The 115343-nt window shown below is 35.2% G+C and carries 111 protein-coding genes and 1 tRNA gene (1 of these 112 only partly in view); 37 read left to right on the top strand and 75 right to left on the bottom strand.

The features are described from left to right. Both ACQ65V_RS09135 and ACQ65V_RS09130 read left to right on the top strand, forming a co-directional pair. Positions 1 to 249: the final stretch of a sulfite exporter TauE/SafE family protein gene (locus tag ACQ65V_RS09135; protein WP_430467662.1), read on the top strand. The gene continues 555 nt to the left of window position 1, outside the view; 249 of the gene's 804 nt are visible here — the last part of the coding sequence; its start codon lies off the left edge, out of view; the stop codon is at positions 247 to 249. Between the two features lie 73 nt (positions 250 to 322). Further along, complete coding sequence (locus ACQ65V_RS09130; protein ID WP_430467661.1) at positions 323 to 1729, top strand: MBL fold metallo-hydrolase; 1407 nt, start codon at positions 323 to 325, stop codon at positions 1727 to 1729. Between the two features lie 46 nt (positions 1730 to 1775). On the opposite strand, the gene ACQ65V_RS09125 is transcribed toward ACQ65V_RS09130, so the two are convergent. The 8 genes from ACQ65V_RS09125 to ACQ65V_RS09090 form a co-directional block, all read right to left on the bottom strand. Next, positions 1776 to 2051, bottom strand: a complete 276-nt coding sequence (locus ACQ65V_RS09125) for an ATP-dependent Clp protease adaptor ClpS (protein WP_430467660.1) — start codon at positions 2049 to 2051, stop codon at positions 1776 to 1778. A 224-nt stretch (positions 2052 to 2275) separates the two neighbouring features. Next, positions 2276 to 3304 (bottom strand): M57 family metalloprotease, encoded by a 1029-nt coding sequence (locus ACQ65V_RS09120; RefSeq protein WP_430467659.1) that lies wholly within the window; start codon positions 3302 to 3304, stop codon positions 2276 to 2278. A 247-nt stretch (positions 3305 to 3551) separates the two neighbouring features. After that, positions 3552 to 4391 carry a 50S ribosomal protein L11 methyltransferase gene (prmA, locus tag ACQ65V_RS09115; RefSeq protein WP_430467658.1) on the bottom strand — a complete coding sequence of 280 codons (840 nt, stop codon included), beginning with the start codon at positions 4389 to 4391 and terminating at the stop codon, positions 3552 to 3554. Beyond that, complete coding sequence (gene tpiA / locus ACQ65V_RS09110; protein ID WP_430467657.1) at positions 4392 to 5141, bottom strand: triose-phosphate isomerase; 750 nt, start codon at positions 5139 to 5141, stop codon at positions 4392 to 4394. It abuts the gene before it with no gap. Between the two features lie 62 nt (positions 5142 to 5203). Beyond that, positions 5204 to 5698 (bottom strand): TlpA family protein disulfide reductase, encoded by a 495-nt coding sequence (locus tag ACQ65V_RS09105; protein ID WP_430467656.1) that lies wholly within the window; start codon positions 5696 to 5698, stop codon positions 5204 to 5206. A gap of 31 nt (positions 5699 to 5729) precedes the next feature. Beyond that, the gene (locus ACQ65V_RS09100) at positions 5730 to 6806 is read right to left on the bottom strand and encodes an ABC transporter permease (RefSeq protein WP_430467655.1); all 1077 of its coding nucleotides are present in this window, start codon (positions 6804 to 6806) and stop codon (positions 5730 to 5732) included. Between the two features lies 1 nt (position 6807). Then, positions 6808 to 7902 (bottom strand): BT_3928 family protein, encoded by a 1095-nt coding sequence (locus ACQ65V_RS09095; protein WP_430467654.1) that lies wholly within the window; start codon positions 7900 to 7902, stop codon positions 6808 to 6810. An 84-nt stretch (positions 7903 to 7986) separates the two neighbouring features. Further along, entirely contained in the window at positions 7987 to 8529 is a 543-nt protein-coding gene (locus tag ACQ65V_RS09090; RefSeq protein ID WP_155090241.1) for a DUF1599 domain-containing protein, read from the bottom strand. 144 nt (positions 8530 to 8673) lie between these two features. On the opposite strand from ACQ65V_RS09090, the gene folP reads away from it, so the two are divergent. Genes folP through ACQ65V_RS09065 form a run of 5 tightly spaced genes read left to right on the top strand, consistent with a single transcriptional unit; the run spans position 8674 to position 12581 of the window. Next, on the top strand, positions 8674 to 9501 hold the full coding sequence (folP, locus tag ACQ65V_RS09085; protein WP_430468624.1) for a dihydropteroate synthase: 828 nt from the start codon (positions 8674 to 8676) through the stop codon (positions 9499 to 9501). Beyond that, complete coding sequence (locus tag ACQ65V_RS09080; protein ID WP_430467653.1) at positions 9502 to 10197, top strand: hypothetical protein; 696 nt, start codon at positions 9502 to 9504, stop codon at positions 10195 to 10197. A gap of 34 nt (positions 10198 to 10231) precedes the next feature. Next, positions 10232 to 11014 (top strand): diadenylate cyclase CdaA, encoded by a 783-nt coding sequence (gene cdaA / locus ACQ65V_RS09075; protein ID WP_155090238.1) that lies wholly within the window; start codon positions 10232 to 10234, stop codon positions 11012 to 11014. Further along, positions 11014 to 11802 (top strand): DUF3667 domain-containing protein, encoded by a 789-nt coding sequence (locus ACQ65V_RS09070; RefSeq protein WP_430467652.1) that lies wholly within the window; start codon positions 11014 to 11016, stop codon positions 11800 to 11802. The genes cdaA and ACQ65V_RS09070 overlap by 1 nt, the downstream gene beginning before the upstream one ends. Next, on the top strand, positions 11799 to 12581 hold the full coding sequence (locus tag ACQ65V_RS09065; protein WP_430467651.1) for a DUF3667 domain-containing protein: 783 nt from the start codon (positions 11799 to 11801) through the stop codon (positions 12579 to 12581). The genes ACQ65V_RS09070 and ACQ65V_RS09065 overlap by 4 nt, the downstream gene beginning before the upstream one ends. 8 nt (positions 12582 to 12589) lie before the next feature. On the opposite strand, the gene ACQ65V_RS09060 is transcribed toward ACQ65V_RS09065, so the two are convergent. After that, positions 12590 to 14359 (bottom strand): ABC transporter ATP-binding protein, encoded by a 1770-nt coding sequence (locus ACQ65V_RS09060; protein ID WP_430467650.1) that lies wholly within the window; start codon positions 14357 to 14359, stop codon positions 12590 to 12592. 29 nt (positions 14360 to 14388) lie between these two features. After that, positions 14389 to 15135, bottom strand: coding sequence for a tRNA pseudouridine(38-40) synthase TruA (gene truA, locus ACQ65V_RS09055; RefSeq protein ID WP_430467649.1), 747 nt, complete (start codon positions 15133 to 15135; stop codon positions 14389 to 14391). Positions 15136 to 15252: 117 nt separating this feature from the next. Here truA and ACQ65V_RS09050 point away from each other — a divergent pair, with 117 nt between their 5' ends. Next, a complete protein-coding gene (locus ACQ65V_RS09050) occupies positions 15253 to 15744 on the top strand; it encodes a metallophosphoesterase family protein (RefSeq protein WP_430467648.1) in 492 nt (163 codons plus the stop codon). A 198-nt stretch (positions 15745 to 15942) separates the two neighbouring features. On the opposite strand, the gene ACQ65V_RS09045 is transcribed toward ACQ65V_RS09050, so the two are convergent. Further along, positions 15943 to 16353: a DUF4293 domain-containing protein gene (locus tag ACQ65V_RS09045; protein WP_430467647.1), complete on the bottom strand. Its 411-nt coding sequence runs from the start codon at positions 16351 to 16353 to the stop codon at positions 15943 to 15945. Positions 16354 to 16569: 216 nt separating this feature from the next. On the opposite strand from ACQ65V_RS09045, the gene rho reads away from it, so the two are divergent. Then, positions 16570 to 18183: a transcription termination factor Rho gene (rho, locus tag ACQ65V_RS09040; protein ID WP_430467646.1), complete on the top strand. Its 1614-nt coding sequence runs from the start codon at positions 16570 to 16572 to the stop codon at positions 18181 to 18183. Between the two features lie 140 nt (positions 18184 to 18323). Here rho and rpsT read toward each other — a convergent pair whose 3' ends face one another. From rpsT to proS, 3 genes are all read right to left on the bottom strand, one after another. Continuing rightward, the gene (gene rpsT / locus ACQ65V_RS09035) at positions 18324 to 18575 is read right to left on the bottom strand and encodes a 30S ribosomal protein S20 (protein ID WP_273290991.1); all 252 of its coding nucleotides are present in this window, start codon (positions 18573 to 18575) and stop codon (positions 18324 to 18326) included. 24 nt (positions 18576 to 18599) lie between these two features. Next, positions 18600 to 18671 (bottom strand) — tRNA-Glu (locus ACQ65V_RS09030). 109 nt (positions 18672 to 18780) lie between these two features. Beyond that, positions 18781 to 20259 (bottom strand): proline--tRNA ligase, encoded by a 1479-nt coding sequence (gene proS / locus ACQ65V_RS09025; protein WP_155090230.1) that lies wholly within the window; start codon positions 20257 to 20259, stop codon positions 18781 to 18783. Between the two features lie 100 nt (positions 20260 to 20359). On the opposite strand from proS, the gene ACQ65V_RS09020 reads away from it, so the two are divergent. Together ACQ65V_RS09020 and ACQ65V_RS09015 are read left to right on the top strand one after the other, a co-directional pair. Then, entirely contained in the window at positions 20360 to 21436 is a 1077-nt protein-coding gene (locus ACQ65V_RS09020) for a hypothetical protein (RefSeq protein WP_430467645.1), read from the top strand. A gap of 38 nt (positions 21437 to 21474) precedes the next feature. Then, positions 21475 to 22995, top strand: coding sequence for an OmpP1/FadL family transporter (locus tag ACQ65V_RS09015; protein WP_430467644.1), 1521 nt, complete (start codon positions 21475 to 21477; stop codon positions 22993 to 22995). 78 nt (positions 22996 to 23073) lie between these two features. Here ACQ65V_RS09015 and ACQ65V_RS09010 read toward each other — a convergent pair whose 3' ends face one another. Both ACQ65V_RS09010 and ACQ65V_RS09005 read right to left on the bottom strand, forming a co-directional pair. Further along, entirely contained in the window at positions 23074 to 30312 is a 7239-nt protein-coding gene (locus ACQ65V_RS09010) for a T9SS type B sorting domain-containing protein (RefSeq protein WP_430467643.1), read from the bottom strand. A 76-nt stretch (positions 30313 to 30388) separates the two neighbouring features. After that, on the bottom strand, positions 30389 to 30850 hold the full coding sequence (locus ACQ65V_RS09005; protein ID WP_273292345.1) for a hypothetical protein: 462 nt from the start codon (positions 30848 to 30850) through the stop codon (positions 30389 to 30391). 197 nt (positions 30851 to 31047) lie between these two features. Here ACQ65V_RS09005 and folE point away from each other — a divergent pair, with 197 nt between their 5' ends. The 5 genes from folE (at position 31048) to ACQ65V_RS08980 (ending at position 34955) form a co-directional block, all read left to right on the top strand. Further along, the gene (gene folE / locus ACQ65V_RS09000) at positions 31048 to 31725 is read left to right on the top strand and encodes a GTP cyclohydrolase I FolE (protein WP_273292343.1); all 678 of its coding nucleotides are present in this window, start codon (positions 31048 to 31050) and stop codon (positions 31723 to 31725) included. Between the two features lie 61 nt (positions 31726 to 31786). Then, positions 31787 to 33268, top strand: coding sequence for a cysteine--tRNA ligase (cysS, locus tag ACQ65V_RS08995; protein WP_430467642.1), 1482 nt, complete (start codon positions 31787 to 31789; stop codon positions 33266 to 33268). Between the two features lie 53 nt (positions 33269 to 33321). Next, positions 33322 to 33555, top strand: coding sequence for a membrane protein insertion efficiency factor YidD (gene yidD, locus ACQ65V_RS08990; RefSeq protein WP_430467641.1), 234 nt, complete (start codon positions 33322 to 33324; stop codon positions 33553 to 33555). A 66-nt stretch (positions 33556 to 33621) separates the two neighbouring features. Then, the gene (lgt, locus tag ACQ65V_RS08985; RefSeq protein ID WP_430467640.1) at positions 33622 to 34458 is read left to right on the top strand and encodes a prolipoprotein diacylglyceryl transferase; all 837 of its coding nucleotides are present in this window, start codon (positions 33622 to 33624) and stop codon (positions 34456 to 34458) included. Beyond that, positions 34458 to 34955, top strand: a complete 498-nt coding sequence (locus ACQ65V_RS08980; RefSeq protein ID WP_430467639.1) for a DUF192 domain-containing protein — start codon at positions 34458 to 34460, stop codon at positions 34953 to 34955. The genes lgt and ACQ65V_RS08980 overlap by 1 nt, the downstream gene beginning before the upstream one ends. Positions 34956 to 34975: 20 nt before the next feature. Here the strand turns inward: ACQ65V_RS08980 and ACQ65V_RS08975 are convergent, their stop codons facing one another. From ACQ65V_RS08975 to ACQ65V_RS08930, 10 genes are all read right to left on the bottom strand, one after another. Next, entirely contained in the window at positions 34976 to 35833 is an 858-nt protein-coding gene (locus tag ACQ65V_RS08975) for a hypothetical protein (protein ID WP_430467638.1), read from the bottom strand. Positions 35834 to 35838: 5 nt separating this feature from the next. Next, a complete protein-coding gene (locus ACQ65V_RS08970) occupies positions 35839 to 36234 on the bottom strand; it encodes a hypothetical protein (RefSeq protein WP_430467637.1) in 396 nt (131 codons plus the stop codon). Positions 36235 to 36398: 164 nt separating this feature from the next. Continuing rightward, a complete protein-coding gene (gene secDF / locus ACQ65V_RS08965; protein ID WP_430467636.1) occupies positions 36399 to 39443 on the bottom strand; it encodes a protein translocase subunit SecDF in 3045 nt (1014 codons plus the stop codon). A 148-nt stretch (positions 39444 to 39591) separates the two neighbouring features. Beyond that, complete coding sequence (locus ACQ65V_RS08960) at positions 39592 to 40206, bottom strand: hypothetical protein (RefSeq protein ID WP_430467635.1); 615 nt, start codon at positions 40204 to 40206, stop codon at positions 39592 to 39594. A 29-nt stretch (positions 40207 to 40235) separates the two neighbouring features. Then, the gene (locus ACQ65V_RS08955; protein WP_430467634.1) at positions 40236 to 41150 is read right to left on the bottom strand and encodes a SecDF P1 head subdomain-containing protein; all 915 of its coding nucleotides are present in this window, start codon (positions 41148 to 41150) and stop codon (positions 40236 to 40238) included. Between the two features lie 71 nt (positions 41151 to 41221). Further along, complete coding sequence (mdh, locus tag ACQ65V_RS08950; protein ID WP_155089858.1) at positions 41222 to 42148, bottom strand: malate dehydrogenase; 927 nt, start codon at positions 42146 to 42148, stop codon at positions 41222 to 41224. Positions 42149 to 42277: 129 nt separating this feature from the next. Further along, positions 42278 to 43294, bottom strand: coding sequence for a DUF6588 family protein (locus tag ACQ65V_RS08945; protein WP_430467633.1), 1017 nt, complete (start codon positions 43292 to 43294; stop codon positions 42278 to 42280). 86 nt (positions 43295 to 43380) lie between these two features. Continuing rightward, positions 43381 to 45915 carry a TonB-dependent receptor gene (locus tag ACQ65V_RS08940; RefSeq protein ID WP_430467632.1) on the bottom strand — a complete coding sequence of 845 codons (2535 nt, stop codon included), beginning with the start codon at positions 45913 to 45915 and terminating at the stop codon, positions 43381 to 43383. After that, on the bottom strand, positions 45902 to 46819 hold the full coding sequence (locus tag ACQ65V_RS08935; RefSeq protein ID WP_430467631.1) for a FecR family protein: 918 nt from the start codon (positions 46817 to 46819) through the stop codon (positions 45902 to 45904). Before ACQ65V_RS08935 ends, ACQ65V_RS08940 begins: the two co-directional genes overlap by 14 nt. Positions 46820 to 46875: 56 nt before the next feature. Then, positions 46876 to 47397 (bottom strand): RNA polymerase sigma factor, encoded by a 522-nt coding sequence (locus ACQ65V_RS08930; RefSeq protein ID WP_430467630.1) that lies wholly within the window; start codon positions 47395 to 47397, stop codon positions 46876 to 46878. Positions 47398 to 47599: 202 nt separating this feature from the next. On the opposite strand from ACQ65V_RS08930, the gene ACQ65V_RS08925 reads away from it, so the two are divergent. The 3 genes from ACQ65V_RS08925 (at position 47600) to ACQ65V_RS08915 (ending at position 50249) form a co-directional block, all read left to right on the top strand. Next, complete coding sequence (locus ACQ65V_RS08925; RefSeq protein WP_412561464.1) at positions 47600 to 48652, top strand: hypothetical protein; 1053 nt, start codon at positions 47600 to 47602, stop codon at positions 48650 to 48652. 192 nt (positions 48653 to 48844) lie between these two features. Further along, a complete protein-coding gene (locus ACQ65V_RS08920; protein WP_430467629.1) occupies positions 48845 to 49627 on the top strand; it encodes a membrane metalloprotease in 783 nt (260 codons plus the stop codon). A gap of 28 nt (positions 49628 to 49655) precedes the next feature. Beyond that, the gene (locus tag ACQ65V_RS08915) at positions 49656 to 50249 is read left to right on the top strand and encodes a porin family protein (protein ID WP_430467628.1); all 594 of its coding nucleotides are present in this window, start codon (positions 49656 to 49658) and stop codon (positions 50247 to 50249) included. A 111-nt stretch (positions 50250 to 50360) separates the two neighbouring features. Here the strand turns inward: ACQ65V_RS08915 and gyrB are convergent, their stop codons facing one another. The 38 genes from gyrB to ACQ65V_RS08725 all read right to left on the bottom strand — a co-directional run bounded on the left by gyrB (position 50361) and on the right by ACQ65V_RS08725 (position 81971). Further along, positions 50361 to 52310 carry a DNA topoisomerase (ATP-hydrolyzing) subunit B gene (gene gyrB, locus ACQ65V_RS08910; protein WP_155089866.1) on the bottom strand — a complete coding sequence of 650 codons (1950 nt, stop codon included), beginning with the start codon at positions 52308 to 52310 and terminating at the stop codon, positions 50361 to 50363. Positions 52311 to 52649: 339 nt separating this feature from the next. Continuing rightward, the gene (locus ACQ65V_RS08905) at positions 52650 to 53390 is read right to left on the bottom strand and encodes a toxin-antitoxin system YwqK family antitoxin (protein WP_430467627.1); all 741 of its coding nucleotides are present in this window, start codon (positions 53388 to 53390) and stop codon (positions 52650 to 52652) included. Between the two features lie 144 nt (positions 53391 to 53534). Next, positions 53535 to 54323 (bottom strand): DUF6090 family protein, encoded by a 789-nt coding sequence (locus ACQ65V_RS08900; protein WP_430467626.1) that lies wholly within the window; start codon positions 54321 to 54323, stop codon positions 53535 to 53537. 2 nt (positions 54324 to 54325) lie between these two features. Continuing rightward, the gene (locus tag ACQ65V_RS08895; RefSeq protein ID WP_430467625.1) at positions 54326 to 55081 is read right to left on the bottom strand and encodes a DUF6090 family protein; all 756 of its coding nucleotides are present in this window, start codon (positions 55079 to 55081) and stop codon (positions 54326 to 54328) included. After that, positions 55074 to 55826, bottom strand: coding sequence for a hypothetical protein (locus tag ACQ65V_RS08890; protein ID WP_430467624.1), 753 nt, complete (start codon positions 55824 to 55826; stop codon positions 55074 to 55076). Before ACQ65V_RS08890 ends, ACQ65V_RS08895 begins: the two co-directional genes overlap by 8 nt. A gap of 111 nt (positions 55827 to 55937) precedes the next feature. Further along, positions 55938 to 56273 carry a hypothetical protein gene (locus ACQ65V_RS08885; protein WP_273292305.1) on the bottom strand — a complete coding sequence of 112 codons (336 nt, stop codon included), beginning with the start codon at positions 56271 to 56273 and terminating at the stop codon, positions 55938 to 55940. 107 nt (positions 56274 to 56380) lie between these two features. Then, on the bottom strand, positions 56381 to 57148 hold the full coding sequence (locus ACQ65V_RS08880; protein WP_430467623.1) for a DUF6090 family protein: 768 nt from the start codon (positions 57146 to 57148) through the stop codon (positions 56381 to 56383). Positions 57149 to 57170: 22 nt separating this feature from the next. Beyond that, positions 57171 to 57911 carry a DUF6090 family protein gene (locus ACQ65V_RS08875; RefSeq protein WP_155089874.1) on the bottom strand — a complete coding sequence of 247 codons (741 nt, stop codon included), beginning with the start codon at positions 57909 to 57911 and terminating at the stop codon, positions 57171 to 57173. A 5-nt stretch (positions 57912 to 57916) separates the two neighbouring features. After that, positions 57917 to 58630 (bottom strand): DUF6090 family protein, encoded by a 714-nt coding sequence (locus tag ACQ65V_RS08870; RefSeq protein WP_155089875.1) that lies wholly within the window; start codon positions 58628 to 58630, stop codon positions 57917 to 57919. 37 nt (positions 58631 to 58667) lie between these two features. Then, the gene (locus ACQ65V_RS08865; protein WP_155089876.1) at positions 58668 to 59477 is read right to left on the bottom strand and encodes a DUF6090 family protein; all 810 of its coding nucleotides are present in this window, start codon (positions 59475 to 59477) and stop codon (positions 58668 to 58670) included. Beyond that, a complete protein-coding gene (locus tag ACQ65V_RS08860; protein ID WP_155089877.1) occupies positions 59474 to 60226 on the bottom strand; it encodes a DUF6090 family protein in 753 nt (250 codons plus the stop codon). Before ACQ65V_RS08860 ends, ACQ65V_RS08865 begins: the two co-directional genes overlap by 4 nt. Then, the gene (locus ACQ65V_RS08855; protein WP_155089878.1) at positions 60219 to 60950 is read right to left on the bottom strand and encodes a DUF6090 family protein; all 732 of its coding nucleotides are present in this window, start codon (positions 60948 to 60950) and stop codon (positions 60219 to 60221) included. Before ACQ65V_RS08855 ends, ACQ65V_RS08860 begins: the two co-directional genes overlap by 8 nt. 111 nt (positions 60951 to 61061) lie before the next feature. Then, positions 61062 to 61829, bottom strand: coding sequence for a DUF6090 family protein (locus ACQ65V_RS08850; RefSeq protein ID WP_155089879.1), 768 nt, complete (start codon positions 61827 to 61829; stop codon positions 61062 to 61064). Beyond that, entirely contained in the window at positions 61822 to 62562 is a 741-nt protein-coding gene (locus ACQ65V_RS08845) for a DUF6090 family protein (protein WP_155089880.1), read from the bottom strand. Before ACQ65V_RS08845 ends, ACQ65V_RS08850 begins: the two co-directional genes overlap by 8 nt. Beyond that, positions 62559 to 63299 carry a DUF6090 family protein gene (locus tag ACQ65V_RS08840; protein WP_155089881.1) on the bottom strand — a complete coding sequence of 247 codons (741 nt, stop codon included), beginning with the start codon at positions 63297 to 63299 and terminating at the stop codon, positions 62559 to 62561. The genes ACQ65V_RS08845 and ACQ65V_RS08840 overlap by 4 nt, the downstream gene beginning before the upstream one ends. After that, positions 63296 to 64048: a DUF6090 family protein gene (locus ACQ65V_RS08835; RefSeq protein WP_155089882.1), complete on the bottom strand. Its 753-nt coding sequence runs from the start codon at positions 64046 to 64048 to the stop codon at positions 63296 to 63298. The genes ACQ65V_RS08840 and ACQ65V_RS08835 overlap by 4 nt, the downstream gene beginning before the upstream one ends. Further along, positions 64045 to 64779, bottom strand: coding sequence for a DUF6090 family protein (locus ACQ65V_RS08830; RefSeq protein WP_430467622.1), 735 nt, complete (start codon positions 64777 to 64779; stop codon positions 64045 to 64047). The genes ACQ65V_RS08835 and ACQ65V_RS08830 overlap by 4 nt, the downstream gene beginning before the upstream one ends. After that, positions 64776 to 65564, bottom strand: a complete 789-nt coding sequence (locus ACQ65V_RS08825; RefSeq protein WP_430467621.1) for a DUF6090 family protein — start codon at positions 65562 to 65564, stop codon at positions 64776 to 64778. The genes ACQ65V_RS08830 and ACQ65V_RS08825 overlap by 4 nt, the downstream gene beginning before the upstream one ends. Then, positions 65557 to 66321, bottom strand: a complete 765-nt coding sequence (locus ACQ65V_RS08820) for a hypothetical protein (RefSeq protein ID WP_430467620.1) — start codon at positions 66319 to 66321, stop codon at positions 65557 to 65559. The genes ACQ65V_RS08825 and ACQ65V_RS08820 overlap by 8 nt, the downstream gene beginning before the upstream one ends. Next, positions 66314 to 67066, bottom strand: coding sequence for a DUF6090 family protein (locus ACQ65V_RS08815; RefSeq protein ID WP_430467619.1), 753 nt, complete (start codon positions 67064 to 67066; stop codon positions 66314 to 66316). Before ACQ65V_RS08815 ends, ACQ65V_RS08820 begins: the two co-directional genes overlap by 8 nt. After that, a complete protein-coding gene (locus ACQ65V_RS08810; RefSeq protein ID WP_430467618.1) occupies positions 67063 to 67812 on the bottom strand; it encodes a DUF6090 family protein in 750 nt (249 codons plus the stop codon). The genes ACQ65V_RS08815 and ACQ65V_RS08810 overlap by 4 nt, the downstream gene beginning before the upstream one ends. A 105-nt stretch (positions 67813 to 67917) precedes the next feature. After that, on the bottom strand, positions 67918 to 68685 hold the full coding sequence (locus ACQ65V_RS08805) for a DUF6090 family protein (protein WP_430467617.1): 768 nt from the start codon (positions 68683 to 68685) through the stop codon (positions 67918 to 67920). Next, complete coding sequence (locus ACQ65V_RS08800; protein ID WP_430467616.1) at positions 68678 to 69430, bottom strand: DUF6090 family protein; 753 nt, start codon at positions 69428 to 69430, stop codon at positions 68678 to 68680. The genes ACQ65V_RS08805 and ACQ65V_RS08800 overlap by 8 nt, the downstream gene beginning before the upstream one ends. After that, positions 69431 to 70207, bottom strand: coding sequence for a DUF6090 family protein (locus ACQ65V_RS08795; protein WP_430467615.1), 777 nt, complete (start codon positions 70205 to 70207; stop codon positions 69431 to 69433). A gap of 50 nt (positions 70208 to 70257) precedes the next feature. After that, complete coding sequence (locus ACQ65V_RS08790; RefSeq protein WP_430467614.1) at positions 70258 to 70983, bottom strand: DUF6090 family protein; 726 nt, start codon at positions 70981 to 70983, stop codon at positions 70258 to 70260. An 88-nt stretch (positions 70984 to 71071) separates the two neighbouring features. Further along, positions 71072 to 72469, bottom strand: coding sequence for a short-chain fatty acid transporter (locus ACQ65V_RS08785; RefSeq protein WP_430467613.1), 1398 nt, complete (start codon positions 72467 to 72469; stop codon positions 71072 to 71074). 163 nt (positions 72470 to 72632) lie between these two features. After that, the gene (locus tag ACQ65V_RS08780; RefSeq protein ID WP_430467612.1) at positions 72633 to 73388 is read right to left on the bottom strand and encodes a DUF6090 family protein; all 756 of its coding nucleotides are present in this window, start codon (positions 73386 to 73388) and stop codon (positions 72633 to 72635) included. A gap of 136 nt (positions 73389 to 73524) precedes the next feature. After that, a complete protein-coding gene (locus ACQ65V_RS08775) occupies positions 73525 to 73716 on the bottom strand; it encodes a hypothetical protein (protein ID WP_155089891.1) in 192 nt (63 codons plus the stop codon). Positions 73717 to 73754: 38 nt separating this feature from the next. Further along, positions 73755 to 74273, bottom strand: coding sequence for a RidA family protein (locus ACQ65V_RS08770; RefSeq protein ID WP_155089892.1), 519 nt, complete (start codon positions 74271 to 74273; stop codon positions 73755 to 73757). 208 nt (positions 74274 to 74481) lie between these two features. Beyond that, positions 74482 to 74616 (bottom strand): hypothetical protein, encoded by a 135-nt coding sequence (locus ACQ65V_RS08765; protein ID WP_412561492.1) that lies wholly within the window; start codon positions 74614 to 74616, stop codon positions 74482 to 74484. 3 nt (positions 74617 to 74619) lie between these two features. Further along, complete coding sequence (locus ACQ65V_RS08760) at positions 74620 to 75375, bottom strand: DUF6090 family protein (RefSeq protein ID WP_155089893.1); 756 nt, start codon at positions 75373 to 75375, stop codon at positions 74620 to 74622. 12 nt (positions 75376 to 75387) lie between these two features. Beyond that, positions 75388 to 76116, bottom strand: coding sequence for a DUF6090 family protein (locus ACQ65V_RS08755; protein WP_155089894.1), 729 nt, complete (start codon positions 76114 to 76116; stop codon positions 75388 to 75390). Further along, positions 76109 to 76900: a DUF6090 family protein gene (locus ACQ65V_RS08750; protein ID WP_155089895.1), complete on the bottom strand. Its 792-nt coding sequence runs from the start codon at positions 76898 to 76900 to the stop codon at positions 76109 to 76111. Before ACQ65V_RS08750 ends, ACQ65V_RS08755 begins: the two co-directional genes overlap by 8 nt. Then, entirely contained in the window at positions 76893 to 77684 is a 792-nt protein-coding gene (locus ACQ65V_RS08745) for a DUF6090 family protein (protein WP_155089896.1), read from the bottom strand. Before ACQ65V_RS08745 ends, ACQ65V_RS08750 begins: the two co-directional genes overlap by 8 nt. Before the next feature lie 24 nt (positions 77685 to 77708). Next, positions 77709 to 79121 carry an MBOAT family O-acyltransferase gene (locus ACQ65V_RS08740; RefSeq protein ID WP_430467611.1) on the bottom strand — a complete coding sequence of 471 codons (1413 nt, stop codon included), beginning with the start codon at positions 79119 to 79121 and terminating at the stop codon, positions 77709 to 77711. A gap of 2 nt (positions 79122 to 79123) precedes the next feature. Further along, a complete protein-coding gene (locus ACQ65V_RS08735) occupies positions 79124 to 80161 on the bottom strand; it encodes a hypothetical protein (RefSeq protein WP_430467610.1) in 1038 nt (345 codons plus the stop codon). Between the two features lie 122 nt (positions 80162 to 80283). Further along, positions 80284 to 81120: a nuclear transport factor 2 family protein gene (locus tag ACQ65V_RS08730; protein ID WP_430467609.1), complete on the bottom strand. Its 837-nt coding sequence runs from the start codon at positions 81118 to 81120 to the stop codon at positions 80284 to 80286. A gap of 44 nt (positions 81121 to 81164) precedes the next feature. Then, a complete protein-coding gene (locus ACQ65V_RS08725; RefSeq protein WP_430467608.1) occupies positions 81165 to 81971 on the bottom strand; it encodes an alpha/beta hydrolase in 807 nt (268 codons plus the stop codon). Positions 81972 to 82109: 138 nt separating this feature from the next. Here ACQ65V_RS08725 and ACQ65V_RS08720 point away from each other — a divergent pair, with 138 nt between their 5' ends. Both ACQ65V_RS08720 and ACQ65V_RS08715 read left to right on the top strand, forming a co-directional pair. Then, positions 82110 to 85148, top strand: a complete 3039-nt coding sequence (locus ACQ65V_RS08720) for a sensor histidine kinase (protein WP_430467607.1) — start codon at positions 82110 to 82112, stop codon at positions 85146 to 85148. Between the two features lie 121 nt (positions 85149 to 85269). Next, positions 85270 to 85896: a response regulator gene (locus ACQ65V_RS08715; protein ID WP_430467606.1), complete on the top strand. Its 627-nt coding sequence runs from the start codon at positions 85270 to 85272 to the stop codon at positions 85894 to 85896. Between the two features lie 8 nt (positions 85897 to 85904). Here ACQ65V_RS08715 and ACQ65V_RS08710 read toward each other — a convergent pair whose 3' ends face one another. Beyond that, positions 85905 to 86537, bottom strand: coding sequence for a hypothetical protein (locus ACQ65V_RS08710; RefSeq protein WP_430467605.1), 633 nt, complete (start codon positions 86535 to 86537; stop codon positions 85905 to 85907). Positions 86538 to 86598: 61 nt separating this feature from the next. Next, positions 86599 to 88260 (bottom strand): asparagine synthase B, encoded by a 1662-nt coding sequence (gene asnB, locus ACQ65V_RS08705; RefSeq protein WP_430467604.1) that lies wholly within the window; start codon positions 88258 to 88260, stop codon positions 86599 to 86601. Positions 88261 to 88495: 235 nt separating this feature from the next. On the opposite strand from asnB, the gene ACQ65V_RS08700 reads away from it, so the two are divergent. Further along, the gene (locus ACQ65V_RS08700) at positions 88496 to 89044 is read left to right on the top strand and encodes a DUF2911 domain-containing protein (protein WP_430467603.1); all 549 of its coding nucleotides are present in this window, start codon (positions 88496 to 88498) and stop codon (positions 89042 to 89044) included. Between the two features lie 95 nt (positions 89045 to 89139). Here ACQ65V_RS08700 and ACQ65V_RS08695 read toward each other — a convergent pair whose 3' ends face one another. Then, positions 89140 to 89772 carry a 7-carboxy-7-deazaguanine synthase QueE gene (locus ACQ65V_RS08695; RefSeq protein ID WP_430467602.1) on the bottom strand — a complete coding sequence of 211 codons (633 nt, stop codon included), beginning with the start codon at positions 89770 to 89772 and terminating at the stop codon, positions 89140 to 89142. Between the two features lie 104 nt (positions 89773 to 89876). Next, on the bottom strand, positions 89877 to 90323 hold the full coding sequence (locus ACQ65V_RS08690) for a RidA family protein (RefSeq protein WP_430467601.1): 447 nt from the start codon (positions 90321 to 90323) through the stop codon (positions 89877 to 89879). Positions 90324 to 90382: 59 nt separating this feature from the next. Between ACQ65V_RS08690 and ACQ65V_RS08685 the strand changes: the two genes are divergently transcribed. The 9 genes from ACQ65V_RS08685 (at position 90383) to ACQ65V_RS08645 (ending at position 97690) form a co-directional block, all read left to right on the top strand. Then, a complete protein-coding gene (locus tag ACQ65V_RS08685; protein WP_430467600.1) occupies positions 90383 to 91921 on the top strand; it encodes a helicase HerA-like domain-containing protein in 1539 nt (512 codons plus the stop codon). A gap of 20 nt (positions 91922 to 91941) precedes the next feature. After that, complete coding sequence (locus ACQ65V_RS08680) at positions 91942 to 92499, top strand: hypothetical protein (RefSeq protein ID WP_155089909.1); 558 nt, start codon at positions 91942 to 91944, stop codon at positions 92497 to 92499. 21 nt (positions 92500 to 92520) lie between these two features. Continuing rightward, on the top strand, positions 92521 to 93492 hold the full coding sequence (locus ACQ65V_RS08675; RefSeq protein WP_430467599.1) for a YitT family protein: 972 nt from the start codon (positions 92521 to 92523) through the stop codon (positions 93490 to 93492). A 5-nt stretch (positions 93493 to 93497) separates the two neighbouring features. Continuing rightward, a complete protein-coding gene (locus ACQ65V_RS08670) occupies positions 93498 to 93863 on the top strand; it encodes a cupin domain-containing protein (RefSeq protein WP_412561511.1) in 366 nt (121 codons plus the stop codon). Position 93864: 1 nt separating this feature from the next. Further along, the gene (locus ACQ65V_RS08665; RefSeq protein WP_430467598.1) at positions 93865 to 94692 is read left to right on the top strand and encodes an alpha/beta fold hydrolase; all 828 of its coding nucleotides are present in this window, start codon (positions 93865 to 93867) and stop codon (positions 94690 to 94692) included. 7 nt (positions 94693 to 94699) lie between these two features. Beyond that, positions 94700 to 95425: an acetolactate decarboxylase gene (locus ACQ65V_RS08660; protein WP_430467597.1), complete on the top strand. Its 726-nt coding sequence runs from the start codon at positions 94700 to 94702 to the stop codon at positions 95423 to 95425. Positions 95426 to 95461: 36 nt separating this feature from the next. Beyond that, the gene (gene rluF / locus ACQ65V_RS08655; protein ID WP_430467596.1) at positions 95462 to 96229 is read left to right on the top strand and encodes a 23S rRNA pseudouridine(2604) synthase RluF; all 768 of its coding nucleotides are present in this window, start codon (positions 95462 to 95464) and stop codon (positions 96227 to 96229) included. A 62-nt stretch (positions 96230 to 96291) separates the two neighbouring features. Continuing rightward, positions 96292 to 97242 carry a YybH family protein gene (locus tag ACQ65V_RS08650; protein ID WP_430467595.1) on the top strand — a complete coding sequence of 317 codons (951 nt, stop codon included), beginning with the start codon at positions 96292 to 96294 and terminating at the stop codon, positions 97240 to 97242. Between the two features lie 25 nt (positions 97243 to 97267). Next, positions 97268 to 97690, top strand: a complete 423-nt coding sequence (locus ACQ65V_RS08645) for a VOC family protein (protein WP_430467594.1) — start codon at positions 97268 to 97270, stop codon at positions 97688 to 97690. On the opposite strand, the gene ACQ65V_RS08640 is transcribed toward ACQ65V_RS08645, so the two are convergent. From ACQ65V_RS08640 to ACQ65V_RS08625, 4 genes are all read right to left on the bottom strand, one after another. After that, a complete protein-coding gene (locus ACQ65V_RS08640) occupies positions 97683 to 98402 on the bottom strand; it encodes a TIGR02206 family membrane protein (RefSeq protein ID WP_430467593.1) in 720 nt (239 codons plus the stop codon). The two genes, ACQ65V_RS08645 and ACQ65V_RS08640, sit on opposite strands and share 8 nt — an antisense overlap. An 8-nt stretch (positions 98403 to 98410) precedes the next feature. Further along, complete coding sequence (locus ACQ65V_RS08635; RefSeq protein WP_273292359.1) at positions 98411 to 99295, bottom strand: bifunctional 5,10-methylenetetrahydrofolate dehydrogenase/5,10-methenyltetrahydrofolate cyclohydrolase; 885 nt, start codon at positions 99293 to 99295, stop codon at positions 98411 to 98413. 91 nt (positions 99296 to 99386) lie between these two features. Continuing rightward, on the bottom strand, positions 99387 to 100718 hold the full coding sequence (gene ffh, locus ACQ65V_RS08630; protein ID WP_430467592.1) for a signal recognition particle protein: 1332 nt from the start codon (positions 100716 to 100718) through the stop codon (positions 99387 to 99389). A gap of 186 nt (positions 100719 to 100904) precedes the next feature. Then, complete coding sequence (locus ACQ65V_RS08625; protein ID WP_430467591.1) at positions 100905 to 103166, bottom strand: hypothetical protein; 2262 nt, start codon at positions 103164 to 103166, stop codon at positions 100905 to 100907. A gap of 97 nt (positions 103167 to 103263) precedes the next feature. Here ACQ65V_RS08625 and ACQ65V_RS08620 point away from each other — a divergent pair, with 97 nt between their 5' ends. From ACQ65V_RS08620 to ACQ65V_RS08605, 4 genes are all read left to right on the top strand, one after another. Next, a complete protein-coding gene (locus ACQ65V_RS08620) occupies positions 103264 to 103779 on the top strand; it encodes an RNA polymerase sigma factor (protein ID WP_155089921.1) in 516 nt (171 codons plus the stop codon). A gap of 102 nt (positions 103780 to 103881) precedes the next feature. After that, positions 103882 to 104766, top strand: coding sequence for a FecR family protein (locus ACQ65V_RS08615; protein ID WP_430467590.1), 885 nt, complete (start codon positions 103882 to 103884; stop codon positions 104764 to 104766). 7 nt (positions 104767 to 104773) lie between these two features. Next, positions 104774 to 107071 carry a TonB-dependent receptor domain-containing protein gene (locus ACQ65V_RS08610; RefSeq protein ID WP_430467589.1) on the top strand — a complete coding sequence of 766 codons (2298 nt, stop codon included), beginning with the start codon at positions 104774 to 104776 and terminating at the stop codon, positions 107069 to 107071. A gap of 42 nt (positions 107072 to 107113) precedes the next feature. Continuing rightward, positions 107114 to 107659, top strand: a complete 546-nt coding sequence (locus ACQ65V_RS08605; protein ID WP_430467588.1) for a YfiT family bacillithiol transferase — start codon at positions 107114 to 107116, stop codon at positions 107657 to 107659. Positions 107660 to 107734: 75 nt separating this feature from the next. On the opposite strand, the gene ACQ65V_RS08600 is transcribed toward ACQ65V_RS08605, so the two are convergent. From ACQ65V_RS08600 to argS, 3 genes are all read right to left on the bottom strand, one after another. Next, on the bottom strand, positions 107735 to 109033 hold the full coding sequence (locus tag ACQ65V_RS08600) for a carboxypeptidase-like regulatory domain-containing protein (RefSeq protein ID WP_430467587.1): 1299 nt from the start codon (positions 109031 to 109033) through the stop codon (positions 107735 to 107737). 95 nt (positions 109034 to 109128) lie between these two features. Then, the gene (locus ACQ65V_RS08595; protein ID WP_430467586.1) at positions 109129 to 110184 is read right to left on the bottom strand and encodes a helix-turn-helix domain-containing protein; all 1056 of its coding nucleotides are present in this window, start codon (positions 110182 to 110184) and stop codon (positions 109129 to 109131) included. A 54-nt stretch (positions 110185 to 110238) separates the two neighbouring features. Next, positions 110239 to 112380 (bottom strand): arginine--tRNA ligase, encoded by a 2142-nt coding sequence (gene argS, locus ACQ65V_RS08590; RefSeq protein ID WP_430467585.1) that lies wholly within the window; start codon positions 112378 to 112380, stop codon positions 110239 to 110241. A 121-nt stretch (positions 112381 to 112501) separates the two neighbouring features. On the opposite strand from argS, the gene ACQ65V_RS08585 reads away from it, so the two are divergent. Both ACQ65V_RS08585 and ACQ65V_RS08580 read left to right on the top strand, forming a co-directional pair. Then, positions 112502 to 112867 carry a bleomycin resistance protein gene (locus ACQ65V_RS08585; RefSeq protein ID WP_430467584.1) on the top strand — a complete coding sequence of 122 codons (366 nt, stop codon included), beginning with the start codon at positions 112502 to 112504 and terminating at the stop codon, positions 112865 to 112867. A gap of 416 nt (positions 112868 to 113283) precedes the next feature. After that, on the top strand, positions 113284 to 115338 hold the full coding sequence (locus ACQ65V_RS08580; RefSeq protein WP_430467583.1) for a tetratricopeptide repeat-containing sensor histidine kinase: 2055 nt from the start codon (positions 113284 to 113286) through the stop codon (positions 115336 to 115338). Positions 115339 to 115343: the final 5 nt, after the last annotated feature.

The raw sequence follows: 115343 nt of genomic DNA, 5'->3' as shown, positions 1-115343 counted from the left end.
CCCATGAAAAAAGCAGTGGGCACTTCACTTTTAATTATTGCTGTAAAATCCTTAATTGGATTCCTTGGCGATATTCCAAATATAGACATCGATTGGAATTTCCTTCTACTCTTTACCGCGATATCTATTATAGGAATAGTTTTAGGAGTTTACCTTTCAAAATTTATTAGTGGTAAAAAACTCAAAAAAGGATTTGGTTATTTTACACTTATAATGGCTATCTATATTATATACAAAGAGTTATTTTAAAGCTGTGTAATAAATGTCACAAACAGAGGTGTGAAGTTTTGTAACTTTGTACTATTCAAAAAAAACAACAGATATGAAAATAGAACAATTATATACAGGATGTCTTGCACAAGGTGCATATTATATTGAATCTGATGGTGAAGTTGCAATAATTGATCCATTACGAGAAACGCAACAATATATAGACAAAGCAAAAGCGAATAATGCAAAAATAAAATACATACTAGAAACACATTTCCACGCTGATTTTGTGTCTGGCCACGTCGATTTAGCAAAGAAAACTGGTGCAACCATAGTTTTTGGACCTGGAGCCTCTACTGAGTACGATATTCACTCAGCTAAAGATGGTGAAGAATTAAAAATAGGAAAACTTACCATAAAAGTATTACACACGCCTGGACACACTTTAGAGTCAACCACCTATTTATTGAAAGACGAAAACGGTAAAGACCACGCTATATTTTCTGGTGATACTTTGTTTTTAGGAGATGTAGGAAGACCAGATTTAGCCATAAAATCTGATGTTACAAAAGAAGATTTGGCAGGAATGCTTTATGATTCGCTGCGACATAAAATTATGCCTTTGGCTGATGACGTTATTGTTTACCCAGCGCATGGAGCCGGTTCTGCGTGTGGTAAAAACCTAAGCAAAGAAACTGTTGGCGTTTTAGGAGAGCAAAAGAAAACCAACTACGCTTTAAGAGAGGACATGAGCAAGGAAGAATTCATAAAAGAAGTGCTTGATGGTATTGCACCTCCACCTCAGTATTTTGCAAAAAATGCCATGATGAACAAGGTAGGCTATGATGCTTTTGACACTGTTTTAAAAACAGGTGATATTCCTTTAAACCCAGAAGAATTTGAAGCTATGGCAAATCATGAATCTGCTTTGGTTTTAGACGTAAGACCACAGGGCGAATTTGTAAAAGGCCATATCCCAAATTCAATTTTTATTGGTCTCAACGGTTCTTTTGCTCCTTGGGTTGGTGCACTGATTACAGACATAAAACAACCAATAGTGTTGGTTGTACCAGAGGGCAAATCAGCTGAAGCCGTAACGCGATTATCTCGTGTGGGTTATGACAATACTTTAGGTTATCTAGAAGGTGGCATTGAAGCATGGAAAGCTGCCGGAAAAGACATTGAAACCCTAGAGTCCATAACAGCCGACGAATTTGCAGATAGAGCAAAAGAAAATGACATCAACATCCTAGATGTACGAAAAGATGGGGAATACCAATCTATGCATTTAGAAAATGCACAACATCTCTCGCTGGACTTTATCAATGAAAAAATGAATGAAGTCTCTAAGGACAAAACGTACTATATTCACTGTGCTGGCGGATATCGTTCTGTAATTGCAGCATCGATTTTAAAAGCAAGAGGATTTGACAAACTTGTTGATATCGCTGGTGGTTTTGGTGCCATTAAGAAAACGGATTTACCAACAACGGATTTTGTTTGCCCTTCGACTTTGTAATTTGATAACAACACAAAAATAAAAAGGTTGCAAATGCAACCTTTTTTTATACAATTTCAGCACTTAAACCAGCTTGAAGAAGTTTAGAACAACGTGGTTTTAAATCATCATAAGAGCCTGTTTTTACCGTACACTTTCCTTTATAATGTACAATAATGGCACATTGCTCTGCTTGTTCTGGCACATGGTCGCAAGCATAAATTAGGGTATCAATGACATGATCAAAGGTATTGACATCATCATTGAATAAAACGATTTCATTTTGTTTTAATATGTCTTCTTCGAGAAGTAGTTCTTCGGATTGTTTTTCTTTTATGCCCATTGGGATTAGGTATTTAAGCTAATTTAAAAAAAATTCAATTTAAAAACGAAAAAGAATACTATATAGACATAATTGAAATGTTAAAACTTCAATTTTAAACATAACTTGTAAGAACTCCATGACAGGACTTTGTTTTAATTTGAAATTCTACCAATAAAAAATGGGTTACTTACTAGTAAGCAACCCATTAATAATTTGGTGACAAAAAGTATTGTTCTAACTACTTAGTTACAAGGACCGAGATAATTCCATCCACTAGAAGTTCGTTCGTACAAACTTCCATTATAAGTTACGCGATCACCAGGACTGTAACTTGTACCACTATTCCACGCAGCCACTCCATCACATGGACCAGAGGTTGATTGTGAATATAGATATTCTAATGCTGTGATATCATTTCCATTAAATTCACCATCTGCACTAGTAGAAAAACATGCCTGCATAATCGATGTAACGTCCGTACCTGTTGGAGTACCTGGTATGTGCACTGCGCCATTAGAACCTTGTCCTTCGTTATTATAAGAACCACAACTTGCACGGTCAAACCAATCTGAATGACGGAAACCAACCGAGTGACCAATTTCATGTGTAATCACATGCTCGTTCACATTAGTTGAAAACTGCTCTATACCATAAATCTGAATATACTTATGTGGCTGCCCACTTGAATTAGGAAACCCTGCTACACCTCCAGTACCATTAGGATTATTAACCGTGTTGTCATAAACTACCATATCCGCTGCTTGATGATTGGTACCAAAGGTTAGGTTAAATTGTAGAGTTGTATTAAGATTGTTGTAGTTGTCTACCGCATACTGCAAAGCTGTGCGAGCCTTACTAGTTAAAGCTTGACTACCACCTGTATATCCTAAAATATCAATGGTAAGATAAGCTCCCTCTACAAGATTATAGGTACTATATTGGCGCCCTTCAGCACCACCACCAATTAAATCATTAAGGTCTTCAAATGTAAAAGTGATATCGCTGCCTATATAAATGCGTTCTTCTATTGTACCATCAGGTAAATGAAAATCGCCTCTAGACACAATACCAGCATCAATATCCAAAGCCGATATGGCTTCGAGCAGGTCGGTATCTGTAACTAAGGTTCTGTTATCTAAATTATTCATATTAATGATCATATCTTCTTGAAAATTAGAAGTGTCATCGATATTATCGTCCTTTTCACAAGCTGTAAATACCAGTGTAAAAACTGAAAAGGCAATTGCTAAATATTTTAATGGTTTTTTCATTTTTAAAATGTTTAAATTAGTTGAATTGTTTTATACGTTTACGTAAACAATTGCATAGGTAAATCTGGGTCGATACGTATCGATGTATCAACAGAAAATCTGCTACAATTAAAATAATATTATTTGTATAAATATACGTAGAAAAGAGAAACTTAGATTACGGAAAAACCACACTTTTTTATATTTTTATGTTAAATTAACACAAAATATTGAGGATTACTTAAAAAATAATGTAATAAATTAAGAATTATTCAATTTTAAACTGAGCAGCTATCCATCTGTTTTTAAGAGTTTTATCTTCGAAAATTAAATTATTTTCGAGGCATTTTTGGGTAATAAGTTCTAAATCATCTTCGTAAAAACCACTTAAGAAAAGTTTCCCGTTTTTATTCAAACTTTTTGCATAAGCAGGTATATCTTGGAGTAAGATATTTCTATTGATGTTTGCAATAATACAGTCATATTTTTGATTCTGGAGAAAGGAAACATCTCCTTCATGTACTGAAATATTTTCACATTGGTTGCGCTCTACATTTTCTAAGCTATTAACATAACACCAATTATCAATATCAACAGCATCTAATTTGGTGGCTCCAACTTTTTCAGCCAAAATTGCCAAAACACCAGTTCCGCAACCCATATCCAAAACCGATTTGTCTTTAAAATCATTTTTCAAGATATGCTGAATCATCATGTGCGTAGTTTCATGATGTCCAGTGCCAAAACTCATTTTTGGTTCGATTATTAAATCATATTTGGTGTTTGGCTTGTCATGAAAAGGCGCTCTTACCGTTACCAAATCATCAACAACGATGGGCTTAAAGTTCTTTTCCCATTCTGCGTTCCAGTTGGTTTGTTCTATTTCATTGAACTCGTATGTGATCTTAAACTCATTAGAATTTAAAATATGGATATCATCGAGAATATTCTTATTCCAATCCTCTTTTTGAATGTAGGCCGTTACACCAGAATTGTTTTCAACAAAACTTTCAAAACCTGCATAACCTAATTCTGCAATCAGGATTTCCGTTGCTGGTTGTAGTGGTTCGACTTTAAAATCGTAGCCTATGTAGATGGTGTTAGACATTTAAAACGCATTTACAATTGCGTAAAAATCCTCTGCTTTGAGTGAAGCTCCTCCGATTAAACCACCATCTACATCTGGCTTAGAAAAAATCTCCTTTGCATTGTTTGGTTTAACACTTCCTCCATAAAGAATAGAAACTGAGTTAGCGACATCATTACCATATTTATCAGCTAGCGTTTTTCTAATAAAAGCATGCATATCTTGTGCTTGGTCTGGAGTTGCAGTTTCTCCTGTCCCAATAGCCCAAACAGGTTCATAAGCTAGAACAATGTTCTTAAAAGCATCGGCTCCCAAATGAAACAGTGCGTTTTTTATTTGGCTCTCAACGACTGCCTCCTCTTTTCCCGCTTTACGATCTGCTAATTCTTCACCAAAACAAAAAATCACTCGCATTTCATTATTTAGTGCGGCATCAACTTTTTTTGCCAAAGACTCATCCGTTTCATTAAAGTAAGCTCGACGTTCACTATGTCCTAAAATGACGGTTTGAATGCCTACACTTTTCAGCATACTTGCACTCACTTCACCTGTATAGGCACCATTTTCTGCAAAATGCATATTCTGAGCAATCACCTCTATATCCTCTTGCCTCAAAGCTTCAAAAGCGTGCCATAAGTTTGTAAATGTTGGCGCTATCATCACCTCGGCATCAGAAGTTTGGGTTTGTTGCTTTAAATCGGTGATCAGAGCTTTGGTTTCTGATAGTTGATTATTCATTTTCCAGTTTCCGGCTACAATATGTTTTCTCATAATAATGAAAATTGTTAATTTAAATGCGGTTCTAAGCTACTCCTTGGAATAAACAAAAGTAATTATTTTAATACTTCTATGATGTTTTTGTCGTCTGCTTCTATGGCTTTGAATAGTTTGATGTTTCCTTCAGTATCCACAACCATATACCTTGGAATCCAATCGAGGTCTAAAAAATCACCAAATGGACCATCCCAACCCGATTGCATATAGTAATGTTCTCCTTCAATTTTAAACCTATCGATTCCTTTTTTCCAAAGTTCTTGTTTTCTATCCAATGATAGAAACAGAAAGGTTGCATCTGGGAATTTTTTCTGTAATTTTTTGACTTTAGGCATCCCTTCTATACAATCGCGACACCATGTTGCCCAAACATCAATGACTATTTGTTTGCCTTCATACTGCTTAATTATGTCTTTAAACTGAACAGATTCACCTTCTAGAGAAATAAAGGTGTCATTCATCGCAGCTTCCGAAAATGTTGTTGGCGTTTCCATATTGCAGCCCAATAGCATAACCAAAACGATTAAGATAATATTCACATGTATGTGTTTCATTGAGTTCAAATTCTAATTCTAATTGATAGATTTAAGACAACTTAACCCTTGGGTCGAGCCATGCATACATAACATCAACTAAAATATTGATGGTGATAAATACTATAGCGATGACTAAAACAGCACCCATAATTACAGGCAAATCTAGAGTATTCAATGCATTTACGATTTCTTTTCCTAAACCGTTCCAGCCAAAAATATACTCCACAAAAACCGCACCAGCCAACATCGAAGCAAACCAACCAGAAATTGCCGTTACGACAGGATTCAATGCATTTTTTACAGCATGTTTTTTTATGACTTGATATTCACTTAAACCCTTGGCTCTTGCTGTCCTAATATATTCTTGACCCATAACTTCTAATAATGAATTTCGCATCAGCTGAATTACAACTGCCAATGGACGAATACCTAAAACTATGGCCGGAAGTATTAAGTTTTTCCATTGAATGGTCATTTTTTCACCAAAGTCATCGAGCTCATATAAACTCCCTGTCATTTCAAGATTAGTGTATTTATGCAACACAAATCCAAAGAACCATGCAAATAAAATGGCACTAAAAAAAGACGGTACACTCATACCTAACGTACTTAAAACCTGAATGGACTTATCTATCCATGTATCTCTATATAATGCAGAAATAATTCCGAATATAATTCCTATAATAATAGCAATTATGATTGCTGAAACGGCTAAAACAAAAGTGTTGGGAATGGTTTCTCCAATGACTTCGGTTACTTTTTTACCTTGTTTGGTAAAAGACTCCCTTAGATATGGCGTTTTAATAACCGTAGTGGTATTCCCTAAACTGAACAGTTTTGAAGCATTATATTTGTTTGGACTTAAATGCGTATAATCTTCCGAGCTATTAGAATGAAAAGATATTGGCGATAAATCATTAAGGTAATATAAAAACTGTGTTCCTAATGGTTTATCAAAACCATACTTTTTCTTTACAGCTTCAACCTGCTCAGCAGTTTGGTTTTGCCCTAGCATCATTTTGGCAGGATCGCCAGGAAGGATTGTAAACAAAAAGAAAATAACCGTAACCACACCAATTAAGGTGATGAATGCATAGAATAGTTTATTTACGAGATATTTTATCAAATTAAAGTTCTATATCCTCAATATCATTCCAATGTGCCTTGTCAACCACAGTACCTTTGTCAAGGATAACAATTCCAGGATTAGAGCGTACAATGGTCTTAATCACTTTTTCGTCGCACAAGTAAAAATCAAAATTAAGATTATGGTCTTGCTTTACTTGTTGTTTTTCAGCTTCGCCAGATGATGTTAAGCCGATAACGGTATAACCTTTGGCCATAGCTTTATCTGTAAATGCTTTTAGCTTAACTACTCCGTCTTCCTCTGCTTTTGAAATGTTATACATCGCTACGATTAAAAGGTTTTCCACATCCAAAAAATGCGACGTTAAATCTTCATCTACAGACTCAATTGAAAAATCCTGTATTGGTGGAATATAGCCTTCGTCAATGGTTTCGGTTTCTACACCAATATACTCTCCATCAACTTGGGGATAACTACCATTTGTAACAAATTCCTGTTCTTCACCATTTACTTTAAATGTCCATGTGTATTCTAATATAGGTTTTTGCGCATCCTCTGGAATGGTCATTTGTTCTTTAATATTCTTCCCAATAGCATATGCCCTAAAATCTATTGCAGGCAAATGCATTAATACATGGTACCCAAACCAAAGTGATGCTATAAAACTGAGTAAAGCTATTACTGTAGTTGGCAGCTTAGTGAATATGGGTTTAATGTGTTTTAATCCGTACACCAATATTAAAATCAACACCAGAAGAATGACGTCTTTAGTAAAACTCTCCCAAGGTGTCAGTTTTAAAGCGTCACCAAAGCAACCACAATCTTTTACTTTATCAAAATATGCCGAATAAAACGTTAGAAATGTAAAAAACACAATCATTGCCAATAAGCTATAGACTGTGAATTTTGGCTTGTAACCAATTAGAAGAAACACTCCCAAAACCACTTCAAAGACTACAACAAATACAGAAATCAATAATGCATACGGAATTAAGAATTCCATATTTAAAACATCTTCGCCAAAGTATTCTTGTAATTTGTACGAAAAGCCCAAAGGGTCATTCAGTTTTATAAATCCTGAAATGATAAATAGGGCACCGACTAATATTCTGCTTATTTGAACTAAATACTTCATATTTTTTTGTCATTCCTGCGTAGGCAGGAATCTAATTGTTTTTTTAATATTTATAGTGGATTCCTGTCTTCGCAGGAATGACAATTATTCACCTTCCCCCAAATGAATCATGGCGAAAACCGCATAATTAATCATGTCTTGATAATTAGCATCAATACCTTCGCTTACAATAGTTTTGCCCGCGTTATCTTCAATCTGCTTTACGCGCAATAACTTTTGAAGGATTAAATCCGTTAGGGAACTTACACGCATGTCTCGCCAAGCTTCACCATAATCATGGTTTTTGTTCATCATCAATTGTTTGGTCAACGCAATTTTCTCATCATAAAGTTGAGCGGCTTCATCAGTGTTCATATCAGGTTGTTCTACAACACCTTTTTCCAATTGAATTAAAGCCATTATACAATAATTAATAATGCCAATAAACTCGCTTACTTCACCTTCATCAACCTTTCTAACTGCATTTTGTTGCAAACTACGAATACGTTGTGCCTTTATAAAAATTTGATCCGTAAGTGATGGTAATCTCAAAATTCTCCATGCACTACCATAATCACTCATTTTATTCACAAAAAGCGCTCTGCATTTGGCGACAACAGCATCGTACTGCTTTGATGTATCTTGCATCTAAAAACTATTATTATTTTGCGTAAATTTCGCTTATTTAGTCCAAAGTTCAAAGTTACGCGTTCAATGTTTTTATAAGCATTTACGAATTTGGAAATATGTTAATAACTTTGAGTCTTAAATTTTAAAATCTTGAACCATCCAATAACCATAAACTGCAAAGGCAAATTAATTGACCTATTCACACCAAAAGTGATGGGTATTCTCAATGTAACACCAGATTCGTTCTACGATGGCGGCACGTACAAAGATGAATCTGCGATTCTGAAACAAGTAGAGACTATGCTTAGTGAAGGTGCGACTTTTATTGATGTTGGTGGTTACAGTTCGCGACCTGGCGCAGATGAAGTCAGCGAACAGGAAGAACTAAAGCGTGTGGTGCCTATTGTGGAATTAATCTTGAAATATTTTACGGATACTTTAATCTCTGTGGACACTTTTAGAAGTGAAGTTGCCAAACAAAGTATAGAAGCAGGTGCTGCCATGGTGAATGATATTTCAGCGGGAAAACTTGATGACAACATGATGTCAACGGTTGGAAAATTAGGCGTACCCTACATTATGATGCACATGAAAGGCAATCCACAAACCATGCAACAGCAAACGGATTATGACGATTTGTTAATGGACATCAATTTGTATTTTGCTGAACGGATTGCCGCTGCACATAAGGCAAAAATCAATGATATTATCATAGATCCTGGTTTTGGGTTTGCTAAAACCTTAGAACAAAACTACAAGCTGCTCAACCATATGGAATTGCTTCAAATTACGGACCAACCGATTTTAGCTGGTGTCTCAAGAAAATCCATGATATACAAAGCACTAGGCACAACTGCAGACAATGCACTTAACGGTACAACTGCTTTACATATGATAGCTTTAGAAAAAGGGGCGAAAATTCTTCGGGCACATGATGTTAAGGAAGCTGTGGAATGTGTCACACTTTTTAACCAACTTAAGACCAAATAAATGAAGCGTTACATACACCTACTATTTATTTTATTTCTGCTGAATTGTGATAAAGAACGCATTGTACAATTACCAGAAATTGAAAATGCTAAAATTACAGAGGTTAAGGATGTATCACCAGCTTATATTTTTTATGACGAAACCCAACCAGACTCAACACTTTTTAACAGAAAGAACCTCATCGGCACAACAAATTGGTTAGTTAACGTGGATAAACGCTTAACACTAAAACAAGCCATACCACATATTCAGTATTTACAAGACAAACGCAAAAAAGCATCCATGCACAAAAATGAAGATGCCAAGAATTACTTTACTTGTAATGATACTAGTTTGGGTAGTTTAGGGTTTGTTGAGTTTACGGATGTAAATTATATTATTGATATTGAAAATTATAAACCCGTGGATGAGGCACCAATTGACAATGAAATTAAATACGTGCTTATCCATTTTTTTAATAACGATTATTTGAATATAACTGAATTTTTAAGTGATAAACAGACCAAAGACCAAACGCTTGAAATTGATAAGTATTTTAATTCAGATTTATTTACGGAATATCGAAAAAACAAAAATATAATCAATATTTCATTTGATATTAGAATGAGTTTTCAATTGTATATAAGATTAAAACATAAAGTTATGGACTACACAAATGAAATGTCCAAAATAAATAATGATGAATTCATTTATTAACTTAAATTCTTAAATTAGCAAAAACCGTTAACCTTTGGAAAACTTACAACTTTGGGATTTTAGATTTATAGATTTTGTAGATGTCTTCCTTGTTGCCATACTACTCTATTACATCTATAAACTGGTTAAAGGCACGGTTGCCATCAATATTTTTATTGGTATTCTTATCATCTATTTTGCCTGGCGCTTAACGGATTATCTGCAAATGCAAATGCTGTACAGCATCTTTGATGGCTTTATGAAAGTGGGTATTATTGCACTTATTGTGGTCTTTCAGCCAGAAATCAGAAAGTTTTTGCTACTCGTAGGTTCTACCAATATTGGTGGTAAAAAGGGAATTTTTAAAAACTTTAAATTCCTGAAAAACGATGACCAAACCACTACTGACGTTGATGCTATTATTAATGCCTGCAATAGAATGGGAACCACAAATACTGGTGCGCTCATAGTGATAGAACGTAATAATAATCTCGATTTTTTGACCAACACTGGTGATTCCATGAATATTCTGGTTTCACAACCCATTATAGAAAGCATCTTTTTTAAAAACAGCCCATTGCACGATGGTGCAATTATCATTGACAATAATGTTGTAAAAGCAACTCGAGTTATTCTACCTGTAAATAATGAAAAGAATATTCCAGAACGTTTTGGATTGCGACACAGAGCTGCAGTTGGTATCACCGAAAAAACTGATGCTTTGGCTATTGCAGTTAGCGAAGAAACCGGGCAAATCTCATATATAAAGAATGGAGAGTTTGTAATGTTTAAGGACACTGATGACCTTATTAAAAAAATTAAACAAGATCTAGTTTAGTGAATTGTAAAAATTGCAATAAAGACCTACGTGAAACTCAAAAATTCTGCGATGAGTGTGGTGCTAAAGTGATCCAGAATAGATTGACTCCAAAGGTGCTTGCAGCTCAGGTTAATGAACAGTTTATCTCAATTGACAACAAGTTTTTTAGAACGTTTATTGATTTATTCAAGAAACCTGAAACAGTTATTGAGGGATACATTAATGGTACACGGAAGAAATATATTGATGTACTTCAGTATTTTGCAATTTCCTTGACTCTTGCTGGTATTCAAGTTTTTTTAATGACCACTTTTTTTAGGGAGGCCTTAGAGTTCGATTCCGAATTTCTAAACACCATTGCCAAGGCACCTGGTAATGAACATAATCCTTTTTTAAATTCAGGTTTTGATGGCATGACTAATTACCAAGGTCTCATATATATAATAATGGTTCCTTTTTCAGCTTTAGGGTCTTGGACTGTTTATTATTTTTTTGGAGATAAGCGCTATAATTTTACCGAGCACATGGTTATTAATTTGTATTATTCTGCTCAAATAATCATTGTTACTGCTGTTTTCAGTATTTTATTCCTAGTTTTTGGATTAAACTATTTGATCGTCTCTGCGCTTATAACTCTACCAACGTTTATATATTTTGGGTTCGTTCTAAAACGAGTATTTAAAGAAAGTTTTTGGGAAACAACAGCAAAATTCATATTGGTAATGTTAGTCTATTTATTTGCATTTATACTTCTTATGCTTATAATTGGATTAATAATAGGAATCGTAATCGCATTAAATAAATGAATTGCAAAAACTGCCATACCGACTTACATGAAAATGACGATTACTGCAAAAGATGTGGTGGCAAAGTCATTAGAAAACGATTATCCTTCAAGAATCTGTTTGAGCATTTAAGCGAAACATTTTTCAATTATGATAACAAGCTACTTAGAACATTTGTTCAGCTTTTTAAAAAACCAGAAGATGTTATTGTAGGTTATATTAATGGCGTACGAAAAAAATATATAAACCCCATTAGTTTTTTTGGTCTGGCATTGACTTTATCTGGTCTTTCTATTTTTATTATGCAGAAGTTTTACATTCAGCATTTAGATTTTTCTAGCTTGTTTAAGGGTATAGAAGCGTCTCAAAATATCGCTAAAGCAACTTCTGGTACTGCGATGGAGTACAATTCTTTAATTTACTCTTGCTTTGTACCCTTATTTGCTTTAATATCTTGGATTGTTTTTTTAGATAAAAAGTATAATCTGACTGAACATATTATTATCTACTTGTATTCAATGTCCTTATTAAGTATCTTAATGGTAATCACCTCGCAATTAGTACTGTTAACTATACCAAGTAGTTATTTATTCTTTAGTATGTTGTCTTGGCCTCTAATGTTTTTATACCACTGCTATATACTAAAACGCATTTTTAAATTGTCTGTTGGAGACCTTTTTCTAAAGGGTTTGATTGCACTTGCTTTATTCTTTGTAGTCTATGTTATAATATCAATAGCCGTTTTTTTAATAATGTTAGCTACAGGTGTTATAAGCTTTGAAGATTTTATACCAAAATAACACTACTGTTAAATAGTTTCAGCCTTTAAGAACTGTACTTCGTATAGGTTTTTATAGTACCCGTCTTTCTTTTTAAGAAGTGATTTGTGAGTGCCCATTTCAACAATCTGCCCAGCATCCATAACAATGATTTTATCCGCCTGCTGTATAGTTGCCAAGCGATGCGCTATCACAATAGACGTTCTGCCTTTAGTTATAGTATCCGTAGCATCTTGTATCAATTGCTCAGAATAGGAATCTACAGAAGATGTTGCTTCATCCAATATCAAAATACTAGGATTAGTAACATAAGCTCTTAAAAACGAAATCAATTGACGTTGACCAGAAGACAGCATCACACCACGTTCCTTAACATTATAATGATAACCACCTGGAAGTGATGTAATAAATTCATGAATACCTATAGCTTTTGCTGCCGTTACAACATCTTCTTCAGTTATGTACTCATTGTTTAAGGTGATATTGTTTAGAATCGTGTCTGCAAATAAAAACACATCTTGAAGCACCACAGCAATTTGGTTTCGCAATGAGCTTAGGGTCATCTCCTTAATATCTGTATTATCAATCTTTATGGTACCAGAATTAATTTCATAAAAACGATTCAACAAATTAATAATCGTAGATTTACCTGCACCAGTTGCTCCAACAATGGCAACTGTTTCACCTGCTTCAACATTAAATGAAACCCCTTTTAGAACCTCTTCGTCTTTTATATACGAGAATCTAACATTATCAAATTCTATATCTCCTTTAAAATGATTGGCCTCTAACGTACCAGCATCATCGATATTGGATTTGGTATCCAACACTCTAAAGACGCGATCCGCTGCAACCATACCCATTTGTAACGTATTGAATTTATTCGCGATTTGGTTCAATGGTCTAAACAATAATGGAATAAACATGGTAAAAGCGATTAAATCACCCATTGAAGCCGTTTGCCCAACTACCGTATTTAATCCACCGATCCAAATCACGGCTCCCATAGTTAATGATGATACAAATTCAGCTATAGGAAAGAAAATAGAATTGTACCAAACCGTTTTTAACCATCCTTTTTTATGTCGCTCGTTGATCTGTTTAAACTTTCTATATTCAGTAGTTTCTCGCGTAAACAATTGCAAAATTTTCATTCCGGTAACACGCTCTTGCACGAAGGAATTCAAATTAGAAACTTCAGTGCGTACATCTTCAAAAGCGCGTTTCATATACTTCTGAAATATTTTTGTAGCAATGACAATAATTGGAAGTGTGGTAAATACTATGAGTGCCAATTTCCAATTCATATAAAACATCACACCAGCAACAACAACCATCTTTAGAATATCACTAAATATCATAAAGAGACCTTGTCCAAAAATATCAGCAATACGCTCCATATCAGTTACTGCTCTTGTAATGAGAACTCCAACAGAAGATTTATCAAAATAGGTCATTTTAAATTTTAGGATATGCTTAAATAATTTTACACGAATATCCTTAACAACAGATTGCCCTAACCAACTCGCATAATAGATAAACAGCAATTGTGAAATGACTTCAAGAATCAGAAGCACCAGCATTGCAGCCACATAGAGCACAAAACCATCGTATTTTCTTTCCGCTATTTGAGTGTCTATGGCTTGTTGCAGCACATAAGGCCTTAAAGCTCCAAAAGCTGCAAGCCCGATGACACAAACCAATGAAATAATAAAAACATTTCTGTATGGTTTTATGTACTGTAGCAATCGCTTAAAGAGCGATACATCAAATATTTTTTTCTTACTTGCTTCTGCCATCTTTAGTTTCCGCAAAGGCGGAAATCCCTTTAATTAATTTTTATACTATCCGGATAAACAATCTCAACCAAATATAATCCATGTGCAGGAACCGAAAAACCCGCTTTGCCTCTATCTTTAGAAGCTATAATTTTATGTAAATCGTCTGGTTGTAATTTTCCTAAACCAATATTTACCATTGTGCCAACAATTGCCCTAACCATATTGCGCAAAAAACGATTTGCTGAAATCGTAAATACAAGCTGATCAGATTTTTTAGTCCAATAGGCTTCCTTTATATCACAATTATACGTTTTTACATCTGTATTACTCTTAGAAAAGCATTGAAAATCTTTATACTCAAATAAGATTTTGCAAGCTTCATTCATAGCATCAACATTTAATGGCAAATGCACTTGATAAGTAAAGTCATAATCAAATACGTTTTTTGATGTAGAAACCTTATAATTATAAGTTCTACTTATAGCATCAAAACGAGCATGAGCCTCTTGCGCTACCTTAAAAACAGAATGAATTGCCACATCCTTTGGTAAAAACGAATTCAATTTATAAACTAAATCATTAGGTTCAAAATTGCCATCAAAATCAAAATGAGCAAACATCTGTGAAGCATGCACACCTGTATCGGTCCTGCCTGCTCCTGTGATACTGATGTTGTTTTTTAAAATAGTACTCAATGCTTTTTCCAAAACCTCTTGCACACTAATTGCGTTGGGCTGATTTTGCCACCCATGATAAGCTTTGCCGTTGTATGAAAGTTCGATGAAAAATCGCAATAGAAATCTTACTTTTGTGAAAAGACAAAGATAAAGTTTTAGTTGCTAAAGAAATCTTAAATTAAAAGAGATTCCCACTTTCGCAGGAATAATAAATATTGAAATAAATACAGCCAGGTGAAAAAAATACTCCTTTTATCAGACACACATAGCTACATAGATGACGCAATTCTTAATCATGTAAAACAAGCTGATGAAGTATGGCACGCTGGCGACATTGGAGATTTATCAGTAACCGATAATATTAAAAAACTGAAACCGCTTCGTGCCGTTTATGGTAATATTGATGATGCTAAAGCAAGAAGAGAGTTCCCATTACATAACAGGTTTAAATGCGAGGAGGTAGATGTTTGGATAACTCATATTGGTGGTTATCCTCCAAAATACAACAATAGCGTTAGAGAGGAACTCAAAAATAATCCACCAGATTTATTTATTTGTGGGCATTCCCATATTCTAAAGGTTATGCCAGATAAAAAACTAAACCTTCTGCACATCAATCCCGGAGCAGTTGGTAAACATGGGTTTCACAAAGCCAGAACCATGTTACGGTTTAAGATTGACGGAAAGGATATAAGGGACTTGGAAGTTATTGAGTTCCCATCCTAAATCCTTCCCAAACGGAAGGCCTTCTCCGCTTTATACATTATACTTTAGGTAGATTAACAATCTTTTTTCAACATTAATTATACATCCATTTTCCGAATTAGTGAAAGTTCCTTCCCTTTGGGAAGGTTAGGATGGGCCAATAAAAAACCCAGACGGCAGCGTCTGGGTTCTTCACACTAATATACTAAGATTTTAGGTTCATCGTAATCGATCTACAGATTTTACGAGATCTTCGTCCTTTTTTATAGCCTTGTTAGCCAAGACTAAACACACAATAGAAAAAATAGGAAGAAGAATCCCAATACCTTTCTCAGAAACGTTAGTTTCTCCAGATAAATTTAGAGATTGATAAACAAAGATTCCTAGTAAAATAAAGTTTAATATTATATTAAGTCGTCCCAACATAAATTGAGACTTTCTGTTTTTAAATCTAAAAATAGACACTATTGAAAAGAAAGCTGATGCTAAAAACAATCCAAATACATAGTTTATGTCATCGGCAAACACCTTAGCACCTTCCATATTTGTCCATAAATGAAACACATAGATGAGTCCAGCAGAGATGCCAGCAGCTAAAAATAAATAGAGTGTCTGTACGCGTTGTATCATTATCTTTATTAAAAAAGCAACGCAAAATTAGCAGTTTATTTTTAAAAAAGATAAATATTATTGAAAATAAAGTTGTATAATTGCAATAGAAAGAAGTAACATACTGAGTTGCATCTATCTAATCTTCCAAATTAATTTCACTTTTTTTCTTTTTATTTCATTTAGAAAATCTTGAATTAATAATATCAAAATTATAATACATTATACAACATACGAATGTTTGAAATTTCACAGTTAAAAGCTAAGAAGCTTCCTGAGTTACAGGATATAGCTAAACAACTAAGCGTACCAAAATACCGCAGTTTAAAAAAATTAGACTTAGTTTATCAAATTCTTGATTACCAAGCAGCAAATCCTGAAGCGGTAAAAGCTAAGGCAGAACCTGACAACTCACAACCAAAACAACAAACCAAGCCTCAGCAAAAGCGAGCAAGAGTTCAGAATAAACCTCAGGACAATAAAGATCAAAAACCTTCAGATTCTTCTGATAAGAAAGAGGAAACCAAACCTAAGGACAACAAACCTAGTAACGATAGGTCTAACAATAAGAGGCAGGACAATAAGTCTAACGATCGTAATGACGACAATAGACGTTCTAACAGCAACCAAAAAAACGATAACAGACAAAATCGTAATAAGGACAACCGGAATAATAATTCAAAGAACAATGGTAACAAGGATAACAGAAACCGTTATCGTGAGCCAGATTTTGAATTTGATGCTATTATTGAAAGTGAAGGTGTTTTAGACATTATGCAAGATGGTTATGGTTTTTTAAGATCATCTGATTATAACTATTTAACATCTCCTGATGACATCTATGTGTCTCAGTCTCAAATTAGATTATTTGGACTTAAAAAAGGGGATACCGTTCTTGGTCATGTAAGACCACCAAAAGAAGGTGAGAAATATTTCCCTTTAATAAAAGTGAGTAAAATAAATGGTCAAGACCCTAATGTGGTTAGAGATCGTGTGGCTTTTGAGCATTTAACACCTTTATTCCCTAAGGAAAAATTTAATCTTGCCGATAGACAAAGTACTATTTCTACCAGAATTATGGACTTGTTTGCACCAATAGGTAAAGGACAGCGTGGTATGATTGTATCACAGCCAAAAACTGGTAAAACTATGTTACTTAAGGATGTTGCTAATGCAATTGCAGCTAATCATCCTGAAGTATACCAAATGATATTGCTTATAGATGAGCGTCCTGAAGAGGTTACCGATATGCAACGTAATGTACGTGGTGAGGTAATCGCCTCAACTTTTGATAAAGAAGCGCACGAACATGTGAAGATTGCAGATATCGTTCTTGAAAAAGCAAAACGCTTGGTAGAATGTGGTCACGATGTGGTTATTCTTTTAGATTCTATTACACGTTTGGCAAGAGCTTACAATACAGTACAGCCGGCTTCTGGAAAAATCTTATCAGGTGGTGTTGATGCTAATGCACTTCACAGACCAAAACGATTCTTTGGTGCGGCACGTAATATTGAAAATGGTGGATCACTAACCATCATTGCAACAGCATTGACGGAAACAGGTTCTAAAATGGATGAAGTTATCTTTGAAGAATTTAAAGGAACTGGTAATATGGAACTTCAACTAGATCGTAAGATATCTAACAGAAGAATTTTCCCAGCTATAGATCTAACATCATCAAGTACTAGACGAGATGATTTATTACTAGACGAAAATACGATTCAAAGAATGTGGGTAATGCGTAAGTATCTTGCTGATATGAATCCTGTAGAAGCTATGGAGTTTATTAATGATAGATTTAAACAGACAAGAAACAATGAAGAGTTCCTTATTTCTATGAATGGATAGAACTTTTCTTTATTATATGTAATAGAAAAACCTTAAACTTAATTGTTTAAGGTTTTTTTATTGGATTTATTATACAAACAAGGTAACAAAAAAGCCTCCTCAAAATGAGAAGGCTTTAAATATCTTAGTGGTTTCTGCAATTATAATGCAGCAACATGTTTAGTTAATTGAGACTTTAAATTAGCAGCTTTATTAGAATGAATCACATTCTTCTTTGCTAACTTATCAATCATACTATGTACAGAAGGTAACATTTTTTGTGCTTCTTTAGCATCAGTTACTTCTCGTAATTTTTTTATAGCACTACGAGTAGTTTTGTGCTGATATCTGTTAAGCACTCTTCTTCTTTCGTTACTTCTAATTCTTTTTAAAGCTGACTTATGATTTGCCATTTTATTTTTTCTTATTAAAAATTGTAGCCCGTAGGGGAATCGAACCCCTCTTACCAGGATGAAAACCTGGCGTCCTAGCCGATAGACGAACGGGCCATTTGGTTATTTACTTATTTAAATGAACCAACAATGTTTCCATTGCGGATGCAAAAATACAACTATTTTTAAATGTTGCAACTACTAGTATATATTTTTTGAAAAAAAATTAATATGCCTTAGCAAAAAGTACACGTTGACTAGACGGATTTCCCGTAAGTACACATTCTCCAGACTCTTTTTTATTGTCTATTGGAATGCATCTTATAGTTGCCTTGGTCAATTCTTTTATTTTTTGTTCGGTTTCAGCCGTACCATCCCAATGTGCTGAAATGAATCCTGATTTGTTTTTCAAAACTTTTTTAAACTCTTCAAAATCATCGACCTCTGTTATATGAGTATCTCTATAGTTTAATGCTTTAGTAAATAAGCTTTCCTGAATTTCCTCAAGTAAATCTTCTACAACTACATTTATTCTATCTAAGATTACCGTTTCCTTTGTAAATGTATCACGCCTTGCAACTTCTACCGTTTCATCTTCAAGATCTTTCGGTCCTATAGCAATTCTTAATGGTACTCCTTGCAATTCATGTTGTGCAAATTTGGCACCTGGTCTTAGTGTATCTCTTTTATCAAACTTAACACTGATGTTACGTTCTTTTAAATCACTTATAATTTCATCTGCCACTTCGCTGATCGCATCAAATTGTTCCTCATTCTTATATATAGGTACAATAACAACTTGATATGGTGCTAAGTTTGGTGGTAAAACTAAACCTTTATCATCACTATGTGTCATTATTAAAGCTCCCATCAACCTTGTTGAAACTCCCCAAGATGTAGCCCAAACATAATCTTGTTTACCCTCTTTATTTGTGAATTTAACATCAAAAGCTTTAGCGAAATTTTGCCCTAAGAAGTGTGATGTCCCAGCCTGAAGCGCCTTACCATCTTGCATCAATGCTTCTATACACATGGTTTCTTCTGCACCCGCAAAACGTTCACTTTCAGTTTTTAAACCTTGTATTACAGGAATAGCCATAAAATTCTCAGCAAATTTTGCGTATATACCATTAATTAACCTAGTCTCCTCCCAAGCTTCATCTTTTGTAGCGTGTGCCGTATGACCTTCTTGCCATAAAAACTCAGCAGTTCGAAGAAATAATCTAGTTCTCATTTCCCAACGAACTACGTTTGCCCATTGATTCACTAAGATTGGCAAATCTCTATAACTCTGTATCCAACCTTTATAGGTACTCCAAATAATGGCTTCACTTGTTGGTCTTACCACAAGCTCTTCCTCTAATTTGGCTTCTGGATCAACTCTAAGTTTTCCTTCATTATCTGGATCATTCTGTAATCTATAATGTGTTACCACAGCACATTCCTTGGCAAAACCTTCTGCATTTTTCTCTTCCGCCTCAAACAAACTTTTAGGTACAAACAATGGAAAATAAGCATTTTGATGGCCAGTTTCCTTGAACATTCTATCCAATTCCGCTTGCATTTTTTCCCAAATTGCATAACCATAAGGCTTTATTACCATGCAACCTCTAACGGCTGAATTTTCAGCTAAATCGGCTTTTACAACCAATTCATTATACCATTTTGAATAATCTTCAGCTCTACTCGTAAGATTTTTGCTCATTTTTAGTGTTTTGGCACAAATATTGTGACTATGTTAAATAAAGAAATAGTTCAGCAAAACTAACTATTTTTGCTATGTTCAACAATAAAATAAAAGAGATATGCAATTTAAGACATTTACAAAACAAAAATTGCCATTTTTTGTTGCACTCGGCTTAATGGCTGTGTTAACTTCATGTGGTTCATTTCAATATGCAGGATACGATAACGATGGTATCTATGCTACTGATGATTATGATGACACCTATGTTGAACGACCGGTAGTAGCTACGACTTCTACTGAGGACTCAAATTATTATAAAAATTACTTTGCTGAAAATTCTGCACAACTCGATGCGGCTACAGAAGAAAGTGAAATTTTTACCGATATAGATTCCTACGAAGGTAATTATGTAGAAAGAGCTCAAGATACTTTAGAGCAACGACCTGTTTATGGTGGTTGGGGACAAAACAGTTCAGTTACAATAAATATTATAGACAATGGTTGGTACGGCTTTGGTATCAATGACCCATGGTTCTACGGCTATGGCTATAACTGGGGTTGGGGACGACCTTGGGGTTGGAATCGATGGGGTTGGAACAACTGGGGCTGGAATGCTGGTTGGGCTTACGGCTGGAATAACTGGGGTTGGAACGCTGGTTGGGGCTGGGGTTGGAACAATTGGGGCTGGAATGCTTGGTGTCCACCAGGATACAACAATTGGGCTTGGAATGGATACTATGGGAATAATAGTCTAGCTTATAATGGTGGCAGAAGAGGTTCATTGTTAAACAACAATAATTTAACTCGTAGAAACAGAAGTAATTCTGCAATCTCTAGTAGAGATTATTCTACACGAAGACTGTCTAGGGCAGCAAATACTACAAGAACGAATAGAGGTAATACTGTAAGGAGAGGCAATTCTTCAACTAGAAGCGTAGGTACAAGAGTTACTAGACCTTCTAGGAGTGTCAGAAGTTCTTCTAACACAAGAAGCAATACGAGAATTACTAGACCGTCTAGGAGTACCAGATCATCTGGTTCTGTTAGATCAAGTAGGAGTACTAGGTCTTCAGGTTCTGTTAGGTCAACAAGAAGTTCTTCTTCTAGATCTTCCGGTAGTGTACGTTCTTCCAGCAGTTCTAGATCATCAAGTGGCTCTAGGTCATCTGGAGGAGGAAGACGTGGTAGAGGGTAAATCATAGTTTTAATTCCAAAAATTTAAAAAAATTACTTATGAAAAAATTACTTATGCTTTGCATAGGCTTGGCGAGCACATCTTATATTTTAGCTCAGGACATTACTGATGCTGTGCGCTATTCAATGGATGAAATTCAAGGAACTGCTCGCTTTAGAGCTATGAGCGGTGCTTTTGGGGCGCTAGGTGGAGATATGTCCAGTGTCAATATCAATCCCGCTGGATCTGCTATATTTAACAATAGCCACGCTTCGCTTTCTTTTGGTTTATTCAATAAGGAGGATGATATAACTTATTTTAACGGAACAAATTCATCTTCAAATTCTAATTTCGACATTAATCAACTTGGTGCAACTTTAGTATTTAACAATACCAATATAAGCTCCCCTTGGAAAAATTTCACTCTTAGTGCAGCCTATGACAGGTCTGCAGACTTTGACGATGATTGGGTGGCTAGTGGAGTCAACCCAAACACAAGTATTGTTGAGTACTTTTATCAAAATGCGACAGGAAAGAGGTTAGATGAAATTTCTGCTTTTCCAGGCGAAACTTTATCCGAAGCCTATTCTGAAATTGGTTCATTCTACGGATTTGAGCATCAGCAGGCTTTTTTAGGATTTGAAGGCTTTTTAATTGATCCTGTTGAAGACACAGATGAAAACACTGATTACATAAGAAACATAAACGGTACAGATTTTAATCAACAATATGCCTATGCCAGTAGAGGTTACAATGGAAAATTAGCTTTTAATTTTGCAACAAATTATGATGATAAATTCTATTTTGGTTTAAATCTTAATTCACATTTTATCAATTATGAGCGTACTACGTTTTTTAGTGAATCTAACAATAATGCATCATCTTCAGTTACCAATGTAGATTTTGAAAACAACCTTCTTACAACTGGTAGTGGATTTTCGTTTCAACTTGGTGGTATTGCAAAACTAACAGAAGAATTTAGAGTTGGTTTATCTTATAATTCCCCTACATGGTATAGAATATCTGAAGAAACTTCTCAATATCTTGCCACAACGAGAATTGAAGATGGCTCTAGTGTAAATCAAATCATTAACCCAAATGTGATAAACATTTTTCCAGAATATAGATTACAAACTCCAGGAAAACTTACAGGTAGTTTAGCTTACGTCTTTGGTAAACAGGGTTTATTAAGTTTTGACTATTCAGTAAAAGACTATAGCTCTACTAAGTTTAGACCTACCTCTGACATTTATTTCTCCGGTTTGAATAATGCTATTAGTGATGTATTAGACACTTCTGTATCCTATAGGTTAGGGGGTGAATACAGATACAAACAATTAAGTTTTAGAGGTGGATATCGTTTTGAAGAAAGTCCTTATAAGGATGACACTTTTTTTGGTGATTTAACAGGATATTCTCTTGGTCTAGGATATAGCTTTGGAGACTTTAATTTAGATGTTGCTTTCAGTCAATCTGAACGCGATACAAATTATCAGTTATACAATGTAGGCTTAACAGATTCTGCACTAATACAATCAAAGTTTACAGACGTAATTTTAACCTTAGGGTTTAGAATTTAAAATACTTTACATATTAAGAAGAAATAAAAAGCCTGAACAAATATGTTCAGGCTTTTACTTGTTATGTATTATTAATAATTATCGTTTCAAGGTAAAATGGGCTCTGAACTCCTTTCTCTGTCCGTTGGTCGGTTCGTCGTACTCAATGGTGAACCAGTAGTCGCTGGTCGGCATCATGTTGCCGTTGAACGTCCCGTCCCATCCGGACCCACTCGGGCTCAACTGCTTCAGCAGTTTCCCATAGCGGTCAAATATATAAATTTTGGCACCATTTCCAATGCCCTCGATATTCCATGTGTCGTTGTTGCCGTCTCCGTTCGGTGTAAAGTACTTCGGATAGTCCAGTACAAATACCGTTACCGTGGCCAGCCCACAACCTATCCTGTCCCTTGCCGTTATCACATGGTCTCCCTGGGAGACGTTGTCAAAGATGCCGCTGTCCTGCCATGGGCCTCCGTCAAGGCTGTACTCATAGTCGCCGATTCCGGTTGCCACTGCCTCTATAACGTTGTTATTCCCAAAAGCTTGTGTTACCACTTCGGCGGTCAGCATCGGTGGTTCGCTCTCTATTACCTCTGCGCTATCGGTATTGGTACAGCTCGTTGCCGTTGATGTGCTCGTATCGGTCACCGTTACGCTATAGGTGCCTCCCTGGGTCGGCGTCAGCGTCGATCCTGTCTCCCCTGGCAATACCGTGCCGTTGTAGCTCCACTCAAAGCTATAGTCCGTGTCCGATAGGCCCGTGTCCAGTACTGGTACATCCAGTATCTCCGTACCATTGGTGTTGATACATAGTACATAACTGTCGTCTAGATCGAACTCTGGCAAAGGGTTCACCTGAAGGGTCAACGGTGCCACCGCAAAACAGATCGAACCGTCCTGCTGGTTATCGAACGTACCGTCGTTGTTCAAATCCACCGGGTCTCCCACTCCGTCTCCGTCAACGTCCACAAACTCGAACAGCCCGTCCGCATTGTTGTCTATCCCGTCCGACAGTCCGTCACCGTCCACATCGATAAGGTCAAAGGTGCCGTCCGCGTCCGTGTCGTAAGTATCCACCGTACCGTCCGCATCCAGGTCCAGTCCCGTGGTCAGGGCCGTTAAATCCAAGGCGATGGGAACGACCGTTAAGGTATTGTTGTCCACCCTTGCGTAGATCACCTGTGGATTGGTAATGTTTTCGTATAGGTTCGGCAACGGGTTCACGTTAAGGTTCGCGTCCGCTTCCGTCGCATAGTAGCTCACAATATAGTCAGCTGGATCCTGACCGTCGAGCACCTGTGCGTCCTGTGTCGATAGATCGAACTGTACGCTGTCGTTGCTAGGGTCACCGTCCGTTTCCATGTTGTCGTCGCACTCTTCATAAACGATGTTGCCCATGTCAGGGTTGGCCTGGGCCGCCTCGTCCACCTGAAGGTTAAAGCTCTGCGTGCTTATAGAACAGCCCGTCGTCGTGTCCGTTATCGTCACGAATATCTGCTGTGGGTTGCTCGTATTGGTATATGGGCTCACAAGGGCGTTCATCCCTGCTTCCGCATCCGCCACATTATCATGGTAGCTCACCGTATACTGTGTTGGGCTCTGGCCGTTTAGCACTTCCGCGTCCTTGGTCGTCAGGTCAAAGCTGTCAAATCCGTCCGTGTTGAGCTCGCACTGGATAAAGTCCGTTACCGCCACCACTTCCGGTAATGGGTTGACCCTTATGGTAAAGTCCACAACAGTATAACAGCCCGTGGCGTCATTGGTCACCCTTACATAGATCTGTTGTTCCGGTGTTTCTATGTTGGTATATGCCGTTGGGTCCGCTATTGGGTTGTCCCCCGTATCGGCATCCTCTGCCGTCTCATGGTAGGTCGGTGTCACCCCTGCCTCTCCATTGAGTATCAATATTTCATTCGCTGTCAAATCGAACTCCTCTACTCCATCTCCCGTGTTGATGTCATCGCACAGCTCCAGATCCGGCAACTCGTCGCTCGGTGTCGGTGTTGGGTTGGGTAGTACTCTTATCGTCATCGTCGTATAGGCCACACATCCCGTATCCGTATCGGTCACCGCTATGTACAGGGTCTGCGGATTGGCCGGCAATCCGTTTACCGAGGTATTGGTGTACTGCGTCGGGTCTGGTATGGCATTCATCCCTGCCTGCGCGTCCGCATTGGTCTCATAATAGGTTACCGACCAGCTCCCGTTGCCGTCCGTGATCTCTGCGTCCTTGACCGTAAGGTCAAATTCCGTCATCTCGTCCCCTGGCGATTCCCCAAGGTCATCGCATTCCTCCAATGGTGTCGGCTGTACCGGCTCTGGTGGCAGCTGCACCTGAAGCTCAAACTCGCCCGTGTCCTGACAGCCCGTTGTCGGGTTGAAAAGGCGCACGTAGATCGTCTGTGGGTTCGCCGTATTGGTATAGTTACCCACATTGATGATCGGGTTGTTGCCCACCTGTGCGTCCGCGGCCGTAACGTGGTAGGTCAGGACAACATCGGCTGGGTTCTGCGCCCCAAGGATATCGGCATCCCTCTCCGTGAGGTCGAACTGTGCCGTCCCATCGTCGTCGTCGTCGCATATCACCAATGGCGCTATGTCCGTCGGTACTTCCGGTGATGGTACCACGATCAGCTCTAGGGTATTCAGCGTCAGGCTATAGCAGCCCGTTATCGTGTTCTCCGAGCGCACATAGATCATCTGGCTGTTCGCCACTATGTTCGTGTACGGGCCCGTTATGGCGTTGTCTCCCTGGTTGGCCTCTTCCTCGGTCTCGTGGTAGGTGATTACCACGTCGGGCTCACCGTTGGTGATCTCTATGGTACGGATCTCTAGATCGAACTCCGCAAAGCCGTCATTGTCGTCGTCACAGACCTCTATCGGGTCCGGATCCGGTTCTGGCGATGGTACGGGATCCACCCTAAGGGTCAGCGTTACGGTACTGTAACAGCCCGTGATGTCGTTCTCTCCCCTTACGTAAACCGTCTGTGCGTTGCTCGTGTTTATGTAAGGGCTCGTTATCGGGCTTGTGCCTGCCTCGGCATCCATCAAGGTCTCGTAATAGCTCAGGGTAATGCCGTTTTGGCCATTGAGAATCCCTGCATTGGCGTCCTCTAGGGTGAACGGCTCCTGCTCGTCACCTGGATTGTCCACGTCGCACAGCTCCAACGGCAATGGCGGCAACAGCTCCGGCAGCGGGTTGACGATCAGCTCTAGGGTCGTTACCTTATAGCAGCCCTCTACCGTATTGGTGTCCTCTACGCGCACCCAGATGAACTGGTTGTCCTCTACGGTGTTGGTGTAGGCGTTCGGGTTGGCTATCGCATTGTTCGGCGCGTTGGCATCCGCCTCGGTCTCGTAGTACGTGACCGTGTACTGCATCGCGTCAAGGCCGTCCAGTATCTCAGCGTCCTTCGACGTGAGGTCGAACGTCGCATAGCCGTCGGCCGAGATATCGTCGCATTCCTCAAGTGGCGTTGGGTCCTCTATCTGTGGGCTCGGCTCGACGACCAAGAGCAGCTCCACTATCGTGGCACAGTCCGTCGCTATCGTCCCGCTCTCCACCCTTGCGTAGAGCGTCTGCATGTTCACCACGATGTTGTTGTAGTCAACTCCCGTGTCTATCGCGTCGGCGTCGTTCTGCGCATTGGCAAGCGTCTCGTGGTAGCTTACCGTAAGGCCCGGCATTCCTCCCGTGATCCCGTCGTCCGCATCGGTGAGGGTGAAGGTTCCGAAACCGTCGTTGTCGGGATCGCAATACCTTAACGGCTCCGGCGTGTTGGCTATCGGTGCCTGCTCCACCACCAGGTCCAAGGTCACAGTGTCGTAGCAGCCCGTGCCGTTGTCCTCTACCCTTACGAAGACCGTCTGTGGGTTGCTGATATTGGTGTAGGGGATCGGCAGTGGGTCCGTCGCAGTGTCGGCATCCGACTGGTCTAGGTAATAGCTCACCGTATAGCCTGGGTCGCCTCCACTGATCTCTGAGTTCTTTAGGCTCAGGTCGATTTCAGTCAAACCGTCTGGCACACCGTCGTCGCATACCTCAAGTGGCGTCGGTGCCACCAAGGTTGGGAGGGGATGAGCTGTAAACTGTACAATGTTACTATTAGGACATGCTCCAGAAGTGACATACTCTATTAAATATGTCTCACCTGGTGTACCATTAGTTACGTTTCCTGTATTGGTATCTATAACTGCTGCATCTGCAGGTGCCGGATTAAAACTAAAAGTCCCTCCTGTTGTGCCCGTAATCGTCACGATACCTCCATCACAGGTAGGATCTACGGTAAAACTTGCATCATCAATTGGTAAAGCGTTAAAAGAAACTACTTCTGTATCAGAACAAGTTCCAGCAGTTGTATATGAAATAGAATATTGAGCACCAGGTGTACCATTGGTTACATCACCAGTATTTGGATCAATTACAGCTACATCTGTAGGTACTACATCAAAACTAAATGTTCCACCAGTTGTACCAGTAATCGTCACAGTACCACCATCACAAGTTGGAGTTACCGTAAAAGAGGCATCATCTGCAGTAATTACCGTTACATTTTGAGTTGAAGATTGCGGACAGTTACCAGCTGTGGTATATTCAACTGTATAGGTACTGCCAGAAACTCCATTTGTTACTGTACCTGTGTTAGCATCTATTATAGCAGTATCCGCAGGTATAGGGTTAAAAGCAAAAGTACCACCAACATCGCCAGTAATATTAGCTGTTGCACCATCGCATGTTGCCGTTAAAGTAAAACTCGGATCGTCTAATGTTAATACATTTAGTACTTGAGTACTAGATGAAGGACATATTCCTGAGGTTACGTACTCTATAATGTAGCTATCACCAGGAGTTGCATTAGTGACCTCACCCGTATTTGGGTCAATCATTGCAGCATCTGTTGGAGGAGGATTAAAACTAAATGTTCCTCCCATATCACCAGTAATCGTCACTGTACCACCATCACAATTTGGTGTTACCGTAAATGAAGGATCATCTTCAGTAATAACACTGAAGGTTTGAGCACTTGTAGCTGGGCATGTTCCGTTAGTAGTATATTCTATTGTATAGGTTGCACCAGAAGTTCCGCCAGTTACAAGTCCCGTGTTAGGATCAATCACCGCTGAATCTGTTGGCGCAGGATTAAATGTAAATGTTCCACCTGTTGCTCCTGTTATAGTTGCGGTTGCGCCATCACATGTTGGAGTAACGTTAAAAGACGCATCATCCCTTGGGTCAACAATTAAATTAAAAACGGGATTAGCTGAGGCATTATAGCAATTAGAATCTCCTACACTTTCGATCCTCACATAAATTGGTTGAGGGTTAACTGTATTAGTATAATTTAATACTAAGGATCCAGTATTTGCGTCCGCATCTGCAAAACTTAAATGATAGGTCACGTTAAAATCTGAAGCTGCTTGTGGACCTAAGATTCCTACTGTTTGTGTACTTAAATCAAACTCTTCAAAACCATCATTAGAAGCATCATCACAAAGCACTAAATCTGGAACCGGATTAATATCTGGTTGACCTGCTACATTTAATGTAAAAGGTAACACCTCATAACATCCTGAATTTAAATATTCTACTCTGATGTAAATGATTTCCCCATCAGTTCCGGAGTAATTATTTAATCCTGTTATTGCACCTGTATCAGCATCCGCATCTGGTTGAGAATTATGATATGTTACAACTAAATCGGTTGCATTGGTTGCACTAGCTGTTACAACAGCAGTATTGGTTTCTAAATCAAAAATATAAGGTGGTGAACCTGTATCACACACAAACAAATTATTTGGTGCTTCGGTTACTATTTCTGGTAACACATCGATACATACTTGTTCTGTGTATTCACATCCAAAGTCATCAGTAACTCGATACGTATAGCAAAATTGACCAGCGGTTGGAGGCTCAACGGTAATAACATTTCCAGTAGTATTTGTAATTGTTGGATCGGGATCCCATGCTTCAGAAGTAATTGTTGGTGTAAAGGATAATTCTGGTGGCTGTAAGTTTGGATCAAATTCAATACTCCACGAAAATATGTGACCATTATCCAACCCAATATTATCCACAACGCGAATAGTCCAATCGCCATTCAGTGGTGATCCAAGTAAGCCATTTAACGGATTAACTGAACTGTAACTACCAGCAGGCACAAAAGAATCTGTATATGTACCTGGTCCATCCCCATTAGTAAAAGTCCCGCCTGTTTGCACGCCACCTACTAAAGTTGGAAAACCACCATTAGGCACAAAACAATAGTCATACCCTATACCAGGTGTGGTATTGGCACTATTCCCATCAACTCCTCCAGTAGCCCAAGGTTCGCCCAAGTTTGCACTACCTCCACCTTGATCATGCATTCTAACGGTTTGACCATTCGGTGAAATTATTTCAATATCTAAATCTCCTAAATATGAATGTTCCATATTTAGACATATACTTACTAATTGATTTACATCAGTTAGTGTTTGAGCAGAATCATAACAATCGACAGTGACAGAAGTTTCATAAGTCACTCCGTTGCCATCAGGTAGAAAGGTTACACCACTTACGGGAGGTGTACAATCGTTTATAAATTCTGTAGGAGCAACCACACCATCAATTGTTGCAGTTTCGCCAAAACATAACGTCGATTGCGCTGCAGCTGTACCTGTAAAGTCAGGTTCAGTTGCCACTTGAATCACCTGATTAATTAAATTATTATTAGAACATCCTTCTGGATCTTGTGAAGTATTAGCATCATTAATATTTAAATTTACAATATAAACTCCTGGTGTTGGGTAAGAAAATGTAGCTGTCTGACCTGCAATTGTATTACCATCACCTAAATCCCACTCGTATGTTGCACCTGTACCATCGACAGAAAACGTACCGCTACCTGTTAATGTAATATCCTCATTTGGGCATACTCTAATATAACCATCACCATTTGGTGCTGGTGACGCGGTATCTATTTGAGAATTAATAGTTTGGCAAGGGGTTAAACAAGAAATAGTAGCTGCCCACCCACTTGCATTACCACTTCCGTTAGAGGTATATTGAATGGTTATACACCCAGAAGTGTTATCTTGGGTTGCTTCAACCATTCCTGGTCCTGTACCGCCTGAAAAAATCCCAAACTGTGGTTCCGCAGTTGAATCACCATTAAAGATGGTCATTTCATCCTGATTTAACTGCGTATTGAATTCCGTAAAATCTAGTTGAACCTTTTGACCTGGGTTTTCTGGACAAATGGTTAAGGTAAAATCCTCATCATTTCCATAATTGCCGAATTCACCACCCGAATCATAAAAAACGCCACTACATTGATTAACTGTTCCCGTCTGCATATTTACATCTTGAGCTATCACTAGCGATGAAAACATTAAGGAAATTATAGTAATTATATACTTCATATTTATTTTTTTATTGATATTGGGACTTTATAATAATGTAATAGTTGGTATTATCTACGTGATACATTGCCGATGCCCGAGAATAAAATTCGAAATTATATTTCAATGGATTAAAGGTGCTAGGGTTAAATGTTTCGTCTCTTTTTAAATCCGAAACAAAACCATCACACAATGAGACTTCAGAAAGTTTTGTGCATTGTTTTATACTGCCTTCATCAGTAATAAGCTTAATGACAATTCTATTCCTAAGAAGCTGCTTCATACTTTTTAGTCTATGAGGCTTACTAAAAATATATTTGTCGGCATACTCGCCATACACCTCAATTATTTGAGCGCGTTCTTTAGCTGTTAGTGGTAGTTTAACATTGTCTTCAAACTTTGCTAGAGGTAGAGGATTTTTTTGTTTTGTTTGCTGCCCGAGTATGGACATAGGCAAAAGTATTACAACAAGAATAGTTAGTAATTTCTTCATAGCTTAACCGTAATTTTTAGAGTTTCGAAAATTAAGAAAATTTTAGGAAAACCGTTGTTAATTCGTCAATGTTATTGGCATTTTAACGGTTTTACTTATATAACAAGTGTAATTATAAAACTCCTACCCTTTTAGTACTATATTTATTACGTATCTTTGCAACTTCATTTTAGAGATTGATTAATAATTATTTAACTATGAAAATCGATAACGATTTTAATGATATAGACGCTTTGGGAGACAACCACGTTGGTTCATCTAGTGATACACCTATGCGATCGGATGCTTTTAAGCTTTCTAATGAAGAAAAGGTTGATATCATTAAAGATGACGTAAGACACATTATGGAAACCTTAGGATTGGATCTAAATGATGATAGTCTTAAAGGCACACCTTCAAGAGTTGCAAAAATGTTTGTAAATGAAATTTTTGGTGGCTTAAATCCTAAAAAAAAGCCAAGCGCTTCAACGTTCAGCAACAAGTATAAATATGGTGAAATGCTTGTAGAAAAAAATATTACGGTGTATTCTACTTGCGAGCATCATTTATTGCCTATTGTAGGTAAGGCACATGTCGCATACATTTCTAATGGTAGCGTTGTTGGACTATCTAAGATGAATAGAATAGTCGATTATTTTGCCAAGAGACCTCAAGTACAAGAGCGTTTAACGATTCAAATTGTTAGAGAACTTCAAAGGGTTTTAAACACTGAGGATGTAGCCTGTGTTATAGACGCCAAGCATCTTTGTGTTAACTCTCGTGGCATTAGAGATGTTGACTGTAGTACTGTAACTTCAGAGTTTGGTGGTCAATTTAAAGAGAAAGAAACACGACGCGAATTTTTAGACTATATAAACTTAGATACCCAATTTTAGTTTGTTTTATCTAGGGTAGTTCTTTAGATTTGTTTATTCACTTTTTTTGAATTTGCACAACATGCCTCTATACGAAAATCAACACATTAAAATTTACAATTCTCTTTCCGGTGAAAAAGAAGGTTTTATTCCAATAACAGCTGGACATGTAGGCATGTACGTATGTGGACCAACGGTTTATAGCAATGTACATTTAGGTAATGTTAGAACCTTTATGTCTTTTGACATGATTTTTCGTTACTTTAAGCATTTAGGCTACAAAGTGCGCTATGTACGAAATATTACTGATGCTGGGCACTTAGAGAATGATGATGACGTTGGTGAAGATAAGATTACAAAAAAAGCCAGGTTAGAAGCTATTGAACCTATGGAAATTGTACAGCGCTATACTGTAGATTTTCACAATGTACTTAATACGTTTAATTTTTTACCACCAAGTATAGAGCCTACGGCAACAGGCCATATCATTGAACAAATAGAATTAATAGAGACCATTATAGATAATGGTTTTGCATACGTTGTTAATGGCTCAGTTTATTTTGATGTTCACAAATACAATGAATCCAATACGTACGGCATTTTAAGCAAGCGCAAATTAGAAGATTTAATTCATAATACAAGAACGCTTGATGGGCAGAGTGATAAAAAAAATCCTCAAGATTTTGCGCTTTGGAAGAGAGCCGAACCAGCTCATATTATGCGTTGGCCATCCCCTTGGAGTGACGGATTTCCTGGTTGGCATTTAGAGTGTACTGTTATGAGTACCAAATATCTTGGAGAACGATTTGATATTCATGGTGGAGGAATGGATCTAAAATTTCCGCATCACGAATGTGAAATTGCACAAAACCAAGCTGCCAAAGGACAAGATCCCGTTAAATACTGGATGCATGCCAATATGTTAGAGCTTAATGGATCTCGAATGAGCAAATCGACAGGTAACTATATAAATCCGGCTGAGCTATTATCTGGCGACAATGATATAATGTCTAAAGGCTACAGCCCTATGGTTGTTCGTTTCTTTATGATGCAGGCGTCATATAAAAGTGTGTTGGACTTGACTGATGCTGGCCTAAAAGCTGCCGAAAAAGGATTCCATAGATTGATGGATGCCATTAACCTCATTGATAAACTAACAACTAGTAGCTCATCTTCATTTGATGTGTCTTCATGGCAACAGAAATGTTATGATGCTATGAATGACGATTTTAATACTCCTATTTTAATAGCCCATTTGTTTGATGCTGCTAAGTTTATAAATCAGATAAAAGGTGGAAACGCTACTGTTACTTCGGATGACTTGGAGTTACTAAAAAACACCCTCAATACATTCACCTTTGATATTTTAGGTTTAACGACGGCTAACAAAGACAGTTCTAGTTCAGACAAGCTTTCTGCGGCTGTTGAGATTTTGATAAAGCTTAGAAAAGAGGCTCGATTAAATAAAGATTTTGCATTATCTGATAAAATCAGGGATGAACTTGCTGAAGTTGGTATTCAGCTCAATGATAGTCGGGAAGGCACTACGTTTACGACTAATTAATGGCCTATCCTATTCCGATGTTTCGGAATCAGAGGAAAGGGCTTACTACTAATATGAAAAAAGTTTTTACATATCCATTCCTTTTTCTCATCAAAGTTTATCAAACTCTAATCTCACCAATTACTCCTGCTACATGCAGGTATCAACCAACATGCTCTCATTATGCAAAAGAAGCACTAGAGGTTCATGGTTTTTTTAAAGGTGGGAAGTTAGCACTGAAACGTATTTTTAGTTGTCATCCATGGGGAGGAAAAGGTTACGACCCAGTACCACCAAAAGAGGATTAATATTACGTTAATCTCATTTTCAATCGTATTCAAAATAGTATATTTACAGCATAAAGACAAACTCATATGTACTCACTACAAACTCCTTGGGACCCTATAAAATCTATTGATTTAGGCTTTTTTGAACTGCATTTTTATAGTGTAATGTGGATTATTGCCTTTGTTTTAGGGTTTTACGTTACCAAGCGTATTTGGAAAAACGAAAACGAATCTAGTGACTCACTCGATTCTCTGTTCATTTATTCCGTATTGGGTATTATGATTGGTGCCAGATTGGGCCATGTTATCTTTTATCAATCTGAATTAATTTCTGAAGATTTCTTTAGCATCTTTTTGCCTTTTAGTTTTAAGGATGGTATACGGTTTACAGGCTTTCAAGGATTAGCGAGTCATGGAGCAGCTATAGGTATGATTATTTCCATGTATCTCTACAACAAAAAGGTATTGAAGAAGTCTGTGATGTGGATTTTAGATCGCGTGGTTATTCCCGTAGCATTAGGCGCGGTATTTGTGCGACTAGGAAACTTTATTAATTCTGAAATTGTAGGTATAAAAACGGATAGTGCTTTTGGAGTTATATTTCTACAAAACAGTGAAAATTTTGCACGTCATCCTGCACAATTGTACGAAGCATTCTGTTACATTTTTGTGTTTTTAATCCTTTTATATTTCTATTGGAAAACTAACAAATCCAAACAACAAGGATTCCTTTTTGGGTTATTCTTAGTTCTACTTTGGACAGTAAGGTTCTTCGTTGAATTTTTAAAGGAGCCGCAAGGTGATGAAGATTTAGCCGCGTTTTTTGGCGATATTCTTAACAATGGTCAACTATTAAGTATTCCATTTATATTGATTGGACTTTACTTTATGTTTATTTACAAGCCTAAAAAAGAGATGAAATAATGAGATTACGGAATTATTTCATATGGCCGTTATTAGCTATCGCGCTTACTATTGCTTTTAGTTGCAAAGAAGAGAAAACAACAAAAACTGAAGACAAGGTTGTCCTCAATTTTAAAAAGGAAGGCACTTTAGACATTATAAAAGCAAATTCTGATTCCATTGTAAAAACCTTGGATATTGAAATTGCTGATAACGACTACGAAACCCAAACCGGTTTAATGTATAGAACTGAACTTGGCACCAATCAAGGGATGTTATTTATATTTCCAGATTCTCAATTGCGAAGTTTTTATATGAAGAACACCAAGATTCCACTTGACATTATTTATATAAACGAAGATAAGACCATTGTAAGTTTTCAAAAAAACGCAAAGCCATTTGATGAAACTTCTCTTCCTTCTAATGCACCTGCTAAATATGTCTTGGAAATCAATGGTGGCCTTTCAGATAAGTGGATGCTTAATGTTGGTGATGTGATAGATTTTAAAACGTTGTAGCGATTTTAAAATTTATCACCTTAATGATATCCTATTTTAGTAACTATTAGAGTTACACATCCTATAACAATCAAGGTAAATAATAACCTTAACTTCTGATTTTTACATAATATTATTCCACATATAGCAAGTAAAGCCATAAACGCTGTCTCAAATCTAGCACATAAAATACCTAGAATCATAATAGAAAAAAGGATATGCGTTAATGCACTTTTGGGTTTAAGTAATAACAATATTGCTACAGAAAACTCCATGATAACAGTAAGCCATGCATAGACTATACTAATCTTACCTAAGTTTGGAATTACATCTTTCATAACAATACTTTTGCCCATATTTGGGTCTGTATTGTGTAGCGTCTTTAAGAGTTCATAATTGCTTTTTGTTACCTCTAAACTTTCTGGAAAGAAATTAATAAAAAAGCTGAATAGAGTGCCTCTATTTATCATATAGTAATAAAATTCGCCACTCATAAACTGGCTAGACATTAGTTTTTGAACAACAGAAGCTAATATTACAACAACTAAAAGAACCTGAATGTTTTTTTGAAGAATATCAGGACTCTTGTGATACGTGTAAAATATCACCGCTAGCACCATAAAAACTAACATAAAGTGGTGGTTAGCCATCCATATATATGAAAATACAAGGTCAATGAAGAGAAACATTAAAGGCACTATCCAAACAATTGGATATTTTATTTTATCACGGAACAAAAACCAACTCAATAGTCCTGCAAAAAGCAATGGCACCTTCCATAAAACATGTCTCTGAGCCATAATAAAAACATAAGTACCAAGCACTAAAAGTAATAGCTGAATAGCCAACGTAATGTGGTTGCTCAATTTTTCTTCTATACATGACCAATACTTTTTCAATGCTCTTATTTTTTATAATAAAGTTCTTCTAATAAAACTCTGGTGTACTTACCATCTTTTGAATTAATAGTTGGTTTCCAAACTTGAATGTGTATACTATCTTCATTAGTTAAATTTAAGACCTGCCTGGCAGCTTCCTCTAAGTTTCTCTCATTGGGCATTAATTTCAGATACCGAAATGATTCATTTATGCTGTTGTTAGCAATTAAAGAATCTACAGACATACCTGTTATATAGATTTGATTACCCTGATAATGTATTTCTGTGTACATGCCATAACCGCCACCTTTCCATCTACTCAAATTATTTATGTGAACATTACAAAGCTGAACCATTATAACAACAACTGCAACGCAGGGAATACCATATTTCAATAAGAGTGTTTTTGAAGTACTTGCCATTTAACTTAATTGAATCACTAAAATAAGGAAATAGTATTCCTTTTTATAAAATGAGCTACAAAACGGTACGTAAACAAAAAAATGCCTCTCATTTCTGAAAGGCATTTTTATTTATAATTACACGTCGACAGCGCTTGGTGTAACGTTAACTTTATCTATCAGACTTATTCCTCGTCTTCTTCTTTTACTTTCTTCTTTAAAGATTCTGCAGCATCACCTTTTTTAGCCGTATCGTACATTAATGGTGTAGCGATAAACATAGATGAATATGTACCTACTAACACACCAATGATTAATGCAAATAACAATCCTCTTAATGAGTCTGCACCGAACATAAACATTGCCAATAATACCACTAAGGTCGTTACAGACGTGTTTAATGTTCTACTTAATGTACTGTTTAATGAGGCATTAATGGTTTTACCAAATTCCCAAGATGTGTGCTCATTTAAGAATTCTCTAATTCTATCAAACACAACTACCGTATCATTCAGCGAGTAACCAATTACTGTTAAGATTGCCGCAATAAAGGCTTGATCAATTTCCATACTGAATGGCATAAACTTCCATGTTAATGAGAAGATTCCCAATACGATTAATACATCATGGAAAACAGCAGCTACCGCACCTAATGAGAATTGCCATTTCTTAAACCTGAATAAGATATAAAGGAATACAACTACCAACGATCCTAAAACTGCCCATAACGACGATTTCTTAATATCATCTGCAATTGTTGGACTCACTTTACTCGAAAGCATTTTACCGATTTTTTCATCACCAGAACCATCTTGGAATTCAGCATAGCTCATGCCATCTGGTAAATAGGGTTTTAAAGCTTCAAACAATTTAGTTTGCACTTCCTCATCGGCTTCTACAGAGTTATCTTCAACCTTATATTTGGTAGAAATCTTTAACTGATTCGCTGTACCAATAGTCTTTATCTCTGCACTTCCGAATACCGCTGGATCATTCAATACTGATGAAATTTCCTCAGTACTTACGGGCTGCTCAAATCGCACTTGATACGTTCTACCACCAACAAAATCAATACCTTGGTCTAATCCTGTTGTGAATAGTGAACCTAAACTTGCTAAAATTAAAACACCAGAAATAACATAAGCAATCTTACGCTTCTTTAAGAAGTTGATGTTTACATTTTTGAAAAGGTTCTTGGTCATTGCCGTAGAGAAATCTAATTTTCCTCCTCTGTTTACCCACCAGTCAATTAATAGACGTGTGATGAATATTGCAGTGAACAACGATGTTAAAATACCAATGATTAAAGTTGTTGCAAAACCTTTAATTGGCCCTGTACCAAATACAAATAAAATTAAGGCGGTTAAACCTGTAGTAATGTTTGCATCTAATATTGAAGATAAAGCATTAGCAAAACCGTCTTTAATAGACTCTTTTTGCGATTTACCTTTAGCAATCTCTTCTCGTATTCGCTCAAATATAAGTACGTTCGCATCTACCGAGATACCAATAGTTAAAACAATACCAGCAATACCAGGTAATGTTAACACGGCACCTAAACTTGCTAGTACACCAAAAATCAATAGGATATTAAGCAATAAAGCAACGTCGGCAAAAATACCAGCCTTACCATAATAGAATATCATCCATAGCAATACGAAAGCCAAGGCGATAAGGAATGATTTCATCCCACTATCAATAGCTTCTTGTCCAAGCGAAGGCCCTACTTCATCTGCCTGAATGATCTCAGCAGACGCAGGTAATTTACCAGCTCTTAATACATTAGCTAAATCCACTGCTTCTGTTAGTGAGAACGCTCCAGAAATTTGAGAGTTTCCACCAGCAATACCTCCTACTTGAGACACACCAGGTGCAGAATACACAATATCATCTAAAACAATAGCGATATTACCATCTTCTTCGTTTGCTTTTTTGGTCATCTCTTCCCAAATCTTAGCACCTTTAGCATTCATTTGCATACTTACAGCGGGTCTACTGATTTGGTCGTAATCTTGTCTTGCATCCGTAATCACCGCACCACTCAATTGAGGCACACCATCTCTATTACCTTTAATGGCATATAACTCTGCAAATTCAGAATCCTTTTCTTGTATTCCCCATACAAATTTAGCATAACGCATTTCTGCAGGTAACTGAGCTCTATTCTGTGGCGCGTTAAGTGCTGCGATAACTTCCTCTTTGTCTTTTGCCAAGAATCTTGCAATCACAGGTCCATTACCTGGAGATTGAATACCTAGTGGGTTAACATCGGCAACGTCAGTTGAATCTGTTTCTATTTGACCCGTTAATTCATCAATAGTATTAGTTACAGAATCTTGCTCAACCTCAGCGTTTTCAGCTGTTTCCTTTGAATCTTCTTGAGCAGCCTCTACTAAGGCTTGGTTAACCTGTAAAACGTATGGGAACATTTCTTCTGCCTTATACGTTTCCCAAAACTGTAATTGTGCTGTTTTGGTGATGATATCTACAACACGCTTTTTATCTCTAGCACCTGGTAATTCAATTAAAATACGACCAGAGTTACCTAAACGTTGAATGTTTGGAGACGATACACCAAAACCATCAATACGATTACGCAATACTTCAAAAGCAGAAACGATAGACTCATCTATTTTACGCTCTAATACAGTTTTCACCTCATCATCAGACATATCAAATTTTATGTCGTCACTTAAATCTCGGTTCGCAAATATATCAGGCGACGCTAATTTGGTATCTCCTTTTATGGCATCAAATGCTCTAAAAAATGATTCTAAATACGACTCTTGTGCATCTTTCTGTAGTTCTTCAGCATCAGCTAAAGCTTTATTAAAAACAGGATCTTTACTGTTATTAGCTAATCCTTTTAAAATATCCTTAACAGAAATTTGGATAATGGCATTAATACCACCTTTCAGATCCAGACCCAATTTCATGGCATTGTTTTCAACCTCACTATAGGTGTATTGCGACAAACCTAAGTTATATACTTCAATAGGCTCAAATTCATCACCTACTTGAATTTTTGATGTCTTTAATGAATCTAAGTAATCAATCTCAGCTTGTGCTCTTAAGTCTTGATAATTCTCTACCGATTCATCATATTTTGCTACAGCAGCCATTTGGGCTTCATCTTCTATTTGGTTGGCCTTAAACGTGAAGGACAATTGGTAAATACTTACCAAACCAAACAAGAGTGCAAACAATTTAATTATTCCTTTGTTTTGCATTTTATTATTGTTTTATGTCTAATTTTTAACGCGCAAATATAGAATTTACACCCTAATCAGACAATTGATTTTTATATAAATAGTTTTTTGCTTTTCAATTGATAAAAGCGATTTTGAAAAGAGTGGGAATGTTTCAGATTTTATTCCCTTAAGCTATAGGTCCTGCCCTTACTTCAGGAATTTTGTAAGAGTGGTTATCTACTAATAATGTGGTAGTAATGTTTGTTCTAAGTGCAACCTTAACCCATAAATTGGTCAATTCCATTTCTATATTTGGAACGGAGGTATCAACTTTAAGGTTTTTAAAGCGATCGCTTTTTTGATTAAGCTCTACAACCTCAACACCTTCAAAGTCCCAATGAGTAGGTTGACCACTTTCTTGAATTTCTGAAATATTGAGTTGGTAATCTTTTAGATTATTGTGCTTAGGAAGATTATTGGAATGGTCCTTTTTGCTATTATGTGCAATATTAAAACTTGCATCATCAGAGAGAATACTTTGAATTTGTTCAACATCTGCATTACTGTAATACGTAATCTTGAGTTGCCCATTTTGATCTTGTCCAATTCGTATCTGCTCTACTCCAATAGCCTTAAGCTTTAGCTGAATGGCCTCAATAGTTTTTTGAGCATCATTTTCGGTAATCTCAGCATCGGAAAACTGAACAACAATCTGTTGATTAGGAGCGACGGAAGTTTCTATGTACCTCCCTAAAAAGGCCAATAGAATAATTAGAATACCAAAATGCAACTTGGATTTCATCCCGCAAATATAGGAAATTTAGGTAGTTATTATAAATCCTCTTCCTCTAACTTTTTAAGGCTGGTAAATTTTAGCTTGGGTATCATCTGTTGTGAACTCAAAACATTTGATAAATCTATAGCTTGCTCTAAAGTAAAACTACCAGATATTTGAGATGATCCAACTGTAATAGGTCCAGAAGAAACACTTGGTGCGCTATAAACAATATCATTTAATGTAATTGCAATTTTAGTCTGATTAAGGTAGGCATCATTTGTCATCTGATACCATTTGTGACCTCCGTATTCATTCATTTTTAAACTAATGGCTGGCCTACCAATCTGATCATAGTCTTGTCTTGCCTCTATAATATGGCTATCATTAACTGGTGCCCTTTCCTTTTGATTGGATTCTAAACCATAGAGTTCTACATAACCATCATTTGGTAATCCAAATAAGAATTTTAAATCCTTAAACTCGTCAAAGTATAAATTTTGCACTTTTTCATTGTTCAATATTTTTCTTACTTGTATAGTATCTTTTACAGAAAACGTAGGTAATCCATCATAAGCCATACCTTGTACTAGAGAAGACAAAGGTTTTGTAACTGAATCATTTGCAATAACTTTATCAGCTTCTAGTATGAAAGAAATTATTTTATCACTTTTAGCACATGGCCAAAAATCTAGCTTTCCTTGATTTTCCACCACTTGATTTACACCTTCAACATCAAAACCAGAGTCAAGGGTTACCACAATTTCATCATTTGAATTCAGCCGCACCTCAACATTTCTTAAATATTTACTTAATCGTTTTTGAATTACCTTAACTGTTGTTTGCTTTTCAGAGTCAGAAACATCCTGTGCATTTACAAAAGCATAAGTGATGTCGTGTTTTTCATTATGAAATAGGTTTCCACAAGAAAATATTAGAATAAGCCCAAGAAGAATAGTTAGTTTTTTCATGCCGTCAAATTAATTAAAAAAATAAAGACCACATTTCTGTGGTCTTTATATTCGTATAATAAAATTGAAATTTATAATTCCAATAGTCCATTTGTCTTTTTAACACCTTCTGCACTTTCTGCCATGTGTTGTTTTTCGGCATCACTTAAAGGTACGTCAACTATTTTTTCAATACCGTTTCTACCTAAAATAACTGGCACACCGATACATAGGTCGTTTAATCCGTATTCACCATCTAATAATGTAGAACATGGGAACATTTTCTTTTGGTCGCAAGCAATGGCTTGTACCAATCCGCTTACTGCAGCACCTGGTGCATACCAAGCAGATGTTCCTAACAACTTCGTTAGTGTAGCACCACCAACCTTAGTATCTTCTTTTACTTGGTTAAGACGTTCTTCTGATAAAAACTCAGAAACTTTAATACTGTTTCTAGTGGCATGGGATGTTAATGGCACCATACCTTTGTCACTATGTCCACCAATTACCATACCATCTACATCACTAATTGGAGCTTCAAGTGCTTCTGCCAATCTATATTTAAATCGTGCTGAATCCAAGGCTCCACCCATACCAATAATTCTATGCTTTGGCAAGTCTGTAGTTTTATGTACTAAATAGGTCATTGTATCCATTGGATTACTCACCACAATTAAAATTGTATTAGGTGAGTGTTCCACTAAGCTAGAAGATACAGATTTTACAATACCAGCATTGATACCAATCAGCTCTTCACGCGTCATACCTGGTTTACGAGGAATACCTGAAGTAATAACACAAATATCACTATTTGCAGTTTTAGAATAATCGCTAGTGCTTCCTGTAATTTTGGTATCAAACCCATTTAAAGATGCGGTTTGCATTAAGTCCATTGCCTTACCTTCTGCATAACCTTCCTTAATGTCTAACAATACCACTTCTGAAGCAAAATTTTTAATAGCAATATACTCTGCACAACTTGCACCTACTGCACCTGCACCAACTACTGTAACTTTCATTTTTATAATTTTTTATGTGAAACTTAGTGTTAAAAACGATTGCAAAATTACGAATAAAATAATGGTAAACGAAGAAAGCACAAGATTTACTCTTGTGCTTTCCAATATTTTAAAGATGTGATATCTTATTTACCTAAACCCAAAGTTAACACCTACAGAAAAGGCATCAAACTCAGAGAGATGATATTCTGCGTTTATTCTGAAAAACCCTAGTTTAAGTTTTGCTCCTAATGTTCCTCTTACAGAAGACACTTCGCTTGAAACTGAAAATGGATCTGTTATGGTTTCTGATGTCAAAGGGCCGTTGGTAACTCTGTAATTCCCCAATAAATCAGAATCTGATTTACCTGTGATATAACCTAAACCTCCATAAAGATTAAATACCGGAAGCTTTGTAGAAACCGCTAATTGAAATAACCACGTATTGGTATCGTTTTCCAATCTTTGGTTTTCACCTTCAATACCTGAAGAGTCAGTAATATCATAAGAACCATCCAAATGGTTATAAGCGACTAAAGCAGATAATGCCACTGGCCAAAGTTTATCAGCAGGAAGCCATTCCGTGAATTCTAATTGTAAACCTGCTCCATATAGGTTAAATGTTACTTCGTCGGTATCAACCTTTGGAAAGTAACGTGCTTTCACCTCTATACCACTTCCCAAACCAATAGCACCTTGGACAAAGGCCGTTGGCAATAAATTTTTACTTTGATCACCTATTCCTTGTGGCAATTCCAATTCTACGGTTTGTGAACCAAAAATTGGATCGTCATATTCTACTTCAACATATATATCTGGTTCATTTTCACCCAAAACAGACGCAACATCTTGTACACTTGGGCCTTGTACAAACTGTACATTATTATAATCTGCAGTATTCATACTAAACATTTTATCCTCATCCTTGACCAAAGAAGCATTGGCAATAACAGAAATTTCAAAACCTCCTAAGGGTTTTACTTTTGCTGAATTAAACCAATTGGCATTGAGACTGTACATTATACCATTGGTTCCTGGCGCTAAATAATCATTTGCAAATCGTTCTGCGTCTTCAACGCCTGCGGCAAGTAATACATCAATATCGTTTTGTGCCTTAGCGGCTGATACCGAAATACAAAGGGCTATAAATAATACTATTTTTTTCATTGTGGTTAAGTTTATTATCGTGGAACAAATATATTAAAATAACATTAAAAAATGTATTTTATCGTTATTTTATGCTTTTAATCGGATTAAAAAGAACACCTTAGGCTTACATTAGGAGTTAGTCCTAGAGACTTATTTTCTATTTTAACGGCTCTATTAGAATCTTCTGGATCTACTTCGTAATAGGTGTTAATACTGTTTTTTCTATCTAACAGGTTGATAACACCAACTCTTATTGATGTATTAACTTTGTTTGTGAGCTTAAAAATATAATTCAACGAAGCATCCAATCGCATAAAGTCATCTAGGTTATTACTATTTGGTGTATCGTAATTCACAAACGTATTATTACCATCCTGCACTGTTTCATTGCCTTCAACGGGTTTAGTAAAGGGTTGTCCAGACCTCCAAATACCACCAACAGACATTTCAAGATTTCGCAACACATTATAATTAAAGCCCAAAGTCACTGAGTGCCTTATATCTACATTGTTAGGAAAAACCGAAGGTGTCAGTGTTTTAAATTCGTAATCGTTAATACTATAAGTATAACTCAACCAAGTACTAAATTGTTGCGCAGTTTTGCTAATCATCGCCTCAACTCCCTTAACATCATAGCTTCCTATGGCATTTATGAATTGAAAATTATTATAAAACCCTTGATTAGAAACCGTAATTCCGTCAACGTGTTTGTAAAATCCTTCTACATCAAAAAGGAAATTGTTTCTATTATATTCTAAACCGAAAGAACCTTGTTTGCTTTCTGAAATCGGGATATTTTCTTCATTTGCCAAAATCCAACGACGGTTTTCTACACCAAGGAAATCATCTTGAAAATCTATAATCTGGGTTGCGGATTGATTCTTAAACTCACCTTGAAGCTTTACGGCAAAGCTGTTAGATAGTTTCTGTCTGACATTCAATCTCGGCTCTACTATTAGCTTACTGAATTTTTGAAAATAGTTACCTCTCACACCTGCCCTTACATAGGTTTTACCATTGTTAAATTCTACTTCTAAAAACCCAGCATGATTCAGTAATACATCCTTTTTAGTACGTTCGTAATCTGGATTTTCTACCGTTGTCTCGTTAAGAATACCAACCTCTGTAAACTGATAACCACTTAGTAGATTCAAAGTTTTGCCTATTCTAAAATCAGATTTAAATTTTAAACCCGTCTCTAGGACTTCGTTAGACTGTGTTAGTAGCTGATTGGTTTCTACCCTTAAATCTGTGGCATCCACATTATACTTAGAGTAATAACCACTTAATTGTGTTGTAAATCTATCACTCCAAGAGGCTTTCCAACTACCACCAAAACCAAGGTTCTCTTGTTTTAGGTTACTGGTTTTCGATTCAGTTTCATTGGAATTATTCGTATTGACTTCGGAATAATCAAGATCATTGTTTATACCTATTAGATTGGCCCTGAATTGATGATTATCATTAAGATCGAACAATAGTTTTGCTGTAAAATCATAAAATGAAAAGTCTGAAGTTCGGTTGCTATCGCTAATACTTTCACTATTGGTTTCAATTTCACTATCCTGAAAGCTACGTTCAAAATAGTTTTCGTAAGTAGGTGATGTAAATACATCTGTAAAAGAACGTCTTCCTGAAAAATGGAATGCCAACTTATCTCCTATAGGAACTTCTAAAAATGCATCAGCATGTAGTAAATTGGCACCAAATCCGCCGGAAAATTTATCATTGACTTCGTTTTTGGTTTTCATATCAACGGTACTAGACACTCCATCGCTAAACTCACTGGACGTACCATTTTTAGACACCACAACTTTTTCAGTCAGATATGGATTATACGCAGATATTAAACCAAAAAAATGGCCCGAGTGGTACATCTTAATACCATCCCAAAGCATAAGGTTTTGATCGTTTGTGCCACCTCTAACATTTATATTGGCGATACTTTCGTTAACGCTTTCAACACCTGGCAAAACTTGAATGGTCTGTAAAATATCTGGCTCTATTAAACCTGGTAACGTACCAAATTTCTCTGTATTTAGGACTGTACTCCCATCAATGCTTTTTTGTAAGCCTGTAGTTAAAAATTTAGTGATTAGCACTTGATTGAGTAACTCGGATTGCTCCTTTAGTTGTACAGTTTTACATTCTTTATGGCTCCATAGGTCAACTGCATTGAACTCTTTAGCTTCAAAACCTATAAACGAAATCACAATTTTAGCATTAACAGGAACCTCATTTAACGAAAATTGACCATTTTCACTTGAAACTGCGCCATTGGTAGTATTAAAAACCACAACCGATGCTCCAAATAGCGGTTCATTTACCTCTGTTACTATGGTTCCACAAACAGAAATCGTTTTATCTATTGACGAAATAGTGATGTAACGTTCAGTTAAGAATTTAAAGTTTAATAGGGTCGTTGTATTAAACCTATCGATAATAGCAGAAAGTGTTTCAGTGTCAGATAGTCGTTCTACAAAAACAGGTTTCACCTCATTTGCCGAGTACGAGAATTTAACATCAAACTTCGTTTCTATTTCTGGGATTAGGTCTAAAAGCGATGCTTTCTCCTGAGCTGAAATGAACAGAGGGAAAAACAGAATTATGATTAAATGAAGAATTCTAGTTAGCTTCATAGTTATAAAACTCTACTTCATTACCATTTATTTTGTAACTGAGTTTTAATGGGATTGTTACCGCCTGTAAAGCTACGTTTTTATCATTGTGCGTAAAACTTCCTGAGAATAATTCTGATGTATTAACACCTTTTGCAACTGTAATTTTTATATCGTATTGCAGTTGTAGCTCATCAATAACTTGCCAAAGAGGCACATTAGCAAAGCTAGATTCTTTATTCAGCCAAGCCGGATTTTGAGCTATAAAGTCTTCAACTGAACTAATTTTGCCATTAACTACTCTTACACTTTTACCAGGTTTTAAAACTGAAGATGTACCGTTATAACTCACACTTACCGATCCTTCGTAGCATTTTACTTCAAAATAATTGGCCCTTTCCTTTACATTAAATTGTGTTCCTAATACTTGTATTGAACCAGCATCAGTATTTACAGTGAATTTTTCCCCCTTAGTAACTTTAAAAAAGGCTTCACCATCTAATGTAAGCGTACGCTCTGTTTTCCAATCTTTTTTATTGTAGGATAATTGAGATTTTGCATTTAATATCACTTCCGAATCGTCAGGCAAATTAAATGTAGTTGTCTCAGCAATGTCTGTGGAATAAGATTTTGTAGCGTTAAAAAACAAAAAATAAGAAGACGTTAGCATCAACACTAAAACAGCAGCTACTCTTAACAATGTCTTATAGTTTAATGGAATAACTTTTGGCTCGTCCTTCTTAAACGATCTCGTTTTAAAGTCAGCCAAAGCCTTTTCTGCATCAATTTGAGGCACTTCAAACTGTTTAGCATAAAATGCCGCCTTATCTAATGTAGAAAAGTCCTCATTTGGGTACATGGATTTGATCTCTTCAGTAGAAATCTCACCATTAAACCATTTTAATATGTCATTATCCTTGTTCATTATTTTATGCTATTCAACTTTAAGACACTCGGTTTTGTTTTTACCCTACGGTTTTCTTAAATATTTTGATAATCTAATTTTTCTCTTAATATTTTAAGTGCACCAGACATACGTTTTTCTACTGTTTTTTGTGATATGTCTAACATTTCCGCAATTTCTCTGTATTTTTTATCCTCAATTCTATTTAATAAAAAAACTTCGCGTTGTTCTTCGCTTAAATCTGAAATAACAGTTTGAAGCTTATTCTTAAACTCTTCTTCTTCCAATAAATATTCAGGGTTCTGATTTGTTCTATCTAAATAAGGAGACTTTTTAGCATATGTTAAAACTACTTTTTGATGCCTTACTATATTTAGGAACAAATTATTTACTGTGGTAAATAGATAGGTTTTTGCTTTACTAAAATCTATTTTTGAGCAATTTTCCCAAATTTTTGAAAACGCATCCTGAACCAGGTCCAATGAAGTCGCCTTATCACCACATTTATAATAAGCGAAATTATTTACTGCTTGTATATGCTCTAAATAAAACGCGTTAAAATGCTCTTCCTCGCAAAGTTTAGATTTTGGGCTTGCCATTTGCTATTCATCAAATATTCACTGCAAAAATAGAAATAAAAAAATTCAAATTTATTCATTTGTAATTCAATACATTAGAGGCATTATAGAAAAAAAATTAAAATTTCGGTAGGGTAAATTGCGTTATGAACGTCTTAAGTATAGAAAGCGAATAATCGCAATCATGAATAAAGAAAAAATCTTAACCCAAAAATTTAATATTATGAAAAATTTAAAATTCTTAACCGCACTTTTATTTGTTTCAGTTTTAGCATTTACATCTTGTCAAGACGAAATAGATAACGAAAATGGTGATAACCCAAATACTAATTCGGCCGATTCACCAACAGCTCAAAATTTAGAACGTACGTCTATGTACGATGGTAGCTTTGACGACTTTCTAGATGGTATATCTTGTTCTTCAGTATTGTTACCTGTAACAGCAACTGTAAATGACCAACAAGTAACTATTGTGAGTCAATCTGATTATCAATTGGTATTAGACATTTTAGGTGAGTTTACTAACGATGACGATTCTGTACAATTTCAATTTCCATTAACAGTAAGACTTAGCAACTACACGGAAGTGGTTATTGCAAATCAAACCGAGTTTGATCAGTTAATGGACGCATGTGAAGATGCTGAGCAACAAGCAGAAGATGCTATCAATTGTTTAGATATTGATTTTCCGATAACAATTTTAACCTATGATGCTAATTTAGAGCAAACAGGTAGTGTTGTTATTGAATCTGAACAACAGTTATACGGTTATATAAATAATTTTGGAGACGATGCTTTCTTCTCTGTAAATTATCCTATTACTGCTACATTAAATGGTAGTGGTACAGTAGAAATCTCTAGTGATGCTGATTTGCAATCTCAAATTAATGAGTGCTTAGCAACTGAAGATGAGATGGACGAAGCCGAAGAAGAAGCTGATAACTTAACAGATATTTTAGTAGATGGTTTATTTACAGTAGAAGCTTTTGTAACTGCTGGTGTAGATACTGCCAGTGATTATGCTGAATTCACTATTGACTTTGCAAATGACTTAACCTGTACTGCAGAAAACACAGTTGATGCAACTGTAGAAGATGTTCAAGGAACATACGAAGTCACTTCAGAGATGGATGTATTTTTCTCCCTTACATTTTCTGGAAATGCAACTTTCGAATTGCTTAATGGTACGTGGGAAGTAACAAGCTATTCTGAAAGCTCAATTGCACTACAAAGTACAACTAATGCTGCCGTGACTTTGGTTTTAGACCAAATCTAAATCCAAATAGCCATTAGTTACGTATGTTAGGGTAAACAGCCGTTGTTAACAGCGGCTGTTTTTTAAAAAATTACACTTACTAAAAGCCCATAATCTGTCAATAGACAAGTGTATGGGCATTTGGTTTGAAAAAATATTACCAACCAATATAATTAAATCGTAGAACATTAATATTATTGCAAAAATTTAAAAATGAAGTTCAGAATCTTATATACAGTTTTATTGCTATTAGTTATTGTTGGTTGTTCTAAAGACGATTCCGTTTCAGGCAACGACGAAGGAAATAATCCTATTGATGTCAACCTTAATAGACAAGCCGTTGGTAGTTCTGCCAATGATTTACTATCTGGCAACACGTATAGTAAAATGATAGTTGAACTTGTCTATGTTGAAGGATTTGAACCCAACGAAACTACGGTAAGTAATTTTGTGAACTTTCTTCAAAATAGAGTTCATAAACCAAATGGAATTACAGTTGAAAAACGATCGATTCCATCACCTGGTGAGACGATATATTCTATACAAGATATTGCTAATATAGAAATTGCGGAAAGACAAAACTATAATACTGAAGATACCATTGCTGTTTGGGCACTGTTTATTGATGGTGAATCAGAAAACAATACCAACAATAATGTAACCTTAGGATCTGCCTATTGGAATACATCTTTTGTAATATTTGAAGAAACCGTACAAAACTTTAGTAATAGTACTTTTGAACCTAACAGAACGCTATTGGAAACTACAGTTATCCATCATGAATTTGGTCATATTTTCGGCTTAACAAATTTAGGTTCTGATATGGTTGAAGATCATGAAGATGACGAGCACCCAAAACATTGCGATGTAGAAGACTGTTTAATGTTCTGGGCAACAGAATCATCAGCTGGCTTAGATGACATGCTAAACATGACCTCTGCTCCAGAACTCGACAGCCAATGCATTGCAGATTTGCAAGCTAATGGAGGAAAATAATTAAAATTAACCCAAACATATAAAAACGATGAAAACAAGAATTTTAACAATCTCAATGATTTTTTGTGCATTTTTAAGTATTAATGCACAAGACGATACAAACACTAACACATCTAACTTTGGTATTAAAGGTGGTTATAACCTGGCAGCTGTAAGTTTTGATGAGGACAGTGAAACAGGACAACGTCATGGTTTCCATATTGGTTTTTATGGTGAATCATTTCTAACGGAAAGCATTGCGCTACAAGTAGAACTAATGTATTCTCAACAAGGTTACGAAATAGAGGATAATGGTGGCACTTTTACGCAAAAGCTAGACTATATTAACATGCCATTGATGTTTAAAATGTATCCAGACGACAACTTTTTCTTAGAAGTTGGTCCACAAGTTGGCTTGGCAATTTCTCATGAGGAAGAATTTGACAGTAACTTTAATCTATTTGATACCTCACAAGAATTTGAGCCAAGCAGTTTTGATTGGGGAGTAAACTTTGGTGGAGGATTCAAAACCGATTCTGGCGTAAGTTTAGGTGTGAGATACCATTTAGGCTTAGGAGATATTTATGATGAGGGAAGCCCTAAAAATAAAATGTGGCAATTCTCAATTGGTTTTGATTTCTAAATAATATAAACCCTATTTAAAATATTCCTTTTTAGTGAAAGAGGAATGTGCTATTAACCAAAAAACCGCACAGAAATGTGCGGTTTTTACTTTTATCATCACGAATATTAATTATGCATCAATATTTGCATAAATAGCATTCTTCTCAATAAACTCTCTACGTGGAGGTACTTCATCACCCATAAGCATAGAAAAAATTCTATCTGCCTCTACTCCATTGTCTATTTGTACTAAACGCATAGTTCTAAACTCTGGGTTCATTGTTGTGTCCCAAAGTTGCTCAGCATTCATCTCACCAAGACCTTTATAACGCTGAATTTTTGCATTATCGCCGAATTCCTTCATAATCGCATCACGTTCTTTATCACTCCAAGCGTATTGTTTTTTTGCACCTTTCTTTATTAAATATAAAGGTGGTGTTGCAATGTAAATATGACCGTTTTCAACCAACTCTTTCATATATCTAAAGAAGAAGGTTAAAATTAATGTTGCAATGTGGCTACCATCAATATCGGCATCACACATAATCACTACTTTATGGTATCTTAATTTTGAAAGGTTTAGCGCTTTACTATCTTCTTCCGTACCAATAGTAACACCAAGTGCTGTAAAGATATTTTTAATTTCTTCGTTTTCAAACACCTTATGCGTCATGGCTTTTTCAACATTAAGAATTTTACCTCTTAATGGTAAGATGGCTTGAAATTTTCTATCACGACCTTGTTTTGCCGTTCCACCTGCCGAATCTCCCTCGACCAAGAACACTTCGCATTTTGCCGGGTCTTGCTCAGAACAGTCAGATAATTTCCCTGGCAAACCACCAATGCTCATTACAGTTTTACGCTGTACCATCTCGCGCGCTTTCTGTGCAGCGTGCCTTGCCTGTGCAGCCAAAATCACTTTCTGAACAATGATTTTAGCATCGTCAGGATGTTCTTCCAAATAATCAGATAACATCTCCGAAACGGCCTGACTTACAGAAGCCGATACCTCACGGTTTCCTAACTTGGTTTTGGTCTGTCCTTCAAATTGTGGCTCCTGTACTTTTACAGATACAATGGCTGTTAGACCTTCACGAAAATCATCACCTGCAATATCAAACTTCAATTTATCCAACATTCCAGATTCGTCCGCATATTTTTTCAATGTATGGGTCAATCCACGACGGAAACCTGTTAAATGCGTTCCACCTTCATGTGTATTAATATTGTTTACGTACGAGTGTAAATTCTCAGCATAGCTCGTATTATACACCATAGCCACCTCAACTGGCACACCATTCTTTTCACCCTCAAATGAAATGACATCTTTCATCAATGGCTCACGGTTACCATCCAAAAATTTGATAAATTCTTTGAGACCTTCTTCAGAATGAAATGTTTCGCCTTCAAATGTTCCATCTTCTTTTTTGTGACGTTTGTCTATTAAATGAATAGTGATACCTTTATTTAAATACGCCAATTCACGTAAACGACTTGCTAATGTATCGTAGCTATACTCTAAGGTTTGTGTAAATATTGTTGGGTCTGGCTTAAAAGTAACTATAGTTCCTCTTTTGTCAGTTTCACCAACTTGCTTTACAGGGTACATGGTTTTTCCTCTTTCATACTCTTGCTCCCAAATTTTACCATTTCTATGTACAGTTGCCTTTAAATGTTCTGATAAAGCGTTTACACAACTTACACCAACACCATGCAGACCACCAGAAACTTTATAAGAATCTTTATCAAACTTACCACCTGCACCAATTTTAGTCATTACTACTTCTAGAGCAGAAACGCCTTCTTTTTTGTGTAGATCAACTGGTATACCACGACCATCATCTTCTGTTGTAATAGAATTATCTTCATTTATGGTTACGGTAATATTATCGCAATGACCAGCTAAAGCTTCATCAATAGAATTATCTACAACCTCATACACTAAGTGGTGTAAACCTCTTGTACCAACGTCTCCAATATACATGGAAGGACGCATACGCACGTGTTCCATACCTTCTAGTGCCTGAATACTATCTGCAGAATAATTGTGCTTGTTAAATTCTTCTTTCTTTTCGCTCATTATTTTTAATAAATTTAGTTCTAAATAACGTCACAAAAAAAGACGCCTACGCGTCTCTTTTGAGTACTATCAAAGATACAAAATAATGAGCCTTTTTAAAAGCTTTTTATCGATTGGAAGCATTAATTATTAACAATTGTTAAAAACCCAAAAGTGTCTTAAAACGGCTAAAAAGTGTCTTAAATTTGATTTTAGTGAATTTTTAATACGAGTGAAAAAGAAAAATAGTAAAAGTGGCTTATACGTGGTTTTATTAAATTGATTACTACTATTATTTCATGTTTTTTTCGCCTTAATTACTTCGATTTTGAAGTCTTTCATATTTCAGCACCAATCAAATTAATCAAATGTCTTGTAGGATGTTTGCTCTCCGTTAACATAACGGGTCTCTGAGTATAGTTTGTAATCATAGAACACCTTCTTTGATACCATCTCACCGTCTTTAAATGTTTTTTCGGTAAAAGAACTCTTAAATGCATCTTTTCCACCAGGCATGTAAGCTTTTTCAAAAGTCGCTTTTCCGTTATCATACATAGCATCTATAACCAAGTAGCCTGATGCCGTGTAGCTTTTAAAGTGCCCATGCATTTTATCATTTTTATAAAAGCTATCATACCTCAACTGGCCATCTTCATACCATACTTTATATTCGCCTTCAAACTTCCCCTGGTTATAATTAACTTTTCCTCTCATTTGACCATTTGGAAACCAAGTTTTGCTTTCACCGTGTTTAATACCGTTTTTATAATTGGTACTTTTAGAAAGCTGACCATCGGTATACCATACACGTTCGAGTTGGTCTGGCTTGTTATTTTTATAAATACTATCATAGTAAAGCTGTCCATTGTCGTACCACTTTTTATAACTTCCATTTAATTCGCCATTTTCAATAGTACACTCTAGTCCTAATTGGCCATTCTCGTACCAATCTTTTAAAATACCATCGGCTAAAGCATTATTTTCGGCGAGATAATATATACCTTCAACATATTTAATATCGGCTTGTTTAAGCTCTCGTAATTGTCCAATGGCAGTCTGAATTGTGCAAAGACACAATAAAAAAATGAGTTGCTTTTTCATAATTATAAATTTAAAGCATCAAAGGTAAGACAGCAAACCGCTCTTGCCTCTTGACATACAATTATAAGATAAATTTATCAAAACAGAATATGCACCTTTTTGATTATGTGTGTTTTATCTTTGGCTTGGTATAGTTATTTGCTGTTAACTTGCTATTTCTTCTTCAATTAATGAAATTAAAGTCTTAATGAATTCCGCTAAATCTTTATGAATTCCTGCTAAAAAACTATTGTTCATCATGGCGAGGCGAAGACCGTTTTTAAACATTTCGTCATTATGTTGCCACTGGGCATCTTCAATCAGTTTTTGGTGTTTGGATTCAGGGATATCTGCTGCAGTTAATCGCTCAGGAAAACCGTAGGCAGGTGTCGTCATATCAAAGAATCCCAAAGCCTCAATATTTTCTATGTTTTGATCGTAAAGGTAGTCTTGGTGTTCTCGTCTCATATGTTCTTCTCCTGTGGCTATGGCCGCATAGTGCTTATCCAATTCTAACAAAGCATTTTTTATGGAATCATTTTTTATGAGACTGAGGTTACCAGAACTCAGGAGTTCTTTAAATGTATTGTTGTTGGGCACAAAGACGCTCCAAATGAAAACTTGTTCGTACCTATCTGTATATTTCTCTACATCCTCTATGGTAGTGGGTTCTTTTGCGTTGAGCAATACTGTGCAGGCTTTGGCTTTTTCATACCTATACTTTGCAAACGCTGAATTGTTATCTATTTCACTAATTAAATCTGACTTTAAATTTTTGAGATAATTCACTTCTCTTGTACGTTCCTTTCTGGCTTCATTGGCGTTATTTATCTGTAATGCAATTAAAATCCCTATGACCACTAGTATGATTTCGCCAATGGCGTAAAGCAAATATTTTTTAGTTCTGTTCTGGTTGATCATAGATTGTCGGATATGACGAAAGAATTTAATCATTGTTAATTGTTCAATTCGTTAGTAATTAACCGTATCATATGGTTTATGCTTTCTTTTAAGATTTGTTCATCTAATATAATTGCGTTCTTCCAACTAGTCATATTACTCACTATATCCTCTAATTCGCGATTACTAAAAAACCATTTATAATCCGATGTGTAAGAGCCTTTAGGGAAATCAGTGTAGTCTTCGTAACGTCTAATTCTGTTGGAAGAATTTATTTTTCCGTCAACGGCAGGCCAAAAACGCTCATTAAGCAACCTTTCTAGCATTCCTGTTTCTTGCGTGGCATCAATGACCAAACCATCGAATGCCGTTATAAAACCTTTTATTTTTTTGTTTTGAATATGGTCTATTTTACCTGAAGCGATAAGGGATTTGATATAGCCATCATTGGCTTCAAAAGTATAAACAGATTCTATTTTGCCGATAAGTGAGTCTAATTCCAATTCGGTACCATTAGAAATATCAGTATTAAACATACTTATTAATTTTAGGCCTATCCGATATTCATTTTTATGAATATTGAGAATGGTGCTTAATTGATCTCTGTTGATAATCAATTCACTTTTTAGATTGGTTAAAATTTCCTTCTCTGATTTTAATATTTTTCTTTGCTCATTCCAATTGTTAATCTGTAACGCAATTAAAATACCGATGACTACGAGGATGATTTCGCCAATGGCGTAGAGCAAATATTTTTTGGTTCTGTTCTGGTTGATCATTGAATGCCTTATTTGGCGGAAGAATTTAATCATTAATAGACGATTTTGTTTGCACTATAATTTCATTAATCAAAGTTTTAGTCTCCAAGTTTCTCTCTAATAATTTTTGGTTATACCACAAAACATTATCTAAAAAATTCTCAAACTTTATTTCTTGAAATAACGAGTAGTAACTAGGCTTTACCTTAGACTTTCCGGCCCATTCAAAACCACTGTATGCATCCATTTCCTTAAACGAAATTTTAGAAAGCAAATAGGGTAAATACTGTTCATTGACCCAATTATCTATTCTATCTACCCTTTTGGCTCTTATCTCCTTGATAACTCCCCATTGATACAATAAATCGGATAATGCTTCATTCTGTATTAAAGTAAGTCGGTCAGTTTGTATTAAGTTGTTTAAAGTATTATCAGCAAATGCAATATCACTATCTCCCATGCTGACGCTAAATAGACTATCTAAATTATGAACCGAAAGTTCTTCATCAGAAGCGCCAATTAAAGTCATCAATATCTTATTGGCATCCATTTGATTTTCGAGACGTAATAAATTTTCTTCTATAGCTTTTTTGTTAATCTTAAAATCCTTGTTTAACTTTCTTATAATATCTTTTTCGGCATTTCTATTTATTCTGTTTTGATTCCAATTATTTATTTGAAGTGCAATAAGAATACCGATAACGACTAGGATGATTTCTCCAACGGCATAAAGAAGGTATTTTTTGGTTCTATTCTCATTTATCAATGAGTGGCGGATATGACGAAAGAACTTAATCATATATTGAACTATTTTTTAGTCTAATGTTAGTTGCCGTCATCAAAAACCTTACGCTTGTTTTATTTCGCATTGCTAAATTGAGAATACATAACCATTAAAAAAATCAACATGTTAATACAAAATATTATCTAAAGTCCAATCTAGTCTTTTCTCCATCATAGTGAAATTACAATCAGAAAAGAACACATGATAGATTTCTCTTCTAAAAGCTGCCAACTCCATCTCCGTGTAGGTATTTTTATTTACTGCATTTTCTATTTTCTCTAATTGCTCTTCTTCTGAATCATTTTTAAACTCAGCATATATTTTTAAAAATGTTTTGGTCGGTACTTTAGATTGTATCATATTAATTTCTTCTTCAGACTCATTATTATCTGCATTGGCGCAGAGTAAAAGGATATAGGTCTGCAATTCTTCTTTGCTCCACTTATTTTGTTCTTCGCTCATGACTATAAATTTTTAATTGGTTTTTATTTGATGTTACTCATTAGTTCTAATAGTACATTATTATATATACTATTCTATTTGATTGATTATATGAATACTAAATTTAATCAATTATGATGACACAGCTTCTGTAATTGTTCATATACTGGTTGCATTTCGTTAAGGATTTTTTGAAAATGTTGTTTTTCCCTATTGCTCATCAGCACAAAAAACACAAGATCGTTCTGAAATTGTTTATAAACCTTAGAATTTTCATCTAAGTGCCAATTATCTATCGGTAAAGTAGCCATAATTTCATCTCCTAAGGATGCTTTGGCATAATCTGCATATTGAAACCCTACCTGGTTATCATCTTCATAAGCAAAAGCGCGTTCTATACTATGGTTTCTATTTAAATCTAGTTGGTATATGAGATTGTCTAGTTCTGCATAATATCTAATTAGTGTCTTTTTTAACGATTCGTTTTTAATGAGATTTAGTTTACCCGAAGAGGTAATATCCAATATCGTTACTTTACTAGGCACAAAAGCGTTGGTTCTTAAGCCTTGTATATAATTATCGATAAGGTATTCTTTGGATTTTTCCTTTTTTGGCAATTCTAAAAGAAGTGCTTTGCTGGTTCTGATTTTATAGTCTGATTCTTCAGACAATCGCTTTATATTTTGGCGGTCTAATTCAAAATCCTCGAGCAATCTACAGTAATATTCATCTTCTGTTATACTGTTTTTCCTTGATTCATTCCAATTATTGATTTGTAACGCAATTAAAATCCCAATAACCACTAGGATGATTTCGCCTATTGCGTACAGTAAGTATTTTTTGGTTCTGTTTTGGTTTATCATAGATTGACGTATATGTCTAAAAAACTTTATCATTGGTTGTCCTTCATTATTACATTTAATCAGAGAGTTCCTTTTCAATAGAATTTAAAAGCGATTCAATATTTTTTATTACTCCCTCACCTCTGTTTTGAACTGCCGCATTCTCAAAAGCTATTGCAGATAATAATTTCAGAAAAGCATCATCAGTTCTTATTTTGTTGTAATCTTCCTGAGAAATTTTAAAATCTCCATAGTATTTTCTGCTTAAATTGAATTGCATAGTGAAATATTTCAATAATAGTGGTTCGCTATGTAATGCATGAAAACGCAAACGCTCCTCCTCGTACCTTTTGTAGTAAGGATAAGACCTTTCGTAAAGCAGAGAAATATCATTTCTTAAACTATCGTTTGAAATTACTTCTACACCTTTAGATTGCAATAATTGATATCCACTTTTGTTAGGATCAAAATGAGGTGTAACTCTAAGAATAGAAATGACTTTAAAAATCGAATCGTTAGGGAATTCATTATTCTTAATAAATTCTCTAACATCTAAACTTGCACTATTTATATTGTCCATATAGGACACATCGTCTTGTAATTCTTCGAGATCCATACTTAAATTAACATGAAGTTCTTTGAGTATTTTCTCTTCCAGATTTTTTGTTTTTCTTTCGTCATTCCAATTGTTGATTTGAAGCGCAATAAGAATCCCAATGACCACAAGGACGATTTCGCCTATAGCATACAACAAGTACTTTTTGGTTCTGTTTTGGTTTATCATAGATTGACGTATGTGACGGAAAAATTTAATCATTGGTTTTAAAGTTCATTCTCAATTAAGCTTATTAAGCTTTTAATATCATTATGCAATACTATACGTTCACCAATCAAATTGTCAACAACTAATAGTTTCAGTGCAAGCGTACTCGTTATTTCTTTGTTTTGCAATAATGTCCGATAATCATTTTGGCCAATTTCAGTAAGCTTAAATTTGGGGTTTCTTTCATTTAGCATTTTTACGATATCAAGGTATTTTATAGTAACCTTATCGACATTAAGTTGTTGGACGGTCATGTTATCATCGACTTGAAAACGAAGATCAGTCATTGAGTTTTCCAGTTTAGTTAGTCTATCCTTAATTTGTTGATTTGTTATTAGCGATACCTTGCCCGAAGATTTAATATCACTATAGGTTTGAATAATTGGTGAAGTAGTTTGTAAACTTAAAAAAGACTCATAAAAAAGAGAATCTGCCTTAGAATGGTCAAAATATCGTTCTCTTTCTGGTGAATCGGTTAAAATAATTTGAAGGCTTTTTGATATGGTTTGCTCTCTGATAATTTGACTTTTAGATTCCTGTAAGGCCTGCTTTAAATCTGTTGTGAGATTTAAAAGAATTTTATCTTCTTCTAAATTAATTTTTCTATTTTCATTCCAATTATTGATTTGTAGTGCAATGAGAATCCCTATTACGACGAGAATGATTTCACCAATGGCATAGAGCAGATATTTTTTGGTTCTGTTTTCTTCCATAAGTTTATATCTAATATGTCTAAAAAATTTTATCATCTTAGTTACTCATATCAATTTCATTATTAATCATTTTTAAGATTTGTTCTGTTCTCACTCTTAAAGCTTCGTTACCTGATTTTTGTAAACTAGATATCGTGTTCCTATACGACACTTTGTTTATAATCTCTAGTTTGTTTTTGGGTTGGTTTATGATTTGAATTGCTAGCGCTTTAAGCTCATTATCATTGACTGTTTTATTTTTGAAAGGATAAAAGTCATTGAATTTTTTAACCATTCTCTCAGAATTCCCATAAGAAGCAAATCCACCTACTTTAACAAAAGTGTCAGTTGTTAAGTTATCTACGAGATTGGTGTTGTTGATATTTGTGTTTTTGGCAAATAAGTCTATTTGTTGATTAAAGGCTATGAGCTCCTCTTTTAACTCTGTATTTTGAATGATATTAATTTGATTAGAATTCAACATCTGTAAAAGCGTTGTGTTTGCATTAGAAAATGTCCAGCGTGTTGTTAGATCATTCAATTTTGGAAAAACACTGTCCATATCATCAAAACCTCCATTCAATTCGAAATGCTCAATAATATCATTTGAATGGTCGATTATAATATTTTCATAATCAATATAGACATCTAACATACTTATCTGAGTTTTTAAATCGCCCTTTAAATTGTGTAGATATGTAATTTCCTGATTGCGCAATTTTTTATTTTCATTCCAATTATTAATCTGAAGCGCAATGAGTATCCCAATAACCACGAGTATGATTTCACCAATCGCATAGAGCAAATATTTTTTGGTTCTGTTTTGGTTTATCATGGATTGACGAATATGGCGGAAAAATTTTATCATTGGGAGAGTGCTTTCAATTCGTTATTAATATCATTTATTATGGCTTTTAATTTTGCCTTGATACTCATTGTATACATCAAGAACAATCTGCTTTGGGTGGCATACGTTCTAATCATTGTTTGATACCTTTTATTGGTTTTTAGCGCTTCATAATCGTGTGGAACCATTCTTGCATCAATGATGCCTTCGTGGCTTAAATCGAAAAACTGGACTACATCAAACAATTCGATACATTGTTCTTGAATGTAGCGGTCCGAGACGAAGAAACCTTTTTCCCAGATACGCAAGGATTCATATCTGTTATCGTGCATATTGATAATTTTTTTTCGCAATGAATCATTAGAAATTAAATCTAAACCTTTTGTTTTTAACATATCGTAGGGTCCATCATTGCTAATAAGTCGGGTGAGCTGTAATGCCGATGCAAAATGGAGACTTAAAGAATCGTGATAAGGCGCATCGGATTTTAATTGTTTTAAAATTATAGTACCAGATCTAGATGCCTTGGTAAGGGCTTCAATATTTATATTCAAATCTAAAGTATCTGCCTTAAACCCTTCCTGTAATTCTTTTAGCGCTTTTATTTCGGCCTTTACGAGCTTTCTGTTTTCATTCCAATTATTAATTTGAAGAGCTATAAGGATCCCAATGACCACGAGAATAATTTCACCAATGGCATAGAGCAGATATTTTTTGGTTCTGTTCTGATTTATCATGGATTGACGGATATGTCTAAAAAATTTAATCACGGTTTTCTAATTCTTTATCTATTAAATCAATTAAATATTTGGTGCGCTCTAATAAAAGTTCGCATTTATTTCTACTATTTTCTGCACTATAGCTCCTACCCTCTAATTGCTTAAACAATTCATATTTTTGATCTGGCATTAAATCGTTTTTAAGATAAAGCGTACCGTTATCCCTAAGATTAATTCCCAATTTATTATTTAGCACATAGGTCCCAAACTGACTATTCACTCTATATAGATTGTTATGATTTACAACCGACTCGGTATAATCCAAAAACTGATAGTACTCCACTATATCTTTATGTAATTGCGGATTGCTTATTACGGCTGTCTTTCCTCCAGTACCCATATTATTAAAAGTGGCCTTGTTGGCCACAAACGTTAGACGTACAGAAAGGGTGTCTAGCAGAACTGCAAGTCTCTTAACCTCAATATTAGAATTAAGCATATTAAGACAAGAGTCTGCATAGGCCATAAAAAAGTTTTCCTTATCTATTTGTCTTTGAATTATTTTCTCTTGAAGATTAAGGTCGCTTTTTAAACTAATTAAGGTTCTTTTTTCAAGATTTTTGTTTAAGCGGTTATTATTCCAATTATTGATTTGTAGCGCTATTAATATCCCAATAACCACAAGGATGATTTCTCCGATGGCGTAGAGCAGGTATTTTGAAAAACGATTTTCTTTAATCATGTTATTGCGGATTTTACGAAAGAATTGAATCATAATTATCTTATTTTATTGTTTCCGCAAGCGGCTATCTCAACCAAATGTCCACAGGACATTTGATTTTGCTTTGCAAAATTTAGTTTCGATAATCTAAAAAACTTAATCATGTTATTTTGCTAATTCTTCATTCAATTCCGCGAGAATATTGTTAGTTAATTCCTTTATAGCATTTTGGTAATCTAGCCTGTTTTGCTCTAAACCAAACTTCATTATTAAATTACCCAAAAATGTTTCGTTGTTCATATGCTGCTCAATTACCATTAGCTTTTCACTTTCACTAATTGATTGTTCTTCCCACTTAAGATAACCATGCAAAACTTCTGGAAACAGTTTTGTTGAATAATGACTGGATTTATCTACCAATGCGGTGGCAAGAGCCACAGCCATGGTTTCGTCCTCAAAGCCAAATTTTACTTCTGCGGAAAATTTTGCCAACAGTTGTACAAGGTTTTGATTTTGTATGGTTCCCGTTTTACCAGAACCTATCATGGCATCATAAGTACCATTAACGGGTTCTATCCGCCAATAGGAAAAAGCACCTCTATAGATATACTCACCCAGTGTATTTAAGTCAATTTCTGTATTACCTCTTCGCATCTCACTAATAAGTTGTCGGCAATATTCAACCACTCTTGTTTGTTTCTTTATGGTTTCATCTAAATTGGTACTGGTCTCTTCAAAATCATCTTTAAGGGATTTAAGAATTTGTTGTTCTTCATTTCTTTCTAGCCTGTTGGTATTCCAATTATTGATTTGGAGTGCTAGAAGAATACCAATGACCACTAGTATAATTTCGCCAATGGCGTATTTAAGGTACTTTCCTTTTTTGTTTTGTTCCATGAGGTTATATCTTATTTGACGGAAAAATTTAATCATTCGTTAATAGAATTATTTTATTTATCAACTTCTCTAATCGGCTCAATACCAATCTATAATTTACTACTGCCCATCCTAAGTTATCTAATTGGTTTTCAAATTCAATATCATTAAATAGCTTTACATAATCCACATTAAACTTGGATGATTCTTCCCAAGCCATTAGAGAATACTTGTCAATATTTTTCATGGATGCATTTTCGGTTAGATATGGTATTACCATATGCTGGTTAAAGTCATCTAAAGTTTTCCAGGCCTCATCTAATTCGTCAAACTCAGCAGACCAATTAAGAAGCTCGTGTCTAAGGGAATCATTTGTAATAAGGTTTAGGTTGCCTGTGGATAAGATTTCTGTCAAGGTATTCTGTGTTGGGTGATATTCAAAAACGTCTACTGCAGCTGCCAGTAAGCTGTCTATATTTTCTTTTTGAAGTTCCTTTTCATCTGCCTTCATTTTTGACATTAGATACCGAATAGCCTCTTCTGTCTCCTCATATTGGCGAATGCTTTTCTTAATTTTTATTAAGTTATTGCTAAACTCTGAGTTAAAATTTGCTCGCATCTCATTTTCTAACTCACTATTATTACGCTGTTCTTTCCAATTATTAATCTGCAATGCAATTAAAATCCCAATAACCACCAGAATAATTTCGCCGATGGCGTAAATTAAATACTTGTTGAATTTATTTTCAGACAGGAGACTTTGACGTATGTTTCGGAAGAATTTAATCATCGATTTTTATTTAAATAGTTTACAATTGAGTCTCTTATTGATAATGATTCTTTGTATTGAACGACGTATCTTCTGTTTAGTGCGTGGCCATAGGTAATTTCTTGATTTATAAGTCCAATAAAGTCTGGTTGTTTTAATGATTTAAAAACTAATTTCAAATCTCTTGGATCCATGTTTTTAGGATCAGAGGGAACGTATGGAATTAAAGAATTTATTCTGCCTGCATAATCTGTTTTGAGATTATCAAGATATGATCTTGAAAATTCGATGTAACTATAATAACCAGAAATGCTATTGCGAATAGCCTCATTTTGGATGAGGCTTAGATTACCAGTACTTATAAGATCCCTGAATGTGTTGTCATTCATGGGTATTCCGCCTATGCTACCAATACCGCCTTTACCTATCGAACCAACAAATTCAATAGTGTCCTTAGGCTTATAATCGCCATAAAAATAGTCTTTTGCCAAACGGAGTCCATTGAGCTTAGAATCATACCGCAATACCCATCCGTTAACATAACTAACACTATCTCTTTTTAGATCTTTTAATAAGTTCTGTAGATAGCTTGTTTCTATAATTTGATTTTTCCTATTTTCATTCCAATTGTTGATCTGCAGCGCAATGAGAATTCCAATAACCACGAGTATGATTTCACCAATCGCATAGAGCAAATATTTTTTGGTTCTGTTCTGGTTTATCATAGTCTGACGTATATGGCGGAAAAATTTTATCATTGGGAGAGTGCTTTCAATTCGTTATTAATATCATTTATTATGGCTTTTAATTTTGCCTTGATACTCATTGTATACATCAAGAACAATCTGCTTTGGGTGGCATACGTTCTAATCATTGTTTGATACCTTTTATTGGTTTTTAGCGCTTCATAATCGTGTGGAACCATTCTTGCATCAATGATGCCTTCGTGGCTTAAATCGAAAAACTGGACTACATCAAACAATTCGATACATTGTTCTTGAATGTAGCGGTCCGAGACGAAGAAACCTTTTTCCCAGATACGCAAGGATTCATATCTGTTATCGTGCATATTGATAATTTTTTTTCGCAATGAATCATTCGAAATTAAATCTAAACCTTTTGTTTTTAACATATCGTAGGGTCCATCATTGCTAATAAGTCGGGTGAGCTGTAATGCCGATGCAAAATGGAGACTTAAAGAATCGTGATAAGGCGCATTGGATTTTAATTGTTTTAAAATTATAGTACCAGATCTAGATGCCTTGGTAAGGGCTTCAATATTTATATTCAAATCTAAAGTATCTGCCTTGAACCCTTCCTGTAATTCTTTTAGCGCTTTTATTTCGGCCTTTACGAGCTTTCTGTTTTCATTCCAATTATTAATCTGCAGCGCAATAAGAATCCCAATGACCACGAGAATGATTTCACCAATAGCATAGAGCAAATATTTTTTGGTTCTGTTCTGATTTATCATGGATTGGCGAATATGGCGGAAAAACTTTATCATTGTTGTGTCACTTTTTCTAAAATTTCTGAAATAATGTCGTCAGCTTCCTCTAAATATTGTTTCATAAATTGTGCATATAAAACTTTTTCGTCTATTTGATTCTCAAACCTCACGTCATCAAACAGTGCCATATTACTCACATTCAATGAGGATGCTTCGGTTTCTATACGCTTGTGGTTTATGTTACGTATAGAGCCATACGCTTTTATATAATCTATAATGTCTTGAGAACTTTTTTCTACTCTTCGATTCCATTCTTCTATGATACTTATATGCTTTTCCCAATTAAATAGTAGTCTTTTAAGTGTATCATTTTTAATCAATATTAATTTACCTGTGTTTTTTAGTTCATTAAGCGTGAAATTTTTTGGCTTCCAAGTAGGAAAAAAAAGAGACTTCTCAATCATCTTATTAAATTCTTCTTCCGAAACATTAATTTTTTCTTCACCTATGACAGCCAATATGTCTAATCCTCCATTTTTTGTATAGTCTACAGACTTTAATACGTTTTGTAACTCATTACGGTTAGCTTCAAATTCTTGTAAAAGGTTTTCTTTAATATTCAGCAATTCGTTATTTGCTTTTCTTTCCTCATTCCAATTATTAACCTGCAAAGCAATGAGAATTCCTATTACTACTAGGATGATTTCGCCAATAGCATATTTAAAGTATTTACCCATTTTGTTTTGGTTAATTAGTGAGCGACGAATATGACGGAATAATTTAATCATTTAGAAAGTTCTTTGTCTATTATAGAAATTATGTCTTGAGCCTTTTTTATAAGTTCTATAGTTTCATTTTTAGTTAATTGGCAAAAAACAGCTCTTCTGTTTAACATGTTTAAAAAAACTTTGTTTTCTAGTATAGCCTTATAATCACTTGTGAGTCTACCTCCCTCGCTTAAGCTTTTAATTCTTTCTGCCCCAAAACGAAGTCCGACATCATTAGCTAATTTCGTCTTAAATACGTCGTTCCAACAAATGTAGTTATCTAAAATTGCTGAATATTGCAGATACAAATCAAAATGAGCAACTTCATCTTCTATCATGTCAGCCACATCTCCTGGCCATTGAATTAATTTCTTTTTAAGATTTTCTTTAGCAATTAGATTAATTTTACCAGAGGTTAAAAGCAGATTTAATGAACCAGCTTGGTTATTATAAGTTGGCCCACTCATCGTTCTGAAGAATAAACTGTCTAAATATTTTGAACTGTAGTTTGTAACCTCTTCTGGCTGTTTGTTATATATAATTGTAGCAGCCGAAATTATATTATTTCGGATATCGTTTAAAAATTCGAACTCTGTGATGGCTTCCTCAAAATCCTCTTTGAGATTAGTCAATATCAATTTCTCTTCAATACGCTCTAAACGTTTTTGATTCCAATTATTGATCTGCAAGGCGATAAGGATCCCAATGACTACGAGGACAATTTCACCAATGGCGTATTTAAAATATTTGCCTGTTTTGTTTTGTTCCATGAGGTTATAGCGGATTTTTCGGAAGAATTTAATCATTGATTTCTGTATCTATTATTTCAATTGTAGATTCAATACTGTTTTGTAATCCTCTAAGCCATCCTGTTTCTACCATATATTTTGTGTAGTACCTATGAAGTAACTTATAGGTTTTAGGATTTTTTATATACGCAATAAATGTCTCTTCATCTAAAGCTAATTCCGGATGATTTATCAAAGGTGTATCTGCATAAAAACGATTATGGAAGTCAGTTAAAGAATTAAATTTAATTATTGAGTTAGTCCAGTCCTCCTTAAACTCTAAAGTAGTTTTATCTAAGAATTTAAGATAATTTGTAGTAGTGGTCTCATAATCGGCAAGTGCAGTTGTAATCTCTTGTGAAAGTAAACTAAATTTACCAGAAGACTTAGCGCTACTCAGTATTGAGTTATTTAGTACCGCTACTTCAACAGTAAGTATTTCCGAAATATACTGTCTTAAGCTATCTGTGGATTTATTCGTTTTTGAAGTAGCAGAAAAATTCATGACTTCAATGATGTTCTTATTCATCTCATTTAAACGTTCAGTTCTTTCCGTAAATAAATTTAAATTTTCGTTGAGTTCTTGTTTTATATTGTCAATTAAAATAGACCGTTCTTTAGATTGCTGATGTTCTTGATTTAAATTATTAATCCAAAGTGCAATTAAAATCCCAATCACCACTAGAAGTATTTCACCAATGGCATATTTAAAGTATTTGCCTGTTTGATTTTTCATAATTAGGTTTTGACGGATATGACGGAAGAATTTAATCATTAGCATCTAGGTTTTGATCAATATGTTGTATTAGCCCTTTTGAGTGACTTAAGGAATATTCCATTTCGTCTTTGGTCAGTCTAAAAAGAATACGCTTAAAATTACTTATCCCTTGAAATGAGGCTGCCAAGTGCGCTAGATCTATAGTTTTCCAGACTAAGGAATCAATAAGCTTTCCTTGATCGTGCAAGTCGGTAGAGCCAAAAGTGTATGTATCCACATACTGCGCCAACTTTTCCCTGTAATCTTTGGTAATACTCTCAACCATACCTTCTCGGTAAAATTTACCATTGTAATAATCTTTTATATGGGCTTTAAGGGAATCATTCATTACATCAATGAGTCCTGTATCATTTAAACTTTTATAGGCATTGGTATTGTAAAAAATAGGATTGTTCCAATTTGGGTTGAATTCGTTTCGGGTAATTTTCAATAGTGTATCAACCGTTGCTTTGGGCTTTGCCATGCGCGCTCTCAACGATTCATTGAGTTGATATTGATAGTTTACGTCTGGTAGATGATTGGCAATTAATAGTGAATCTTGAACCAGATCGGTTTTTAAAGCTTTCAGTGCTTTATTTAAATTAGCAGTTGTTTTTCTTTCTTCGTTCCAGTTATTTATCTGTAATGCAATGAGAATACCAATGACCACAAGGATGATTTCGCCAATGGCGTAGAGCAGATACTTTCTAGTTCTGTTCTGGTTTATCATGGATTGTCTTATGTGGCGGAAGAATTTAATCATCTTAAATTTTCTAATTCATCATTGATTAGCCCAGTACATTCTAGTATATTTTGCTCTAATTGTCTATAGTTATTAAGCATATACACTCTCAGGTCTTCATTCATTACAATGGCATTTTTGAATTCTACGTCATTTTTAAGTGTCTCAAAATTGATTGGTTTTCCTAACTGTTCGCCAGTTATGGAATTATTATCTTTTTTTCTGACCTCAATTCTGCTTAATACAGTTGGCATTACAATCTGATATTGCATAGCATGGTCATCTTGAATTTCAAAATCAATTACATTTTGGTAATAGAAAGAATAAAGTTTTGTAATTGCTTTTCTTAAACTGTCATTAGTAACTATTTCTAGCCCCTTAGATTTTAACGTTTCATAGGCACTATAGTTAACCACAGATCTTGTTGTATAAAGTAAGCTCCCATAATAGACATCTAATGAATCTGAATATGTAACGTTGTTATTAAGACTATTTAAAACAATTCGGCTTGCATTAAGCCTTGTTTCATTAAAATCTATATTAAATCTTACATCTTCTAAATCTGCTTTTAAATTATTGGCAATTTCATTGAGATACTTTATTTGCACCTCCTTGGTTTGCATGTCGGTATTCCAGTTGTTAAACTGTAACGCAATAAGGATCCCAATTACAACGAGGATGATTTCGCCAATGGCGTATTTAAGATATTTACCAGTTTTACCGGTCTCCATTAATTTAAATCTTATTTGTCTAAAGAACTTTATCATAGTTTTAGGTTCTATTTTTTCCGCAAGCGGCTATCTCAACCAAAGGTCTACTAGACCTTTGATTTTGTTTTACAAAATTTCGTTTTGATAATCTGAAAAATTTAATCATTTGGTTTTACAAAATGGTTTAATGAGCTGACTAAGCTCAATTGCAGAGGTTTTTACACTATGAAGTAAGTCTTTCTCACGTTCACAGATAATTAATGTCATATTCATGTGGTCTCTTAGATTACGAAATAAATAGCTTTTAGGGTCTTTTTGCCACTCAGTACTTTTTAAAAGATTTTGAAGTTCCTCCCCATAAATACTCCTATACAATGGTAATTCTTGAATACCAAAATCAGTATAATCTTGATATTGAAAAACCTTGGGTGCTAATTGATCATTATTCTTGTCAACAACTCCTAATGCATAGTTTTGATTGGTGTAGAAGTCTAAAATTGCTTCTTTTAAGGTTTCATTTTTTAGATTTTCTAGCTTACCTGATGAGGTAATGTCATTGATAGCAGCTTTCGTAGGGAAAAATTGCCTAGACCTCAGTGCAGAGATATAGTCAGCTAGTATCACTGTTTTATCTTCTTGTATTTTTAACAATTTAGTAAGAAGTCTTTTAGCTGCTATTTGTCGTTTGTCTAAAGAAACAATAGTGCTATCTATATTATTAATATCGGCTCTAAGATCTTCAAGTATTTTACAATAATAGGTGTCTTCCTGCTGTTTTAATTTACGTTCTTCATTCCAATTATTAATCTGTAATGCAATGAGAATTCCAATGACTACAAGGATGATTTCGCCTATAGCGTAGAGCAAATACTTTTTGGTTCTGTTCTGGTTTATCATGGATTGACGTATATGGCGGAAGAATTTAATCATCTGTTTTAAGGTAAATATTAATAAGGTTTATGGCATTTCGGTGGTCTTGTAAATAATTTTTTTCCACAGACCTTAATATTTCTGAATTGGTTTTAACACCTTGTAAAAAATATTGATAGAAGTTATCTTTCATTATTAATTCATAATCCTTAAAGAGCACTTCTCCCGAAACCAATTTGCCGTTTTTTAATTCTGTTGGTTCCCACTTTTTAAAATAGAGTGCTCCTTTCTGAATACGAAAGTCCTCAATTTGCTCAATCACGATATTTTCCATTTGCTTAACCCATACCAAGTCCCCTTCATAAATATTGAAAATGAGCTCTCTTAGTTCTGGGTCTGAAATGACATCGAGTCCTTTTGATTTAATCGTGCTGTAAGCACCTGTGTTAAGAATGGCTTTGGTCCATAGACCCGATTGTCCAAAATGTAGCAAAAGAGAATCTTGGTAAACCCCTTTGTTGTTTATATGGTCAATTAAAATGTCACAAGATTCAATACAGAGTGTTTGAAGTTCTATATTAAGCTCAATGTCTTTTATGTTGAATTCTAAATCCTTTTTTAATTGGATAATTAATTCTCGTTCATAGCGAGCTTGTTTTCTGTTTTCATTCCAATTATTAATCTGTAATGCAATGAGAATACCAATAACCACGAGGATAATTTCACCAATGGCGTAGAGTAGGTATTTTTTGGTTCTATTCTGGTTGATCATAGATTGACGTATATGACGGAAGAATTTTATCATCTATATTTTCACATTAGTTTTTAAATAATTATCTATTAATTTCTTGATGAGATTTCCTTTTTCAATTGCTTTTTCATAAAACTCCTGCTGCGTTCGCGATTGGTATAGACTACCAAAATTCAATCCCTCCATTTTACTATCATTTTTAATCTGCTCAACATCTAATAAGATTGGCTGTCTTTTATCATTCTTATAATAGTCAACCACTAAAGGATGTAAATTGCTTCCTTTTCTAATATATTTACTGTAAGTATTAAAATAGTGTGGTTCTATTTCATTTTTTATAAAGGTATTCGATATTTCTTCACGCTCTTTTACTCGGTCTAATAAGCTATAATATTCAGAAATTTGATTTTGAAGTTCAGTGGGAAAAACCGAATATTCTCCACTTAAAATTAACTTATCATAGGCTGTTCTATCATTATAAAAATTTTGTTCAAATAATATTTCGACCAAATAATTAGTGGTGAGTCTATCGTAAGGTTTTATTTCCTGAAATTGATGAGATAATAGTTCGCCTGCCGATATTTTAGCTGTAATGGATTGATTAAGCTCTTTTAGTTTTTGAATATCATCAGATACATTTTGTGTCAACAATTTTAATTGTTCTTTCGCAGATTGTTCTGTTTTAGATTGTTCATTCCAATTATTAATCTGAAGGGCAATGAGAATTCCAATAACCACAAGAACGATTTCGCCAATGGCGTAGAGCAGATATTTGCTGAAGCGGTTTTCTTTAATTAATCGTTGACGAATATGTCTAAAGAATTTAATCATCTTTTATTTTTAATACCTAAAGTTTAAATAATTTGTTTTTACAAGTGCCATCATTTTATTTCAGAATTAATTAAGTTTATAAGCTCCTCTATATCATCAATTGTATTAGAGTACGTCTTTAAACCTACCATTCTAAGGTGCTTAACGAAAGTCGTTAAATTTCTAAATTCTTTATTTTCTAATAACTCTTCGTAGCTATTGGGTGTTAACACAGATTTATCAGATGATGTGTTGTATTCAAAATACTTGACTACAAAAGGATTGGTGACACTTTCCATCAAAGCCCATTCGGCACGATCATAATCGTCTTTAAGCAACGGGAAGGTTGACTCATAAAGTGTAATTGTTTTTTCTTTGATCTCTTTATTTTGTATGGTCTCCACTCCTTTGGCCTTAAAGATTTCATAAGTTGTCATAACCATATAAGGACTAGCCCAGGCGTTAAGAGCTCTGAAAAGCGTATCCATATCCTTAGTGTAGGGTATCTTATTGTCAATGTTGAATATCATAGATTCCAATTGTTCTACTTTTAATTTGTTTTGATTTAAATCATCATCCATTATATTTCTGGTAATCACAAGATCCTGCTTTAAATCTATGAGAATAGCTTTCTCTAAACTGGCTAATTTTCTATCCTCATTCCAGTTATTAATCTGTAACGCAATTAAAATACCAATGACTACAAGGATAATTTCGCCTATAGCGTAGAGTAAATACTTTTTAGTTTTGTTCTGTTTAATCATGGATTGACGTATTTGGCGGAAGAATTTTATCATTAATAGGTCTTTATTTTTTTTGAGTTACCAAAAACAATTCCCTTGCGATTGATTTTAGTTTCAGTTATATCTGTTTTGTTGGTAAATTTTATAATGGCATCCATATGACTAAAATAGATTGGATGATAAAAAAAACTATAAATGGAAGGACCAAATAGCCCATGACATCGCGTGCTTGAATTTTAATGCCTTTTCCCATGATGGGAAATACAAGCAATAAATAAAAGGGTTGCAACACATTAGATAGACTCTCTCCATAGGCGATGGACAAAGACGCTCTAGATACCATTGCTGTAACTTCGTTAGTTGGCAAACCTTCACCAATTACTTTAACGGCTTCAATAATACTTGGACCAACTACAGCGAATTCGCCACCTGCAGATGGTATAGCAAAGTTGATTACTCCACCAGTGAGGTAAGCGAAAAAGGGGTAGGTATCAATGGTTGCAACAGAGGCCATAATTTCTGCCAACTTCTCCCCTAAACCTGTATATAGCATAATACCCATAATACCTGCATAAAAAGGATATTGATATAAAATACCTGATACATTACTACTAGATCGTTTCATAGCAATGACATATCGCATCGGTGTTTTATGCAATGCCAGGCCAATCATCAAGAAAATGAAAATCATGATATTAAAATTCAATTGAAAACCATTGGTGTAAAAGTGATAGATGATATAGCTTAATCCCATTAAAACAATACAAGACAGAAGCAAAACACCATTATTTAATTTATCGGAAACGGATTTATATGATAAGTTTAAACCAATTGCTTCATCCTTTATGGAAAGTTCTTTTTGGGCCGTTTTATCCTCTAACATATCCTCGAGTTGTTTGATGTTTTTCGTTTTCGGAATAAGAAGAATAATCATTAAAGGCGCAAATATTACATATAATGCCATCATAGCAAAGTTTAAAGCAGAGCCCAGTGTAAAAGAGGTTGGAATTATATCTGTTAAGATTCCTGCTTCAATTAGATAATTATTTTCTGTTCCCAACAGTAATGGAATAGAGCTAGAAAGGCCTGTTACCCAGCTTCCACCACTAAAGTAAACACAGGCTACTAAAAAAGGGTAGTTTACACCTTTAACTCGGATTGCTAATTCTCTCGCTAACACACATGTAATAACAATCCACCCAAAACTTATAAGTGACAACAGTGTCCCTACTAATACCACCATGAGGTAAACTTGCCTTGGTGTTTTGAGGCGAATGGTCAATTTGTCTATGCCTTTATTTATAAATGGAGAAAGTGCTATGGCAAACCCTGTGATTATAATCAATACAATTTGCATCCCAAACTCTAACAACGAATAAAAACCATCGTACCAACCTTTAACGATTTCCATGGGTGAAGCATCTAGCCAGATAAAAGCAATAAATCCTGTAAAAATGGTAAGTAACATAGCGAATACAAATGCATTTGGCATATATTTCTCAAATAGTTTTGTTGATACTTCTCCGAATTTTGTGAGCATAATAGGTTGGTTTTTAATATTACATTTATATGTTTTAAACGGTATGTATAAAGAATTTAATCATCTGATGCTAACTCTTTGTCATTCGTGTTTATAATATCTTTACATTTTTTGGCTCTATTCTGGTCAATCATAGATTGACGTATTTGGTGGAAGAATTTTATCATGGCGCTGTTGGTTTAATCGGAATACCTTCTATCCGCTTTACAACTTCGCTATAGAAGAAAATAATTTGCTGATGCATATCTTTTAATTCAAATAAATGATTTTTAAATATTCTTCTTTTGGTTGGGTCGTTTAGAGTAGTTTTAAATTCCATATAACCCTGCATCATATCATCCTCAGATAGATTGGGTTGCAAATAATAATGTGATAATATGCCATTATAAAACAAACTTTTTTCTGAAATTAAAAGTCCACTGATAAACGTATTTATTAAATCATTGAAATGATTGAACAATACGTAATAATCGGTGATGTTATCTTTAAGGTCTGAATTATCAATCTTACTGTAATCACCAGAGTTGATCAATTCACTATAAACGCTCATATCAGGAATCGTTGTTCGATATTGCATATTGGCTCTTGCAAACTGACCTGAATATTGTTTGTAATTCTGAAACGATAAATTAGCATCTAAATTAGCTATTAAGCTATCTAGTACTTTAATGTTTCTTTTGTTGTAATTAATGGTAAATACAAGATGAAGACTATCTCCATATACCACGTTTCGCAATTTGTTAATCTTATCTTCACGTTCTTTTTCAGCAATTTTAATTTGATTGTTGTTGTTAAGGTTAATTGCTATTAATATTCCTATGACCACAAGGATGATTTCGCCTATGGCATAGAGCAGATACTTTTTTGTTCTGTTCTGGTTGATCATGGATTGACGTATATGACGGAAGAATTTAATCATTGGTATCTATATCACTTTTTTGCTCTCGTTTGTACTTAACAAACAAGCGCACAATGATTCTTAATATGAGCGCGAAAGCCACCAAATAGATTATTGTATTAGTTTCCATATGCTTTGTTATAATTGAATTTTATATTTATCCTGCCTTACCATCACCATCTATATCTTGCGATAAATGCGTTTCTAAGGCAATTAGTGTTTTTTTAAGTAATGCCTTTGTATTGGCTAATTCTGTTTCTAACTGATCTACGCGTTCTTCAACACTATCGGCTTGTTCTTGTTGTTTCTCTAATTCGTCTTGTTGTAATAAATCCCAGAAGATTCCCATGGTTATATGTTTTTTATAATAATTGTTTAAAAATGCATTTAGTTAGATTTATGCACTTCTAACTCTATTTCAATCATAAATTCCGGAAGCGCTAATTCCTTTACACCAAGCCAAGAACCTGTTGGAAAATGATTTTTGTAAATTTCTGCTCTGTAGCCTGCAACCTCTAGCATCTTTGGCATATTGGTTGTGAAAATGTCTTCTTTTACCACATCGTTAAATGTGCAACCGTAATGCTTTAGGATTTTTTCTAAATCTGCATAGCAATTTTTCATCTGTTGTTCTAAATCACCAATGGCAGTTGGGTTGCCTTCATCGTCCATACTTACAGCTCCAGAAACTTTAATGCTATTGCCTATTTTAACAGCGTGCGAATAACCATAGGCTTTTTCTACCTCTGGGCGCAGTAAAAAATACTCAGGGTTTTCTGCTTCGATAATGACCTCCTTTTCAACTTCTTTGGTTGTTTCTTTTTCTTTTTGCTCACAACTTTGAGTTGTAAAAGCTAAAGCGATAAAAAGTGTAATTAAACTAATTTGTTTGCTAAGTGTTTTCATAATAATTGTATTTAGTGCCTGGGTTGTTCGGTTTTTGGCTTTCCCGTTTTTTATGGTTTTACTTTCGTTAATTTTTAATCTCTTGTTCAATTAACACCATAGTCGAATCTACCTTGTCACTACAAGAATTATTTCGCCAATAACGTATTTAAGGTACTTACCTGTTTTGTTTTCACTCATAAGTTTGAATCTAATTTTTCTAAAAAACTTAATCATAGTTTCTGATTTTTCCGCAAGCGGCTATCTCAACCAAAGGCCTACCAGACCTTTGATTTTGCTTCATTTCGACTGCGCTCAATGTGACAGCAAAATGATGTTTCGATAATCTAAAGAATTTAATCATGTGTTAGTTTTTCAATTCTTGTTGTATTAAGTCTATAATTCTATTTGTATCTGCTATCAAATTTTCTAGTTTGCCAATAGCATCTTTATTAATCCAATAATGAACTGCTGCGTTGTTTATATATTCTTCTTTTTTTTCCTTCAAATGAACAGCGAGTTCTGATTGGTTTTGTTCTCCAAATAAAAAAGCTGATGCAGGCTCAAACCTCATAATACTATTGTTGTAAGTAAATGGCGCATCATTAGGGAGTGCCCATTCCGTACCAATTCTTATCCATTCTGCAACTTGTTTGTGCTTGGCATAATGTTTTACCAATTCATCACGCAAGTTAGAATTACGTATATCCTTTAAATTACCAGTACTGGATAAATCATCAAACGTTGAGGTTGAAGACGTAAAAATGGGATATATGCTTCCGTAACCGAAAAAATCGTTAGCTGCTAATACCAGCTTTTCATCACTAGAATTTACAGAGTTTAAAGCAAAAGAAAGGCTCTCTATCGTTTCAATCCCTTTTTCTAAGTCAGCAATATTACTTTTAAAGGTGTTGATATCTTCTTTGTTTTCTGATAGAAGTCTTTTTAGGTAAAGGTTCTCTTGTTTTGCTGATTTTCGATTTTCATTCCAATTGTTGATTTGAAGTGCAATGAGAATCCCAATTACTACAAGAATGATTTCACCAATGGCGTAGAGCAGATATTTTTTTGTTCTATTTTGGTTAATCATAGATTGTCTTATTTGGCGGAAGAATTTTATCATATTATGCACTATTTAGCTTAGCTTTTTTAATCCATTCATTATTTGCTCGCGTAGCTTATTATTAATATCCTCAAAGACCAATAATTTATTTAAAGTGCCACCATTGTTATCTTGAAAGGCTATTAAGAAAAAAGATAATTCTTCTATAAAGTTTGGATCATTAGGGTTTTTTACAACCATTTGCTCATCTTTTTCTATAAGCGATAAAAATCGAACTAAACCGTTTCTGTCATTAAAAACTTTGAGGATTGTTACTTCAATATCCAGAATACTATTGCTCATTTTTGGCTGTTCATAATCATAATATCTCGAGATTTCGGTAGTCAGCTCATTATTGGAGAGCTGTAATCCTTTAGATTTAAGTATTTCATATGCATTGTTAATTGGAAAATACCTTTCAAAGGTGAGTATGTCTACCAAATAAAATTTCAAGGAATCAGTATCTTTAGATTCAGAGCTAACAAATTTTTGTAGTTCGATTATAGCTGTTTTTGCCTTTTGCCGCTGAGCGATAATTTCCTTGACTAGAATTGCATCTTCTTCAAGATTTTTTAATACTTCAGTTAATACATAGCGTTCATCTTTCCGGGATTTTTGGTCTTCATTCCAATTGTTAATTTGAAGTGCAATGAGAATCCCTATAACCACAAGGATAATTTCACCAATGGCGTAGAGCAGATATTTTTTGGTTCTGTTTTGATTTATCATAGATTGACGTATATGACGGAAGAATTTAATCATGATTTAAGTCTTTATTTATTAACTTAAGTAATCTTACAATACGTTTCCTCAGCGCATACGCCTGTACATTAATTACACTGTTGTAAATAATACATGTGCTTGCAACTCCTTCGATTTCAGTTGCATTTTCTATAATAATCGAAGGTAAATCAATGTTGTTTTTATGAATAGCAAAAGATATAGTATCATTTTTATCTAATGCATGCTCAGGCGAATAACCGCTATTTAATATATAAGCGCCTACATTTCGGATTAATCTCTCTTTAATTAATACTGGGTAGTAATTTTGATTACGGAACATTTGCCAATTGTCTTCAATTTCTTGAACTTGGTAAACATCGGACGTCCAGTTGGAAAGCATTTCAGAAATACTGTCGTTGGTAATTAGCCTTAGCTTCCCGTTAACTATGATATCGTTCTCAAGTGGATCGAAGGTAGGATCTTGGGACAATCTAAAAAGACAGTATAACAGCGAATCATCTTCTATTTCTTTGGGATTATCTATATAGTTCAGCAATACATTACTCGCGTGCGTCATTTTATGGCGCATCGAAATCTTCTCATCTAATTGTTTTAGATTTTGTGTGTATTCTTTATGTAGCTGCTTTAGTATTTTTTGTTCGGCTAAACGCTCTTTTCTGCTTTCATTCCAATTATTAATCTGCAACGCAATCAATATCCCAATAACTACAAGAATAATTTCGCCTATAGCATAGAGTAGATACTTTTTAGTTTTACCTTCGGAAATGAAGCGTTGGCGAATATGCCTAAAAAACTTAATCATTGTTTTTAATTTTATGCATGAGTTTTTTAGCAACCTGTTGCCTCGATTTTATTTTCCCCAAAATATTATAGCTCCGACCTAAATCTCCTATGATATAATTTTCCATTTTAGGTGCTCTGAGCAACGAATTGTAATCGGCAGAAATGTTCCGTGTATCTTCAACTGATGCGATTTTCTGATAAAAACCATCGACATCTTCTTCGTTTATCACTAAAGCGCCAGTTTCTGCTGTCATATAATTTTCTGGTAATTGGTACATAAAAGGTTCATACTGGTTTTCTACAAATCGGGTTAAAGACTCAAATGTGTTTTCAATCAAAACAAAATCGGCATAATACTGTGCAAGTTCCTTCAAAAGTTCTTTCTCGTTAAATTCATTAAAAGCACCTGAGGATTTAGCCGAATCAAATGTGGTGGAATACGATGTTGGATTAGAAGTATAAAAAATCGGTTCTACGTATTTCCCGAATTTCTCTATACCCATGGTCTTTTGTGGGTTACGGACGTAAGTGAGTAGTGTATCTAAATATTCAATCCGTTTTAAGTGAAAATGTTCATAATACTTTAACTTTTCTTCATCCTTTTGTAAATCCACTAAAACATTACTGTGAAAGTTTTTTTCATCGCGTTCAGTTTTGCGATTGTCATTCCAATTGTTGATTTGCAATGCAATCAAGATACCAATCACTACGAGAAATATTTCTCCAATGGCGTAGAGCAGATATTTGCTGAAACTGTTTTCCCTTATTAAACGTTGGCGGATATGTCTAAAAAACTTTATCACATTACTCTATATAATTTGTTCCATTTAAAACTGGAAATAAACAAACTGCTCTCCACTGCCTTGTGCTATACATATCAGTACAAACAATATGGCCCAAACTATTCCCAAAACTATTGGTGGTGTTTTTAGGGAAACGGCTTTCATAGAGGTATTTCGCATTACCCAATGACAAATAAATAAAATGGTAATCACCGTGAATACTTTTATAATATCAAAAGACTGCAGAATCTTTGCACCGTCATTCAACCCAAACATCGATGCCAACATATTCTTCGCGGTTTCGAATTCTCGTGCCCTAAAAAACACCCAAGTAATGTTAACACAGGTGTAAGTGAGCAATGCGAGTAGAACACCATTCCAGGTATTTATTTTTATGCGAATTTTGTTACGCAGCAAGCGTTCTATAACCAGATAAATACCATGAAGTGCTCCCCAAATAACAAAGGTCCAAGCGGCTCCGTGCCAAAGACCACCCAACAACATCGTTATCATTAATGCAGCATACATGCTGGTGATGCCGTGTCTATTTCCACCCAATGGAATATAGAGGTAGTCTCTAAGCCAAGTTGAAAGTGAAATGTGCCAACGCCTCCATAAATCTGAAAATCCTATGGCTGCATAGGGATATCTAAAGTTATCTGGTAATATGATGCCTAACATCAAAGCGATACCGATAGCACAGGTAGAGTACCCAGCAAAATCAAAGAAAATTTGTCCTGAAAATGCCAAGGTTCCCGTCCAGGCATCCAAACCGTGTAAAATGGTTCGTGATCCGAAAACGTCATCAGATGTGCCAGCCAATAGCGTATCTGCCAATACAATTTTTTGAAACAATCCTATAGTCAACAAAAAGGTTCCCCAAAGAAATTGCTGTGTCGTTGCCTTTTTTTCCTCGTAAAACTGAGTGATGAGTTCTTTTGCCCTTACGATAGGACCAGCAACCAATTGTGGAAAGAAGGTTACATATAAAGCGAAGTCCAAAAATGTACGTGCTGGTTCTATTTTCCTTTTGTACATGTCTATGGTATAAGACATGGTTTGAAAGGTGTAGAATGAAATACCCATTGGTAAAATAATATCCATGGGTTGTGCCTGAAAATCCATTCCAACGGCATTCAATGCCGTGACAAAATTCTCTAGTAGAAAATCGCCATACTTAAAAAAAGCAAGGAAGCCTAAGTTGACAAACATACTCAACAGCAACCACATTTTACGCTGACGTTGATTTTCTAATACCGCTAATTTTTTACCTGCTGTGTAATCTACGATTGTTGAAATCCAAAGTAGAATGACCAAAGGTGGATTCCACATGGCATAAAACAAATAACTCGCTAAAAGCAACATTCGTTTTTTATTGGTCCAGTTGAATAGTTTAGCATAGTACAACACGAGTACTATCGCTAAAAAGACGATAAAACTTAAAGAATTGAATAACATAATTAGTTGGTTGGTTTAGTTAGTGCATTATCTTTTATCATCTCTTGTGCCAAAACACGTGTATATATATCCGCATCTTCCGCACTTAAATGTGACCATTCCGGACATACCATATCCTTAAGCTCATCGTAATCTTCGTAATGATAGCTTTTGGCTCCCGTAATTTTCACTAGTTCATCGTAGAGTTTGTCTCTGGGGAAAAATTTACTTTCGCCACCTTTAAACATCCCACTAGATGGTGGTCTCACCAAAATAAGATTGCCACCACGTTCCATAAACTTTTTGGCATCTGCAGCAAAGAATTTGGTGGTTCCTTCTACATCTGGAGGAGGTCCGTCGCTTGTTATTATGAATTTCCATGCGTTTGTAATCACATTAGCAAATGCCGTATCTGTTGCTGTACGCTCAGTCATTCTCGTGTTTCTATCACTATCAATCGTGCCGAACTCAAAAAAAGGTGGGTATTGTGGTTTCCCAGTACGTTCGGCAAGTTTAATGCGCCTTAATAGACCTTTGAGGTCAATGTTTTCATCCGCTTCTTCTTCATGACCAGACATCATGACTAAATTTTCTTGAAGTGGAATGGACAGCCAATGATTAACGCGATTGGCATAAGTTCGCTTATGGTAGTGGTCCACTCGAAGTTGTGGACGTCTCCATGGACCTGCCTGAGGAAATGTAGTTGAAAAAAACAAAGGTGGAGTCACACCTACGATGACTGTTCCATTAAAATCCGTATTCTCCACAATGTCATGAAAAATTGGTAATGGAGAACTTCCTGCCGAAGCCAGTTGAATTGGTCTAATGCCTGTAACTTTTTCAAATTCATCTAATTGAATATCAAAAAGCACTCGTGAAGATCCGGTTAAAACGACGTCGTTTTCTGTCAGTGAATTGACCTTGTCACGTTCTACAGCCCAAAGATGTTTATTGTCATCTAGTGTTGGTTCATAGCCTTGAGAACGCCAGTAGAGTTCCCAAGAAACTAACCCAATTGCACTTAGAACAAGTGCAACCAGGAATGAAGTTTTTAATTGCATAATGGTTGGTTATTGGTTATAGCTTGTTAGTAGGTTTTCAAACTACTAACTGTTATAAATATAGTCATTATATTTTACTGATAGCCAAATAATTGAATGACGCACAGTAATAAATAGTTCATTTACATTTTCTCAGAATCTGCCAATTTCTTTGTATCAGCATATTGTTGAAATCCAACAATCTTTCCATCTTTAAGCGTCCAATGGTGGGCTGCCTGTATGGTATAAGTCTTACCATTTTTCATTTCAAGTACATAGTGTAAAGTCGCCAACACTTGATTGTTACTCATTTCGTGAAGTTTCACATCTTTTAAAGTGAAGGATTTGTAGCGTTCTCCAATTCGAGCAAAAACACCGTTCAATACAGCATCAGGACCAATGTAAGGGTTACCATCTGCCAATGAATTACTTTCAGCTTCGTTCCACACAATCTCATCATCCATTAAGGCCAGAACTGCCGGAATATCTCCTTTTGAAAACAGCTCGTAAACAGAATTAATAATACTAGCATTATCTGTTGTTTCCAGGTAACGATAGCTTTTTAAGATTTTCCAATTTCCATTTACATTTTTTAGCGTATTTACAAATTCTCCTTTTAACACGCCACTAGGCTCATCTGTTTTACTGTAAATAAATGTTCCGCTGACAAACATATGATCATCATCTAACTGTGATACATCAGTTGTTTCTAACGAAATAGTGAAGGTTCCGGAATCAAAAGTTGCTTTATATTGATTCTTAATATTCTCCAATCCATTAATCATAGTTGCATCAGAATTTCTAATGGAAGCATTTTCCGTATATAATTTATCTATGTTTTCAAGATTGGAATTGTTAATCATTTCTGTGTACAGTTGATGCATCTTTTCAACATCAGCATTTACTTCTTGGGCATTGCAATTATATGTTGAGACACTCAACAGTAATAGAATTACAAAAATGGTTTTTAATGGTTTCATAATATTTATATTTAATTGGTTAATAGAATTTTCAGATTATTGTTTTATTCATCTTTTTCAGATTCAGAAATAAATTTCATGCCATCATAAAAAGCTGCAAATGGTACGTGTCCTGCATTCTCATAGGTTTTATATTTAAATCTCACCTGATCTCCCAAAGCAGATTTTATTTTTTTTGAAAAATCTACCAAAGACTGATGAATTTCTTGTTTCGGGTCCAATGGATCGGACAAAGAATTAGCGACAAACAGTGTCCTACCATTAAAACTATTTTTATCCTTAAAGGCTTTGTTTGACAACTCAGTAAAATAATCACCCATATCTGCAAACCAACCAGCACATGTACCAATGTAATTGTTGAACAGTTCTGGCTTTGCCAAAAAAGCGTACATCACAAATAGGCCACTAAGGGATCTACCACGTATGGTGCGTTCTTCGGAAGTTCTATATTTAGTTTCGATATATGGAATCAATTCTTCACCCAAAAACGACAAAAAGTGATGTGCTTGTGGATTTTCAACTTTATAAGACGGCCTGCTCAATGGCATCATATCTCTATCCCGATTGGTATTAGCGATGGCTACGATAATAAATTCTAGCTTTAAATTATACGCTACTAGTCGTGCATCGATAAGATTATTCTCACTGCCATCCAAAAGGTATAGAACAGGATAACTTTTGCCTGATGCTTCATAGTCGTCTGGAAGTGTAACAACAAGATTTCTAGTCTCATCTAAGATGCTTGAATATAAACTGTCTTTGTGGCCAATCTTTACAGTTACATCTTGCGAATACGCAACGTTTGAAACCAGCATGAGAAGACTTGCAAGCAATACACCAATGATTTTCATAACCAATTTGATTCTTATTATTTTTTTAGCATCAGCAAGATATCGTCTAACATCATAGTAGTCAATCACATCTTAATGTGAAATCCAACGCTATCATTTTGTATATTTGGGTATTAGCTATTAACCAACATCAATACCTTGAGGTCATTTTTAAATTCTTTATGTGGACTCTTGAGTCTTTTTCTGTGCTTAATACATTTGCAGATTGATGCTCAAAACCCATCACAAATCGATGTGCTCACAACAGAAGATGGGTTGTTATTTAGAGACGTTTCTGATGTAGTACAAGACAGTAAGGGACTGCTCTGGATTGGCACAGCACAAGGCCTGAATCGCTATGATGGCCAACATTTTAAAGCCTACACCAGCGATATACAGAATCCGTTTTTTATTGAAGAAGATTTTATAAAGTCCAATATGCTCTACAACGAATTGGACAATTCTGTATGGTTTTTGGCCAACGACAAATTATTTCAACTTGATATAGCCACAGATTCCATACATTCATATAATGGGAATCATAACCTAAAAGGGCAGGTATTGGATATTTTTAAAGCTCCAGATGATTCCATTTGGGCGATTACCGATGATTACTGGAATGTTGAAAAAGGAAAGGCTAAGCAATATCTTCAAAAGTTTGAAGATGGCAAATTTAAAATTGTGGTTTCAGTGGATAGGTATAAGCGTGGCTTTAATCAATTAATTTCTGATGCTGAAGGTTCTATCTGGTGGACAACCACAAGAGGCACCAATAAATATACACTCGAAGGCGAATTGCTTGAAAGTCATGTACTGGACACCTACAACTGGAATAGTGACCTCATACATTACGTTCCACAGTTTGTTAGTAGTAATAATACCCATTATTATTTTCCATCCTCACGAGGTGGTATCGCTATTTTTGATTCGACTTTAAAAACCTCAAAATTTATTTTCAATACGGACGATATTATTAGACGTGCCATTGAAGATCAAGACCACAACATCTGGTTTGCTGGCAACAAGACCTTGTATCGTATGGATACCAAAGGACATTTTAGTGATTATACCGAATTGCTCAAATCAAAACTAGACTATTCAACAATTAACAATTTGTTTATAGACAAAAACGGATTGTTATGGGTGGCAACCGATAATGGTTTGTTTAAGGTAAAAACCGAAAAACAGTTGTTTTCCAATCTTTTTAAATCAGAAAAGGAAGGCTGGGGAAATTCCATGCGAGGTATTTTTGAGGGTGCAGATGGACGTATTTTTAGCCTTTGTGAAAGCAAGCACCAACTTTGGTATCAAACAAAAAATGGTGAAATAGATTCCTTACCCTTAAAAACTGAAAACGGGAAGCCGTTGTCACTAATGTACGACTCCAGTTTTTTATTTACGGATAATACAAAAACCTATGCTTATGCAGCTGGCAGAGGTATTTTTAAGATAAATTTAAAAACAGGTCAAACTAAAGCATACAGTCAATTTAGCAACCATAATAAAGTCTACGGACCCAATGCTTTAATAAAACTGAATGATGGACGTTTGTTGTTTGGATATACTTTAGAATTTCTCACAGTATTTAATCCAAAAACTGAAGAAAGTTACTCCGTTTTTAAGAATCTCAATGAACAAAACAATATCGCAGATCTTCAATTTTTTGAAGAAAGTAGGGACGAGAATTGCATCTGGATTGGCACCAAGAACGACGGTATTTTAAAAATAAACCTCAACGGAACCATCTTAAAATCCTACAATTCCAATACGACTCCAAAACTCGGCAAACATCATGTACTTTGCCTAAAAGAAGATAACGATGGTAGTATTTGGGTTGGGACTTATGGTGGTGGACTTAGTCATATTTCTGCCGATGGAAAAACGTTAACCAACTTCACCAAAATTAATGGTTTGCCAGATGACAACGTTGTTGGTATCATTCCAGATGGAAATAATAAATTGTGGATTAGCACGTACAACGGATTAGCCCTATTTGATAAAACCACCAAAGAATTTAAGAATTTTTATACCGAAGATGGGTTATCGCATAATGAGTTCAACTATTCGTCCTTTTTTAAAGATAGTGAAGGCCTCTACTATTTTGGTGGTATGAACGGCATCAACGTTTTTAACCCTAAAACATTGGAAGAATCGGTAAGACCACCAGCGATTCAATTCTTGGGTATTTCAGGTTATAACAGCAGAACCAAAGAAAGTTATGAAAAGGATTATGCCCAAACGGAATTACAAGAGTTTACAGCATCACCATACGATCAATATTTTGAGGTTAGTTGGTCTTTACCAAGTTACTTTCAGAATAATAAAAACACCTTTAGTACCAAATTAGAAGGTTTTGAAGATCGTTGGTTTTATCAAGGCAATGCAACCTCAGTCAGATATAATAAGTTACCCGCTGGTGATTATGTATTAAAAGTTAAAGGCGCAGATTCTAGAGGAAGTGAAAGTGCAAATATTTTGTCCATTCCTATAACCGTAAAACAAATTTTTTATAAACGTTGGTGGTTCATTGTTTTAGTACTGCTGGTTGTCTCCGCATTTGTTTATGCCATATTTAGATACCGTTTACAGCAAGCTTTGGCTATGGAACGTCTACGCACAAAAATCTCTAGCGATTTACATGATGATGTCGGTTCGTTACTTTCAGGTCTAGCGATGCAAACTGAACTTATGGAAGCTACAGCAAGCGAGGCTGATAGAACCAGACTCCATAAAATAGCTACGATAAGCCGAAATGCCGTGTCACAAATGCGCGATCTGGTCTGGAGTATTGACAGCAGACGCGAAACTATTGCTGATTTAATTGAGCGTATGAGAGAATTGGCCGAGGAATTATTGTTGCCCAAAGACATTGCGTTTGAGATAGACGCATCTAGCATCAAAAATTTAGACAAGAAACTACCAGCCCAAACCAAGCAGCATATTTTTTTAATTTTTAAAGAAGCCATCAATAACATCGTTAGACATTCTGATGCTGATTTTGTTGAAATTTACTTAACCAATCGCTCAAAAGGCTGTCAACTTATTATTAAGGATAATGGTAGCGAAAAAACGACTTATAAATCCTCTGGATTAGGCTTATCTAATATGGCCATGCGTGCTGAAAAATTAAAAGGAACACTTAATTTAAAAAACGGTAATGGTTTTGAAGTCTGTTTGGATTTACCTTTTAATATGTAATATCACATCTTAATGTGATTTTAAGTATCGTATAATGTACTAACTTTATGCCTTTACAAGCTCAATGCTTACATGCCGAAAGCTAGTACCCGATAAGATTTCCATTCCGTAGAGAATAAATATGATAAGATTGGCACTTATAGAAGATGATTTACTGATTCAAGATAGCTTGAACGACTTTTTTAGTACCCAGGAACATATAGATTGCATCTTGACTTCTGCTTCCGTTGAGCGCTTTTTAGAATCCATTTCAGAATTAGAACAGCAACCGGAAATTATCCTTTTGGATATAAATCTATTGGGCATATCTGGTATTGAAGGTATTCCGTTACTATTGGAAAAATTGCCAGACACCGATATTATTATGCTAACGACTTTTGAAGACAATGACAGTATTTTTAAAGCATTATGTGCTGGCGCCTGTTCATATTTATCCAAAAAAACACCATTAAAAAAAATAAAGGAAGCTATTGAGGTTGTGTATACTGGCGGTTCTTATATGTCACCTTCCATTGCCCGAAAAATAGTTAACCGGTTTGCACCAAAACGAAACAGAGTTGAGATTTTAACGCCACGCCAAAAAGAAATCGTTGATGGTATAGTCGCAGGGAAAAGTTACAAAATGATAGCTGATGATTTGTTTGTTTCACTAGACACAGTAAGAAGTCATATCAAAAACACCTATAAAGCCCTTAAGATTAACAGTAAAGCTGAGTTGATTAAAAAAGTATATGACAATGAGATATAGTTTAGTTTTTACACCACTCTCATTAAACGCTTAAACCGTCTTCTAAAAATCCTGAATTTCTTTTTTACTTTAGAACCTGAGGATACAGTAAATTCAACTTCATTCTTTACAAGTCCTAGCCTACCAGACATAAATTCGCGCCAAAAGATATTGTAAAGCATGTTGGGCTTTCCTTTATGTGAAATGGAACAATTCATCGCAATCTTTTTATAGCTTTTATCTACTGAAAATTTAAGATCATCTTCTAAGTTGACCACGAAAAACGAAGATTCTGTCTCAACAGTTGCAATTGGAATATCACCAACAAGATCTTGAGGGATGCTAAAAAACAGAACTAGATTTTTGACATCCAACTTAGTTCTGTCTTCCCATCCAGTCACTCTTTCAGCCCAAGTGGTTACTCTATTTTTTGCCCATTCCTCTCTCATAACAAAATGATAGACTTCTGGTTCAACATCTTCTGTTTCTTTGACTAAACGATTATACTCCCCAATATGTTTGCTACAGAATTTTTGATTGATGTTATACAAGCAGTATCCTATATCATGAGCAGATTCAATAAGTTCATCCCAATCGTTATTATTTAGAGAATAACATGTTAGGCAAAAGAAAAGTGTAAGAAGAGTAATTAAAGACTTCATGTCATGAAAATAAAAAAACCATTCTTAACGAATGGTTTTATACACTTATTTTAACTATAAATTAGTAAGCCTTGTCATGCACTTTAGCCACAGCTCTACCAGAAGGATCATTCATATTCTTAAATGCCTCATCCCATTCTAAAGCAGTTGCAGTACTACAAGCAACACTTGCTTCTTGTGGTACGCTTAAAGCAGCTGCGTCACTTGGAAAATGCCCTTCAAAAATAGTTCTATAATAAAACTCTTCTTTGTTTAATGGTGTGTTAATTGGGAATCTAAACTTCGCATTAGCTAATTGCTCATCCGTGACTTCTTGTTCTACTAATTCTTTTAACGTATCAATCCAGCTGTAACCTACTCCATCGCTAAATTGCTCTTTCTGTCTCCAAGCTACGCTTTCTGGAATATAATCTTCAAACGCTTTACGAATGACCCATTTTTCCATACGTTCTCCGTTTATCATTTTGTCTTTTGGGTTGATGCGCATGGCCACATCCATAAATTCTTTGTCTAAAAATGGCACACGCCCCTCAATTCCCCAAGCTGCTAAACTTTTGTTTGCTCTTAGGCAATCGTACATGTGTAGCTTATCTAGTTTACGAACCGTTTCTTCATGAAACTCCTGAGCATTTGGTGCTTTATGAAAATAGAGATAGCCTCCAAAGATCTCATCTGCTCCTTCACCAGACAACACCATTTTTATTCCCATGGATTTAATAACCCTCGCCATTAAATACATTGGTGTTGAGGAACGAATGGTAGTGATGTCATACGTTTCAATATTATAAATCACATCCTTAATAGCATCCAAACCTTCTTGAATGGTAAATTTTATTTCGTGATGAACCGTACCAATATGATCTGCTACTTTTTGTGCAGCCGCCAAATCTGGTGAACCTTCCAATCCAACAGAAAAACTGTGTAATTGTGGCCACCACGCTTTTTCTTTGTCATCGGCTTCAATACGTCTTTCGGAATATTTTTTTGCAATGGCAGAGGTTACCGAAGAATCCAATCCACCAGACAACAATACTCCATAAGGTACATCACTCATTAATTGTCTATGTACAGCATCCTCTAAAGCTTGTTTAACTTCTTCAATACTCGTTTCATTTTCCTTCACAGCATCATAATCTGTCCAATCGCGTTTGTACCATCGTACCAATTCACCATCCTTACTGCTCATATAATGTCCAGGAGGAAATAATTCAATTTTGGTGCAAACTCCTTCAAGCGCTTTTAATTCTGAGGCTACATAAAAGGTTCCATTTTTATCCCAACCCATATATAATGGAATAATTCCCATATGGTCTCTGGCGATAAAATATTCATCTTTCTCAACATCATAAATCGCGAATCCGAAAATGCCGTTCATCTCATCAACAAAACCAACTCCCTTTTCCTTATATAATGCTAAAATAACCTCACAATCACTTTCAGTTTGAAACTTGTAATCAGGAAATTGTTGTCTCAGTTCTCTATGGTTATAGATTTCACCATTTGCTGCTAGGATTAACTTTTTATCTTCACTGAACAATGGTTGTTTACCAGACGCTGGATCAACAATCGCCAAACGTTCATGAGCTAAAATTGCCTTATCATCACTATAAATTCCACTCCAGTCTGGTCCACGATGACGAATGGTTTTTGCCATCTCCAAAACCTGAGGTCTCAATGTTTCACTTTTCTGTTTTATATCAAACGCACATACTATTCCGCACATAACTTTCTGTTTTATTATTAATTATGAAGCAAATATGATACTAAACTTTCATTTATTAAACATTAAATAATAATATGATTACATATTATAATTTATATTAGTTTATTTAGTGAAATTTGATACTTGGAAAATATAAAATTGAGCTTTCTCCTATCAATCTGTAAATTTTAATATTTCATTACGACAAACACGATATTATAACCTTTAACTTTATCCAAACAAATTTTAAAAAATTATGAAAACAACACGACTAATTACCACCATTGCCTTTGCATTTACAATGTTATTATCATTTAATGCAGAAGCACAAAAATTTTCTGGACTTGACAAAAGCCCTATGGACGCAGCATCTTATCCAAGTGATTACAAAGATGCCAACAAACTTATCAAGGTCGTTTACAGTAGACCACAATTAAAAGGAAGAGATATAAATGAATTAGCTAAGCCTGGAAAGGTTTGGAGACTGGGTGCCAATGAGGCAGCAGAGTTACATGTTTATACAGATATGCAACTTAACGGAACTGATGTTGATGAAGGTACATATACCATATATGCCATTCCTGGAGAGAAAGAATGGACTATTATTATAAGTAATGACCTAAATGTTTGGGGAAGTTATTTTTATAATGAAGAAAACGATGTGGCAAGAATTACGGTTCCGGTAACACAAGGAGACGAATCATTGGAAGCATTCTCAATAGCTTTCGAAGCATCTGATGATGGTGTACACATGCATATGGGCTGGGGAAACACTAGAGTTGCTGTACCTTTTACTAAGGATTAAGTAAAAAAAATAACAGAAAATTAAAAAGTTCCGATGGAGTAAACTCTATTGGAACTTTTTTGTTGAATTACATTAAACTGTCTACTTAAGACTGATTACGGTATATTCAAATATTTATGCGTTTGCAAGGACACTTTCCATTTAGGGTTAGCCATGACGTAATCCACTATTTGCGGCATCATCTTATCACGCTTGCTCCATTCGGGTTGAAGATATAAAATGCAATCCTTATTTACTTTAGCTGCTTGTCCTTCAGCAAATTTAAAATCGTCTTTATTATAAATGATACACTTCAGCTCGTGTGCTTTGTCGTAAATTTCTTCAGTCGGTAGTTTTATCTTTTTTGGAGATAAGCAAATCCAATCCCATTGACCTGTTAACTTATAAGCACCAGAAGTTTCAATGTGAGTTTGTACTCCTTTAGCTTTCAACTGTTCTGTTAAAGGTCCCATATCCCAAGTCAAAGGTTCACCTCCAGTGACCACAATGATATCACTGTATTTTACAGCATTATCTACTATTTTAGTGGCTTCGGTTGCTGGGTGTAATTCTGGCAACCAACTTTCCTTAACATCGCACCAATGGCAACCTACATCGCAACCGCCAATTCTTACAAAATAAGCTGCAGTACCTTTGTGGTAGCCTTCACCTTGAATGGTGTAAAACTCTTCCATTAATGGTAGTAAGTGACCTTGGTCTATTAATTGTTGTCGTTCTCGTCTTGTCATAGATGGCAAAGATAGTTATTAAGTATGAAGTGCAAAGTGTAAAGTAAGTCTCTTACCAAATAATAATCACTTTAAACTTGGTACTTGACACTTCATACTTTACACTACTTAGCTGCAATAACATCAATCTCAATACTAGCTCCACCTGCCAAACCTGAGGCGGCAAAGGTCGTTCTTGCTGGTTTTTTGGTAAAGTAAGCAGTATAAACTGAGTTAAAATCTGAAAAATCATCAATGTCTTTCAAAATCACAGTACACTTTACCACGTTGTCCAATGATAAGTCATGATGCTTTAAAACGGCTTTAATATTTTCAATGACTTGTTTGGTTTCGGCTTTAATGCCTCCAGAAACGAGTTTTCCTTTTTTATGGTCCTTGCCAATTTGGCCTGTTAGAAATAATAAATCCTCGGTTTCTACGGCATCACTAAAGGGCACGTTGGCTCTGCTTGGTTCATGCGATTTATGAAATATAATTTCTGATTTTGAATTCTCACAAGACTGAAAACTCAACAAAACTGAAAGGCAAAAAATTGAAAGTGTACACTTCATGGGAATGCGTTTTAATCTTGATTAAAATTACATTATTTTTATGCAAATTATTTTGACTGATGACGAATTCCGACAAATTCATAAAAGATATTGCCGATGGCAACACATTTAAAGGCGACTACATTACGCTCGGAGCAGCAATGCTAGAAGGGGAAACGATGACCAATTCCTACGTTAATGTACCACTAAAAACCATGAATCGTCATGGCTTAATCGCTGGTGCCACAGGAACAGGAAAAACAAAAACATTGCAAGTTCTGGCTGAAAATCTTTCAGAAAAAGGTGTTCCTGTTTTATTAATGGATATAAAAGGAGATTTAAGTGGATTGGCAAAACCAAGTCCTGGTCATCCAAAAATTGACGAGCGTCATGAAAAAATAGGGTTACCGTTTGAACCTAAAGCCTTTCCCGTAGAGGTTTTAACGCTTTCTGAACAAGATGGCGTTAGACTTAGGGCAACGGTAAGTGAATTTGGACCTGTTTTAATTTCAAGAATATTAGATGTAACGGAAACACAAGCCGGAATCATTTCGGTTATTTTTAAATATTGTGATGACAACAAATTACCATTGTTGGATTTAAAGGATTTCAAAAAAATTCTGCAATATGCCACCAATGAGGGCAAAAAAGAGTTTCAGGATGCTTACGGTAGAATTTCGACAGCTTCCACAGGAGCCATTCTTAGAAAGATCATTGAAATTGAACAACAAGGCGGAGATTTGTTCTTTGGTGAAACCTCTTTTGAGACAGACGATTTATTAAGAGTTGACGAAAACGGAAGAGGCTATATTAATATCATTCGTCTTACGGATATTCAAGATAGACCAAAATTATTTTCAACATTTATGTTGAGTTTACTGGCAGAAATTTATTCGACTTTTCCAGAACAAGGAGATAGCGGACGACCAGAACTCATTATGTTTATAGATGAAGCGCATTTAATTTTCAATGAAGCTTCTGATGCCTTATTGAATCAAATTGAAAGCATTGTAAAACTCATTCGTAGTAAAGGTGTTGGACTATATTTTGTAACACAAAACCCAACGGATGTTCCTGAAGCAGTTTTGGCACAACTCGGTTTAAAAGTTCAACATGCCTTACGAGCGTTTACGGCAAAAGATAGAAAAGCCATTAAATTGACAGCACAGAATTATCCTGATACAGATTATTACGATACCGCAGAAGTATTGACTTCTTTGGGAATTGGTGAAGCATTGGTGTCTGCTTTGGATGAGAAAGGGAAACCGACTCCACTTGCTGCTACCATGATGCGTGCACCAATGAGTCGCATGGATATTTTAACAGAATCTGAATTAGCAAGCCTCTTATCACAGTCTAAACTCGCTAAAAAGTACAACGAGGAAATTGACAGGGAAAGTGCTTACGAAATGTTGAACAAAAAGATAGAAGTTGCCGAAGCCGAAGAAGCCAAACGTAAAGCTGAAGAGGAAAAAGAGAAGCTTAAAAGAGCGGAATCTAAACGAAGAACCTCATCTCGAAGTAGTCGTAGAACGCGACAAAATCCTATTGTAAAAGTATTATCGAGCCCAACAGTAATTAGAAGTGTTTTAGGAATTTTAACCAAAATGCTGAAATAAACATAAACCTAAATCAAACCATGAAAAAAACCTTAATCGTTGTGCTCATATGTACAATCTTAGTAGCTAGTTGTGCCAAAGACACACCACCAGATCCATTTTTAATCCAAAAGCACAACATTGGTTTGCTAACGGACTCAACTCAGGTAAAGGAGTTGGATTCTATATTCAAAAATGATTCGGTAGTAAGATATATTGCCGGAGATGAGTTTGCAGGAGCTGTTAACACTATTGAAATTTTTGAAAAAAATGGTAATAAACTTTTAGATCTTTCTCCAGAAGAGGCACTAGATTCTACCTCTGTAATTTCAAGTGTTCGTATTATAGATGAGCGCTATAAAACTGAAAAGAACATCTCTGCACTTAGCACATTTAAAGACATAAAAGAAAAATATAAAATTTCAAAAATTGATAATCTAATTAATTCTATCGTGGTATCCGTAAATGAAATCAATGCATCGTTTACCATTGATAAAAAAGAATTACCAAGTAGTTTAAGGTTTGATATGGATGCTAATATTGATCCGATACAAGTACCAGAAAAAGCAAAGATCAAATATTTTTTTATTCATTGGTAGTAATCATGATACAATAAATTTATGAATCCCTTTCTTTCAAAAATACTGGTTGATATTGCTCGCAAACGCCTTAAACGTAAGCATTCAAAAAAGCCAATAACAAAAAGACAAATCGTACCAATTGTAAGAAGCTTACAAGTGGAATTGAGTCACGCTATAAAAGAAGCAATTTTTACTATTGCGGGCGTTTTTTCTGCAGGATTTGGCTTAAAAGGATTTTTATTACCGAATAAATTTATTGATGGTGGCGCAACTGGTATTTCACTGTTGTTAAACAATGTTTCAGATATTTCTTTAGGTATCCTCTTGGTTCTTGTTAATATTCCGTTTTTAATATTAGGTGCTCGTACAATAGGTGTCAAATTCTCCATAAAAAGTATCGTAGCAATAACATTATTAGCTTTTGTAGTTCATTTTGTAGACTATCCAACGATAACGGACGACAAATTGTTAATTGCAGTTTTTGGTGGTTTCTTTTTGGGCTTAGGCATTGGTATGGCAATGAGAGGCGGCAGCGTTATAGATGGTACCGAAGTATTAGCAGTTTTTTTAAGTAGAAAATTGTCCATCACTATTGGTGACGTATTGTTGCTTATAAACATTGTTATTTTTTCTTTTGGCGCTTATATACTTTCTGTGGAAATTGCACTTTACGCTATTCTAACCTATTTGGCAGCAGCAAAAACAGTAGACTTTGTAGTGGACGGTGTAGAAGAATATGTTGGTGTTACCATTATCTCCGAAAAACATGAAGAATTGCGAGTAATGATTGTTGAAAAACTAAGGAGAGCCTGTACAATTTATGCAGGTAAAGGTGGTTATGGGTCTAGTGGTGATAGTTACGATAAGGACATTATCTATACCGTAGTGACACGATTAGAGCTTGCAAAGCTCCACACTGAAATAGACAAAATAGATAAGAAAGCATTTATTATTATGGGCTTAGTTAAAGATTTAAAAGGAGGTATGATTAAAAGGAAGCCTCTAAAATAGCAGTAATGAAAAATTATACAATTCAAGATTCGCCTTTCGTAGTACCAACAGACGATGGTAAAACCATTAAAGAACATTTTGGTTTGGCAACTGATGGAAATTCACAAATAAGCATTGCGCATATGGTTGCGCCTCCCGGTTGGTCTGAACCGTTTCAAACTCCTGAATTTGATGAATACACCTTTATCATAAAAGGAAAAAAACAATTTATCATAGAAGACGAAACCATAGTCCTTGAAGCTGGACAATCCATTAAGGTCAATAAAAACACAAGGCTGCAATACTCTAACCCATTTACAGAACCATGTGAATATTTAGCTATCTGCTTACCAGCATTTTCAATAGACTCCGTAAATAGAGAAGACCAATAACATGAGTAGTTTTGTTATAAAATCCATAGGCAACGCCTTAAATGCAACGAGCCTAATTTCATCCAAGTACGCCACAAAAAAGGCATTACATTTATTTGCTTCGCCAAGAAAAGGACGTTATAGTGAAGACCAAAGAAGAGTTGTAAGTTCAGCTTTATTTGAAGAACTAACCTATGATGGCCTTGATATCGCCACCTATCGTTGGCACGGTAAAGGAAAGACAGTTTTGCTAGTGCATGGTTGGGAAAGCAATACTTCTCGTTGGAATTATCTTCTCGAAGATTTAAAGTGCCAAGATTATAACATCATTGCATTAGATGCACCAGCACATGGAAGGTCTGGAGGAAAGCAATTCAACGCTGTACTATATTCAGAATGTATTAATACAGTTGCCAAAAAGTTTAAACCCGAAGTCATTATTGGACATTCCGTAGGTGGTATGGCAAGCGTGTTTTTTATGCATAAACATCCCGAGACTTCTGTTAAAAAATTGGTTTTGCTTGGTGCTCCTGCGCATTTTACTGGAGTGTTTGCTAGATATAAATCCATGATGGGCTATAACCGAAGGATTTCTAAAGGTCTAGATACTATTGTATTAGAGCGATTTGGTAAACCGGTGGATTATTTTTCTGCTGCCAATTTTACAGAATCCATTGAAGCAAAAGGTCTTATCATTCATGATAAAATGGATAGAATCATTCCGTTTGAAGACGCTCTTTTGTTTGCCAACCGTTATAAAAATGCAGAACTTATTGAAACCAAAGGATTTGGACATAGTTTAAAGAATGCTTCGTTGACTCCGAAGATTATTGGGTTTATAAATGATTAATTTAAAAATGACTGATAATAAAACTGTCTTATTGCTAATGTTAATACTGCTACAGAGTTGCAATTTTGCAGTTACTGAACCAAATACATCTAAAATATATTCTAACGTCCACACTATAGGCGCAATGAAAGATGTTATGTGGCAAGGTGAATTATATGGGAAAATTAATATAGACACAATTAAAAACAGAAAAGGCCTTTATGGTCTTGGCCCAAAAGCATTTTTAGATGGAGAAATTCTTATAAATAATGGAAAAACGTACTTATCTAAGGTAAAAACTGATTCGACAATGGCTGTAGAACAAATAAACTCGGTTGAAGCGCCATTTTTTGTTTATGCCAATGTTAACGAATGGGAACAAATTCAACTACCAGATAGTGTTAAGAGCATAAAAAGTCTAGAGCAGTATTTAGATTCTAAAACCAAAGACAAGAAACGACCTTTTGCTTTTAAGTTAGTTGGCAAAATAGAAAATGGAATCATTCATATTCAAAATTTACCAAAAGGTGTAAAAGTATCATCTCCAAAAGAGGCACATCAAGGGCAGGTCAACTACAGTTTAGAAAATGAAGAGGTGGAGATTGTTGGTTACTTTTCTACAGAGCATCAGGGTATATTTACTCATCATGATTCATTTTTACATATGCACTTGATTACTAAAAGTTTAGATAAAATGGGACATTTAGACAAAGTATCTTTCAGAAAGATGACCCTATTTTTGCCAAAATCTTAACTAGAGGACTTAATAACTTTGTCGTATTTTTGCTTTATGTCAGACAACCTCACAAGACTCAACAAATACCTCAGCGAAGCTGGTTACTGCTCGCGTCGTGAAGCCGACCGCTTGATTGATGCTGGTCGTGTAACCATAAACGATGTTGTACCAGAAATGGGCACCAAAGTCGTTTCAGGAGATATTGTAAAGGTGGATGGCGAAATTATTGGCGAACGTAAGCAAGATTTTGTCTATTTGGCATTTAATAAACCCGTAGGTATCGTTTGTACTACAGACACACGTGTTGAAAAAGATAACATCATCGACTACATCAATTACCCTAAACGTATTTTTCCAATTGGTCGTTTAGACAAACCCAGTGAAGGTTTAATTCTCTTAACGGATGATGGAGATATCGTTAACAAAATTCTGCGTGCTAGCAACAATCACGAAAAAGAATACGTGGTTACAGTTGATAAACCCATTTCCCAGACATTTATACAACGAATGGCTGGTGGCATCTATATTGAAGAACTGGGCAAACGCACCAAAAAATGTGAAGTCAAGAAGATTGATAAACACACGTTCAGTATCATATTGACCCAAGGTTTAAACCGACAAATCCGACGCATGTGTGAGTATCTGAATTATGAAGTTCAGACATTGAAGCGTATTAGAATAATGAACATAGAGCTCGATATGCCTGTTGGCAAGTATCGTGAATTAACCAAAGACGAGTTTAAGGAACTAAGTGAACTCATCAGTGATTCCAAAAAAACCTTCGACCCAAAACAACATTCCAAAAGAAAAAACAGACGTTAATTAAATCTTAATTAATAAACACTATGGTTTCTTCCTTCTTAAATTTAAGGAAACTAGCAACCATGAAATCAATACTATCTCTTCTACTACTATTCTCATTTCTAAGTTTTTCACAAAACCAATATACTATTTCAGATACCAATCCCTATGGCTCACCCAACCCAGAGGCACCAGAACAAATCAAGGATTTTGAAGGCTTAATTGGGAAATGCAACTGTAAATCCGTGTCGAGAAATCAAGATCAAACCTGGGCAGATCCTGTGGATATGACATGGGAATGGAAATACATTATGAACGGTATGGCTGTACAGGACGAAACTATAAAAGCCGATGGTAAACATTCTGGAAGCATTCGTCAGTTTATATCAGATAGCAGTAAATGGTATGTACATTACTATTCTTCTGGCGCACCTTCTACCACTCTACCAACTTGGGAAGGAGGCAAAAAAGATAATGGAAACATTGTGCTCTATCGCGACCAAAAAGCACCTAATGGAGCAGAAGGTTGGTTTCGATTAACTTTTTACGATATTGATGACACTGGTTATAAATGGGTTGGCGAATGGACAGACAAAACTGAAAAAGTGACGTTTCCTACTTGGAAAATTGATTGCAAAAGAGAACGCAATATCGTTTCAGATGTTGATATGATAAAGAAAAACACGATTGCTTTTTCTAGAGCTTATATGGATGGTGATATTGATGCTTTGGTAAATATGTACACTGAAGATGGTAAGATATTCCCAAATAACAGAAAGATTATGTCTGGGAAAACGGATTTAAAATCCTATTGGGAAATCCCTGAGGGCGTAAAGATTCTTCATCACAAAGTGACACCAACTGAAATTAGTATTGCAAACGATACAGCATACGATTATGGCTATTATGAAGGTAAAACGTTGACTAAAGATAAAAAAGAAGTCGCCTGGAAAGGAAAGTACCTCATCGTTTGGAAAAAAATTGATGGTAATTGGAAAATATTTTTAGACATTTGGAACAACGTAGCGGAGTGATTAATATTTTCATTATATAAAAAACATGACTAAACTATCTCCTTTTCATCTCGCCATTCCAGTTCATAATTTAGAAAAATGTAGAGATTTCTACACCCATACTTTAAATCTTGAAGAAGGCAGGAGTAGTGACCATTGGGTAGATTATAACTTTTTCGGCCATCAATTGGTTATCCACTACAAACCAAATTCCAGTAAAGATTTGCACACCAATGCCGTTGATGGTAAAAACGTTCCTATTCCGCATTTTGGTGTAGTTTTAAACTGGAGTGACTTTCATTCTTTTGCGGATAATCTCAGGTTAAAAAATATAGAATTCATCATTGAACCTTATATACGATTTAAAGGTGAAGTTGGCGAACAAGCCACTATGTTCTTTAAAGACCCATCCGGAAATGCTTTGGAGTTTAAGGCTTTTAAAGATATGAGTCAGCTCTTTGCTAAGTGATTTTCATTCTTTCTGAAACAGAAAACGGCAAATAAATCAACAAAAACAGCGGAATGATTATTAACTGCCCAACCACAATATAATAAGGCCATTCCCCAAAATAATCCAATAGTGAAGCTGACTTTGGTTTTTCATTTAAGTAAAAATAATTGGCATCAAGGAAATAGTTTATAATCATCATTACAGCCACATAAACCTGAAGTGCCAAAAACGATTTAAATACACTTTTCAAAGTCGGTTTCATCTTAAAAACGAAAATGAAATAGAAAATTACAACTAACAAACCTAGGTGAACGACCCAATATCTAAAATAATCGAAACTTGGGAAACCAACTGCAATATCTGGTGTAATCACTCCCTGTATGGTTCCACCTATAATCCAAAATACTAGAATCTCGAACATCCAATATTTACGATAGTAGGTAAATACAGGGATAATCAATGCCATTAAACTACATAAATACAGCGGCAAATCAGTTCTAAAGTTGTAATTATCAAAACCGATGCGGTATAAATGAAAACTGATAATAAACAAGGATACAAAGCAAGCAACAAAATGAATTACCCTGAATTTCTGTTTATCATTAAGGTTTCTATTAGAATATTTAATAAGTAAGACTGTAAAACCAATAGCCACCAATATGGGTAGTATATGTTGCAAACTTCCTATCGTTACAGAAGTCAAAGCGATAGAAAGTAACTTTATAAACATAAGATAGCTTATAGTTTATGCTTTCTATGCTGCTCTCTAGCTAATAGTGTATTCTTTAGAAGCATAGCAATTGTCATTGGCCCTACTCCACCAGGAACTGGTGTAATATAACTTGCTTTTTTACTGCAGTTTTCAAAATCTACATCACCTGTAATATAGTACCCTTTTTCAGAATCGTCTGGTACTCGTGTAATACCAACATCGATAATAACAACATCATCTTTTACCATTTCTGCTTTTAAGAATTTTGGAATTCCCAATGCCGAAATTATGATATCAGCTTGTGAGGTAATTTGAGTAATGTTCTTGGTGTGACTGTGTGTTAGAGTTACTGTCGAATTGCCCGGAAAACCTTTACGTCCCATTAAAATACTCATAGGACGGCCTACAATGTGCGAGCGACCAATAACAACCGTATGCTTGCCTTTGGTCTCAACTCCATAGCGGTCTAGAAGTTCTAAAATTCCGAATGGTGTCGCAGGAATAAATGTAGACATATCCAATGCCATTTTTCCAAAGTTCATTGGGTGAAAACCATCTACATCCTTATCGGGATGCACAGCCATTAAAACTTTTTGCGTATTGATTTGAGGTGGTAACGGTAATTGAATAATAAACCCATCGATGTCGTCATCATTATTTAGATCTTCGATTTTATCCAATAACTCTATCTCACTGGTTGTATTTGGCATACGCACCATTGTAGATTCAAAACCTACACGTTCACATGCTCTTACCTTGCTACCGACGTAAGTTAAACTTGCACCATCATTACCTACTATGACCGCTGCAAGGTGTGGCACCTTTTCGCCATTAGCCTTCATTTTGTCAACTTCGGCTTTGATTTCCTCCTTAATGTCCTTGCTTGTCTTTCTTCCGTCTAGTATGGTCATTTCTCAGTATTCAGTCTGCAGTATTCAGTCTGCAGTAGTTATGTTTTATATTTATTTGACTGCCAACTGAGGGCTGCCAAACTGCCAACTATTAACGTGGCATATTCTTCATGGCTTGCATCATGCGTTTTCCGCCTCCGCCTTGCATCATCTTCATCATCTTGCTCATCTGCGTAAACTGTTTCAGTAATTGATTAACCTCTTGTACTGAAGTACCAGACCCTTTACCAATGCGCTTTTTACGACTCGAATTGATTACTGAGGGATTTGCGCGTTCTTCAGGAGTCATAGAATGTATAATGGCTTCAATACCCTTAAAGGCATCATCATCAATGTCGATATCTTTCATCATTTTTCCAGCACCTGGTATCATTCCGATAAGATCCTTCATGTTACCCATTTTCTTGATTTGCTGAATCTGCTTTAAGAAATCATCAAATCCAAATTGGTTTTTGGCAATCTTCTTTTGAAGTTTTCGTGCTTCCTCTTCATCAAACTGTTCTTGAGCACGCTCAACAAGAGAAACCACATCACCCATTCCCAAGATACGATCTGCCATACGTGACGGATAGAAGACATCAATCGCTTCCATCTTCTCACCTGTACCAATAAACTTAATTGGTTTGTTAACTACCGATTTAATCGAAATCGCGGCACCACCTCTGGTATCACCATCTAATTTGGTAAGGATAACACCATCAAAATTCAATATATCATTGAAGGCTTTTGCTGTGTTTACAGCATCCTGACCTGTCATGGAATCCACTACAAACAAAGTTTCTTGTGGTTCAATGGCTTTATGAATGTTCGAAATTTCGGTCATCATAGCTTCATCTACAGCCAAACGACCAGCAGTATCTATAATCACTACATTATAACCGTTTGCTTTTGCATGTGCAATACCAGCTTGGGCGATAGCAACCGGATCGCTATTTCCCTTATCGCTATAAACCTCAACATTGATTTGATCGCCAACCACGTGCAACTGATCAATTGCCGCAGGACGATACACATCACAAGCTACTAATAATGGTTTCTTTGTCTTTTTGTTCTTAAGATAATTGGCAAGTTTACCAGAGAATGTCGTTTTACCAGATCCTTGCAGACCAGACATTAAAATAACACTTGGGTTACCTGAAAGATCGATTCCTTCTGCATCGCCTCCCATAAGTTCAGTTAATTCGTCCTTAACGATTTTAACCATTAACTGACCTGGCTGAAGTGTAGTCAATACATTTTGACCAAGTGCTTTTTCCTTTACTCTATTAGTAAAATCTTTAGCAATTTTAAAGTTAACATCGGCATCTAAAAGCGCACGTCTTACTTCTTTTAAAGTTTCTGCAACATTTACTTCTGTAATGCTACCATGACCCTTTAAAACGTGTAACGCTTTATCTAACTTATCACTTAAATTATTAAACATAATCTTTATCTCTTTTTGAAGTTGCAAATTTAAGAATTTACAAGAGATAAACGAATGGGATATCTATAATTCTACTATGCTATATTTGAGAATTTTACAAAAGAAAAGAGCTGCCCAGCGGTTGGCAACTCTCTTCAATCAACTTAAACTTACTAAAATTACTAACTTATTTAGCGGTTCTTCTTCTTATTCACAAGTTCTTTCTAATACCAAGACATCGTCTCCTCTATGCATTTCTAATCGGTTTTCTTCACATTCCACAACTAACCAATCACCAGTTATAGCCTGAATATTTGGTCCTGAAACATTAGAGAATGTGACAATAACACCGTCATTTGATTGTGATGTTGACCAAAATGCATCAATAGTTTGGTTATCTGTATATATGACAACGATATTGTTTGAAGCTTCAAAATCAAAATTCCATTCCATTAAATTATCACTGCCATTGTAGTTCACTGCATTCCACATACAGCTAATTAAAAAGGCATCTACCTCCTGCTCTGTGCAGTTACCCTCATTACAATCCTCTACGACTAATATTATAGGGAATACTTCAAACTGGTCGTCAATTACAACTCTTGTGTAAACCACGGCTTCTACACCAATCATTGCGTAATTCTCTGGATTGGAAATAGCGTTTACGTTTGCTTCAGCATCAGCTTGGCTTTCATGATAAGTGACTATATCTGCACTTGGGTTACAATTGTGAAAGGCGGTTGTAAGATCAAACGTGTATGGTCCATCTGTTCCATTATCACATTGTTCTAATACAGCATCAAAACTTTGGTAACATTCAAATAGGTTGCATTCTTCAGTAATCAAATACACTGTAAATACTTCAAAATTTCCATTTTCAGCTTCTATTCTGAGATAAACCTGTCCAGTTGCAGACCAATATGATTCTGTTTCTACAATGGCGTTCACATTATTCTCAGCATCAGCTATGCTTTCATGGAATGAAGGTATAAAGCTATATTGGCAATCTATTAATCCTATAGTACCACCACTTAGGTTAAACTCAGCTTCATTATTTGGACCTAAGCATTCCACTAATTCAAAATTAGAGAAGCAGTCGAAGACTTCGTTGCCTTGGTTAAGATCACACTCTTGTTGCAGTTCTATATAATCATCACCATTTACTAGGTAGAAATAATCATCCTCACATTCAACGATTTGCCATTCTCCATTTAATAGTTCAAAATCATCCTCAAACATAAGATCCATATATACATCACCAGCCACTACTAACAGTTCCCAAGTGCCTATTTGAGATTCTGTTCCATCTCCATCATCTAATAAAATCTGTCCGTTTGGTGTAAAGTACACATAAACCGCTGCTATAGTATTGATGAGGTTTGTTTCTAGCAACCAGGCACATTCCCCAAGGTTTTCATTTATTTCGGCTATGGAGCATCCTAAATCTCCTTCACAGTCTTGCTCTAATTCAATAGAATAATCTCCACGTACTATACCTAGTTCATCATCATCACATTCAACTATTAGCCATTCACCACCTAAATCATCTTGATAAGCCGTTAGCTCTGTTATATTTAAGATTAAACCATTATCGGTTGAATAAACCTCCCAATTTCCTCCAATGAAAACTGTGGCATCTCCTTCAGTTATTTGCAAAGTGCCGTCTTCATAGAAGATCATTTGATGGATTTCAAAATCATTATTGGCATCGTTGATATCCCAAGGGCACTCTAACAACAATTCCGTAATATCTTCCTCATTACAATCATAGTCATCATCATCACAATCGTCCTCTGCTGCTTCTATGGCATCAGAAAGTTCTTGGTTAGAATTAACTTCTATGGTTTCGCCATTGGCATATTCTAACGTCACTGGATAGTTTAAGCTTACAATCAGAGCATTGTCATCTTCCTCTAACGCTTCAAGAAAGTTATACAAGGCTTCATCATTTTCTATTGTAACGGTATCAACAATGTTGAAATCTGAATTGAACACAGAAAATGAAATTGGATATACAAAATCAATACATTCTATAACATCATCATCGTCATCACATTCATTAATAAAGTTTTCTAGTTGGTCTTCATTTTCAATTACAATTTCAGTATAGTCATTAAAAATTATGGTAATCGGGAATACGAAATCAAGAAAATCCTCATCATCTATTAACTCTTCAAATAAATCTTCGAGTTGTTCTAAATCAGCTTCAGTTTCAATAGTTATAGTGATATCACTAACTATAATGGTTACTGGCAACTCAATTGAAAAACAGCTGGCATCATCTAATATATCGTCATACGCTCCGTAATTGGCTGTAACATTACTCATAAATGATGCCAATGGAGAACTTGGAATGATTACCTCATGTTCATCAGGACTATTTACTTCTGTTGCCTCATCTTGGCAAGAAGAAAAAGTTAATAGGGCAAAAAAGGCTAGTAGGATTGTGTGATTGATCGTTGTTTTCATTTTTGGGAGCTTTATCAATTTATTATAAAACAATCTTAGTTTTGATTTTCCTACCCTTGCTTTAGAAAATTTATTTATAATTTGTGAAGCGAAAGTTATGAGCCAACCGATACAAAATCATATATGCGAAGAACAACTGTTTGAACGTTTGTACAAAAAACATTCAAAAAACCTTCATGACTTCTTGTATTACAAGTTTGGTGAAAATCTAAATCCACAAGATAAAGTACAAGAAGCATTTATAAAATTGTGGCAGAATTGCAGTAAAGTTTCACCAGACAAAGCAAAGAGCTTTTTATTTACAACAGCCAATAACCTAATGCTTAATGCAGTTGCGCACAAAAAAGTGGTTTTAAAATACCAAAAGCTACCTCAAAAGCACTCTACAAACGAATCGCCTGAGTTTGTAATGCAAGAAAAAGAGTATCATCAAAAATTACAGAATGCACTCGCTAATTTAACTGAAGCACAACGCGTGGCTTTTTTAATGAACAGAGTTGAAGGTAAGCGATTTAAAGAGATAGCAGAACTATTGGACATTTCCACTAAGGCTGTTGAAAAACGAATTTATGGAGCGTTGAAAAAGCTGCGCAAGGATATTGATGGACTTTAGCTTAGTTGCGAGTCTTAGTCACAGTATTCAGTTTTTGGAATTTGGAAATATTAGAAGGTAGGAATTTTTAGTGCTTGGCTGTTATATAGATGAATTACCATTATGAAAAGAGAAGAACTCATAAAAAAATGGTTGGACAACAACCTTACTACTGAAGAGCAAAAGGCTTTTGAGCAACTAGAGGATTACAAAGATTTAATCCGTATGAATAGTGCTTTAAATAATTTTAAGGCTCCAGAGTTCTCTATGGAGAATAATTACAAGGATTTAAAAACAAAAATAGACAGTAATAAGTCTATAGATTGGTATAAACCTCTTCTTAAAATTGCTGCAGTACTGGCCATCTGTTTTAGTGTTTATTATTACACAACGACTTTAGATACAAAGGTCAATACTGATATTGCAGAGAAAACCCAAATTGTTTTACCAGATGCTTCAACAGTTGCGCTTAATGCAAATTCTTACTTAAGTTTTAATGAAAGTCATTGGAGTAAAAACCGTGAAGTAACATTAGATGGAGAAGGCTTTTTTAAAGTGGCCAAAGGACAACAGTTTGATGTTATAACTAATGATGGTACTGTGAGTGTTTTGGGTACTCAGTTTAATGTTAAACAACGTAAAAACTACTTTGAAGTGACATGTTATGAAGGATTGGTAGCCGTGAAAAACAACGAAGAATTTGTGAAATTAAAGCCTGGATTTAGTTTAAGAATAATAGATGGGAAGCTACTTGTTAATGAAAAAGAAATCGCTACGCAACCAACTTGGTTGCGTGGTGAAAGCAGTTTTAAAAATGCATCTTTACAACACGTTATTTCAGAACTTGAAAACCAGTACAATATAAAGGTAACTGTTGAAAAGGTAGATACTTCTCGCTCATTTACCGGAAGTTTTGCGCACAATAATTTAGATTTAGCCTTGCAATCCGTAACAATACCATTAAATTTAAGCTACAGTAAGTCTGGCAATTCTATTGTGTTTAAATGAGTTCAATGTGAATAAACTATTACGGCGTGTAGTTTTATATCTATTTTTTATCACTTCTTGTCACCTGGCCCAAAGCCAAAATAAAGAAGAACAACCTCTTGCCTACATTCTTGAACAATTAGAAAAACGATACGACGTTAAGTTCTCTTATGAAACCAAAACTATTGAAGGTGTTGCGGTTTCTCCATTGTCTGCAGAATTATCATTGGATGAAGCATTGGACAAACTAAAATCCATTACACAGCTCAATTTTAAAGTACTTAGCAGTCGATTTATTGCCATTAGTGCAAAGCATAAAACCATACAGTATCTAGAGGAAGTTGTTGTAACTAATTATTTAACCAAGGGTATTTCTAAAACCAATAATGGTGCGATTGCCGTAGATGCCAAAGCCTTTGATATACTTCCAGGTCTTATTGAGCCTGATGTTCTACAAATTGTTCAAAATCTTCCGGGAATTATTAGTGTCGATGAGCGTATTTCTAACATTAATGTAAGAGGTGGAACAAATGACCAAAACCTAATTCTCTACGAAGGCATCAGAATGTACCAATCTGGTCATTTTTTTGGATTGATTTCTGCGTTCAATCCTTATTTATCTGATGAAATACGGGTTGCAAAAAATGGTACAAGTGCACTTTTTGGCAACGGTGTCTCAAGTACTATTTCCATTAAAAACAGCAATATAGTTGATAATAAATTTAATGGTGGATTGGGCGCAAATCTTTTGAGCGTTGATGGATTTGCAAAAATTCCGCTGAATAAAAAAATGGAATTACAAGTATCTGCGAGACGTTCTTTTACAGATGTTCTAGCCTCTACCACCTACGATGCCTATTTCGATAGAATTTTCAGGGATTCTGAACTTAATGCCTCCAACAACATAAACACCGTACTTGCTTTAGATGAGCGTTTTTTATTTTATGACCTCAACACTAAGTTTTTATATGATATTGATGAGACCTCTAAACTTCGTATTAACCTTCTTAATATTTATAATAACCTTGACTACAATCAAATATTCACAAATTCCAATAATGAGTTTCAAGAAGTAAGAAGCACCTTAAACCAGGTGAGTTATGGCTTTAGTACGAGTTATTCAAAAGTAATTAATGACGATATTTCCGCTTCGGCTCAGTTATATTATTCCAACTACGATTTGGATGCTAAAAATAATGATATTACCAATGACCAGCTTTTGACACAAGAAAATAAGGTTGAAGATTACGGCTTGCGTATAGACATATCACAAAACGTAGACAACAACACGGAAATTAGAGGAGGTTATCAGTTTAACGAGGTCGCGGTCACAAATTTTGAAGATGTTTCCAATCCTGATTTCACAAGCTTAGTAAAAGAAATTATAAGAACACATGCTTTTTTTGGCGAAACGGAACGCTACTCAAAATCAAGAAACACCTATATAAGATTAGGAGCAAGAATTAGTTATTTTGAAAAGCTAAAGGAACTGGTTATTGAACCGCGCTTTGCCTTCAATCAAAAAATTTCTAACGATATTAGACTTGAAATATTAGGTGAACTGAAAAGTCAGTCGATAACTCAAGTTATTGATCTACAGCAAGATTTTTTCGGTATAGAAAAACGTCGTTGGCAGCTTTCTAACTTAGACGATGTACCTTTGATACGTAGCCAACAAATATCACTTGGTGTCAGTTATAACCAGAACAATCTTTTGGTTTCTTTAGAAGGCTATTATAAGAATGTTGATGATATTACGGCACAAAGTCAAGGGTTTCAAAATCAGTTTCAATTCGCCAATGATATTGGTTCTTACACTATTACTGGTCTCGATTTTCTTGTCAATAAACGTTTCAATAATTTTAGTACATGGTTGAGCTACACTTTAAGTAATAATGATTATAAGTTCGATAATATCAATGACGGCAATGCTTTTCCGAACACAGTAGATTTAACTCATGTTGCCAATGCTTCATTAACCTATAATTTAGATAATTTTAAAATTGGTATTGGTTTTAATTGGCATTCTGGTCGTGCATATTCTAAACCTTCTAATGTTCAGAATAATGCTAATTCCGTTATTGAATATAGTAATCCTAATGGTTCGAGATTACCAGATTACTTTAGAGCTGATATTTCAGCCATATATAAATTTGAATTAATGAAAGGTGTAAAAACTGAGATAGGTGCCTCTGTATGGAATATGTTTAACCAAACCAATATCATTAACCGTTATTACACTTTTGATGCTGATGATGCTATTATTGAAATTGACAATCGTTCATTAAAATTTACTCCTAATCTAAGTTTTAGAGCAAACTTCTAACCTTTGTGTTTTATGCTTAATTTTAAGCTCAAAACTTTTTATATGACTGAACAAGAATTGTACAAATTGAGATTCCCTATAGGCGAGTTTGAAAAGCCTCCTGTTATTACGGAAGAGCATTTACAAGAATGGATTGATGCCATTGAGACCTTACCTCAGCGCATTATATCCGTCACCAATAATCTCAGTGGCAAAGAACTTAGTTACAAATACAGACCTGACGGTTGGACAATTAGGCAAGTTGTTCATCATTGTGCAGATAGCCATATAAATAGTATTATAAGATTTAAATTAGCGTTAACGGAAGATTCGCCAACCATAAAACCTTATTTTGAAGATCGATTTGCCAAACTCATTGACTATAACGAACCGCTAGATGATGCCATATCTATACTTAAGGGAGTACACAACAAACTTGGTATATTGCTTAGAAGCTTTTCTAAAGATGATTTAAAAAGAGAGTTTGTTCACCCAGAATATGGGAAGCGTTACTCTATAGAAGAAACCATCGGTGTTTATGCCTGGCATAGTAATCATCATTTTGCACATATAGAGCAAGCAATTCGCTATAAAGGTGAATTTAATTAAAACGTTTTTTAGCAAAAAAGCCCAGGAATAATTTCTGGGCTTTTTTGCTATTAATTATAATCAAACCATGAAAATTTAAGGTGTTCCATTAGCAGATTGCTCTCTTTCTCTCTCTTTTTCCTTTTCAATGCTCTTTCTAATTTTTTCTATGGCAGATTCTATAGATTTATCTGGCTCAATTAAATTGTACTGTCCCCAAAAATTTGGATCTGAAAAACCCGAAATAGCATCAGTAATTATTACCGTTGGTCTTAACCTATCTTTATTTCTAATCTTAATATCTGAGGTATTTATTTCCCAATCGGTAACTGCCATTTCGCTAGATAACGTATAGACTTTATTGAAAATCTCTCGTTTTTTATTCACCTTAAACTTTAAACTCAAGTTAGAGTAGCTGTAGTACCATTTACCATTTTTAGCTTTATAATCTACTCTATAGTTAGCCTCTAATGGGTACACTACAACATCTCTAGGCTTCTTTTTAACCAAAAGGTTTTTAGTCTTGCTTTTATTGCTCACGTCCAAAGAGTAGTTAGCACTAACCAATGCCAGTGACTGTGTATCTATATAAAGTTTACCATTGTAGTTAAGGTTTAAGCCATTATTTCTTGGTCTAAAATTAACCACATAAACATTTCTATTATTTACTGTTGAAGGCGCATCAAAAGAAAATCTATAACTACTAATAGTCTCATCGGTGAAAATATATTCAGGGTATTTCATAATATCCAAATATATTGTGGAGAATGGACCACCTTGCAATTTTACGGAAACTGTATCCAAACGCTTATAGTCTGTGCTTTTTCTTGCCTTACCAAGTTTTATAGCATCACGCTGAGAAGATGTGTGAGGTTGCTTTAGAATATTAACAACAGCTTCTGTTAAGGATACATTTCTATTACGGCGTTTTATGGTTTCCCTGTAAAAGGCTGTCATGTATACCGACTCATTCATAACGTTGTTGTTCTTTTCCTTAAAAACTCTACGTACCAGTTTCTCAGCATCCTTAAAAGCAGAAATACTAACAGCCGTTAACTCTGTTACAGCTTCATAGAGTTTAATTTTATTTCCGTCTTTAGATAACTCCGAAAGTGGGAGTACACGTGTGTTATAACCTAAAAGGCTAACAATCACTTTAGAATCTAAATACTTAGCAGGAACTTTTAGTGTAAACTCACCTTCAGAATTTGTTATTGTACTAATATTGGTCTCATTCACATTAAGACTAACAGCCTCTAAAGTTCTATTGGATTTTCCATCAACAACCACTCCGTTATACTCAGTAAAATCTGACTGCGCATTTAAAGTAAAAGTCATAAGTAACATGGCAATGCATGTACTGATACAAGTTTTGTAAAAATATATTGTTTTCATAGCGTAATTATTTAGCAATTAACCCTTACTAAGATACGAAAAATGCATGGAGTTGCCTATAAACCAAAATGTTAAAAAGTAAATAATGATAATTCTTAACTTCTTTTTTGCTTTCTAAAAGCTGAAGGTGTTTCGTCGGTAAACTTTGTAAACGCCTTATAGAAAGTCACTTTATTATTAAAACCACTCTCTAAAGCAATCGCCTCAATTTTATAGTGATCGTATTTTGGGTTGTGTAGGTGTTGTTTCGCAGTTTCAATTCTGTGTTTATTAACATAGTCGTTAAAGTTCTCATCTATCAATACAGAAAATGTTTGTGATACATGATGCGACTTCTCGTTTAAGGCTTTTCCCAGGGTTAGAATGCTTAAATTATTATCTAAAAATAATTGATCATTTATAAACGCGTCTTCTATCTTAGATTTTATACGAACCATATCTTTTTGCGAAAGGTTAGAGCTAAAGTATTTTTTTCGAATCTTTTTTAGAAAATCTGGATTTTTGAATAACAGATAGCCAATCCCAAAAATCATTAATGTAAGTATAAGGTAGTACGACGCAAAATCCCTCCAACCATCTGCATAATGGGTAAGGTAGGAAATAAGAATTGTAGAACACGCATGAGCTACAACCAAAAATAGAGCATATTGAATCCGCTCTGTTGATAGTACCAATCTTTTAGAAAACAGAAATACAGAACATCCAATAGCGTAAACACCCATTTGAATGGCTAAAAAGTAATTCCAACGCATGGTTCTAGTAATAAAGTTCTCTAAGATATATTCATTGCGCAATTGGTTTTCCATTATCAACACATCACCATAGCCTATCCAAAAAACAACAATGGGTATTAAATGCAATGTATCTACTAAACGAAGTTTCTTTTTGTCTTGAAAAACACACTGCAAATGAACGAAGAGCAGAGGACCAAACAGCATGGCGATTTCATAATAAAACCAACTTCTAAATTTCGGATAGATTATGCCTATCTCACTCGAACCGTATAAAAACAATAAAATATGAAAACCAACCAGCGCTATAAGCAAAGACAATGTTGTATTACGGAGATTGCGTTCCTTAAAAAAGACACCACCAGCTACAAAAAAGGCTATAAAAACTTGAGCGAATAGTATATATCGAATGATATCCAAGGGCAATTATTTTATTGGATACAATGTAATATTTATTTTTTGCTTAAAGAAACCCTACATACGCTCAGGTACTTCAATACCTAAAACACTAAATGCATTTTTAATAGTTTGCCCAACCGATCTAGACAAGGCTACTCTAAACCCTTTTTCTTCATCGGTATCTGCTCCAAGAATGGACACATTTTGATAAAACGAATTAAAATCCTTTACCAAATCGTAAGTATAGTTAGCGATTAAAGCCGGACTATGTTGTTCTGCCGCATTTTGAATCACCTCTGGGAATTGCTCTAGCTGTTTTAACAACTGCTTTTCCTTTTCGTGTAAAACAATCTGGTCGCTGAGCGAAGTCGAAGTGACATCAGAGTCAGATTTTCTTAATATCGACTGAATCCTCGCATAGGTATATTGAATGAACGGTCCCGTATTCCCTTGAAAATCGATAGACTCTTTCGGGTCGAACAATATTCTTTTTTTAGGATCTACTTTTAGGATGTAGTATTTAAGTGCTCCTAAGCCAATGGTTTTATAAAGTGTTTTCTTTTCCTCTTCTGAGTAATCATCGAGTTTACCGAGTTCCTTGGAAATTTCTTCAGCCGTATTCGCCATCTCCTCTATTAAATCATCAGCATCAACAACAGTTCCTTCCCTACTCTTCATTTTACCACTTGGTAAATCTACCATACCATAACTTAAGTGATATAGGTTCTTTGCCCATTCAAAACCAAGTTTCTTTAAAATTAGAAACAAAACTTTAAAATGATAATCCTGTTCGTTACCTACGGTATAAACCATTCCGCCAACATCTGGATAATCCTTAATACGTTGAATTGCCGTACCAATGTCTTGGGTCATATAAACCGCAGTACCATCACTACGCAACACTATTTTTTCATCTAGTCCTTCATCGGTTAAATCGCACCAAACGGAACCATCCTCTTTCTTAAAAAACACACCTGTTTTCAGTCCTTCGGAAACAAATTCTTTGCCTAAAAGATACGTCTGACTTTCATAATAGTATTTATCGAAATCTACTCCTATGGCTTTGTAGGTCTCTTCAAAACCATCATAAACCCAATTGTTCATTCTTTCCCAAAGGGCAACGACGTCTTTATCTCCTGCTTCCCATTTACGCAGCATATCTTGGGCCGAAGCTAGTATTTCAACTTTTGATATTACATTTTTATCAGATTCTAATTCATTTTTTACTATTTCATTTTCTTTCTCAAGATAACTGGTAATCTTTCTTTCAACTTCATCTGCATCCTCAGAGATATTAAATGAGATAATATCATTGTGCGAAATAATATCATTAAACTTTTCTTTTATATCATTAATTTTTTCTTCAGTTGGGTCACTATAACTTAAAGAAAAGGAACTCATATAATGTACTTTCTGGTTTACATACTCCCAATCTAAATTTAGAGTGTCATGAACATACTTTTTAAGAGCTCTATCATAAGACTTAACTAATAATAAAAGTACTGGTTCTTTTGTTTCACTTATTTTATTCCAAACACCAGTTTCTTTCGCTTTAGTTATCTTATCTACTAACTCTTTTTGAACTTCTTCTTTTAATTGCTTTTTATATTCTTTGTCGTATCTAACATAATAATTCCCAACCAACTTATCACCTTTCAATCCCGTAGATTGTGGTGTTTCACCATTCCCGAAACGTTGCCAAGCCAGCATACTTTTACAAATATGAATGCCTCTATCATTAATGATTTGGGTTTTGTAAACTTTTTTACCAGACGCTTTTAAAATTTCAGCAACCGAATATCCTAAAAGCACATTTCTAATATGGCCTAAGTGTAATGGCTTGTTGGTGTTTGGCGAAGAATACTCTACCATTATAGCCTTATTATCCTTGAGCTCAGCAAAACCAAAGTTGGTCTTATCCTTAATCTCGTTGAAGAAATTGAAATAATAAGCATCGTCAATTTCTATATTCAAAAAGCCTTTTACAACATTAAAACCTTTAACCAAGTCCACATGGTCTTGCAAATATTGCCCAACTTGCTCTCCAATGACTGCAGGATTACCTTTCAGCACACGCAACATTGGGAATACTACAACCGTAATATCACCTGCAAACTCCTTGCGAGTCGCCTGAAATTCCACAGATTCCAATTCCGATTGAAAAAGTGCTTTTACAGCGGCTTTTACGTATACTTCTAAAGTGTCTTGAAGGTTCATTTTCTACTTTGCCTTTTGGTGTTTAAAACGCTTGCAAAGATAGGAGTTTTATTGTTTTATTAAGATTTTGAATCATCTTAATTCCCTATTTTTAAGGAAGAAAAAATACATCAATCAAAAAATGGAAAGAAAAGAACATTTACTTAAGGGTATTCCTGTTTTAGCATCTTTAAATATTAAGAAAACCGTTGAATTCTATAAAACCAAACTTGGCTTTAATCGCGTGGGTTATTTGGATGAGAATTATGCCATTATAGCCAGAGATAAATTTGTAGTTCACTTTTGGAAATGCAATGACAAAATCCATCCCGAAAACACAAGTTGCTACGTGGATGTTAAGGACATTGATACACTATATGCAGAATTAAAACCTTTTGGTGTAATTCATCCTAATGGACCATTAGAAGATAAACCTTATGGCATGCGCGAATTTGCCATTTTAGATGAAGATGGGAATTTAATTAAATTTGGGCAAGAGCTTGAGTGATAAAATCACCTGTTTTTGGAGAATCAATGTCTTTTTGATTTTGAGCATAAAGCGCTTCCAGCTTTCGACTTATTTAATCTTAACTAATTAATTAGCAGCATATTACAAAAATCGTGCATTTCATCGATAAAATGGTCGTTTTTCCATGATTTCTGCCGTTAATCGATACAACATTTTTTTCAATATTTTCATCGGTCAGTTTATCTAATTTATTGGTATTAAATCCCAATTATTAGTGTATTTGAGCACATTATGGCATTTTTGGTAGGCTATTAACAAATGTCCCAAACATTAATGAGGCTTAATTATCGAACATTAACCACGTCGTTATTGTTTAGTGTTGACTTACTTTTAGCATCCCTCTATAAAAGTTATATACACCAAAACATTGCACTTCGTCTTTCAATCAGGCAAGTATGAAGCAGTTATTGACATTAGCTGCGTGTCTTGTTTCATTCTTCATTTTTTCACAAAATGATAGAATAGACGACCTTACCGTACAATTAGCTTATCAAAAAGCTGATTCTACAAAGGTTGACCTATCGCTAATGCTCATTGATGAACTCTACTCCGTTGAAGACTACAAAAAAGCGTTACTCTACATTAATCAAACTGCTAAACTGTCTGAAAGCTTAAATTATACTAAAGGCTTAGCAGAAAGCACATACTACAGAGCCTTAATCTATACACAGCGTAACGATTACTACAATGCCATTGATAATTACGATAAATCCAGAAAATATTATCTACAAATCAGTGATACTCTAGGCATCGCTAAAGTAAGTAACAGCATTGGACTTATTGAAATAAGGCGCGGTAACTATGGTGTTGGACTTAAAAACTCGCTTTCTGCAATTGACATTTTTGAAAAGCAAGACCTAAAAGATGAACTCAGCTCTGCCTACAACAATTTGGCTGAAGCTTATTTTAAGACAAATCAAATTGATAAGGCAATTGAATTCAATATTAAAGCGCTTGAGGTAAGGGAGCAAATCAATGACCGAAAAGGCATTATAGCATCCACTAAAAATATTGCAGATCTTTATTCTATGCGAAAAGAGCATCGCAAAGCCATTGAGTATTACGAAAAGGTTTTGGATATGCTTAACCCAACAAATGATAAAGACGTTCGTGGCGAAATACTTCCGAAGCTTGGTAGCGAGTACTTACTATTTAAAGAATACGATAAGGCTTCAGACTATTTGGTTGAAGGTTTAAAGTATAACAGAAGGGAAGGCAACCAAGAGGGCATTCTTCGTGCACTTAATGCCATTGGTAATTTAAATCTTCAAAAGAAAAAAGTAAGACTTGCTGAAATTCAACTTAACGAAGCCTACACTATCGCTCAAAAAATTGATAACAAAACTGAGCTATTAGAAAACTATAAGCTACATATTGCTTTAGACTCTACTCGTGGTTATTTTCAGAATGCCTTCTTCTGGCAAAATAAGTATTATGACCTAAAAGAAGAGTTAGCAGAAACCGACCAACCTGTTTTCCCGACAGATGTTGAACCTTTAGATTTAGATGACTCTAACCCAATTGAAGATGACATCAACAATTTTGAAGAAAACAGTACTGATGGCAAAAAGACTTGGCTAGACAACCCTTTGGTTTTATATGGAGCTCTTGCTGCCACGGCACTATTACTTGTATTATTGTTATTCATTTTTATTAAAAACAGAAAACAAAAAGCAACCATAGCAGAACAAAAAGAAAAATTAGCACAAGAGGAAGTTAGAAATGAAGCAATCTTAGAACAGACCCATCATCTTGAGGAAGTCAACCAAGTGAAGGACAAACTCTTCTCAATAGTTTCCCATGACTTAAAGGATTCCATATCATCTATAAAGGCTTTTCTCGATTTACTTAAAGAAGACAGTATATCTAAAGAAGAGTTTAGAGAGCTAATACCTGAGTTGAGTGAAAATGCCAATAATGCGTCTTCACTCTTGTTCAATTTATTAAACTGGTCTAAATCACAAATGCAAAGTTTAGAGCCAAAACCAGAATTGTTTAATATTCAGGAAGTGTTCCACACCAAAATGGCATTGGTAGAACAAAAGGTAGAGGACAAACGCATTGTGCTTATTGATGAATCTCAACGTGACTTTATTTATGCAGATAGAAGCATGGTAGAAATCGTGATTCAGAATTTAATCACTAATGCCGTTAAGTTTAGTAGAACTGGTGATGTTATTACAATTTCAAATCAAGATGTTAATGGCAAAGCCCTTATTTGTGTTGAAGATACAGGTGTAGGTATTTCTAGAGAAAATATCGATAAGCTTTTTAATGCCAATAAAAACTTTACGACCGTTGGTACTAAAAACGAAAAAGGTACTGGACTCGGACTTACAATTGCTAAAGATTTAGTAGAGTTAAACAACGGAAGAATCTGGGTAGAAAGTACTGAAAATGTGGGTAGTAAGTTCTTTATAGAACTTCCAAAGGCGGCTCCAATAGCTTAGTTTAT

This window comes from Winogradskyella ouciana (genome assembly GCF_965284585.1).
Lineage (GTDB): Bacteria > Bacteroidota > Bacteroidia > Flavobacteriales > Flavobacteriaceae > Winogradskyella > Winogradskyella ouciana.
Note: the sequence above shows the minus strand (reverse complement) of the source record. Positions and strands in the feature narration are given on the sequence as shown.

Bases quoted from the DNA above. Each gene is read 5' to 3' on its own strand.
- cysS (WP_430467642.1), top strand. From the start codon at position 31,787: ATGCCTCTATACGAAAATCAACACATTAAAATTTACAATTCTCTTTCC.
- ACQ65V_RS08935 (WP_430467631.1), bottom strand. From the start codon at position 46,819: ATGAACAAGGATAATGACATATTAAAATGGTTTAATGGTGAGATTTCT.
- ACQ65V_RS08765 (WP_412561492.1), bottom strand. From the start codon at position 74,616: ATGATTAAATTCTTTAGATTATCGAAACATCATTTTGCTGTCACATTG.
- ACQ65V_RS08685 (WP_430467600.1), top strand. From the start codon at position 90,383: ATGACGAATTCCGACAAATTCATAAAAGATATTGCCGATGGCAACACA.
- ACQ65V_RS08580 (WP_430467583.1), top strand. From the start codon at position 113,284: ATGAAGCAGTTATTGACATTAGCTGCGTGTCTTGTTTCATTCTTCATT.
- ACQ65V_RS09065 (WP_430467651.1), top strand. From the start codon at position 11,799: ATGAATTGCAAAAACTGCCATACCGACTTACATGAAAATGACGATTAC.
- ACQ65V_RS08775 (WP_155089891.1), bottom strand. From the start codon at position 73,716: ATGGGAATCTTCTGGGATTTATTACAACAAGACGAATTAGAGAAACAA.
- ACQ65V_RS09010 (WP_430467643.1), bottom strand. From the start codon at position 30,312: ATGCAGACGGGAACAGTTAATCAATGTAGTGGCGTTTTTTATGATTCG.
- prmA (WP_430467658.1), bottom strand. From the start codon at position 4,391: ATGTCTAACACCATCTACATAGGCTACGATTTTAAAGTCGAACCACTA.
- ACQ65V_RS08750 (WP_155089895.1), bottom strand. From the start codon at position 76,900: ATGATTAAGTTTTTTAGGCATATTCGCCAACGCTTCATTTCCGAAGGT.
- ACQ65V_RS08660 (WP_430467597.1), top strand. From the start codon at position 94,700: ATGACTGATAATAAAACTGTCTTATTGCTAATGTTAATACTGCTACAG.
- ACQ65V_RS08640 (WP_430467593.1), bottom strand. From the start codon at position 98,402: ATGTTTATAAAGTTACTTTCTATCGCTTTGACTTCTGTAACGATAGGA.
- ACQ65V_RS09130 (WP_430467661.1), top strand. From the start codon at position 323: ATGAAAATAGAACAATTATATACAGGATGTCTTGCACAAGGTGCATAT.
- ACQ65V_RS08670 (WP_412561511.1), top strand. From the start codon at position 93,498: ATGAAAAATTATACAATTCAAGATTCGCCTTTCGTAGTACCAACAGAC.
- tpiA (WP_430467657.1), bottom strand. From the start codon at position 5,141: ATGAGAAAACATATTGTAGCCGGAAACTGGAAAATGAATAATCAACTA.
- ACQ65V_RS08650 (WP_430467595.1), top strand. From the start codon at position 96,292: ATGAAATCAATACTATCTCTTCTACTACTATTCTCATTTCTAAGTTTT.
- ACQ65V_RS08880 (WP_430467623.1), bottom strand. From the start codon at position 57,148: ATGATAAAGTTTTTTAGACATATACGTCAATCTATGATAAACCAAAAC.
- ACQ65V_RS08735 (WP_430467610.1), bottom strand. From the start codon at position 80,161: ATGCAATTAAAAACTTCATTCCTGGTTGCACTTGTTCTAAGTGCAATT.
- ACQ65V_RS08920 (WP_430467629.1), top strand. From the start codon at position 48,845: ATGAAGTTCAGAATCTTATATACAGTTTTATTGCTATTAGTTATTGTT.
- ACQ65V_RS08725 (WP_430467608.1), bottom strand. From the start codon at position 81,971: ATGAAAATCATTGGTGTATTGCTTGCAAGTCTTCTCATGCTGGTTTCA.
- ACQ65V_RS08840 (WP_155089881.1), bottom strand. From the start codon at position 63,299: ATGATAAAATTTTTCCGCCATATACGTCAGACTATGATAAACCAGAAC.
- ACQ65V_RS09060 (WP_430467650.1), bottom strand. From the start codon at position 14,359: ATGGCAGAAGCAAGTAAGAAAAAAATATTTGATGTATCGCTCTTTAAG.
- ACQ65V_RS08885 (WP_273292305.1), bottom strand. From the start codon at position 56,273: ATGAGCGAAGAACAAAATAAGTGGAGCAAAGAAGAATTGCAGACCTAT.
- ACQ65V_RS08790 (WP_430467614.1), bottom strand. From the start codon at position 70,983: ATGATAAAATTCTTCCGCCAAATACGTCAATCCATGATTAAACAGAAC.
- asnB (WP_430467604.1), bottom strand. From the start codon at position 88,260: ATGTGCGGAATAGTATGTGCGTTTGATATAAAACAGAAAAGTGAAACA.
- ACQ65V_RS08940 (WP_430467632.1), bottom strand. From the start codon at position 45,915: ATGAAGCTAACTAGAATTCTTCATTTAATCATAATTCTGTTTTTCCCT.
- ACQ65V_RS08890 (WP_430467624.1), bottom strand. From the start codon at position 55,826: ATGATTAAGTTCTTTCGTCATATCCGCCACTCATTGATAAATGAGAAT.
- ACQ65V_RS08980 (WP_430467639.1), top strand. From the start codon at position 34,458: ATGAGATTACGGAATTATTTCATATGGCCGTTATTAGCTATCGCGCTT.
- ACQ65V_RS08700 (WP_430467603.1), top strand. From the start codon at position 88,496: ATGAAAACAACACGACTAATTACCACCATTGCCTTTGCATTTACAATG.
- lgt (WP_430467640.1), top strand. From the start codon at position 33,622: ATGTACTCACTACAAACTCCTTGGGACCCTATAAAATCTATTGATTTA.
- ACQ65V_RS08830 (WP_430467622.1), bottom strand. From the start codon at position 64,779: ATGATTAAATTATTCCGTCATATTCGTCGCTCACTAATTAACCAAAAC.
- ACQ65V_RS08710 (WP_430467605.1), bottom strand. From the start codon at position 86,537: ATGAAGTCTTTAATTACTCTTCTTACACTTTTCTTTTGCCTAACATGT.
- ACQ65V_RS09005 (WP_273292345.1), bottom strand. From the start codon at position 30,850: ATGAAGAAATTACTAACTATTCTTGTTGTAATACTTTTGCCTATGTCC.
- ACQ65V_RS08835 (WP_155089882.1), bottom strand. From the start codon at position 64,048: ATGATAAAGTTTTTCCGCCATATTCGCCAATCCATGATAAATCAGAAC.
- ACQ65V_RS08605 (WP_430467588.1), top strand. From the start codon at position 107,114: ATGACTGAACAAGAATTGTACAAATTGAGATTCCCTATAGGCGAGTTT.
- ACQ65V_RS08620 (WP_155089921.1), top strand. From the start codon at position 103,264: ATGAGCCAACCGATACAAAATCATATATGCGAAGAACAACTGTTTGAA.
- ACQ65V_RS08930 (WP_430467630.1), bottom strand. From the start codon at position 47,397: ATGGCAAGCCCAAAATCTAAACTTTGCGAGGAAGAGCATTTTAACGCG.
- ACQ65V_RS08915 (WP_430467628.1), top strand. From the start codon at position 49,656: ATGAAAACAAGAATTTTAACAATCTCAATGATTTTTTGTGCATTTTTA.
- ACQ65V_RS08875 (WP_155089874.1), bottom strand. From the start codon at position 57,911: ATGATTAAATTTTTCCGTCACATACGTCAATCTATGATAAACCAAAAC.
- ACQ65V_RS09020 (WP_430467645.1), top strand. From the start codon at position 20,360: ATGCAATTTAAGACATTTACAAAACAAAAATTGCCATTTTTTGTTGCA.
- ACQ65V_RS09105 (WP_430467656.1), bottom strand. From the start codon at position 5,698: ATGAAACACATACATGTGAATATTATCTTAATCGTTTTGGTTATGCTA.
- ACQ65V_RS08770 (WP_155089892.1), bottom strand. From the start codon at position 74,273: ATGAAAACACTTAGCAAACAAATTAGTTTAATTACACTTTTTATCGCT.
- ACQ65V_RS08960 (WP_430467635.1), bottom strand. From the start codon at position 40,206: ATGAAATCCAAGTTGCATTTTGGTATTCTAATTATTCTATTGGCCTTT.
- ACQ65V_RS09120 (WP_430467659.1), bottom strand. From the start codon at position 3,304: ATGAAAAAACCATTAAAATATTTAGCAATTGCCTTTTCAGTTTTTACA.
- ACQ65V_RS08785 (WP_430467613.1), bottom strand. From the start codon at position 72,469: ATGCTCACAAAATTCGGAGAAGTATCAACAAAACTATTTGAGAAATAT.
- ACQ65V_RS08825 (WP_430467621.1), bottom strand. From the start codon at position 65,564: ATGATTAAATTCTTCCGAAAAATCCGCTATAACCTCATGGAACAAAAC.
- ACQ65V_RS08820 (WP_430467620.1), bottom strand. From the start codon at position 66,321: ATGATTAAATTCTTCCGTCATATCCGTCAAAACCTAATTATGAAAAAT.
- ACQ65V_RS08585 (WP_430467584.1), top strand. From the start codon at position 112,502: ATGGAAAGAAAAGAACATTTACTTAAGGGTATTCCTGTTTTAGCATCT.
- ACQ65V_RS09095 (WP_430467654.1), bottom strand. From the start codon at position 7,902: ATGAAGTATTTAGTTCAAATAAGCAGAATATTAGTCGGTGCCCTATTT.
- ACQ65V_RS08850 (WP_155089879.1), bottom strand. From the start codon at position 61,829: ATGATTAAATTTTTCCGTCAAATAAGATATAACCTCATGGAACAAAAC.
- ACQ65V_RS08865 (WP_155089876.1), bottom strand. From the start codon at position 59,477: ATGATAAAATTTTTCCGCCATATTCGTCAATCCATGATAAACCAAAAC.
- mdh (WP_155089858.1), bottom strand. From the start codon at position 42,148: ATGAAAGTTACAGTAGTTGGTGCAGGTGCAGTAGGTGCAAGTTGTGCA.
- ACQ65V_RS08855 (WP_155089878.1), bottom strand. From the start codon at position 60,950: ATGATTCAATTCTTTCGTAAAATCCGCAATAACATGATTAAAGAAAAT.
- ACQ65V_RS08895 (WP_430467625.1), bottom strand. From the start codon at position 55,081: ATGATTAAATTCTTCCGCCAAATAAGGCATTCAATGATCAACCAGAAC.
- proS (WP_155090230.1), bottom strand. From the start codon at position 20,259: ATGAGCAAAAATCTTACGAGTAGAGCTGAAGATTATTCAAAATGGTAT.
- folE (WP_273292343.1), top strand. From the start codon at position 31,048: ATGAAAATCGATAACGATTTTAATGATATAGACGCTTTGGGAGACAAC.
- ACQ65V_RS09080 (WP_430467653.1), top strand. From the start codon at position 9,502: ATGAAGCGTTACATACACCTACTATTTATTTTATTTCTGCTGAATTGT.
- ACQ65V_RS08715 (WP_430467606.1), top strand. From the start codon at position 85,270: ATGATAAGATTGGCACTTATAGAAGATGATTTACTGATTCAAGATAGC.
- ACQ65V_RS08955 (WP_430467634.1), bottom strand. From the start codon at position 41,150: ATGAAAAAACTAACTATTCTTCTTGGGCTTATTCTAATATTTTCTTGT.
- ACQ65V_RS08600 (WP_430467587.1), bottom strand. From the start codon at position 109,033: ATGAAAACAATATATTTTTACAAAACTTGTATCAGTACATGCATTGCC.
- gyrB (WP_155089866.1), bottom strand. From the start codon at position 52,310: ATGAGCGAAAAGAAAGAAGAATTTAACAAGCACAATTATTCTGCAGAT.
- ACQ65V_RS08845 (WP_155089880.1), bottom strand. From the start codon at position 62,562: ATGATTAAATTCTTCCGAAACATACGTCAAAGTCTCCTGTCTGAAAAT.
- ACQ65V_RS08645 (WP_430467594.1), top strand. From the start codon at position 97,268: ATGACTAAACTATCTCCTTTTCATCTCGCCATTCCAGTTCATAATTTA.
- ACQ65V_RS08690 (WP_430467601.1), bottom strand. From the start codon at position 90,323: ATGAAGTGTACACTTTCAATTTTTTGCCTTTCAGTTTTGTTGAGTTTT.
- ACQ65V_RS08800 (WP_430467616.1), bottom strand. From the start codon at position 69,430: ATGATAAAATTCTTCCGTCATATACGTCAATCTATGATCAACCAGAAT.
- ACQ65V_RS09125 (WP_430467660.1), bottom strand. From the start codon at position 2,051: ATGGGCATAAAAGAAAAACAATCCGAAGAACTACTTCTCGAAGAAGAC.
- ACQ65V_RS09045 (WP_430467647.1), bottom strand. From the start codon at position 16,353: ATGATACAACGCGTACAGACACTCTATTTATTTTTAGCTGCTGGCATC.
- rho (WP_430467646.1), top strand. From the start codon at position 16,570: ATGTTTGAAATTTCACAGTTAAAAGCTAAGAAGCTTCCTGAGTTACAG.
- ACQ65V_RS08945 (WP_430467633.1), bottom strand. From the start codon at position 43,294: ATGAAAAAAATAGTATTATTTATAGCCCTTTGTATTTCGGTATCAGCC.
- secDF (WP_430467636.1), bottom strand. From the start codon at position 39,443: ATGCAAAACAAAGGAATAATTAAATTGTTTGCACTCTTGTTTGGTTTG.
- ACQ65V_RS08665 (WP_430467598.1), top strand. From the start codon at position 93,865: ATGAGTAGTTTTGTTATAAAATCCATAGGCAACGCCTTAAATGCAACG.
- ffh (WP_430467592.1), bottom strand. From the start codon at position 100,718: ATGTTTAATAATTTAAGTGATAAGTTAGATAAAGCGTTACACGTTTTA.
- ACQ65V_RS08810 (WP_430467618.1), bottom strand. From the start codon at position 67,812: ATGATAAAGTTCTTTAGACAAATAAGATTTAAATTAATGGAGACCGGT.
- ACQ65V_RS08675 (WP_430467599.1), top strand. From the start codon at position 92,521: ATGAATCCCTTTCTTTCAAAAATACTGGTTGATATTGCTCGCAAACGC.
- ACQ65V_RS08970 (WP_430467637.1), bottom strand. From the start codon at position 36,234: ATGGCAAGTACTTCAAAAACACTCTTATTGAAATATGGTATTCCCTGC.
- yidD (WP_430467641.1), top strand. From the start codon at position 33,322: ATGAAAAAAGTTTTTACATATCCATTCCTTTTTCTCATCAAAGTTTAT.
- ACQ65V_RS09015 (WP_430467644.1), top strand. From the start codon at position 21,475: ATGAAAAAATTACTTATGCTTTGCATAGGCTTGGCGAGCACATCTTAT.
- rluF (WP_430467596.1), top strand. From the start codon at position 95,462: ATGTCAGACAACCTCACAAGACTCAACAAATACCTCAGCGAAGCTGGT.
- ACQ65V_RS08635 (WP_273292359.1), bottom strand. From the start codon at position 99,295: ATGACCATACTAGACGGAAGAAAGACAAGCAAGGACATTAAGGAGGAA.
- ACQ65V_RS08615 (WP_430467590.1), top strand. From the start codon at position 103,882: ATGAAAAGAGAAGAACTCATAAAAAAATGGTTGGACAACAACCTTACT.
- ACQ65V_RS08795 (WP_430467615.1), bottom strand. From the start codon at position 70,207: ATGATTAAATTCTTTAGACATATTCGTCAACGATTAATTAAAGAAAAC.
- ACQ65V_RS08730 (WP_430467609.1), bottom strand. From the start codon at position 81,120: ATGAAACCATTAAAAACCATTTTTGTAATTCTATTACTGTTGAGTGTC.
- argS (WP_430467585.1), bottom strand. From the start codon at position 112,380: ATGAACCTTCAAGACACTTTAGAAGTATACGTAAAAGCCGCTGTAAAA.
- ACQ65V_RS08695 (WP_430467602.1), bottom strand. From the start codon at position 89,772: ATGACAAGACGAGAACGACAACAATTAATAGACCAAGGTCACTTACTA.
- rpsT (WP_273290991.1), bottom strand. From the start codon at position 18,575: ATGGCAAATCATAAGTCAGCTTTAAAAAGAATTAGAAGTAACGAAAGA.
- ACQ65V_RS08870 (WP_155089875.1), bottom strand. From the start codon at position 58,630: ATGGAAGAAAACAGAACCAAAAAATATCTGCTCTATGCCATTGGTGAA.
- ACQ65V_RS08625 (WP_430467591.1), bottom strand. From the start codon at position 103,166: ATGAAAACAACGATCAATCACACAATCCTACTAGCCTTTTTTGCCCTA.
- ACQ65V_RS08760 (WP_155089893.1), bottom strand. From the start codon at position 75,375: ATGATAAAATTCTTCCGCCAAATAAGACAATCTATGATTAACCAAAAT.
- ACQ65V_RS08740 (WP_430467611.1), bottom strand. From the start codon at position 79,121: ATGTTATTCAATTCTTTAAGTTTTATCGTCTTTTTAGCGATAGTACTC.
- ACQ65V_RS08680 (WP_155089909.1), top strand. From the start codon at position 91,942: ATGAAAAAAACCTTAATCGTTGTGCTCATATGTACAATCTTAGTAGCT.
- ACQ65V_RS08815 (WP_430467619.1), bottom strand. From the start codon at position 67,066: ATGATTAAATTCTTCCGCCACATAAGACAATCCATGATAAACCAGAAC.
- ACQ65V_RS08925 (WP_412561464.1), top strand. From the start codon at position 47,600: ATGAAAAATTTAAAATTCTTAACCGCACTTTTATTTGTTTCAGTTTTA.
- ACQ65V_RS08805 (WP_430467617.1), bottom strand. From the start codon at position 68,685: ATGATTAAATTCTTCCGCCATATACGTCAATCCATGATAAACCAGAAC.
- ACQ65V_RS08780 (WP_430467612.1), bottom strand. From the start codon at position 73,388: ATGATTAAATTCTTCCGTCATATACGTCAATCCATGATCAACCAGAAC.
- ACQ65V_RS09090 (WP_155090241.1), bottom strand. From the start codon at position 8,529: ATGCAAGATACATCAAAGCAGTACGATGCTGTTGTCGCCAAATGCAGA.
- ACQ65V_RS08905 (WP_430467627.1), bottom strand. From the start codon at position 53,390: ATGAAAAAGCAACTCATTTTTTTATTGTGTCTTTGCACAATTCAGACT.
- ACQ65V_RS08900 (WP_430467626.1), bottom strand. From the start codon at position 54,323: ATGATTAAATTCTTTCGTCATATCCGACAATCTATGATCAACCAGAAC.
- ACQ65V_RS08755 (WP_155089894.1), bottom strand. From the start codon at position 76,116: ATGATTAAATTCTTCCGTCATATACGTCAATCTATGATAAATCAAAAC.